The organism is Vibrio rubrogenes (assembly GCF_059641415.1).
The window spans coordinates 57,672-172,648 of record NZ_JCARSY010000007.1; the positions used below are offsets into that span (position 1 = coordinate 57,672).

General features: G+C 45.3%; 115 protein-coding genes, 5 tRNA genes and 1 pseudogene (1 of these 121 only partly in view). 41 read left to right on the forward strand and 80 right to left on the reverse strand.

The features are described from left to right. The 11 genes from fbp to AC55NX_RS07260 all read left to right on the forward strand — a co-directional run. Nucleotides 1-394, forward strand: partial view of a class 1 fructose-bisphosphatase gene (gene fbp, locus AC55NX_RS07210; protein ID WP_059119796.1) — the 3' end only. The gene continues 620 nt to the left of window position 1, outside the view; only the last 394 of its 1,014 coding nucleotides appear in the window; its start codon lies off the left edge, out of view; its stop codon occupies nucleotides 392-394. A gap of 136 nt (nucleotides 395-530) precedes the next feature. Then, nucleotides 531-1,061 carry an inorganic diphosphatase gene (ppa, locus tag AC55NX_RS07215; protein ID WP_038179066.1) on the forward strand — a complete coding sequence of 177 codons (531 nt, stop codon included), beginning with the start codon at nucleotides 531-533 and terminating at the stop codon, nucleotides 1,059-1,061. Nucleotides 1,062-1,631: 570 nt separating this feature from the next. Then, nucleotides 1,632-2,324: an iron-containing redox enzyme family protein gene (locus tag AC55NX_RS07220; protein ID WP_311846135.1), complete on the forward strand. Its 693-nt coding sequence runs from the start codon at nucleotides 1,632-1,634 to the stop codon at nucleotides 2,322-2,324. A 56-nt stretch (nucleotides 2,325-2,380) separates the two neighbouring features. Further along, on the forward strand, nucleotides 2,381-3,520 hold the full coding sequence (locus tag AC55NX_RS07225; protein ID WP_496995126.1) for a pyridoxal phosphate-dependent aminotransferase: 1,140 nt from the start codon (nucleotides 2,381-2,383) through the stop codon (nucleotides 3,518-3,520). Beyond that, entirely contained in the window at nucleotides 3,513-4,571 is a 1,059-nt protein-coding gene (locus AC55NX_RS07230) for an FAD-dependent oxidoreductase (protein WP_496995127.1), read from the forward strand. The genes AC55NX_RS07225 and AC55NX_RS07230 overlap by 8 nt, the downstream gene beginning before the upstream one ends. Further along, entirely contained in the window at nucleotides 4,568-5,500 is a 933-nt protein-coding gene (locus AC55NX_RS07235; protein ID WP_496995128.1) for a TauD/TfdA dioxygenase family protein, read from the forward strand. The genes AC55NX_RS07230 and AC55NX_RS07235 overlap by 4 nt, the downstream gene beginning before the upstream one ends. Continuing rightward, on the forward strand, nucleotides 5,493-7,223 hold the full coding sequence (locus AC55NX_RS07240; protein ID WP_496995129.1) for a hypothetical protein: 1,731 nt from the start codon (nucleotides 5,493-5,495) through the stop codon (nucleotides 7,221-7,223). Before AC55NX_RS07235 ends, AC55NX_RS07240 begins: the two co-directional genes overlap by 8 nt. 15 nt (nucleotides 7,224-7,238) lie before the next feature. Continuing rightward, nucleotides 7,239-8,333 (forward strand): oxidoreductase family protein, encoded by a 1,095-nt coding sequence (locus tag AC55NX_RS07245; protein WP_496995130.1) that lies wholly within the window; start codon nucleotides 7,239-7,241, stop codon nucleotides 8,331-8,333. After that, on the forward strand, nucleotides 8,330-9,346 hold the full coding sequence (locus AC55NX_RS07250) for an ABC transporter ATP-binding protein (RefSeq protein WP_311846141.1): 1,017 nt from the start codon (nucleotides 8,330-8,332) through the stop codon (nucleotides 9,344-9,346). Before AC55NX_RS07245 ends, AC55NX_RS07250 begins: the two co-directional genes overlap by 4 nt. A gap of 20 nt (nucleotides 9,347-9,366) precedes the next feature. Beyond that, nucleotides 9,367-9,990 carry an HAD family hydrolase gene (locus tag AC55NX_RS07255; protein ID WP_496995131.1) on the forward strand — a complete coding sequence of 208 codons (624 nt, stop codon included), beginning with the start codon at nucleotides 9,367-9,369 and terminating at the stop codon, nucleotides 9,988-9,990. After that, nucleotides 9,956-10,786 (forward strand): ABC transporter permease, encoded by an 831-nt coding sequence (locus AC55NX_RS07260; RefSeq protein WP_496995132.1) that lies wholly within the window; start codon nucleotides 9,956-9,958, stop codon nucleotides 10,784-10,786. Before AC55NX_RS07255 ends, AC55NX_RS07260 begins: the two co-directional genes overlap by 35 nt. A 163-nt stretch (nucleotides 10,787-10,949) precedes the next feature. On the opposite strand, the gene AC55NX_RS07265 is transcribed toward AC55NX_RS07260, so the two are convergent. From AC55NX_RS07265 to tamA, 3 genes are all read right to left on the reverse strand, one after another. Further along, complete coding sequence (locus AC55NX_RS07265; RefSeq protein ID WP_496995133.1) at nucleotides 10,950-11,300, reverse strand: gamma-glutamylcyclotransferase family protein; 351 nt, start codon at nucleotides 11,298-11,300, stop codon at nucleotides 10,950-10,952. 157 nt (nucleotides 11,301-11,457) lie between these two features. Then, complete coding sequence (gene tamB / locus AC55NX_RS07270; RefSeq protein ID WP_496995134.1) at nucleotides 11,458-15,225, reverse strand: autotransporter assembly complex protein TamB; 3,768 nt, start codon at nucleotides 15,223-15,225, stop codon at nucleotides 11,458-11,460. Continuing rightward, nucleotides 15,222-16,940 carry an autotransporter assembly complex protein TamA gene (gene tamA, locus AC55NX_RS07275; RefSeq protein WP_496995202.1) on the reverse strand — a complete coding sequence of 573 codons (1,719 nt, stop codon included), beginning with the start codon at nucleotides 16,938-16,940 and terminating at the stop codon, nucleotides 15,222-15,224. Before tamA ends, tamB begins: the two co-directional genes overlap by 4 nt. Nucleotides 16,941-17,391: 451 nt before the next feature. Here tamA and msrA point away from each other — a divergent pair, with 451 nt between their 5' ends. The 7 genes and pseudogenes from msrA to AC55NX_RS07310 all read left to right on the forward strand — a co-directional run bounded on the left by msrA (nucleotide 17,392) and on the right by AC55NX_RS07310 (nucleotide 22,904). Next, nucleotides 17,392-18,021, forward strand: a complete 630-nt coding sequence (msrA, locus tag AC55NX_RS07280; protein ID WP_496995135.1) for a peptide-methionine (S)-S-oxide reductase MsrA — start codon at nucleotides 17,392-17,394, stop codon at nucleotides 18,019-18,021. A gap of 85 nt (nucleotides 18,022-18,106) precedes the next feature. Next, nucleotides 18,107-18,421, forward strand: a complete 315-nt coding sequence (locus AC55NX_RS07285) for a DUF2607 family protein (protein ID WP_496995136.1) — start codon at nucleotides 18,107-18,109, stop codon at nucleotides 18,419-18,421. 161 nt (nucleotides 18,422-18,582) lie between these two features. Then, the gene (gene zrgA, locus AC55NX_RS07290) at nucleotides 18,583-19,218 is read left to right on the forward strand and encodes a zinc uptake protein ZrgA (RefSeq protein ID WP_496995137.1); all 636 of its coding nucleotides are present in this window, start codon (nucleotides 18,583-18,585) and stop codon (nucleotides 19,216-19,218) included. A 62-nt stretch (nucleotides 19,219-19,280) separates the two neighbouring features. Further along, entirely contained in the window at nucleotides 19,281-19,991 is a 711-nt protein-coding gene (locus tag AC55NX_RS07295; protein WP_496995138.1) for an ABC transporter ATP-binding protein, read from the forward strand. A 2-nt stretch (nucleotides 19,992-19,993) separates the two neighbouring features. Beyond that, the gene (locus AC55NX_RS07300; RefSeq protein WP_496995139.1) at nucleotides 19,994-21,253 is read left to right on the forward strand and encodes an ABC transporter permease; all 1,260 of its coding nucleotides are present in this window, start codon (nucleotides 19,994-19,996) and stop codon (nucleotides 21,251-21,253) included. Between the two features lie 92 nt (nucleotides 21,254-21,345). Beyond that, nucleotides 21,346-21,762 (forward strand): annotated as a pseudogene (locus AC55NX_RS07305) (DUF3299 domain-containing protein); the annotation flags it as partial. A gap of 248 nt (nucleotides 21,763-22,010) precedes the next feature. Then, nucleotides 22,011-22,904: a TIGR03899 family protein gene (locus tag AC55NX_RS07310; protein ID WP_496995140.1), complete on the forward strand. Its 894-nt coding sequence runs from the start codon at nucleotides 22,011-22,013 to the stop codon at nucleotides 22,902-22,904. Between the two features lie 25 nt (nucleotides 22,905-22,929). Here the strand turns inward: AC55NX_RS07310 and cysC are convergent, their stop codons facing one another. The 5 genes from cysC to cobA form a co-directional block, all read right to left on the reverse strand. Next, nucleotides 22,930-23,559: an adenylyl-sulfate kinase gene (gene cysC, locus AC55NX_RS07315; RefSeq protein WP_496995141.1), complete on the reverse strand. Its 630-nt coding sequence runs from the start codon at nucleotides 23,557-23,559 to the stop codon at nucleotides 22,930-22,932. Nucleotides 23,560-23,614: 55 nt separating this feature from the next. Then, nucleotides 23,615-25,339: an SLC13 family permease gene (locus tag AC55NX_RS07320; protein WP_496995203.1), complete on the reverse strand. Its 1,725-nt coding sequence runs from the start codon at nucleotides 25,337-25,339 to the stop codon at nucleotides 23,615-23,617. Nucleotides 25,340-25,381: 42 nt separating this feature from the next. Then, complete coding sequence (gene cysN, locus AC55NX_RS07325; RefSeq protein WP_496995142.1) at nucleotides 25,382-26,809, reverse strand: sulfate adenylyltransferase subunit CysN; 1,428 nt, start codon at nucleotides 26,807-26,809, stop codon at nucleotides 25,382-25,384. Nucleotides 26,810-26,827: 18 nt separating this feature from the next. Further along, the gene (gene cysD, locus AC55NX_RS07330; protein WP_496995143.1) at nucleotides 26,828-27,736 is read right to left on the reverse strand and encodes a sulfate adenylyltransferase subunit CysD; all 909 of its coding nucleotides are present in this window, start codon (nucleotides 27,734-27,736) and stop codon (nucleotides 26,828-26,830) included. 114 nt (nucleotides 27,737-27,850) lie between these two features. Then, nucleotides 27,851-28,726, reverse strand: a complete 876-nt coding sequence (cobA, locus tag AC55NX_RS07335) for a uroporphyrinogen-III C-methyltransferase (protein WP_496995144.1) — start codon at nucleotides 28,724-28,726, stop codon at nucleotides 27,851-27,853. Nucleotides 28,727-28,960: 234 nt separating this feature from the next. Here cobA and AC55NX_RS07340 point away from each other — a divergent pair, with 234 nt between their 5' ends. The 3 genes from AC55NX_RS07340 (at nucleotide 28,961) to AC55NX_RS07350 (ending at nucleotide 32,152) form a co-directional block, all read left to right on the forward strand. After that, complete coding sequence (locus tag AC55NX_RS07340) at nucleotides 28,961-30,937, forward strand: bifunctional 2',3'-cyclic-nucleotide 2'-phosphodiesterase/3'-nucleotidase (protein ID WP_496995145.1); 1,977 nt, start codon at nucleotides 28,961-28,963, stop codon at nucleotides 30,935-30,937. Nucleotides 30,938-31,003: 66 nt separating this feature from the next. Beyond that, nucleotides 31,004-31,597 carry a Crp/Fnr family transcriptional regulator gene (locus AC55NX_RS07345; RefSeq protein WP_496995146.1) on the forward strand — a complete coding sequence of 198 codons (594 nt, stop codon included), beginning with the start codon at nucleotides 31,004-31,006 and terminating at the stop codon, nucleotides 31,595-31,597. A 105-nt stretch (nucleotides 31,598-31,702) separates the two neighbouring features. Next, nucleotides 31,703-32,152: a GNAT family N-acetyltransferase gene (locus tag AC55NX_RS07350; RefSeq protein WP_496995147.1), complete on the forward strand. Its 450-nt coding sequence runs from the start codon at nucleotides 31,703-31,705 to the stop codon at nucleotides 32,150-32,152. A 114-nt stretch (nucleotides 32,153-32,266) separates the two neighbouring features. On the opposite strand, the gene AC55NX_RS07355 is transcribed toward AC55NX_RS07350, so the two are convergent. Then, nucleotides 32,267-32,875, reverse strand: coding sequence for a LysM-like peptidoglycan-binding domain-containing protein (locus tag AC55NX_RS07355; RefSeq protein WP_496995148.1), 609 nt, complete (start codon nucleotides 32,873-32,875; stop codon nucleotides 32,267-32,269). A 228-nt stretch (nucleotides 32,876-33,103) separates the two neighbouring features. On the opposite strand from AC55NX_RS07355, the gene bamJ reads away from it, so the two are divergent. Both bamJ and AC55NX_RS07365 read left to right on the forward strand, forming a co-directional pair. Then, the gene (gene bamJ / locus AC55NX_RS07360) at nucleotides 33,104-33,724 is read left to right on the forward strand and encodes a BamJ family beta-barrel-assembly machinery protein (RefSeq protein ID WP_496995149.1); all 621 of its coding nucleotides are present in this window, start codon (nucleotides 33,104-33,106) and stop codon (nucleotides 33,722-33,724) included. Nucleotides 33,725-33,833: 109 nt separating this feature from the next. Next, nucleotides 33,834-34,328 carry a DUF2780 domain-containing protein gene (locus AC55NX_RS07365; protein ID WP_496995150.1) on the forward strand — a complete coding sequence of 165 codons (495 nt, stop codon included), beginning with the start codon at nucleotides 33,834-33,836 and terminating at the stop codon, nucleotides 34,326-34,328. Nucleotides 34,329-34,443: 115 nt separating this feature from the next. On the opposite strand, the gene rplQ is transcribed toward AC55NX_RS07365, so the two are convergent. The 37 genes from rplQ to kefG form a co-directional block, all read right to left on the reverse strand. Further along, nucleotides 34,444-34,824: a 50S ribosomal protein L17 gene (gene rplQ, locus AC55NX_RS07370; protein ID WP_059119775.1), complete on the reverse strand. Its 381-nt coding sequence runs from the start codon at nucleotides 34,822-34,824 to the stop codon at nucleotides 34,444-34,446. 26 nt (nucleotides 34,825-34,850) lie between these two features. Continuing rightward, nucleotides 34,851-35,843 (reverse strand): DNA-directed RNA polymerase subunit alpha, encoded by a 993-nt coding sequence (locus tag AC55NX_RS07375; RefSeq protein ID WP_496995151.1) that lies wholly within the window; start codon nucleotides 35,841-35,843, stop codon nucleotides 34,851-34,853. 24 nt (nucleotides 35,844-35,867) lie between these two features. Next, a complete protein-coding gene (gene rpsD / locus AC55NX_RS07380) occupies nucleotides 35,868-36,488 on the reverse strand; it encodes a 30S ribosomal protein S4 (protein WP_496995152.1) in 621 nt (206 codons plus the stop codon). A gap of 27 nt (nucleotides 36,489-36,515) precedes the next feature. Beyond that, on the reverse strand, nucleotides 36,516-36,905 hold the full coding sequence (rpsK, locus tag AC55NX_RS07385) for a 30S ribosomal protein S11 (RefSeq protein ID WP_001118870.1): 390 nt from the start codon (nucleotides 36,903-36,905) through the stop codon (nucleotides 36,516-36,518). Between the two features lie 18 nt (nucleotides 36,906-36,923). Beyond that, nucleotides 36,924-37,280, reverse strand: a complete 357-nt coding sequence (gene rpsM / locus AC55NX_RS07390; protein ID WP_059119774.1) for a 30S ribosomal protein S13 — start codon at nucleotides 37,278-37,280, stop codon at nucleotides 36,924-36,926. Between the two features lie 148 nt (nucleotides 37,281-37,428). Beyond that, nucleotides 37,429-37,542, reverse strand: coding sequence for a 50S ribosomal protein L36 (gene rpmJ / locus AC55NX_RS07395; protein WP_039969906.1), 114 nt, complete (start codon nucleotides 37,540-37,542; stop codon nucleotides 37,429-37,431). Between the two features lie 27 nt (nucleotides 37,543-37,569). Beyond that, nucleotides 37,570-38,907 (reverse strand): preprotein translocase subunit SecY, encoded by a 1,338-nt coding sequence (gene secY, locus AC55NX_RS07400; RefSeq protein ID WP_021019662.1) that lies wholly within the window; start codon nucleotides 38,905-38,907, stop codon nucleotides 37,570-37,572. Nucleotides 38,908-38,925: 18 nt separating this feature from the next. Further along, on the reverse strand, nucleotides 38,926-39,360 hold the full coding sequence (gene rplO / locus AC55NX_RS07405) for a 50S ribosomal protein L15 (protein ID WP_021019661.1): 435 nt from the start codon (nucleotides 39,358-39,360) through the stop codon (nucleotides 38,926-38,928). Nucleotides 39,361-39,365: 5 nt separating this feature from the next. Further along, on the reverse strand, nucleotides 39,366-39,542 hold the full coding sequence (gene rpmD, locus AC55NX_RS07410) for a 50S ribosomal protein L30 (RefSeq protein WP_496995153.1): 177 nt from the start codon (nucleotides 39,540-39,542) through the stop codon (nucleotides 39,366-39,368). Between the two features lie 5 nt (nucleotides 39,543-39,547). Then, a complete protein-coding gene (gene rpsE, locus AC55NX_RS07415; protein WP_021019659.1) occupies nucleotides 39,548-40,048 on the reverse strand; it encodes a 30S ribosomal protein S5 in 501 nt (166 codons plus the stop codon). Between the two features lie 14 nt (nucleotides 40,049-40,062). After that, complete coding sequence (gene rplR / locus AC55NX_RS07420; RefSeq protein ID WP_021019658.1) at nucleotides 40,063-40,416, reverse strand: 50S ribosomal protein L18; 354 nt, start codon at nucleotides 40,414-40,416, stop codon at nucleotides 40,063-40,065. Nucleotides 40,417-40,425: 9 nt separating this feature from the next. Next, entirely contained in the window at nucleotides 40,426-40,959 is a 534-nt protein-coding gene (rplF, locus tag AC55NX_RS07425) for a 50S ribosomal protein L6 (RefSeq protein WP_496995154.1), read from the reverse strand. 15 nt (nucleotides 40,960-40,974) lie between these two features. Continuing rightward, a complete protein-coding gene (gene rpsH, locus AC55NX_RS07430; protein WP_021019656.1) occupies nucleotides 40,975-41,367 on the reverse strand; it encodes a 30S ribosomal protein S8 in 393 nt (130 codons plus the stop codon). A gap of 29 nt (nucleotides 41,368-41,396) precedes the next feature. Further along, complete coding sequence (rpsN, locus tag AC55NX_RS07435; protein WP_038179113.1) at nucleotides 41,397-41,702, reverse strand: 30S ribosomal protein S14; 306 nt, start codon at nucleotides 41,700-41,702, stop codon at nucleotides 41,397-41,399. Nucleotides 41,703-41,719: 17 nt separating this feature from the next. Beyond that, complete coding sequence (gene rplE / locus AC55NX_RS07440; RefSeq protein WP_496995155.1) at nucleotides 41,720-42,259, reverse strand: 50S ribosomal protein L5; 540 nt, start codon at nucleotides 42,257-42,259, stop codon at nucleotides 41,720-41,722. A gap of 23 nt (nucleotides 42,260-42,282) precedes the next feature. Continuing rightward, nucleotides 42,283-42,600: a 50S ribosomal protein L24 gene (gene rplX / locus AC55NX_RS07445; protein ID WP_038179115.1), complete on the reverse strand. Its 318-nt coding sequence runs from the start codon at nucleotides 42,598-42,600 to the stop codon at nucleotides 42,283-42,285. 12 nt (nucleotides 42,601-42,612) lie between these two features. Further along, nucleotides 42,613-42,984: a 50S ribosomal protein L14 gene (rplN, locus tag AC55NX_RS07450; protein ID WP_021019652.1), complete on the reverse strand. Its 372-nt coding sequence runs from the start codon at nucleotides 42,982-42,984 to the stop codon at nucleotides 42,613-42,615. A 155-nt stretch (nucleotides 42,985-43,139) separates the two neighbouring features. After that, nucleotides 43,140-43,394 carry a 30S ribosomal protein S17 gene (gene rpsQ / locus AC55NX_RS07455; RefSeq protein WP_038179116.1) on the reverse strand — a complete coding sequence of 85 codons (255 nt, stop codon included), beginning with the start codon at nucleotides 43,392-43,394 and terminating at the stop codon, nucleotides 43,140-43,142. Continuing rightward, complete coding sequence (gene rpmC, locus AC55NX_RS07460) at nucleotides 43,394-43,585, reverse strand: 50S ribosomal protein L29 (RefSeq protein ID WP_059119768.1); 192 nt, start codon at nucleotides 43,583-43,585, stop codon at nucleotides 43,394-43,396. Before rpmC ends, rpsQ begins: the two co-directional genes overlap by 1 nt. Beyond that, a complete protein-coding gene (gene rplP / locus AC55NX_RS07465; protein WP_021019649.1) occupies nucleotides 43,585-43,995 on the reverse strand; it encodes a 50S ribosomal protein L16 in 411 nt (136 codons plus the stop codon). The genes rpmC and rplP overlap by 1 nt, the downstream gene beginning before the upstream one ends. 11 nt (nucleotides 43,996-44,006) lie before the next feature. After that, complete coding sequence (gene rpsC / locus AC55NX_RS07470) at nucleotides 44,007-44,711, reverse strand: 30S ribosomal protein S3 (RefSeq protein WP_059119767.1); 705 nt, start codon at nucleotides 44,709-44,711, stop codon at nucleotides 44,007-44,009. Between the two features lie 19 nt (nucleotides 44,712-44,730). Continuing rightward, nucleotides 44,731-45,063, reverse strand: coding sequence for a 50S ribosomal protein L22 (rplV, locus tag AC55NX_RS07475; RefSeq protein ID WP_038179118.1), 333 nt, complete (start codon nucleotides 45,061-45,063; stop codon nucleotides 44,731-44,733). Between the two features lie 10 nt (nucleotides 45,064-45,073). After that, entirely contained in the window at nucleotides 45,074-45,352 is a 279-nt protein-coding gene (rpsS, locus tag AC55NX_RS07480) for a 30S ribosomal protein S19 (protein ID WP_004398469.1), read from the reverse strand. A 20-nt stretch (nucleotides 45,353-45,372) separates the two neighbouring features. Further along, the gene (gene rplB, locus AC55NX_RS07485) at nucleotides 45,373-46,197 is read right to left on the reverse strand and encodes a 50S ribosomal protein L2 (RefSeq protein ID WP_059119766.1); all 825 of its coding nucleotides are present in this window, start codon (nucleotides 46,195-46,197) and stop codon (nucleotides 45,373-45,375) included. A gap of 16 nt (nucleotides 46,198-46,213) precedes the next feature. Continuing rightward, entirely contained in the window at nucleotides 46,214-46,516 is a 303-nt protein-coding gene (gene rplW / locus AC55NX_RS07490; protein ID WP_059119765.1) for a 50S ribosomal protein L23, read from the reverse strand. After that, nucleotides 46,513-47,115, reverse strand: a complete 603-nt coding sequence (rplD, locus tag AC55NX_RS07495; RefSeq protein WP_038179121.1) for a 50S ribosomal protein L4 — start codon at nucleotides 47,113-47,115, stop codon at nucleotides 46,513-46,515. Before rplD ends, rplW begins: the two co-directional genes overlap by 4 nt. 16 nt (nucleotides 47,116-47,131) lie before the next feature. Further along, a complete protein-coding gene (gene rplC, locus AC55NX_RS07500) occupies nucleotides 47,132-47,761 on the reverse strand; it encodes a 50S ribosomal protein L3 (protein WP_059119764.1) in 630 nt (209 codons plus the stop codon). A 15-nt stretch (nucleotides 47,762-47,776) separates the two neighbouring features. Then, on the reverse strand, nucleotides 47,777-48,088 hold the full coding sequence (rpsJ, locus tag AC55NX_RS07505) for a 30S ribosomal protein S10 (protein WP_001181007.1): 312 nt from the start codon (nucleotides 48,086-48,088) through the stop codon (nucleotides 47,777-47,779). A gap of 384 nt (nucleotides 48,089-48,472) precedes the next feature. After that, on the reverse strand, nucleotides 48,473-49,213 hold the full coding sequence (gene rlmB, locus AC55NX_RS07510; protein ID WP_496995156.1) for a 23S rRNA (guanosine(2251)-2'-O)-methyltransferase RlmB: 741 nt from the start codon (nucleotides 49,211-49,213) through the stop codon (nucleotides 48,473-48,475). A gap of 10 nt (nucleotides 49,214-49,223) precedes the next feature. Beyond that, nucleotides 49,224-51,665: a ribonuclease R gene (gene rnr / locus AC55NX_RS07515; RefSeq protein ID WP_496995157.1), complete on the reverse strand. Its 2,442-nt coding sequence runs from the start codon at nucleotides 51,663-51,665 to the stop codon at nucleotides 49,224-49,226. Between the two features lie 198 nt (nucleotides 51,666-51,863). Beyond that, the gene (gene motX / locus AC55NX_RS07520; protein ID WP_496995158.1) at nucleotides 51,864-52,499 is read right to left on the reverse strand and encodes a flagellar protein MotX; all 636 of its coding nucleotides are present in this window, start codon (nucleotides 52,497-52,499) and stop codon (nucleotides 51,864-51,866) included. 201 nt (nucleotides 52,500-52,700) lie between these two features. After that, nucleotides 52,701-54,002, reverse strand: a complete 1,302-nt coding sequence (locus tag AC55NX_RS07525; protein WP_496995159.1) for an adenylosuccinate synthase — start codon at nucleotides 54,000-54,002, stop codon at nucleotides 52,701-52,703. Nucleotides 54,003-54,149: 147 nt separating this feature from the next. After that, entirely contained in the window at nucleotides 54,150-55,094 is a 945-nt protein-coding gene (locus AC55NX_RS07530) for an isoaspartyl peptidase/L-asparaginase family protein (protein WP_496995160.1), read from the reverse strand. 87 nt (nucleotides 55,095-55,181) lie between these two features. Then, nucleotides 55,182-55,724 carry a peptidylprolyl isomerase gene (gene slyD, locus AC55NX_RS07535; protein WP_059119758.1) on the reverse strand — a complete coding sequence of 181 codons (543 nt, stop codon included), beginning with the start codon at nucleotides 55,722-55,724 and terminating at the stop codon, nucleotides 55,182-55,184. Between the two features lie 119 nt (nucleotides 55,725-55,843). Further along, nucleotides 55,844-56,044, reverse strand: coding sequence for a YheV family putative zinc ribbon protein (locus AC55NX_RS07540; RefSeq protein ID WP_059119757.1), 201 nt, complete (start codon nucleotides 56,042-56,044; stop codon nucleotides 55,844-55,846). A gap of 3 nt (nucleotides 56,045-56,047) precedes the next feature. Then, complete coding sequence (kefB, locus tag AC55NX_RS07545; protein ID WP_496995161.1) at nucleotides 56,048-57,853, reverse strand: glutathione-regulated potassium-efflux system protein KefB; 1,806 nt, start codon at nucleotides 57,851-57,853, stop codon at nucleotides 56,048-56,050. Further along, nucleotides 57,854-58,438, reverse strand: coding sequence for a glutathione-regulated potassium-efflux system ancillary protein KefG (gene kefG, locus AC55NX_RS07550; protein WP_496995162.1), 585 nt, complete (start codon nucleotides 58,436-58,438; stop codon nucleotides 57,854-57,856). It abuts the gene before it with no gap. Between the two features lie 272 nt (nucleotides 58,439-58,710). Here kefG and AC55NX_RS07555 point away from each other — a divergent pair, with 272 nt between their 5' ends. The 6 genes from AC55NX_RS07555 (at nucleotide 58,711) to crp (ending at nucleotide 64,467) form a co-directional block, all read left to right on the forward strand. Beyond that, nucleotides 58,711-60,633 (forward strand): ABC transporter ATP-binding protein, encoded by a 1,923-nt coding sequence (locus AC55NX_RS07555; RefSeq protein ID WP_496995163.1) that lies wholly within the window; start codon nucleotides 58,711-58,713, stop codon nucleotides 60,631-60,633. After that, a complete protein-coding gene (locus tag AC55NX_RS07560; protein ID WP_496995164.1) occupies nucleotides 60,630-61,118 on the forward strand; it encodes a TIGR02444 family protein in 489 nt (162 codons plus the stop codon). The genes AC55NX_RS07555 and AC55NX_RS07560 overlap by 4 nt, the downstream gene beginning before the upstream one ends. 50 nt (nucleotides 61,119-61,168) lie before the next feature. After that, the gene (locus AC55NX_RS07565) at nucleotides 61,169-62,146 is read left to right on the forward strand and encodes a hydrolase (protein WP_496995204.1); all 978 of its coding nucleotides are present in this window, start codon (nucleotides 61,169-61,171) and stop codon (nucleotides 62,144-62,146) included. A 203-nt stretch (nucleotides 62,147-62,349) separates the two neighbouring features. After that, nucleotides 62,350-62,562, forward strand: coding sequence for a YheU family protein (locus AC55NX_RS07570; protein ID WP_059119751.1), 213 nt, complete (start codon nucleotides 62,350-62,352; stop codon nucleotides 62,560-62,562). A gap of 119 nt (nucleotides 62,563-62,681) precedes the next feature. Continuing rightward, the gene (locus tag AC55NX_RS07575; RefSeq protein WP_038179151.1) at nucleotides 62,682-63,551 is read left to right on the forward strand and encodes a phosphoribulokinase; all 870 of its coding nucleotides are present in this window, start codon (nucleotides 62,682-62,684) and stop codon (nucleotides 63,549-63,551) included. Between the two features lie 283 nt (nucleotides 63,552-63,834). Further along, entirely contained in the window at nucleotides 63,835-64,467 is a 633-nt protein-coding gene (crp, locus tag AC55NX_RS07580; RefSeq protein ID WP_038179153.1) for a cAMP-activated global transcriptional regulator CRP, read from the forward strand. Nucleotides 64,468-64,540: 73 nt separating this feature from the next. Here the strand turns inward: crp and AC55NX_RS07585 are convergent, their stop codons facing one another. From AC55NX_RS07585 to AC55NX_RS07615, 7 genes are all read right to left on the reverse strand, one after another. Continuing rightward, nucleotides 64,541-65,335 carry a DUF1338 domain-containing protein gene (locus AC55NX_RS07585; protein WP_496995165.1) on the reverse strand — a complete coding sequence of 265 codons (795 nt, stop codon included), beginning with the start codon at nucleotides 65,333-65,335 and terminating at the stop codon, nucleotides 64,541-64,543. Between the two features lie 64 nt (nucleotides 65,336-65,399). After that, nucleotides 65,400-66,422 (reverse strand): arginine N-succinyltransferase, encoded by a 1,023-nt coding sequence (astA, locus tag AC55NX_RS07590; protein ID WP_496995166.1) that lies wholly within the window; start codon nucleotides 66,420-66,422, stop codon nucleotides 65,400-65,402. Nucleotides 66,423-66,515: 93 nt separating this feature from the next. Continuing rightward, nucleotides 66,516-67,727, reverse strand: a complete 1,212-nt coding sequence (locus tag AC55NX_RS07595; RefSeq protein ID WP_496995167.1) for an aspartate aminotransferase family protein — start codon at nucleotides 67,725-67,727, stop codon at nucleotides 66,516-66,518. Between the two features lie 264 nt (nucleotides 67,728-67,991). Continuing rightward, nucleotides 67,992-68,570, reverse strand: coding sequence for an aminodeoxychorismate/anthranilate synthase component II (locus AC55NX_RS07600; protein ID WP_496995168.1), 579 nt, complete (start codon nucleotides 68,568-68,570; stop codon nucleotides 67,992-67,994). 161 nt (nucleotides 68,571-68,731) lie between these two features. Beyond that, nucleotides 68,732-69,901 (reverse strand): 5-methyltetrahydropteroyltriglutamate--homocysteine S-methyltransferase, encoded by a 1,170-nt coding sequence (locus AC55NX_RS07605; RefSeq protein ID WP_496995169.1) that lies wholly within the window; start codon nucleotides 69,899-69,901, stop codon nucleotides 68,732-68,734. 190 nt (nucleotides 69,902-70,091) lie between these two features. Beyond that, the gene (locus AC55NX_RS07610) at nucleotides 70,092-72,041 is read right to left on the reverse strand and encodes a glycoside hydrolase family 44 protein (protein ID WP_496995205.1); all 1,950 of its coding nucleotides are present in this window, start codon (nucleotides 72,039-72,041) and stop codon (nucleotides 70,092-70,094) included. 577 nt (nucleotides 72,042-72,618) lie between these two features. Further along, entirely contained in the window at nucleotides 72,619-73,602 is a 984-nt protein-coding gene (locus AC55NX_RS07615; RefSeq protein WP_496995170.1) for a glycoside hydrolase family 5 protein, read from the reverse strand. A gap of 406 nt (nucleotides 73,603-74,008) precedes the next feature. On the opposite strand from AC55NX_RS07615, the gene AC55NX_RS07620 reads away from it, so the two are divergent. Continuing rightward, on the forward strand, nucleotides 74,009-75,055 hold the full coding sequence (locus AC55NX_RS07620; protein ID WP_496995171.1) for a CARDB domain-containing protein: 1,047 nt from the start codon (nucleotides 74,009-74,011) through the stop codon (nucleotides 75,053-75,055). Between the two features lie 286 nt (nucleotides 75,056-75,341). After that, complete coding sequence (locus AC55NX_RS07625) at nucleotides 75,342-76,613, forward strand: NAD(P)/FAD-dependent oxidoreductase (protein ID WP_496995172.1); 1,272 nt, start codon at nucleotides 75,342-75,344, stop codon at nucleotides 76,611-76,613. Between the two features lie 108 nt (nucleotides 76,614-76,721). Here AC55NX_RS07625 and fkpA read toward each other — a convergent pair whose 3' ends face one another. Next, on the reverse strand, nucleotides 76,722-77,507 hold the full coding sequence (fkpA, locus tag AC55NX_RS07630; RefSeq protein WP_496995173.1) for an FKBP-type peptidyl-prolyl cis-trans isomerase: 786 nt from the start codon (nucleotides 77,505-77,507) through the stop codon (nucleotides 76,722-76,724). Between the two features lie 138 nt (nucleotides 77,508-77,645). Between fkpA and AC55NX_RS07635 the strand changes: the two genes are divergently transcribed. Further along, on the forward strand, nucleotides 77,646-78,626 hold the full coding sequence (locus tag AC55NX_RS07635) for a WD40 repeat domain-containing protein (RefSeq protein WP_496995174.1): 981 nt from the start codon (nucleotides 77,646-77,648) through the stop codon (nucleotides 78,624-78,626). A gap of 4 nt (nucleotides 78,627-78,630) precedes the next feature. Then, entirely contained in the window at nucleotides 78,631-78,858 is a 228-nt protein-coding gene (locus tag AC55NX_RS07640) for a SlyX family protein (RefSeq protein WP_496995206.1), read from the forward strand. A 43-nt stretch (nucleotides 78,859-78,901) separates the two neighbouring features. On the opposite strand, the gene AC55NX_RS07645 is transcribed toward AC55NX_RS07640, so the two are convergent. From AC55NX_RS07645 to tsaE, 9 genes are all read right to left on the reverse strand, one after another. Then, entirely contained in the window at nucleotides 78,902-79,090 is a 189-nt protein-coding gene (locus tag AC55NX_RS07645; protein ID WP_496995175.1) for a DUF2065 domain-containing protein, read from the reverse strand. Nucleotides 79,091-79,147: 57 nt separating this feature from the next. Beyond that, on the reverse strand, nucleotides 79,148-80,128 hold the full coding sequence (hflC, locus tag AC55NX_RS07650; RefSeq protein ID WP_496995176.1) for a protease modulator HflC: 981 nt from the start codon (nucleotides 80,126-80,128) through the stop codon (nucleotides 79,148-79,150). A 2-nt stretch (nucleotides 80,129-80,130) separates the two neighbouring features. Beyond that, a complete protein-coding gene (hflK, locus tag AC55NX_RS07655) occupies nucleotides 80,131-81,327 on the reverse strand; it encodes an FtsH protease activity modulator HflK (protein WP_496995177.1) in 1,197 nt (398 codons plus the stop codon). Between the two features lie 45 nt (nucleotides 81,328-81,372). Continuing rightward, nucleotides 81,373-82,662 carry a ribosome rescue GTPase HflX gene (gene hflX, locus AC55NX_RS07660; protein ID WP_496995178.1) on the reverse strand — a complete coding sequence of 430 codons (1,290 nt, stop codon included), beginning with the start codon at nucleotides 82,660-82,662 and terminating at the stop codon, nucleotides 81,373-81,375. A gap of 29 nt (nucleotides 82,663-82,691) precedes the next feature. Next, on the reverse strand, nucleotides 82,692-82,952 hold the full coding sequence (hfq, locus tag AC55NX_RS07665; RefSeq protein WP_496995179.1) for an RNA chaperone Hfq: 261 nt from the start codon (nucleotides 82,950-82,952) through the stop codon (nucleotides 82,692-82,694). A 181-nt stretch (nucleotides 82,953-83,133) separates the two neighbouring features. Further along, nucleotides 83,134-84,081 (reverse strand): tRNA (adenosine(37)-N6)-dimethylallyltransferase MiaA, encoded by a 948-nt coding sequence (gene miaA, locus AC55NX_RS07670; RefSeq protein ID WP_496995180.1) that lies wholly within the window; start codon nucleotides 84,079-84,081, stop codon nucleotides 83,134-83,136. Further along, nucleotides 84,078-86,021, reverse strand: a complete 1,944-nt coding sequence (gene mutL, locus AC55NX_RS07675; protein WP_496995181.1) for a DNA mismatch repair endonuclease MutL — start codon at nucleotides 86,019-86,021, stop codon at nucleotides 84,078-84,080. Before mutL ends, miaA begins: the two co-directional genes overlap by 4 nt. A 4-nt stretch (nucleotides 86,022-86,025) precedes the next feature. Further along, the gene (locus AC55NX_RS07680) at nucleotides 86,026-87,750 is read right to left on the reverse strand and encodes an N-acetylmuramoyl-L-alanine amidase (protein WP_496995182.1); all 1,725 of its coding nucleotides are present in this window, start codon (nucleotides 87,748-87,750) and stop codon (nucleotides 86,026-86,028) included. Continuing rightward, complete coding sequence (gene tsaE, locus AC55NX_RS07685; protein ID WP_496995183.1) at nucleotides 87,747-88,208, reverse strand: tRNA (adenosine(37)-N6)-threonylcarbamoyltransferase complex ATPase subunit type 1 TsaE; 462 nt, start codon at nucleotides 88,206-88,208, stop codon at nucleotides 87,747-87,749. Before tsaE ends, AC55NX_RS07680 begins: the two co-directional genes overlap by 4 nt. Before the next feature lie 197 nt (nucleotides 88,209-88,405). On the opposite strand from tsaE, the gene queG reads away from it, so the two are divergent. After that, entirely contained in the window at nucleotides 88,406-89,521 is a 1,116-nt protein-coding gene (gene queG / locus AC55NX_RS07690; RefSeq protein WP_496995184.1) for a tRNA epoxyqueuosine(34) reductase QueG, read from the forward strand. Nucleotides 89,522-90,058: 537 nt separating this feature from the next. Here the strand turns inward: queG and AC55NX_RS07695 are convergent. From AC55NX_RS07695 to orn, 6 genes are all read right to left on the reverse strand, one after another. Next, a tRNA-Gly gene (locus AC55NX_RS07695) sits at nucleotides 90,059-90,134 on the reverse strand. Nucleotides 90,135-90,156: 22 nt separating this feature from the next. Next, nucleotides 90,157-90,233, reverse strand: a tRNA-Met gene (locus AC55NX_RS07700). Nucleotides 90,234-90,269: 36 nt separating this feature from the next. Next, nucleotides 90,270-90,345, reverse strand: a tRNA-Gly gene (locus AC55NX_RS07705). 22 nt (nucleotides 90,346-90,367) lie between these two features. After that, a tRNA-Met gene (locus AC55NX_RS07710) sits at nucleotides 90,368-90,444 on the reverse strand. A 33-nt stretch (nucleotides 90,445-90,477) separates the two neighbouring features. Next, a tRNA-Gly gene (locus AC55NX_RS07715) sits at nucleotides 90,478-90,553 on the reverse strand. Between the two features lie 143 nt (nucleotides 90,554-90,696). Next, on the reverse strand, nucleotides 90,697-91,242 hold the full coding sequence (orn, locus tag AC55NX_RS07720) for an oligoribonuclease (RefSeq protein ID WP_496995185.1): 546 nt from the start codon (nucleotides 91,240-91,242) through the stop codon (nucleotides 90,697-90,699). Between the two features lie 139 nt (nucleotides 91,243-91,381). Here orn and rsgA point away from each other — a divergent pair, with 139 nt between their 5' ends. The 6 genes from rsgA to AC55NX_RS07750 all read left to right on the forward strand — a co-directional run bounded on the left by rsgA (nucleotide 91,382) and on the right by AC55NX_RS07750 (nucleotide 99,143). After that, on the forward strand, nucleotides 91,382-92,443 hold the full coding sequence (gene rsgA / locus AC55NX_RS07725) for a small ribosomal subunit biogenesis GTPase RsgA (RefSeq protein ID WP_059122873.1): 1,062 nt from the start codon (nucleotides 91,382-91,384) through the stop codon (nucleotides 92,441-92,443). 85 nt (nucleotides 92,444-92,528) lie between these two features. Continuing rightward, nucleotides 92,529-93,392 carry an archaetidylserine decarboxylase gene (asd, locus tag AC55NX_RS07730; RefSeq protein ID WP_496995186.1) on the forward strand — a complete coding sequence of 288 codons (864 nt, stop codon included), beginning with the start codon at nucleotides 92,529-92,531 and terminating at the stop codon, nucleotides 93,390-93,392. Nucleotides 93,393-93,601: 209 nt separating this feature from the next. Beyond that, on the forward strand, nucleotides 93,602-95,017 hold the full coding sequence (locus AC55NX_RS07735) for an SLC13 family permease (RefSeq protein WP_496995187.1): 1,416 nt from the start codon (nucleotides 93,602-93,604) through the stop codon (nucleotides 95,015-95,017). Between the two features lie 210 nt (nucleotides 95,018-95,227). Continuing rightward, on the forward strand, nucleotides 95,228-96,109 hold the full coding sequence (locus AC55NX_RS07740) for a DMT family transporter (protein WP_496995207.1): 882 nt from the start codon (nucleotides 95,228-95,230) through the stop codon (nucleotides 96,107-96,109). Nucleotides 96,110-96,294: 185 nt separating this feature from the next. Beyond that, nucleotides 96,295-97,824, forward strand: a complete 1,530-nt coding sequence (gene gpmM, locus AC55NX_RS07745) for a 2,3-bisphosphoglycerate-independent phosphoglycerate mutase (protein WP_496995188.1) — start codon at nucleotides 96,295-96,297, stop codon at nucleotides 97,822-97,824. Between the two features lie 233 nt (nucleotides 97,825-98,057). Next, a complete protein-coding gene (locus tag AC55NX_RS07750) occupies nucleotides 98,058-99,143 on the forward strand; it encodes a murein hydrolase activator EnvC family protein (RefSeq protein ID WP_496995208.1) in 1,086 nt (361 codons plus the stop codon). A gap of 98 nt (nucleotides 99,144-99,241) precedes the next feature. Here the strand turns inward: AC55NX_RS07750 and AC55NX_RS07755 are convergent, their stop codons facing one another. From AC55NX_RS07755 to nudC, 3 genes are all read right to left on the reverse strand, one after another. Further along, nucleotides 99,242-99,880: a TetR/AcrR family transcriptional regulator gene (locus tag AC55NX_RS07755; RefSeq protein ID WP_496995189.1), complete on the reverse strand. Its 639-nt coding sequence runs from the start codon at nucleotides 99,878-99,880 to the stop codon at nucleotides 99,242-99,244. A 75-nt stretch (nucleotides 99,881-99,955) separates the two neighbouring features. Further along, a complete protein-coding gene (hemE, locus tag AC55NX_RS07760; protein ID WP_496995190.1) occupies nucleotides 99,956-101,020 on the reverse strand; it encodes a uroporphyrinogen decarboxylase in 1,065 nt (354 codons plus the stop codon). Nucleotides 101,021-101,258: 238 nt separating this feature from the next. Continuing rightward, nucleotides 101,259-102,053, reverse strand: a complete 795-nt coding sequence (nudC, locus tag AC55NX_RS07765; RefSeq protein WP_496995191.1) for an NAD(+) diphosphatase — start codon at nucleotides 102,051-102,053, stop codon at nucleotides 101,259-101,261. A gap of 165 nt (nucleotides 102,054-102,218) precedes the next feature. Here nudC and rsd point away from each other — a divergent pair, with 165 nt between their 5' ends. Beyond that, a complete protein-coding gene (gene rsd, locus AC55NX_RS07770; RefSeq protein ID WP_496995192.1) occupies nucleotides 102,219-102,713 on the forward strand; it encodes a sigma D regulator in 495 nt (164 codons plus the stop codon). A 94-nt stretch (nucleotides 102,714-102,807) separates the two neighbouring features. Here rsd and rpoC read toward each other — a convergent pair whose 3' ends face one another. The 8 genes from rpoC to secE form a co-directional block, all read right to left on the reverse strand. Continuing rightward, nucleotides 102,808-107,010 carry a DNA-directed RNA polymerase subunit beta' gene (rpoC, locus tag AC55NX_RS07775; RefSeq protein WP_496995193.1) on the reverse strand — a complete coding sequence of 1,401 codons (4,203 nt, stop codon included), beginning with the start codon at nucleotides 107,008-107,010 and terminating at the stop codon, nucleotides 102,808-102,810. 81 nt (nucleotides 107,011-107,091) lie between these two features. Then, nucleotides 107,092-111,123: a DNA-directed RNA polymerase subunit beta gene (rpoB, locus tag AC55NX_RS07780; RefSeq protein ID WP_496995194.1), complete on the reverse strand. Its 4,032-nt coding sequence runs from the start codon at nucleotides 111,121-111,123 to the stop codon at nucleotides 107,092-107,094. A gap of 240 nt (nucleotides 111,124-111,363) precedes the next feature. After that, the gene (gene rplL / locus AC55NX_RS07785) at nucleotides 111,364-111,735 is read right to left on the reverse strand and encodes a 50S ribosomal protein L7/L12 (protein ID WP_496995195.1); all 372 of its coding nucleotides are present in this window, start codon (nucleotides 111,733-111,735) and stop codon (nucleotides 111,364-111,366) included. A 57-nt stretch (nucleotides 111,736-111,792) separates the two neighbouring features. Next, nucleotides 111,793-112,284: a 50S ribosomal protein L10 gene (rplJ, locus tag AC55NX_RS07790; RefSeq protein WP_496995196.1), complete on the reverse strand. Its 492-nt coding sequence runs from the start codon at nucleotides 112,282-112,284 to the stop codon at nucleotides 111,793-111,795. A 268-nt stretch (nucleotides 112,285-112,552) separates the two neighbouring features. Beyond that, entirely contained in the window at nucleotides 112,553-113,254 is a 702-nt protein-coding gene (gene rplA / locus AC55NX_RS07795; protein WP_496995197.1) for a 50S ribosomal protein L1, read from the reverse strand. Nucleotides 113,255-113,258: 4 nt separating this feature from the next. Next, nucleotides 113,259-113,687, reverse strand: a complete 429-nt coding sequence (gene rplK, locus AC55NX_RS07800; protein WP_059122885.1) for a 50S ribosomal protein L11 — start codon at nucleotides 113,685-113,687, stop codon at nucleotides 113,259-113,261. Between the two features lie 129 nt (nucleotides 113,688-113,816). After that, on the reverse strand, nucleotides 113,817-114,365 hold the full coding sequence (gene nusG, locus AC55NX_RS07805; protein ID WP_001287510.1) for a transcription termination/antitermination protein NusG: 549 nt from the start codon (nucleotides 114,363-114,365) through the stop codon (nucleotides 113,817-113,819). Nucleotides 114,366-114,377: 12 nt separating this feature from the next. After that, nucleotides 114,378-114,761, reverse strand: coding sequence for a preprotein translocase subunit SecE (gene secE, locus AC55NX_RS07810; RefSeq protein ID WP_496995198.1), 384 nt, complete (start codon nucleotides 114,759-114,761; stop codon nucleotides 114,378-114,380). Nucleotides 114,762-114,977 lie beyond the last annotated feature (216 nt).

Below are 114,977 nucleotides of genomic sequence, written 5' to 3' on the forward strand. Positions count from 1 at the left end.
CTATTCGATTAACGAAGGCAACTACATTCGTTTCCCGACCGGGGTGAAAAAATACATTAAACACTGTCAGGAAAACGTGCCGGAAGATAATCGTCCTTATACCTCACGTTATATCGGTTCACTGGTGGCTGATTTTCACCGTAACTTGCTTAAAGGCGGGATCTATCTGTACCCAAGTACACTCAGTCACCCACAGGGTAAACTCCGTCTGCTCTACGAGTGTAATCCTATGGCATTTTTGATGGAGCAAGCCGGTGGTATCGCCACTGATGGTATGAACCGGATTCTTGACCTTGATCCGCAAGAGCTACACCAACGGGTGCCATTTTTTGTCGGTTCAAAAAACATGGTGACCAAGCTTCAGGAATTTCTGGAAGCCCATCAAGACAATTAAGCCTCTCTGTATAAAGCGCCTCCGGGCGCTTTTTCTTATCCCGTCACGTTCAGTGATCAACACTTTTTGCGTTCAACGGTGAAGTGAATAATAATAGGCGCTTCAAAACGTCCGCTAAACAGTAAGGAATACATTCATGAGTTTGAATAACGTACCAGCAGGTAAGTCTCTGCCTGATGATATCTATGTCGTCATTGAAATCCCGGCGAATGCTGATCCAATCAAATATGAAGTAGACAAAGAGTCTGGTGCTGTATTTGTAGACCGCTTCATGTCTACACCAATGTTCTACCCATGTAACTACGGTTATGTAAACAATACGCTCTCTTTAGATGGTGACCCGGTTGACGTACTGGTCCCGACGCCTTATCCACTGGTTCCCGGTGCTGTGATTCGCTGCCGCCCTGTCGGTGTGCTGAAAATGACCGATGAATCAGGTGAAGATGCAAAAGTTGTTGCCGTACCTCACTCAAAACTGACCAAAGAATATGACCATATTCAGGATGTCAACGATCTGCCTGAGCTGCTGAAAGCACAAATCAAACATTTCTTCGAGCGCTACAAAGAGCTTGAGTCAGGAAAATGGGTAAAAGTTGATGGCTGGGAAGATGCAGCATCAGCTCGCGCAGAGATCCAATCCTCTTATGAACGTGCGCAAAACAAATAATGCTGTGATGCACTGGCAGTGAATCATGCGAAAAGTCATCGATCGATATCGGTGACTTTTTTTATGAGCACTTTTTATGGCCAATGACTTACCGCTGTCCGTGTTTCCCCCCTTAAAGATTCATCCTGTCTCTTCAATATCACGGCTATATTGCTGTCTCATCAGGCAAAAATATTAATACTCACAGATTCATAAATCCTATGATTCATATTTTCCCATAGGATTAATATCAGAATTTATAACCAAAAACAGATTATCAAATACGGACAAAAAACCACCACACTCGTAAAACATAGTCTATTTATCTTAGATTAATATTTAAAATAAATATATTCATATGATTTTTAATTTTTTTAAAAATTAATGATTTATATTATTTTTGAACGACAAATAATACTAAACACATTAATAGTATTTGTTTTAAATAGAAATCCTACCATTTAAAAAAAACTCAAAACAGAATCAAAAAAAAACCATTGACTTGCTTTTTTTTTGATGATTAATTAAATGTTACATTTTTGTTTAAGATGTAAAACACACATTAAAATGTCAGTTGCTCTGGAGGAAGATATGAACGAAATAAATAATCAAGGAAAATCAATAATATCAACAATCAAAGAAATGATTGAAGAATCTGGAATCAATCATAATGATTTTTATAAAACTTTTCAGCAGGAACCCTTACCTCTAAATAAAGTAAAAGAAATATTTCAACAATATTATTATTATATCCGAACTTTCCCTCAAATACTATCTGGGCTCGCCCCTCGTGTAGAAGATGAATTAATCCGTTTAAAAATATCCAGAACTGTTGTTTCCGAGCTAGGTGATGGTCATGGCGATCCACATTATATTATGTTTGAGAAATCACTATCCGCGATTGGTGTAACACTCGATGACTATAAGGAAGCTAGCTATATTCCAGAGGCTGAAAGTCTAGTATCGAATCTAGAGCGCCTATTTCTGAAAGAAAGTCCAAATTATGCCATTGGTGCACACTATGTCATTGAAGAATTTGGCTATCCTATGATTGTGAACTTGTATGAAGGGTTCAGACTATATGATAGCTGGGAACATGAAGATTTTAATTATTTCTATCTTCACATTCTCATCGAATGTAATCATGTCGATTGGATTCAAGATGCCCTGATTTCTGCAGCAACCGATGAACAAGCAAAGGATGAATTACTCAGTGGTGCAGCTCAAGTTCTTGAAGTGCTGATGAATTTCTGGAATGGATTAAACCGTCTGGCACACCAATAATCCCCTAAAAGTATATTGAATACTCAATAGAAAAAATACTTTGTTTGGGAGAGCTTATGTTAAATATTAATATTTCCGAAACGATTGAAATATTCCAGAAGATGACAAATATAGCAAAAGAAAACAATGCTATAAACTTATCTCAAGGAATACCAAATAATATATATGACACATTGTGGCAAAATGAAGTTTGCAACCAAACAAAGAATCATTGGCAGTACACACCAATTGATGGGGATTATGAATTTATACAGCAGGTTAGCCTGCTGTATAACAATATTTATGATAAAAACATAACCATTACTTCAGGATGCACAGAAGCACTATTTGCAGCATTATTCTCTTTTAAATCTCAAGGATTTAAACAGATTGTCGTTGCTGAACCATTTTATCCATATTATCGGGGTATGGCTGAAATGGCCGGACTGGTATGGCAAACATCCCCTATGCTCATTGAGCAAGGGAAAATAGCTCTTGATATCGATGATTTAAATGAGAAGCTGAAACTTGGGAAATCTGTATTACTAATTAATTCCCCCCATAATCCCACCGGTCATGTTGTGAGTACAGCAGAATGGTCGCATATAAAAAATATTATTACACTCAATCACGCAGCACTTTTAATTGATGATGTTTATCGTGATTTTTGTTTTAACGATACAACAATTCCTTATCAAGAATTAACAGCACTGAATACGCTTGTTGCAGGTTCAATTTCAAAATCCTTGGCGGGATGCGGTGTCAGATTGGGATGGATCGCCGGAACGCCATCAAGCTTGGCGATAGCCAAAAGTGCTCATAGTCATATGTCCAATTGTCTGCCAGAAATATTGCAACGGGCAGCGAGCAATCTATTAAAAAAATATCATGTTTCTGAAAGCCATCGAGTCAACAAGTGTTATCAGACTCGAAGGGATCACCTGTATCACACACTCCGTATATCCGGATTTGAAGCGTTACGGCCGCAAGGAGGGCATTTCATTATGGCTCGCTGGCTGGAAAATCAAGGTATGAGTGCCACTGAACAGTGCTATGCATTAACCCGGATGATTGGGGTTACCCCTTTACCAATGGATGCCTTCTTCACCGAAAACAAGGAACAATGGCTCAGGTTCTCTTATGCCGTCAGTGACGATGCAATGGAAACCGCCTGTACACGAATCAACACACTATGGAGTCAACGTGACAATGAGTGATTACATCATTATCGGTGGTGGGCCGTCAGCAGCAATCGAAGCAAAGCAATTATCACGGATGGGGAAATCAATCATACTGATTGCTGAACAGTTTGGCGGCATTATGAGAGTCATGGGAGAGCGTCCCTTACAGTCGTATTGCAATGAACTGGAACTCCCCAATAGCCACAGAGCATTGCAAGACTATGTACAGCAATGTACGTTTTCTCCCAAAGCTTGTGAATATATGAAATATATCAATGATTATCTTGATCAATTACCGATCACGAAGGTAACTGGACATGTGGTTTTTATTGAAAAACAAGACAAAAGCTACATCTGTCATGTCAAAGATAGCTCGTCCATTCATCAATATACAGCATCAAACCTTGTCTTAGCCACTGGTGTTAAACCCAAAGATATACAACATGAGTTTTCAGGAATCGGAGCAATCACCTGTATTGACGCCTATCGATTATTCTCTTATCAAAACAGACCGGCATTATTGAATAAAAAAGAAGTTGTCATTATCGGTAGTGGTAATTCAGCGTTCCAACTAGCGGAATCAGCATCCACACTGGGTATGAAAGTCACGATTCTGGCGAAATGTTATTTAGGGATATTTCCGCAAGAAACCGATGATATTTTTGCACTCAGAGCCCCGACCCAAAAAACCATTGAAAGAATTTGGAAAAGCCAAACTGATCATAAAGTGACTCGATTAAATTTTCATATCTATGCTGAGGCAATCCGAGAAAATGATTATATGAAGATCTTGATTCGTCAGAAAGAAAATACGCCACATATTGCCAAACATTGTTATGAACACTTATTCGATACGCCCCTTCAACAGGAAAAAGAATTGTTTTTCAATATCAATGAGACGTTATTTGTTTCATCTATTGGTACTTGCTGTCAGATCCCTGAGAACAACATCTCGAATCTGGATATCAATCCGGATGGTTTCATTGAAAACAATCATGGTCAAACGACAGTTGAAGGCCTATATGTCACAGGAACACTGGCTGGTGCGCGGTCGGTAAACACAATGAATCAAACGAGTTATGCATGATGAAAACTAAACTAATCTATGACCAATTTGCTTGTGAAATATATGATTTAGATTGTCATACCATCACAGCCGATGAAGTCAGTACATTACTCGATTTATTATTTAAATATAAAGTTCTCATTATCAAAAAACAGACAATTGCTGTCGAGCAGTATAAAACATTCATTGAAAAAATGGGAAAACCTATCCATCACGTCCTGCAAAACTTTGCCTTGGATGGACTCCCTGAGATTATCAAAATATCAAACTATATCGATGAAACCGGAGAACAATTCGGGGTACTAGACGGCGGTGCTTACTGGCACAGTGATATGTCTTACACACCGGATTTAGGCATAGCAACATCACTTTATTCGATACAGGTGCCAACTGACGGCGGTGAGACTCATTTCATCAATCTTGTGGATGGTTTAGACAAACTCTATACCAACAAAGCGCTTCTTCACAAAATTGAAGAGCAATGTTCTGCAGAACTTGATGCTATATATGTCAGGCACTTATTCGGGAATCGAAGAAAGCTGACCGATGCAACGTCATCCGAGCAACATTTGTCCGAAGTACAAACACAGATGTTGCAAGAAGTCAGACACAAGCTAGTAGAACAACACCCAGTGACGCAACAGAAAACGCTCTTCGCGATATCCGGAACCTCTTTTTTTATTGATCAGCTCTCAGAACAGCAATCGGTCAAACTCCTTGATGCATTGGAAGACTACGTATTCAGTCATGCCCAGCAGTACCATCACCGATATGAACAAGGAGATATCGTAATTTGGGACAATACAACCACATTACATTCCGGCCACCAAATTCAGCCGACATCTGACTTCAGTCAGTGCCGTTTGCTATACAGAATGAATATCTCATACCACAGCGCTCAAACGTCAGAACCATGTGATTCATTACAGGAGACAGCATACTATGTCTGAACAATCTCATTGCGATACTTATCCTTGCTGTTTTGCCACGCTCGAAGACGGTCAAAATGTACCGTGGGAAGGTTTTTTTACCGGACCACAAGTCATTCGCAAAGATAAACTCAAGCAGCTCGCACAACATCTGCTCTCTTTACCTCCATCAAATGGTAATGATTGTACGTTTGATATGGTTCACGAGCGCGCCAGTCAACTCATCATCCCGTTCATCGCTGATGACAGCGGCCAGCTTCCCCCAAGCCTCATCTTGCACAGTGCGACAAGCACAACAGGAGGATTCGAAGGTGATATTAGTGAAATTCTGTCTGGCGGACACGCCTACGACTGTGCAACGTATCTAGAAACACGAGCCACAATTATCGCCACAGATGGTGATTTCGTGTTAGGAAGAACATCGCCATGGTTGGATGCCTGTCGCTTTTTAGCGTTTAAAAAACGAGGTATCACAGCACTGGACATCGGTTATCGTGATTATTACTACCTGTCTCAGGCATTACTCGTTGCAGCAAGTGCTTACAAAGACGGCGCGACGATCCCCTTTCTTGATACACTGATCGCTTGGTACAAGTCAAATCCAATGCCCCTTGTCCGGGTTTATACCATTGATATCGAAATGCAGATTTTTCTCTGCTGGCTGGCTGACGAAGTCGATGTCGATACTATCGTCGTTGATTCCAATAGCGCCGAGGTTGCGACTCGCTGGAATCAAAAAGGTCCTTTATATCCATGGGTTGATTGGTCAGATAACCTACCATTCCATCATACAACTGCGCTTGAGTGGTATGCGGATGAACAAATGGGCTCCGAAGTATATCAGAAATTAGGAATCAAGCTGCCCACCCTTCCCGGATACCGTATTGCAAATAGTAACGTTCAAGCATCGTCATTTCTGGAACAACTGACCAAAGCTGTGGAGCTTTTACATACTCGGCACGGTATCCAAACGGTCTGCCTGAAACCATCGAATGCGGGGGATGGCGCTCGTATTACAACAAACATCGCGGTACAAGATACGGAAGCACTTAAAAAACTTGCAGCGACGGCATGTCGCTATGAAGACGACTACTTACTCGAACCTCACTTTTACTACAAACGGCTCAATACTGCGGAAGGATCCTTTAAAATTGCTTTATCCGCCCATATTCGCTACGGGCATGTACTGCCGTCGGTGACGTTACAAACCATGATTGGTAATGTCTGGGTCGGGAATATCCTGATTCCCAAAGAGCATGCGCATGTGATCGGGCTGTCAGAGCTGCAATACGATAAGATCCTGAATACGATGGAACGCATTGTTCAGGCTTTCAATGGCGCACTGGTCACTGGTGGCGTCGATTTTGCTATCGGAACAACAGACAGTGTTCTGGAGCATGATGACAACATGCTTATCTTACAAGATCCCAATCTGTCGTCACATGGCGCAGAGTACCTCCGGGCTTTTTGTGATCAACATGAAGCTCGTATCCGTGATGGATATATTGCAGGCACTCGCGTTTTAAAACCCACAGCTCAGTGCACTTATGACACTCTGGGTCAATCGTTGCAGGACTTTGCTGATAACACAGGAACCGAGGTATACATTATTGCGGTGGTTCCCGGTCGCTGGGCAATGATTGCCTGCTTCGGTCATTCACCTCAAACAGTCATTGAGTCCCTTTCTCAGTGTGAAACCTGGCTTAGCCAGGCAAAACTCTCCACTCAATCAGTGATCGAGTAAACGGAGGTCAGTGTAATGAAATCGGTTCATCAGGAATCAATCGTGAGTGACTTAGCGATAACACATTACACACAGCAATGTGTTACTCAATTAAGGGACGCTCTAAGTCTTGGAGAAAGAGCGCGTGTCAACATCGCGCTTTTATCGAGAGAGCCGACATCGTTATGTTTTCGAGCCACACTGGAAACGGCCTCTCCAGAAAACTCATCTCCATTCTTTATCAAAATACCGATTGAGATAAATGAAATTTCAATCCGAAATTTCCAAAAAGAGATCGAGTTCTATCACCATATCTCTGAGATGTGCACGACGGCCGAACAAACAACTCGCCATGTTTTACCACGGTTTATTGACGGATGTGCATCCGCTACAAAATGTCTGTTGATATTAGAAGACTTAAGTCAGACCCATCAGCCAATCAATCGATACACGCTACCGACTAATAGCCAGATAGAGCGCATGATACATTGTCTGGCCACCATTCACAGTGAGTGGTGGGGTAGCCATCATCACGTCACATCTCTGCCTTCGGAGGTGCAACGGACGTATATTTTAACTGACTTCATGCGGGGAGCCGATACTTATTTCCATGATTTCGTTTTAAACAGTCAGTTCCACTTGTCTGGCAAACACATTCAGCATTTTAAACGACTATTTGAACGACTACCGGAACGATTGCAACAACGACTATTTTCTGAACAACATGGAAATCATCATCACTTAACATTGATTCATTCCGATCCTCATCCGGGAAACTTTCTCCTTCATCAGGAAACAGCATCATTAAAGCTCATTGACTGGCAAGACTGGAAAATTTCTTTTTCAGCACACGATTTAGTTCACCTCGTTATTTCTAGTATCGATATCTCCAAATATGTTTTTCATGACATTGATTTATTAAATATCTATATGAATGCCTTATCACAACATATTAAGCATCACTTCAGCTTTGAACAGCTTCTATATGATTATCGGCTAGGTATTCTACGATCCTTATGTGTTCCTATCCGCCATTGGAAAATCAATTTACCGGCGCATCTTTGGATGCCGCAATTAACCCATAGTTTAGCTGCATGTGACCGACTCAACTGTTGGGAACTACTGGCATGACGAATCGGGCTTCATCAACCGGAACAGGGAGTGTTATGTGTAATCCTTCAGACAAACAGACCGTTCACTCAACTCACGCTCTGAGAATCCGTGGGCTGAGTAAAACCTATACAATTGCTAAAAATAAAAAAATCGAAGCGCTGAAAGATATCAACCTGGAAGTAAACCCCGGTGAAATTATCGGCCTGTTAGGACGAAATGGTGCAGGGAAAAGTACATTCATCAATATCATTTCAGGTCTGGTGCTCAAAGATAAAGGTGAAGTGAATATTTTTGGTCACGATTTAGAGAAAGAGACGCTTCAATTCAGAAAATCAATCGGCATTGTTCCGCAAGAGCTGGCCGTAGACCCTTTGTTTACACCTTTTGAAATCGTCGATTTTCAGGCTGGGTTATATGGTGTGCCGAAAAAAGAACATCGAACAGAAGCATTATTAACGGCTCTGGGGCTGAAAGACAAAATGCATGTCCCATCCCGCTCTTTATCCGGCGGGATGAAAAGACGCGTCATGATTGCAAAAGCATTAGTTCACCGCCCACCGATCATTATTCTCGATGAGCCGACAGCCGGGGTCGATATCGAACTCAGACGCAGCCTTTGGGAGTACATTGTCGAGCTTAATCGCACTCAGGGCACAACCGTCATCCTAACGACACACTACTTTCAGGAAGCAGAAGAAGTCTGTGATAAAATCGCGATCATCAATCAAGGTCAGTTGATCAAATATGATGCCACTCAATCTATTATGCACACCACTGGCAACCAGAAGCTCGATATCAAATTGGCGCTCCCGCTAGAAACTCCCCCTGAATTTCCTGAAGAAATTCAGGTAAACATAGTCAGTCCGCATGAATTGTCTCTACTTTACAATGAAACAACAACATCCATGAACCGCTTATTCAAAATGCTCATTAACAGCGGGATGAATATACAGTCGATCGATCACACAACAATTTCACTGGAAACTGCCTTTGAGAACCTAACCCAAACGCCCTCAGTTTTTGAGCGCTGAACCGATCAGAGGAATTGTTTATGAAAAAGAAAATTTTCATCGATTTAGGCAATGTTCTTTGTTATTTCAATCATGCCCAGCGGCTGGAAAATATGTCCAATGCCTTCCAGATAGAAGCAAAAACCTTACATGAGATGTTTTGGGAATCCGGATTTGATCACCATGGTGATCAAGGCCGGTATTCACTCGACGAAATGTGTCATTTTATTCGCCGACAAACTGGGTCCACACTCGGCAATATGGCAATAGCAGAACTATGGACCAGTGCCTTTACTCTCAATACAGAAATAACAGAAATCATCCAAACTCTGGCTAAACCATGTGACCGAATATTACTGACTGACAATTCACCGCTGGTTGAGTCAGGCATCTCTACAATATTTCCAGCCATTGATGCATATATTGATGAACGATTGTTTTCCTACCATTTTCATGATCAAAAAATAAATCTCTCGATGTTTCAAAAAATCATCAGGCGATATCGATGTTCCCCGTCCATGATGTTACTCATTGATGATAATCCATCGGTTTTATCCGTTGCCGAAGCCAGTGGTATGAATACGATTCATTACACAAAGCTCACGAATCATACTGAACTGAAATACATGCTTGAGCGATTTATTACGCGACCATCATTCACTTAATTCTAGATTCTATCAGGTAAATCTTATGATACTTCCTAACATTATCAGCTTCTATTCTTTAATCAATAAAGAGTTAATCCGATTTTGTAAAGTCCCGCTTCAGACGATTATAGCACCAGCTACTGTCATTCTGGTTCTTTATACAATTGTATCGATTGTTTTTAATCAGTCTTCATCAAATAAAGACCAATTATCTTATTCTTTATTTCTGGTTTCAGGTCTTATATCTATGGCAGCAGCTCAAAACGCATTCGATAATAATATTTCTTCAATTGTTACAGCTAAAATTCAGGGAACATTCATCGATGTACTCATGGCACCAATTCTTGCCTATGAACTGGTATTAGCCTTTATCGTTGCAGGTATAATAAGAGGATTTGCTGTCTGTATTGTTTCTTTACTGTTTATGATGATGCTGACGCCAATCACAATATCATCACTGAGTCTATTATTTATCTATCTTTTTCTGGGCACATTCTTTTTCTCAGCATTAGGGTTTATCGGAGGGATATTGGCTCAAACCTATGATCATAGCAAAGCCATGACAAACTTCTTCATCATCCCGTTAATTTACCTGTCCTGTACTTTCTACTCCATCAACAGCATTCCGGTTTATATGCATAATCTGATAGAGGTGAATCCATTTTTTTATTATGTTGATGGAATGCGTAAAGCATTTATTGGTGATAGTGAAACATCATTGCTTACCGGTATTTCATTTCTATTGGCGATGAATTTAATTCTCTTGATAATTTCCGTCAAAATAGTCAAATCCGGTTATAAATTAAAATCATAATCAGGTGCAACGTTGTACAGTAAGCACTGTTCACAATTTTGTTGATTGCCATCTCCTCTATTTATCAAAAGATGGCAATTTATTCAGAGATGACAACCATTATTCAGAGATGACAATCACCGAATGACAAGCTCAAGTGAGCTAACATGCTCAAACCCCGCCATTACACACGCTGACACCAGTCTCCGGATGCGATCGCCTGCGTTAACTTGGATACATCCTGATAAAAATAGATCCAAGCCATGCCAAAGGGCGTTTCAATACGCTCCCGGCGGTATTCAACGGGCACATCTTCCAGCTCATCAAGGCGGGATAATGTCTTATCATCAACGACATAGATTTCACCCATAACCGACTGATGTCCTTCAATCAATCCCGGATAAGGTCCGAGATCATACAGGGTGAATTCCGGTGGCGTTTCGTAATATCCCAGCATCGGGCTTTCTCCCAAATACCAGTGATTATCTTCGCCATCACGCAACGTACCGTAGACAAACACTAAATGTTGCTGCATAAACACTCCTTGTTTATTCTCTCATCACGTTCAGCGTCAGACTTCATGCTTTCACCGCGACATTTGTAACCATAGACGCTCTCGCGATAGAAATCATGCGACATTACAATCTTTCACTATCAAGTCTGGAGGATAACCTCACACCATCCCTCAGGCCTTAGTCAAACTCGAACTGATACAAGATATTCATGGTACTCGTCAACCCGGAGATCGCTTCTATATACAAGTCACTCATCAGGCGATAACGCACCGTAAATTCACCGACAGAGTTAAAAATACCAACCCCATATTTCACTTGCAACCCCGGTAAAATATAACCACTGACCGTAACCTGAGACTGATCTCCCGAGCCGGATGTATCTAACTGTAGATCCTGTACACCGAATGCCTGACCGATCTCTCCGACCAGTTTTCCGCTCTGGGCAAGGCTCAAACCGATGAGGCTCGTTGTCAATGCACCATTATTCGACTCCGCATCGAGGTTTTGTCCGCGAATTAAGTAAGAAAGCGCATTTGCTTGCGCCATGGCCGGCTCTGAAAAAGCCGACACGGACGGATTGTCTGCCGGTCCGTTGACTTTGATCCCGGCGGTGACATTATCGGCAATATTATCCGGGTTACGAATCGCGGTAATCGATACATAAGGCTGACTGATCGGCCCGTTTAAAATGACTTTTCCTTGTTGAATGACCAGATCTTGTCCCAGCGAACGATAAGTCCCGTTCAGAATATTGACTTCTCCGGTCATAAATGGCGTATTGTCTCGCTGTGAAATCTTCAATTCGCCTTGCAGCTTTCCATCCAATCCGAAGGCTGACAACCGAACACCTGAGCCTATCTTCACCGTCACTTTACTTTCCAAAATAAACGGTAGTGATTGCGTCTGTTTGATCGGTTGAGCGTCTTGAAGAATAACCTGATCAGGAGATACCTGAACCGCGCTGTCGGGCAGTTTATCCACGGTAATCTTCCCTTCGGGTAACTCAACCGATCCTTCAACTCTCGCGACTTTCGGTGTTAATGTCAGCGTCATATCAGGGATCGCTTTCAACTGTACATAAGGTGGAAAATCGATATCGACCCCGTCAGCATATAATCGGGAATGAACCGCCCAGTCATCCAGTCTCGTCCAGTCGGCATCTCCCTGAAGATGTAGCTCCCCTTCCGGAGTCTGTACCAATGCAGCAAGTTGAGCCTGATAGCCCTCAAACTGAATATCAATATTCCCCTGATGAATATCGACCGGTGTAACCAGCCCCTGCAACCGAATTTGACTGACGCTCAGTTTTCCGGTGACCTGAGGATGTAACAGAGCGCCATGGACTTTCAGGTGTCCGTCTGCAATGGCTTTGAATTCACTGTAATCGCCTAACAGGGATTGCATCAGGCTCAGATCCAATCGATGAATATCGATGTTTGCCGCCACCTCTCTTTGTTGCTGCTTGATATCTGGAATCTTCACCGCGAAGTCAAGCGCACCATGTTCCGCAAGATCGATCTGACCGCTGGCCGCAAGATGATTGTCTTTGAGATCCATTTGAAATTTCATTTTCTGCCACGCGACGACCAATGATTTCATCGTGATCTGCTGCTGTAACTGGCCTTGTTCAACGAGCACCGTTAATTGTGCTTTCGGGGGCAGTTGTTGATCTTTCCCTTGTTGCCACATCAGAAATGCTTTGGCATCGACGTGTCCTTTTAATGTTGTTTTTTCCGGTAACAGAGAGACCAGACGTGCCAGATCAAGTTGATGCAGAGACAAATCCAGTTGACCGGATGACGGGCTGATCGTGATATCGTGGTCGAGACACAATGAGGAAGATTGCTCCTGCCAACAATGCGCCTGAACATTCAATTGTTGTGTTGGGGGAAGCAAATCGATTCGGACAGGTGACTGTAGCGTCAGTTGATGTTCTTCCCGCGATAGCGTGGCACGTGCCAGTGTCCCTTGCCAGCGATGAAACTCACGATCAGTCGATCCGGAAACGTCAAGCTGTACACGCCCTTCCGAGGTGTCAGCATCCAGACTGAGCACATGTTGTGATAAATCCCCGCGCCCGCTTAACATGACGGTTTTCAGAATATATTGCTGATAACGTCCCTGCTTTAAATTCAGCATGACATCACCACGCCCCTGCATCAAATCGCTGATTTTGCCCTGCAAAGATATCTGGCTGGCTTGAATTTGATCTTGCCACTGAAGCTGCGTTCCGGTCAGAGCGACCTCCGCCTCAGGATGAAGGAAATCTCCCCGCAAACGGATGTCACCTTGAATATTGCCTTTTCCGCCCGGGAGACTTTTCGCTAAATCAGGGACAGAGATATGGACATTCATATCCCAACGTTGGTCAAAAGTCCCCTCGACCCGAAGCTGATTTTTACCATGAGAGAGGACCAGTGCCGGGGTCATGGCTTGGATCTGATTCCCCTCCGTTTCACCGGAGACGGTCAATGGCCCTGACACATACAGTGGGTATTGTTGCAACTGCCCGTTCAGTTCAAGCCGGGTCACATCGAGTTGCCATTTCTGACTGGACACAGAAGCCTTAAAGTCAATCTGCCCATCCAATTTTCCCGACACCTCAGGCCACTGAGCCTGAGGTTGTATCTGCCGGAATGATAACTGCGAACCGACCGTGAACGCTTTTCGCCACTCAAACTGACTTTGCCCCGTAATCACCCCATTGAGTGTATGAATTTGTAATGCTGAAAGCTCGAGCTGAGTGAGAGTCCCCTGACCGGAAATATCAACCTGAGTCGCGGGGATCTCTTTCCCGTGAACCAACCCTTGTAAGGCAAGCTGATATTGATCGAGTTTTCCTTCCAGACTGACATGTCCAAGATCCAGCTGATACTGTGCATCACCGGAAAGAGGCCACTGTCCGGCAAGGTTATCCACTGTGATATCGAAAGGAAAACCGGCAGTCAGCGGTTCAAGCTGTGCAGCAATACTTCCCCGAACCCGTTCACCCAACGTCGCTGAGAGCTGCATTTTTGCCAGACTGCCATGTACTTCGGCAGTCACACGCTGTCCCGCGATTTCCGGCAAATGCAGTACTGAATTCAGGTGGATATCCAGTGGATAACCTCCGGATAACGTGATATTCCCGTGACCATCGGCTTTAACTTCTGGTGTTGTCACCTCTAAATGTTCGATGCGAATCCGGTGTTGGTATGCCTGTGCGGATAACCGGAGCGTTTCAATCTGACGGTCACTTTCACTGCGAATATGCATGTCCGTCAACTGGAACTGATTCAAACGGATATCTATCGGAATCCATATTTCCGGCAGTGTTATCGCCGGATATGAAAAACTATCCAGCGACGCAGTTGCCGTCTGTTGTGTTTCCGGTGACGATTCAACATCGATCTTCGTCTGCTGTAATGCTACGTTATCCAGCTTCAGACGACTTCGATACCACGATAGTCCGCCGCTTAACGTCTGCCACTGAAGCCGTACTTGCGGTAAGACCAACGTAACATCTTCAAGAGAAAAATGCGTGACAGAAAGCGGAATCGGCAGACTGATCAGTGGCTTGGGTAACAAAGCCTCTTTATCCGGCTCAGAAGACGGGTCGGTTTCCGGGACGGAAACCTGCACATGGCGCAGCGTCAAGGAATCAAGACACAATGCCGGCTGAAACAGACAGCGACTCCGTACTGACAATCCGACATGTTCCAATTGCAGCTTCAATTGCGTCTGTGAATCTTGGTATGCCACATCATACAAATCCAGTTTCCCAGCTAAAATCCCTTCCGCCCGGTGAACCTGTAAACCGGGGACAAACCGCTCAGCCCCCATGACTGCCAGATGTAACCCTGCCGGTGTGTAAAGCAAGAACCCCGTCAACGCAATCAGTAATGCCAGCAGTAACACGATAGCAATGATCACCCATTGGCTGGTACGCAACGCAAACCGAATCATAAGTCCGGCCCCAATGTGAAGTGAATATGAAATTCATCGCCCGGAGTTGCATCCAGCCCCCAGGCGAAATCAAGACGAACCGGCCCTATCGGAGAAACCCACCGCACGCCGACACCGGTCCCTCTTTTCCAGTTCGGTGTCGAATTGAACGCATCACCATAATCGTAAAACAGGGCTGTCCACCAGTTACCATAGATATTGTATTGATACTCCAGTGATGCCGTCGCAAGATATTTGCCCCCGCTCAGCGCGCCTTCGCCATCTCGCGGTGAGATCGACTCATACGAATAACCGCGAATACTGTTATCGCCCCCGGCAAAAAATCTCAGTGACGGCGAAACCTGATTGAAATCATCGACCAAATTGGCCCCGCCATCCAAACGAAATAATCCGCGGTGGTGCTCATTATAAGTCCGTATCCACGACGTGCCCGCTTGAATTCTCAAAATATCGGTTTCTGAGTACAAATTCTTATTACCGTATTCTAACGTCAGCGTTTCTTTATCACCCCAAGTAAGCAAGCGCTTACCACGAATCCGAGTCCGGGAAAATGTAATCCCCGGCAGAACAAATTGCCCAATGTCATCCAGCGTGCCCAACTCATAATTCTCAACAAGATAACGTGTAAATAACGTCCGGTGCCAACCATTCGACAACCGCCAATGTCGTTCAACCGAGAGGTTGGATTCGATACTTTTCGTATCCAGTTTATCAACCCGTTTCAGACCGTATTGCAGTTCGTAATACTGATTCAACACATCTTCCAACGGTATTTTATAACTCGCTGTCACAAGTTGTTCCGGATTTGACAGTGAGAAACTACTGCTGAAACTGTGCCCCTCATTGTTGATCCAAGGCTTATTCCACTTCAGCAACACCTTCGGCCCGACGTCTGTCGAATAACCGGCACCCGTTTCAATCTGATTTTGCTTGGCAGGCGTCAAGGTCACATGCATCGGTAAATCTTGCTGGGTATCCAACAGACTCAAATCCGGTTCGACCAAAACCGAAGAAAACCAATCAGTACTTGCGAGACGCTGATTAAACTCACCGACTTTAGACACCAGATATGGGTCTCCAGGCCGGTAAGTCTGTAGTGAAGCAACCCGCTCCGGGTCAATATGGCTGCCCACCATCGTGGTCTTGCCAAAACGATAGCGGAGCCCACTATCAAAATGCAAAACCACCCGGGCCAGATTGTCATCTTCTAAAATTTCCAGACGGTTCTTGGTAAACTTCGCGTTAAAGTAGCCGCGCTCTAACGCCAGACTTTGTAGCCTGGATTTCAGTTGTCCATAATCGGCATGATTGAGAATCTCACCTTTTTTCAGCTGACTTGATTGCACGACGCGCTGAAAATACTCATCTTGACGGGCGTCTCCAAAGAGCTGTATATCGACAGAATCGATCCGTGTCGGCGGGCCGGGATCCACATGGACAGTAATTTTGGCGTCTGCTTGACTGAATGAAAAATGAATGGCCGGGTGGTAGTAGCCAAGCGCCTGTAAGGCCTGTGATATATTTTCTTCGACACGGGCCTGAAAACGTAAACTCGGGGCATAGTCATTAGGAGAGATAGACGACAGATACGCTTCGACATTGTCATACAAATCACCGTCCAGCCCATCAATGGAAAGGGCTATCTGACGCTCTGCAGACACAGCAGAGAAACACAGTCCAAACAGTAACCCGAAAAGCGTAAAATATTGTCTCATACAACCGTTGTATAATGTCACAGGATAAAGCGTCAAAAACGGTATCTTAACCGTAGATAAGTCATTCGTCTGTATGCGCAGCGTAAATTTTGTCGTTTCAAACACTTTGTTATTTCATCCATTTGTCATTTCAGACACCATTTGTTTCAATTCAGCGCTCCGACCACGATAATTGTTCACTGTTATCCAGTAGATATGCGGAATCTATCACCCTAAAATACATATACATCCGATAGAATTTCCCCGCTAAAATAGGGCCCATCTCTTGTCATTTGGAAGCCAGTTAACAGTTTTCACTCAACTGAGTACAACATCGTCATGTTCTACTCGTTTTAACCGCAGGAAAACAACAACCGGGTTCGCGCCTTATCAAAAATGCACTACATTTATACACTCGGTAGCCTCAAGGTTCAGCATTCATATTTCACCTGAAGAAGAGAAAGGTAAACTCATGTCAGACAAACAACAGATGGTTACAGAAGAAACCGCTCTGAAAGGTCGTTTTACACCACTTGAAATTGAAGACAGTCATTTTGTCAATCACTCCCGCCTCACGGCTGAACCAGAAAAAGGTCAGCAGAAAATATTGATTGGGATGGGATGCTTCTGGGGTGCGGAAAGACTGTTCTGGCAACTTCCCGGCGTCATTTCTACATCGGTCGGTTACTCAGGCGGCTATACACCGAATCCAACCTATGAAGAAGTATGTACCGGTCAAACCGGCCATGCCGAAGTCGTGCGGGTAATTTATCAGCCACAACAAATTTCGCTGGAAACGCTGCTGGGTTATTTCTGGGAAAATCACGATCCAACCCAAGGCATGCGCCAAGGCAATGATCTTGGCACACAGTACCGTTCAGCCATCTATGTTTATCATGATAAACAGCGCTTAATCGCAGAACATTCGCGACAAACCTATCAAAAATTATTGAATAGTGAGGGCAAGGGGCAAATCACCACGGAGATCCTCTCTGCCGGGCCTTATTATTTTGCGGAAAGTTACCACCAGCAATATCTGGCAAAAAATCCGAGTGGTTATTGCGGGCTTGCAGGAACAGGCGTTTGCTTCACGCCACTTTGAGCAATTGCTGACCTTTATACGAATAACACTTGCACCCGCGGTTAATTGTTATAATATAACATTTTTCATTCATTGCGGATGTCCCATGTTGGCTGCCAGTAAAACGATTCGTCCACCAATGACTCGTCTCCCCAAAAAGATGGTTGCTCTTGCTGCCATCTTTTTGATGCTCTGGCTCAGCGCGGCTTACATTATTCATCAAGCTGACACATTGGCGATGCATCATCAGCAGCATGACTGTCAGTTATTTGCCGGGATTCATCATGCCATTCAATCTTCTGCGCCGATTCTGCCAGTCATCGCGTCTCACGGATATAGCGAGCCGACGTCTGAAATCATCAGAATAAGCCTACCGTTTTTAGCTTATTTTGCGCGCTCCCCTCCGCTAGTCGTTCAGTAAACCTCAATTCGGGACATTTTCCCCTGTGTGATATATCAGGCAGGTTTCGCTGTGTCGCGATTACAAATCAAGTGATCTGTGTATTCAATCGGACACCGGCCCAAACCGAGGTTTTCATCATGAATTTTATTTAAATCATCTTAACGACGGAGTTTTTTTTCATGTTAAAAATATATAACCTTGCACTCATTGCAGGGCTCATGGTAGCGGTATCCGCGCAAGCCGAAGAGGGTTTTCGTCAGCACGAAGCGCATGTTCACGGTGTTGTCGAAATGAATATTGCTCAGGATGCTGATGCATTGTTGGTTGAAATCACAACTCCGGGGATGGATGTCGTCGGTTTTGAGCATCCGCCACAAACCGATCAGGAGCATCAAGCGCTCAATCAAGCAATGGCACTTCTGGAACAAGCCGATAACCTCATTACCATCAATGCAGAGGCTGGCTGTACACTTGAACATAGTAATGTTCGCCAGACCGCCCACCACCATGACGATGAACACGAGCATCACGACCATGATGAAGCAACCCATGAAAGTGGACACCATCATGACCACGATGAAGATGCTGACGATGAAGAACATCATCATGATGGCGATGAGCACGAACATAGCACGCATACAGCCTTCTCAATTCAATATACATATACCTGTCGGGACAGCGGAAAGTTAGATCATCTCTCTACCCAGTGGTTTAGCCATTTCCCACGCTCACATGAAATTCATACCAATGTCTTTACGGATCGTCAGCAGACCGCCATTAAGCTGAACCCGGACCAGACCAAGGTATCTTTATAACATCAAACTTCACGTAGCGGCAGGGCATTCAAATGTCCTGCCTTCTCAGAGGATTTCGAGTAATGAAGGATTCACAACCATCTGGATCAGAATACGTCATCGAGCTCCGTAATGTGCAATTTCGGTGGACTGCCGATGCACCACCTACGATTGATATTGAGCATCTGACCGTCAGTGCCGGTGAACATCTATTCATCAAAGGGCCAAGTGGCTGTGGGAAGTCAACCCTGCTTGCCCTCCTGACAGGGATCAATACTTGTCAGTCAGGTTCACTTTCCGTCTTAGGTCATGAATTATCTGATTTGCCATCCAGACAGCGCGATCGCTTCCGCGCGGATCATATTGGTTATATATTTCAACAATTTAATCTGTTGCCGTATCTATCGGTTATCGATAATGTTGTGCTTCCCTGCCACTTTTCAGCACGGCGTCGTGAAAATATTACCGGTACCTTGCGAGACAAAGCCCATCAATTGCTGACCGGATTAAAACTTCCGGAACATTTGCTCAACCAGCCGGTGGTGGAACTCAGTATCGGGCAACAACAGCGTGTTGCTGCCGCGCGGGCGTTGATTGGTTCACCGAAGCTGCTCATTGCTGACGAACCGACTTCAGCGCTGGATTACGATAACCGCAGCGCATTTATTCAGCTCCTGATGGAAGAAGCCGATCAAGTCAATGCCACACTGGTCTTTGTCAGCCACGATCCAACTCTGGAGTCCATGTTTAACCGCAGTATCAGTCTGCCGCAACTGAACCGGGTAGGACACTAAACATGAAAATCATTATGAATCTGGCTTGGAAGAGTGTCCTCAATCGTAAAACAACGGCACTCTTAACGATTTTAACAGTAGCTATTTCGGTCATTCTGCTCATGGGGGTAGAACGGATCCGAACGCAGGCAAAAAGTAGTTTTGCCAATACGATTTCCGGCACCGATCTGATCGTCGGCGGACGGTCGGGCCAAGTCAATCTGCTCCTTTATTCCGTCTTTCGGATCGGCAATGCAACCAACAATATTGACTGGAAAAGTTTTCAGGAATTCAGCCATCATCGGGCGGTGAAATGGGCGATCCCGATTTCACTGGGTGATTCTCATAAAGGCTTTCGGGTCATGGGAACCAACCTTGATTACTTTAAATTCTATCAATACGGACATAAGCAACACCTGAGTTTTCAGGCCGGTCAACCGTTCCACGGGCTATTCGATACAGTCATCGGTGCCGATGTCGCCAAAAAACTCAACTATCATATCGGTAGCAAAATTATTATTGCACATGGGATTAGCGACGTCGGATTCAGCCGCCACGATCATCTTCCCTTTACCGTCACAGGAATTCTTGCCCCGACAGGAACGCCGGTGGATCGAACGGTTCACGTGTCTCTGGCAGCAATAGAAGCGATTCATGTCGGTTGGGAGTCCGGGGCTCATATTGGTGAAACACCGGATGCAACCATTCTGGAAAAACGACATTTTCAACCCACTCAAATTACAGCAATGTATCTGGGCTTAAAATCTCGTATTCAGACATTCGCATTGCAGCGAGAGATCAACGAATATCGTAAAGAACCCTTAAGTGCAATTCTCCCGGGTGTTGCATTACAAGAATTATGGGGCATGATGTCGGTGGCAGAGCAAGCGTTAATGGCAGTTTCGGTTTTTGTGGTCATTGCCGGCCTGATGGGGATGCTCAGCAGCCTGTTAACCAGTTTGCAAGAAAGGCGACGCGAGATGGCGATTCTCCGCGCTATGGGAGCACAGCCCAAACATGTCTTTGCTTTATTGATCAGTGAAGCCAGTACCTTAACCTTTGCCGGTATTCTTGTTGGCGTGGCGGGTTTATATGGCCTAATGTCAATTGTCGCACCGCTGATTCACTCGCAATACGGTATCATGATAACAGTCGATCGTTTGAGCTATCATGAGTGGCAATTACTGGGTTACGTACAACTCGCAGGGATCCTGATTGGGGTCGTACCCGCATTACGCGCTTACCGACAGTCACTCAGCGATGGTATGACAATAAGAATATAGGAAATTTAATGAAAAATGCGTTTTCATCGGTCGTGCTTCTGTTCATGACCCTATGCTCTGTTTCAGTCTGGGGTGCACAGCAACCTCAGACGCTTGATTGGATGGATCTCATTCCGAAGAAAGAACGTCATCAGTTCGATCAGCAAGGAATGCCGACAGTGGATCATAACGGTAATGCGCCAGCCCAACAGAGTCATATCGGTGCTGTCAGGCCAGAACTCGATGGGAAGTTTGTCAAAATTCCCGGCTTTGTCATCCCGCTTGAAGGGGACGATCAAACCATTACTGAGTTTCTGCTGGTACCTTATTTCGGGGCTTGCATCCATGTGCCGCCACCACCACCCAATCAGATTATCTATGTGAAATTCCCTCAGGGCGCACCCGTTCAGGAGCTATGGGATGTGATTTATGTCGTGGGCAAACTAAAAGCAGAGCCTGTCAGTAGTGACGTTGCAGATGCCGGATATAAGATCGAAGGGAGTCGTATTGAACCTTACGATGATCAGTAAGGACAACGTTTATACGACAAGATAGCTTGAGAGATAGCCGAGTAAAGCAAAATAAAGAATAAATATTACGGTGATAGACAAAGCCTTTTTCACTGGAATCATCAATGTTCAAATTATAAGTAGTAACAATTTTAACAAAATATTAGCATCTTGAGTAGCGGAATTTGATCGATTCGGCTAGATGTCTCTCGCATTCCGCGTTAAATTGTTACTATTGCTCTCAATTGTCAGTCGGTATCAAATTATTCATGGAACAACGCACACCCACGATCATTGAACATCAGGATGATGGGACAACCAAATCTCATTCAAGAGGACGCTACATCAAAGATAGTGGTCACCGGATCCAAAATATTGCCAAAGATTATGGGCTCGATGCATTGATCAGTGAAGAAAAAACCGACATTTCTCCACTGGACAGAGCCCTAAAGCGGGAACGTAAACGAAAAGAACAACGGCAAAAAAACCTCGAGAGCATTATCAAACTTGCCCATAAATCTTGTAAAAACGAGACAGCTGGCGATCCCGATCAAGACTGGCTCTACCGCTTTTTCGATATGGCTCAGGATATCCATAACTCGTCGATGCAGCGCTTGTGGGCACAAGTGCTCAAAAGGGAAGTGACCAACCCGGGCTCAACATCCATGAAAGCCTTGCAAGTGCTGAAAGATATGACACCCAAAGAGGCTCAGATTCTGCAAAAATCAGCGGCCCTTGCCTGTAGTTTCGGACAAGATAACAGCCGTAAGCTATTCGTTGGGATCCGGGCACACAATGGCATTTTTACCTTTGGTAAGCGCGATACCACCATTACGCTCAGTCTGGGTAGTTTTCAGCTTCCATATTCAAGCTTGCTGGTGATGATCGAGCTCGGCTTACTTCATGCAACCGAGCTCGCCTCCGGTGAAATCGAGCAAGAATCGCCACTCCCCTTCCACTATCAGGGAAAGAATCTGTCTCTACAGGCCATGAGTAAGGGGATACATTTGCTCTATTATCGTTTTAGCCCCACCGGTAATGAGCTGTGTAAACTACTGGGCAATAAGCTCAACCAACAATACTATGATCAAATGACAGCCCTGTTAGGGCAGAAATTCATGATTCATACCGATGTAACGGGCAGTATTCACCATACTGTCTGATTCAATTTCTGCCGGGAACCACTGATTAATGTGCTGACGTATCGATAATGCCGCGTTGATTCAGTTCAGTCAGACATTGTTCAACCAATGCATCAATCCCCATTTCACCGGCAGGCAAATCGATTTCAGGCTGTAGTGGTCGCTCATATTCGGAATCAATGCCCGTAAAGTTGCTAATCTCACCCGCACGGGCTTTTTTGTACAGACCTTTCGGATCGCGCTGCTCACAAACTTCCAGTGTGGTATTTACAAACACTTCCAGAAATTCCCCATCCGGCAGTAACTCGCGCACCATTTGGCGTTCGGCACGATGGGGAGAGATAAATGCAGTGAGCACGATCAGTCCGGCATCTGCCATCAGCTTCGCCAGTTCACCGATTCGTCGGATATTTTCCCGACGATCCTGAGCAGAAAAGCCGAGGTCTCGACATAACCCGTGCCGGACATTATCACCATCGAGTAAATAGGTGTGATAACCCAATTGCGCCAGACGATTTTCCAGTGCGCCGGCAACCGTTGATTTACCCGCCCCTGATAATCCGGTAAACCAAAGCACTGCCGGTTTCTGTTTTTTCAGCGTCGCACGAAATGTTTTATCGATCGGGTGCTGGTGCCAGACGATATTCTCATCTTTTTCATTTGGCGCGATACTCATAACACTTTTCCTTTATACGTAAACTTATCAATACATTGTTTAAAAACAATACGGATTAAAACGGAAAAAATACCGGAATTAAGGTCAGAACAAGCGAAGAATAGACCAAGGAAATCGGAATCCCGATTCTGACATAATCACTCATTTTGTAGTTACCGATACTATAGACCAGCAGATTGGTCTGATAACCATAGGGAGAAATAAAGCTTGCACTGGCACCAAATAACACCGCCATAATAAATGGCATGGGATCCACGCCATAGCCGACAGCCAGACTGTACCCCAACGGAAAAGCCAGCGCAGCAGCAGCATTGTTGGTGATCAGCTCAGTCAGAATCAAGGTAATCAGATAGGTTGCGACCAAGCCACCAAACACGCCCCAGCCGTTCATCGTGTGAATAAAAAATTCACCCATACGTTGCGAAAGTCCCGATGAAATCATCAACTGGGCAATCGATAACGCTGAACCGACAATCACGACAATATCGATAGGAAAGCGACGGCGTAATTCACCAATTTGCACGATACCAAAGATAACCAATAGAATCAGATAGATTGCGAGTCCTTTGATAATCGGTAACCAATGAAGTAAGGCTGCCCCAATTACCGCTATAAAACCGAGCAATACCAGACTGGACTTATGGCTGTCTAAACGGGCACTCGAATCCAGATCATTGATGAATAAAAATTCCCGATGCAGCGCATGACGTTGAGCTTCAAATTGTTTTCCCGGAACGAGTACCAGTGTATCACCGGCCGTTAAGGTAATATTTCCCAGCCCACCCTCCAGACGCTCATGTCCGCGACGAATAGCAACGACGACGGCATCAAAACGTTCGCGGAAGTGACTGGATTTGAGGGTCTTATTACAGAAACTGGCTGAAGAACTCACCACCACTTCGACAAAATTCTGACCGTTAAGATGATGCTGACCAAACAAGGTTAACCCTTTGATTTCCTGAAGTGTCGAGACACTTTCGACATCACCGCAAAATAGCAGTCGGTCCTGAGACTGTAAGACAAAATCAGGTCCGACAGAAGGGACACTCTCACCATTGCGAATAACCTCAGCTAAGAATAGCTTACGGAGTGCTCGCAGGTTATTTTCTGCAATATTGCGTCCGACTAACGGTGAGCTATCGCCGACAGTCGCTTCCAAAAAATACGGTAATTCATCCTGCCCTGATTCATCATTATTCGGTAACAGATAACTCAATGGAATCAGCAGCAGTAACCCACCGAGAAGGATGGCCAGACCAATCATGGTCGGGGCGAAAAAGTCAAGACTAGGCAAGCCTGCATCTTCAACAAAACTATTGATGATCAGATTGGTTGATGTGCCAATCAAAGTCAGCGTACCGCCAAAGATAGCCGTGTAAGACAGCGGAATTAATAACTTTGACGGTGCGTGTTGCTGATTGCGCTTAATCGCCCCAATCAGAGAAACAACAACGGCAGTGTTATTGGTGAAGGAAGAGAGAAAAGCAGTCGATAAACCCAGCTTCGCGATCACAGTACCGAGCCGCCCCTCTGAAATATTGCTACTGATCCAACTGATGAGCCGCGTCTTTTCCAACGCGGCAGAAGCCAGAATCAACAAAATCAGTGTCAGTAAGGATGAGTTTGTGAAATTTGCGGCTAAATCACTCACATCAATCATACCGGCAATAAAGGTGATAAACGCAGCCCCGGCAAAGATCAAACTCGGTTTCACCCGCGTGAACAGCAAACAGACAACCACACCGCATAGAATTGCAATTATCACCCCTTGTTCCCACATCACTCATCCCTCAGAAAAGGTGACATCACCTTTTCAAACAGCCTACTTCAGTAATTGACTGATATCTTTCGCACCCCAGTGTGGGAAGTGCTTACGAATCAGTGCATTCAGTTCCAGCTCAAATTCAGAGATGTCACCCTGCGTCTGAGCCACCGTTTGTAGGCTGTCACGAACCAGTCCTGCGCCAACCGTGACATTGGTCAGACGGTCAATGACAATAAAACCACCGGTATCCGCACAGTCGAGATACTTATCGAGTGCGATCGCCTGATTGAATGTCCATTCACATAAACCAATCCCATTGAGAGGCAGAGATTCGGCCTGATAAGTGGAGAGGTTATTGATATCGTACTGGTGACGAATCGATTTCACCTGACCAATCGTTTTATGACCCGCAATTTTGATGTCGTAATCACGACCCGGTTGCAATGGTTGCTCCGTCATCCACACCACATCCGCCAGTAGATGGTTGGTTGTGTCAAGCCGAGCATCCTCAAGCACAATCAAGTCGCCACGACTGATATCAATCTCATCATTCAGCGTCAGCGTCACTGCCTGACCGGTATGAGCCAGTTCCAAGTCACCATCAAAAGTCACAATACGGGCAACAGTAGAAGATTTACCTGACGGTAGCACTTTGACTTGATCTCCTACCCGGACAACTCCCGATGCAACTGTACCGGCAAATCCGCGGAAATCGAGATTCGGACGATTGACATATTGCACAGGGAAACGGAATTCCCCCGTCCCTTTCAGCTGATCGACATCGACGGTCTCTAACATCTCAAGCAGAGAAGGGCCTTGGTACCAATGCATATGCTGGCTTTTATCAACAACATTGTCCCCTTCCAGAGCAGAGATCGGGATAATCTGAATATCGGTGTCTCCCTGAAGATGTCGAGAGAATTCAAGATATTCTTGACGAATCTCTTCAAAACGCTGCTGAGAATAATCGACTAAATCCATCTTGTTGATTGCCACCACGAAGTGTCTCAAACCCAATAGATTGGAAATGAACGAGTGACGACGGGTCTGATCCAAGACGCCTTTACGCGCATCAATCAGAATAATCGCCAGATCACATGTCGAAGCACCGGTTGCCATATTCCGTGTGTACTGCTCATGTCCCGGAGTATCTGCGATAATAAATTTACGTTTTTGCGTTGAAAAATAGCGATATGCAACATCAATGGTAATACCCTGCTCGCGTTCGGCCTGTAATCCATCTACCAGCAGTGCCAGATCCGGACGCTCACCGGTTGTACCGACGCGCTGACTATCCGAATGAACGGCAGCCAGTTGATCCTCATAGATCTGCTTTGAATCGTGAAGTAAACGACCGATCAAAGTACTCTTACCGTCATCGACCGAACCACATGTCAGAAATCTAAGTAACGATTTGTGTTGGTGTTGATTCAAATAACCTTCAATACCTAACTCAGCTAGCTGAGCCTGAACTGCACTATTCATAAAACTTTCCCTCGCCCCTTAGAAATAACCCTGACGTTTTTTCAATTCCATGGATCCTGACTGATCATGATCGATCGCGCGCCCTTGGCGCTCACTGGATGTTGCCACCAGCATCTCTTCGATAATTTCAGGTAATGTACTTGCCGTTGATTCAATAGCTCCCGTCAGTGGATAACATCCAAGTGTCCGGAAACGAACCGACTTATGCTCAACCACTTCACCCGGCAGAATTTCCATCCGGTCATCGTCAACCATGATTAACATCCCGTCACGTTCAACGACGGGGCGCTTTTCAGCGAAATAAAGCGGCACAATATCGATACCTTCCAGATAGATATATTGCCAGATGTCCAGTTCAGTCCAGTTTGATAAAGGGAATACCCGAATACTCTCACCTTTGTTGATCTGCCCGTTATAGGTATGCCAGATTTCCGGGCGTTGGTTCTTGGGATCCCAAGTATGATTCTTATCCCGGAATGAATAGACCCGCTCTTTGGCGCGGGATTTCTCTTCATCGCGACGGGCACCACCGAATGCGGCATCAAACCCATATTGATTCAACGCCTGCTTCAGGCCTTGAGTTTTCATAATATCGGTATGTTTCGAGCTCCCGTGAACAAACGGGTTGATGCCCATTGCGAGCCCTTCGGGGTTTTTATGTACCAGTAGCTCAAAGCCGTACTTTTGCGCAGTTTTATCGCGGAATTCGATCATTTCCCGAAACTTCCAGTTCGTATCGACATGCAGTAGCGGAAACGGAATTTTGCCCGGATAAAAAGCTTTGCGAGCCAGATGTAGCATCACCGATGAATCTTTTCCGATGGAATACATCATCACCGGGTTTCCGAATTCAGCTGCTACTTCACGAATGATGTGAATACTTTCAGCTTCTAGTTGTTTTAAATGAGTTAAACGTTGTTGATCCATCTCTTGCTTCCTTTTGACTCACAAGATGAGTGTGTTATGCAATTCGATTTCTTAGTGAATAAGTCAGCCACGACTGCATCTGGATGACTTGCATATTGATTGCGATATCCGGTTTTATGCATACAAAGAACTGGCAGTGGCTTCCTGAGCACTGCCGAACCAGTTGAGTTTTTCGGACAGTGCAACCACTTCACCAATCACAATTAAAGCGGGAGAATCGGCCTGAGCAGCTAGCTGTGGCAAATTGTCCAATGTGCCACGAAACAGTTTCTGCGCAGCTTGTGTTCCTCGTTCAATCACGGCAACGGGAGTCTCCGCGTCACGACCATGCTGAAGGAGCTGCTCCCTGATATATCCGGATTTCATCAATCCCATATAAATCACGAGTGTCTGCCGTCCCCGGGCTAGTGTTGACCAATCCATTTCATCTTGCTCAGCACGAACGTGACCAGTGACAAAAATGGCGGACTGAGCATAGTCACGGTGCGTCAGGGGAATTCCGGCATAGGCTGTCGCCCCGGCAGCAGCGGTGATACCGGGAACCACTTGAAAACGAATGCCTGCATCGAACAAACTTTCCAGTTCTTCACCACCCCGGCCAAAAATAAACGGGTCCCCCCCTTTAATCCGCACGACCCGGTGTCCCTGTCTGGCAAAATCAACCAATAGCTGGTTGGTCTTATCCTGTGGCACACTATGGTGTCCGGCTCGTTTGCCGACACATACCAAAATCGTACTGTCCGGCACCAGTGACATGATCTCCTCCGAGACCAGGTAGTCATATAAAACAACATCGGCTTGCTGCAGAAAACTAACCGCTTTGACAGTCAGTAATTCCGGATCGCCCGGGCCAGCACCGACTAATGCCACTTCCCCGGTCTGTAACTGAGATTTCGTGAAATGGTAGCTGGTTTGTTCTGACGCATCGACCTTCACTGATGAACGCACTTGTTTGACGGGTAAACGAGTCACAACCGGATCCTTTGCCATAACACACTCCACCTAAAATGAATATGTGCATTATGGCGACCTCTACATATGACATGAAATTCTAAAATTTCATTTTTTATTCGAAAAGCTGATAAGGAAACATTTTCTTCAACAAAAAAAGCCCATTGCTGTATTAAACGACGTACGTCACATTTCCTAACTCATTGAAATATAGGTTTCATTCATATTTGCTACATTAGCCAAATAATTTACCGCTTATGGATCCGGCAGCGTATGAAACAGCCAAAAAAATTTCTCATACCGTCATTACTCAGTGAAATACTGATACTTGCTTCATCAGCACTATCATTCTCAATCAATGCAGAAACCATCCAGCTTCGTATCATAGAAACAACAGACATCCATGCCAATGTCATGGACTATGACTATTACAAAGACAAATCTTCAGAAAAAATTGGCTTAATCCGGGCAGCCAGCCTGATCAAGACAGCCCGTGAAGAAAATCCGAACTCACTTTTAATTGATAACGGTGATCTGATTCAGGGCAGTCCGATGGGTGACTATATGGCAGCCAAAGGTATCAAGACCGGAGAAGTTCATCCGGTTTATAAGGCGATGAATCTTCTCGGCTACGAGGTTGGGAATATTGGTAATCATGAGTTCAATTATGGGCTTGGATACCTGAAAGAAACCCTTAATGATGCGAATTTCCCCTATATCAACGCCAATATATTTGATGCCAAAACAGATCAGCATTATTTCCGTCCTTATCTCATCAAATCGTATACATTGACCGATACCGACGGAAAACCTCAGCAATTGAAGGTTGGCTATATCGGCTTTGCTCCGCCTCAGATTATGACCTGGGATAAGAAAAATTTAACCGGTAACGTCTATACCAAAGATATCAAAGCCACGGCAAAAGCCCTGATCCCCAAGATGAAGCAGGAAGGCGCTGATATCATCGTTGCGATTCCCCATTCGGGTATTGCCACCACACCTTATCACGTCGGTGCCGAAAACTCGGTTTACTATCTCGCAGAAGTCCCTGACATTGACGCGATTGCTTTTGGTCACGCTCATGCGGTATTCCCCGGTAAAGGCTTCGATAATCTGCCGGATGTCGATAACCACAAGGGAACAATTCACGGTGTTGCTGCGGTGATGCCCGGGCGCTGGGGAAGCCATGTCGGCATTATTGACCTCACTATAGAAAAGAAAAACCATCAATGGCAGGTCACTGGCAGCCAATCAGAAGCGCGTCCGATTTATGACAATATTACCCATCATGCCTTGGTATCCGCTGATACTCAGCTCCGTCAGGTCGTCCAATCGGATCATCAAGCCACACGACAGTTTGTCAATCAACCCATCGGCCGTGCCAGTGATAAAATGTATAGCTATCTGGCACTCGTTCAGGACGATCCGACCGTTCAGATCGTCAATCTGGCTCAGCAAGCCTACGTTGAAAAAATGATTCAGGGCGATCCGGATCTAAGTGGCCTGCCAGTTCTGTCTGCTGCTGCACCATTTAAAGCCGGCGGCCGAAAAAATGATCCCTCAAACTATACCGAAGTTGAATCAGGACAACTGACTTTCCGTAATGCCGCAGACCTGTATCTTTACCCAAATACCTTAGTGGCACTCAAAGTCACCGGACGAGAGCTGAAAGAGTGGCTGGAGTGCTCGGCCGGGCAATTCAATCGTATTGACCCGACTCAGACAACGCCTCAGTATCTCATCGATTGGGATGGATTCAGAACTTATAACTTTGATGTGATTGATGGGGTTGAGTATCAGATTGATGTAACCCAGCCTGCCCGATATGATGGTGACTGCCAATTGGTTCACCCAAACAGCAGACGTATTGTCGGTTTATCTTATCAAGGGAAAGCAATACCGGATAATCAAGTCTTTCTTATTGCCACCAATAACTATCGCGCGTATGGCAACAAGTTTTCCGGAACCGGTGCTTCACATGTGGCGTTTGACGCCCCCGATGAAAACCGGACGATTCTGGCCAATTACATTGCTCAGGTCAGTAAAAATCAGGGAGAGATTCATCCCACAGCGGATAACAACTGGCGTTTAGCCCCGATTGAGACTTCAAAAAAACTCGATATTCGTTTTGAAACAGCGCCGGGAGAAAAAGCCGCCCAATTCATTCAGCAATATGGGCGCTATCCGATGAAGCAGCTCGCGACGGACGAAACCGGCTTCGCGGTCTATCAGATTGAGCTACAAAAATAAGCCTGAATTGATTACAGTACAGCCGTAGCGGAAGTTACGACTGTACTGTCATACTTTGAGGGTTTCATGGAAAACACATTCCGGAGTTATTTAGAACACTATGGCTTTCATGATGAAGACATTGAGGCATTGCTCGCGATTGCCACCCCGCTTGATCTTCCGACTCGCCATATTCTTTCTCATCAGGGTGAGGTTGCCTCACACATCTACTTTGTCCTTGAAGGCATATGTCATGCCAGCTATCTCACCGATAAAGGGAAATCGTTCAGCAAAGAGTTTTACTGGGAATCTGACTGGATCATCGGTTTTGAAAGTCTAATCAAACGGGAACCATTACCTTATCTTCTGGAAACCCTTTCACCGGTCAAATTAATGTGTCTGCCGATTAGTGTGCTGTTTCAGTGGCATGCATCCCAACATCCGGCTTATATAAAATTGCTCGAAACCAAACTGATCCACAAAGAAAATAAAGAGAGATTGATGCTACTTTATACCCCGGAAGAACGTTATCAGTTATTTCGCCAGCATTATCCGCAACTGCTTGAGCGATTGACTGACTATCATGTTGCCGCTTATCTGGGGATCACGCCGATCAGTCTGAGTCGAATTAAAAAGCGCGTGGACACGCTGTCAGAAAACTCAAATCTTGATCATTGTTAATGAGCAATGCTTTTGATACTCGCGGTTAACATTTGTTAATGATAATCACATCATATAAAAGTAGATTGTCGATCATAACTTTCATGCACTCAGTTGGTACTTCTGATGATAACTTGGCACTTACTTCCCTTTTCCGAGCTGACAACAACACAGCTATATCAATTGCTCAAATTACGGGTGGACGTATTTGTCGTTGAACAAACCTGTCCTTATCCTGAATTAGACGACAAAGACCATATGTCCGGTGTCCATCACCTGCTGGGGTATCAGGATGGAAAACTTATTGCCTGTGCCCGGTTAATGCCACCCGGAATTAACTATCCGGGAAGCAGCATAGGCCGAATAGCAACCCATACATGTATTCGAGGGGAAGGCGCTGGACATCAGTTACTGACTCATGCCATTGAGCAATGTTGTCAGTTGTGGCCGGATACGCCGATTGAAATTGGTGCACAGACACAATTAAAGACGTTTTATCGCCAATATGGATTTGTTCAGACATCCGAGCCTTATCTTGAAGATGGCATTTCGCATATCGATATGAAGAGAATTTAGATCAATACCCCTGCAAAGAAGCATTCGGACGGTCCTCACTTAATTGACACCCTGAGGAATAGCACTCATTGCTATTCCTCGATTTAATCCCGTTCGAGCCGTTCTCTGGCGACGTTATTTACTCCGGCCAAATCCGCCATTGGATAAGCGGAAAAACATGATCGATTGATCCTTTTGTTCAACTTGCAGAATGTCCAGATCACCTTTAGTCGTCAGCTTATAACGAATCAATTGCCCCGGTTTGATGTTACTGAGAGGCTTATCTGATCCCTCGACCTGAACCAGTGCATTCAGGTCAGCCAATGATAAATCGTTGGTACGGAACACCTTAGAAAGCGTGTCACCATTTTGTATCGTATAGTTAACCCACGCCGTTGTACGAGGTTCTGAAGCCGGTTTCGGAGGAGCGACAGGTTCAATCGGTTCCTGTAGGCTATCGGGATCAAGCGCCAACGCAACACGTTGCTCTCCGACTGAGGACTCGCCAACCGACTGCTCAGACGCAACTTGCTCGGCTTTCGGCCAAGGAATTAAAACGAGCAGCATGACCACAGGCCCCAAAACCATCAGTAAACGTTGATGCAATTTCGGTAATTCACACCATAGACTACGACCTTGTCTGACAACGGACTGAAATAACTGCTGGAAATTCATAGCTGACCATTTGCGCTGAACAACAGCAAGATAGCCACCTTGCACCTTTTTTTCCTGTCGGCGATTCACGAATTCACATCTCCCATGCTTATTGCGGCTAGTATAAAAACTCGCGCTTAGTGAGTATAGGGGAATCACAGCCATAACTAAAATGTTGACACAATCTTGAAAAAATTTCATTTAAGTTTAGAGACATGTCACATCAAGCTATGCAATGAAATATTCTCCCCGTTCTTCATTTCATCATCTATCAATAACTGCTATCCTCTAGCGTTTTAACGCAAAAGAGTGACAGTTATGTCTGACGTACAACTTGAAACAAACGAACAGAAGGCAAGCTACGGTATTGGTTTGCAAATGGGCCAACAGCTTGCTGGTAGCGGTTTAGAAGGGCTCAGTGTTGATGCGATCGCTGCTGGTATTGCGACAGCATTAACTGGTGACATGCCAGCAATCGAAATCGATGAAATTAATCAGGCATTGCAAGCCGTTCATGCAAAAGCTCAAGAAACACGTGACTCTGCTGCTAAAGCAGCCGCGGCTGATGGCGAAGCATTCCTGAAAGATAACGCACTCCGTCCTGAAGTGACTGTTTTAGAATCAGGTCTTCAGTATGAAGTCGTGACAGAAGGTACAGGTGAAGTACCGACTTCTGATAAGACTGTTCGTGTTCATTACCACGGTCAACTGACAGATGGTACGGTATTCGATAGCTCTGTAACTCGTGGTCAGCCAGTCGAATTCCCAGTAACGGGCGTAATTAAAGGTTGGATTGAAGCACTACAAATCATGCCTGTCGGTTCAAAATGGAAACTCTATATTCCTCAAGACCTTGCTTATGGTGATCGTGGTGCAGGTGCTGCGATCCCACCATACGCAGCGCTGGTCTTTGAAGTTGAACTGCTCGATATTCTGTAAGCGAATCAGCTATCAATAAATTAGCAAAGAATTAACATCAAGCGGTGCTCAAGCATCGCTTTTTTTATCTAAACTTAATCATCAGCTCACAATGATGGAAATACCATTCATGACAACAACACGCACTCTGATATGGACGCTGATGTTAAGTACCACACTGACATCCCCAAGTTACGCTTTTATCAAACTCAGTAATAATACAGAAAATCTTACCAGTACAATCGGCAAAACGCTTGGACTCACAGAAAGCAATTCAACACTAATTTCACAGGTAGCAGAACAACTGCCGGTCTCCGGTCAACAGGCCACAGGTGGGGTTGGTGCATTATTGTCGCTGGCTCAAAATCGATTATCCGACCAGAATAATACCGAACTGAATCAACTCATTCCCGGAATGGAAAGTCTCTCAAGTCTGAATCAGACTGGAACAAGCAATGGATTATCAGATATTCATGATATGAATGCGGTCATCAGCACTTTCAAACAGTTGGGGTTGAGCCCGGATATGGTGTCACAATTCGTCCCTCTGATCTTAAAATATCTCAACACTCAGGGTGCAAGTGAAGGATTAATGAGCTCACTCACTCATTTATGGCAGAACTAATACAGAGACAAATATACAAAATTGGGAAAAACCATCACCACCGCCTAAGTTAGTCGTTAAATGGCGATAATAAAAAAGCCGAGCAAATGCTCGGCTTTTCTAAATGACGAACTGATTACTCAGCAGCTTCAACAGCTTCTGGGCGATCAACCAGCTCAATGTATGCCATTGGAGCTTTGTCACCTGCACGGAAACCACACTTTAGAATACGAGTGTAGCCACCTTGACGAGCAGCGAAACGTGGACCTAGTTCGTTAAATAATTTTGCAACGACTTCGTTATCACGAGTACGAGCAAATGCCAGACGACGATTAGCAACACTGTCAGTCTTAGCTAGTGTAATCAAAGGCTCAACTACGCGACGTAGCTCTTTAGCTTTTGGCAAAGTAGTCTTGATAACTTCATGACGTACCAAAGAGCTAGCCATGTTGCTAAACATCGCTTTGCGATGACTGCTGTTGCGGTTGAGTTGACGACCACTCTTACGATGGCGCATGACCAAATCCTTCTAACTTGTATCGATTAATCTTCAGCGATAGATGCTGGTGGCCAGTTTTCTAGGCGCATACCCAGAGAAAGACCACGTGATGCAAGCACGTCTTTAATCTCTGTTAGAGATTTCTTACCAAGGTTAGGTGTTTTAAGTAATTCTACCTCAGTACGCTGTACTAGATCACCGATGTAGTGAATCGCTTCTGCTTTCAAACAATTAGCAGAGCGAACTGTTAGTTCAAGATCGTCTACAGGACGCAATAGGATCGGATCGAATTCAGGCTTCTCTTCTTTCTCCTCAGGAACTCGTACATCACGTAGATCTACGAATGCATCCAACTGTTCAGCAAGAACTGTTGCTGCACGACGGATAGCTTCCTCAGGTTCGATTGTGCCATTTGTTTCCATATCGATGACAAGCTTGTCTAAATCAGTACGTTGTTCTACACGTGCTGCTTCTACAGTATAGGCGATTTTATCCACCGGGCTGTAGGTAGCATCAACAAGTAGGCGACCAATTGGACGATCATCTTCATCTGTATGAATACGAGCAGAAGCCGGAACATAACCACGACCACGTTGAACCTTGATGCGCATTGCGACCTCAGCATTGTCATCGTTAAGATGACAAATAACGTGCTCAGGGTTTACGATCTCAACATCACCATCATGAGTGATGTCACCTGCAACAACAGGGCCCGAGCCTGATTTGTTTAGTGTAATGAACACTTCATCTTTGCCTTCGGCAACGCGAACAGCTAAACCCTTCAGGTTCAGAAGGATCTCTAGGATATCCTCTTGAACACCTTCTTTGGTGCTGTACTCGTGTAGTACGCCTTCAATTTCAACTTCAGTCACAGCACAACCTGGCATAGACGAAAGAAGAATTCGGCGAAGTGCATTACCCAGAGTATGGCCAAAACCACGCTCTAACGGCTCAAGAGTTACTTTTGCGTGTGTCGTGCTGATTTGTTCGATATCAACAAGACGTGGCTTAAGAAATTCTGTTACAGAACCCTGCATTGTGTCCTCTCTTTAATTTAAACCTTACTTAGAGTAAAGCTCGACGATCAATTGTTCGTTGATGTCAGCTGATAGATCTGAACGTTCTGGCAGATGCTTGAACGTACCTTCCATTTTGCTGCCATCCACTTCAATCCAAGTTGGTTTTTCGCGTTGTTCTGCAACTTCTAGAGCTGCCGTGATACGAGATTGCTTTTTAGCTTTCTCACGCACTGCAACAACGTCGTTTGCCGTAACATTGAAAGAAGGAATGTTTACTACTTTACCGTTAACCAGAATAGCTTTGTGGCTAACTAGCTGACGTGCTTCTGAGCGAGTTGCACCGAAGCCCATACGGTAAACAACATTATCCAAACGACCTTCAAGAAGCTGAAGTAGGTTTTCACCTGTGTTGCCTTTTAAACGGGCAGCTTCTTTATAGTAGTTACGGAATTGTTTTTCAAGAACGCCATACATACGACGGACTTTTTGCTTCTCACGAAGCTGAACGCCATAATCAGATAGACGACCGCGACGAGCGCCGTGTACACCTGGTGCGTTATCTATTTTACACTTGGTATCTATCGCACGAATGCCTGACTTAAGGAATAAGTCGGTACCTTCGCGGCGGCTAAGCTTCAGCTTAGGACCCAAATATCTTGCCATGATCTTTCTCCAATCTTCCTCGAAACGTTAAACGCGACGTTTCTTAGGTGGACGACAACCGTTATGAGGGATTGGTGTCGCATCAACAATGTTTGTGATACGGAAACCAGCAGCGTTCAGTGCGCGAACTGTTGATTCACGACCTGGACCTGGACCCTTCACCATAACTTCCAGATTCTTAAGGCCATATTCTTTAGCCATTTCAGCGCAACGCTCAGCAGCAACCTGTGCAGCGAACGGAGTAGACTTACGAGAACCTCGGAAACCAGAACCGCCAGCAGTTGCCCAAGCTAGAGCATTACCTTGACGATCAGTAATGGTTACGATTGTGTTGTTAAAAGATGCATGGATATGCGCCACGCCATCTGCGACTTGCTTGCGTACGCGCTTACGTGCGCGAGTTGGTTGTTTAGCCATTGTACTCTACCTTCCCGATTATTTCTTGATCGGCTTACGCGGACCCTTACGGGTGCGAGCGTTGGTTTTAGTACGCTGTCCACGTAGAGGTAGACTGCGACGATGACGAAGACCACGATAACAACCAAGATCCATAAGACGCTTGATGTTCATTGATACTTCACGACGTAGATCACCTTCTACAGTGTACTTAGCTACACCATCACGCAGTTGATCGATCTGCTCTTCAGTTAGTTCACTGATCTTAACACTTTCAGCAATACCCAGTTCAGCTAAGATAGCTTGTGAACGAGTCTTACCGATGCCGTAGATTGAAGTTAATGCAATTACAGCATGTTTCTGATCAGGAATGTTAATGCCTGCTATACGGGCCACTATTCACTCCTAGTACTTTCATCAAAGAATTATCCGCAACAAAGCCCGTAGAGGATACGTTGCGGGATACTACTTCTTTTGCACGCAAAAGGTAGGCCGAGGAATATACTCGACCAACCTTGTTTTTTCAAGTAAAAAATTCTGCTAATTAGCCTTGGCGTTGCTTATGCTTTGGCTCACTACAAATCACGCGAACGACACCGTTACGCTTGATAATTTTGCAGTTACGGCAGATTTTTTTAACGGAAGCACGAACTTTCATTGCTAAACTCCGTGAGAGAAATCTGAATTAACGGCCGTAGCCTTTCAGATTTGCTTTTTTCAACACAGAATCATATTGACTTGACATCATATGAGTCTGTACCTGTGCCATAAAGTCCATAATAACCACCACTACAATCAGTAGTGAAGTGCCGCCAAAATAGAAACGTACATTCCAAGCGACCATCATGAACTGAGGGATCAGACAGATAAAGGTAATATATAGCGCACCAGCTAAGGTTAGACGCGTCATTACTTTATCGATATATCTGGCAGTCTGCTCACCTGGGCGGATACCGGGTACGAACGCACCAGACTTCTTCAAATTATCTGCTGTTTCACGTGGGTTAAATACCAACGCTGTATAAAAGAAACAGAAGAAGATAATTGCAACTGCATAAAGTATTACATACAACGGTTGACCAGGGCTCAGTGCCAAAGACACTTTCGTCAGCCAGCTAAACGCTGAACCTTCACCACCACTATTACCAAACCATTGTGCTAGTGTTCCGGGGAACAAAATAATACTCGATGCAAAGATTGCTGGAATTACCCCTGCCATATTAATTTTCAATGGCAAATGAGTGCTCTGTGCTGCGAAGACTTTGCGACCTTGCTGGCGTTTTGCGTAGTTAACAACGATACGACGCTGACCACGCTCCATAAAGACTACAAAATAAATTACAGCAAAAGAGATAACCGCAATCAAAAGGAGAAGAAGCACATGCAATTCACCTTGACGCGCTTGCTCAATCGTTTGTCCGATTGCTTTTGGCAGACCAGCAACAATACCTGCAAATATCAGTAATGAAATACCATTACCAATACCCCGCTCAGTAATCTGTTCACCTAACCACATTAAAAACATGGTACCGGTTACTAGACTCACAGTTGCGATGAACGTAAACATGGTTTGATCGATAACGACCAGATTAGAGACCATGTTTGGTAGCCCTGTCGCAATCCCAAGAGCTTGGAATGTTGCAAGTACAAGCGTGCCGTAACGCGTATATTGGCTAATCTTGCGACGCCCTGCTTCACCCTCTTTCTTGAGTTCAGCTAACGCGGGATGAACTACAGTTAGCAGCTGGACAACAATCGATGCCGAAATATACGGCATGATTCCCAGCGCTAATATAGATGCACGCGAAAGAGCACCACCGGAGAACATGTTAAACATTTCTACGATGGTCCCTTTTTGCTGTTCGAACAAATCGGCTAGTACAGCTGCGTCAATACCAGGAATCGGCACAAAAGAGCCAGCTCGGAATACGAGAAGCGCCCCCAATACGAATAACAAGCGCGACTTCAATTCACTTAAGCCGCTCTGAGCACTACGAAAATCTTGTCCTGGTTTCTTAGCCATCTGTACCTCGTTTCGAGATTATTCCTCGATTTTTCCGCCTGCAGCTTCGATTGCAGCTTTAGCGCCTTTAGTTACGCGTAAACCCTTCACTGTAACAGCTTTGTTGATCTCACCAGAAAGAACGATTTTTACATTCTCAATGTTTTTAGTCACAACATTCGCTGCCTTCAGGCTGTTCAGGTCAACAACTTCGCTTGTTACTTTCGCTAATTCACTTAGACGAACTTCAGCAGACACCAAACTCTTACGAGAAGTGAAACCGAATTTTGGCAAGCGTTGTTTCAAAGGCATTTGTCCACCTTCAAAACCTGCACGAACTTTACCGCCAGAGCGTGATTTTTGACCTTTGTGGCCACGACCACCTGTTTTACCCAGGCCAGAACCGATACCGCGACCTAAACGCTTCTTAGAAGGCTTAGAACCTGCAGCCGGAGATAGAGTATTCAAACGCATTCTGATTACTCCTCAACTTTAACCATGTATTGAACTTTGTTGATCATACCACGTACACATGGTGTATCTTCAAGTTCAACAGTGTGGTTGATACGACGAAGGCCTAGACCACGCAAAGTAGCTTTATGCTTTGGTAGGCGACCAATTGAGCTTTTAGTTTGAGTTACTTTAATAATTGCCATGGTTCTTACTCCGAAATTGATTCAACAGTTAGACCACGTTTAGCTGCAACCATTTCTGGTGACTTCATGCTACCCAGAGCATCGATCGTTGCACGGACGATGTTGATTGGGTTTGTTGAGCCATACGCTTTTGACAAAACGTTATGTACACCTGCAACTTCAAGTACAGCACGCATCGCACCACCGGCAATAACACCTGTACCTTCGGCAGCTTGCTGCATATAAACTTTAGAGCCCGAGTGGCGACCTTTTACCGGGTGGAAAAGTGTGCCTTCGTTCAGCGCGATTGTAATCATGTTACGACGCGCTTTTTCCATTGCTTTTTGAATCGCAGCAGGTACTTCACGAGCTTTGCCGTAACCGAAACCTACGCGACCATTACCATCACCAACAACTGTTAGTGCAGTAAAGCTCATGATTCGACCACCTTTAACCGTTTTAGAAACACGGTTAACAGCGATTAATTTTTCTTGCAAATCACTCGCTTGTTGTAATTCTTTAGCCATCTTCCAACCCTACCTTAGAATTTCAGACCAGCTTCGCGAGCAGATTCTGCTAGCGCCGCTACTCGACCGTGGTATTGGAAACCGGAACGATCAAAAGCAACTTCTGAAACGCCTTTTTCCAGAGCGCGTTCAGCAATAGCTTTACCTACCGCTTGTGCTGCTTCAATGTTTCCAGTGAATTTCAATTGCTCACGGATCGCTTTTTCTACAGTAGAAGCTGCAGCGATAACCTCAGAGCCATTAGATGCGATAACCTGAGCGTACACGTGACGAGGAGTACGGTGTACAACTAGGCGAGTTGCACCCAGTTCTGCAATCTTACGACGTGCACGTGTGGCACGACGGATGCGAGATGCTTTCTTATCCATAGTGTTACCTTACTTCTTCTTAGCTTCTTTAGTACGCACATTTTCATCTGCGTAACGAACACCCTTACCTTTGTAAGGTTCAGGCTCACGATAAGCACGAATATCAGCCGCAACTTGACCCACAAGTTGTTTATCACAACCAGTAATGACAATTTCAGTTTGGCTTGGACATTCTGCTTTAATTCCTGTTGGCAATTCATGTTCAACAGGGTGAGAGAAGCCCAGTGTCAGAGCTACAGCATTGCCTTTCATTGAGGCACGGTAACCAACACCTTTTAGTGCAAGCTTCTTCGTAAAGCCTTCCGTCACACCGACAACCATGTTGTTCACTAGTGCACGAGCAGTACCTGCCTGTGCCCAAGCATTCGCAACACCTTCACGAGGTCCGAAAGTCAGGTTACTTTCTTCTTGAGCAATCACAACTGCGTTATTCAGCACGCTAGTCAGTTCACCCTTTACACCTTTCACAGTGATCTCTTGGCCGTTTAATTTCACCTCTACGCCAGCTGGAATAGCGACAGGTGCTTTAGCAACACGAGACATATCCTACTCCTATAATTAAGCTACGTAGCAAATGATTTCACCACCAAGACCTGCTTTACGGGCAGCACGGTCTGACATCAGACCCTTGGAAGTGGACACAACAGCAACACCCAAACCGCCCATCACAGATGGCAGCTCGTCTTTTCTTTTATAGACGCGCAGGCCAGGACGTGAAACACGTTTGATTTGCTCGATAACTGGTTTCGCTTGAAAATATTTCAGCGTAACTTCCAGTTCAGGTTTTACATCGCCTTCAACAGCGAAATCTTCGATATAACCTTCAGCTTTTAGAAGTGCAGCAATTGCAACTTTCAGCTTTGAAGAAGGCATTTTTACAGCAACTTTGTTTGCTGCCTGACCGTTACGAATACGGGTCAGCATATCCGAAATCGGATCTTGCATGCTCATAAACTTTACTCCAAATGATTAAGTGGCAATTACCAGCTAGCCTTACGAAGTCCAGGAATCTCGCCTTTCATGCAAGCTTCACGAACTTTGATACGGCTTAAACCGAACTTACGTAGGTAACCGTGTGGACGACCAGTTTGGTTACAACGGTTACGCTGACGCGATGCACTTGAATCACGAGGAAGTGTTTGAAGTTTCAGAACAGCATCCCAACGTTCTTCTTCAGATACGTTTACGTCGCTGATTGTAGCTTTTAGCGCGGCACGCTTTTCAGCATACTGAGCGACAAGCTTTGCACGTTTAACTTCACGTGCTTTCATTGATTGTTTAGCCATAACAGTAACCCTTCACCTTACTTGCGGAATGGGAAGTTAAAGGCAGCCAGCAGAGCACGGCCTTCCTCATCAGTGGACGCACTAGTCGTGATTGTTACATCAAGACCTCGTACACGATCGACTTTATCGTAGTCGATTTCCGGGAAGATGATTTGCTCGCGAACGCCCATGCTGTAGTTACCGCGACCATCAAAAGATTTCGCGCTAACACCACGGAAGTCACGTACACGTGGTAGAGCGATAGAAATTAAACGCTCCAAAAAATCCCACATACGTTCGCCACGCAAGGTTACTTTACAACCAATTGGGTAGCCTTCACGGATTTTGAAACCTGCAACAGATTTGCGAGCTTTTGTGACAAGAGGCTTTTGACCAGAAATGGCCGCCATGTCAGTTGCTGCATTCTCAAGCAGTTTCTTATCGTTGATTGCTTCACCAACGCCCATGTTTAGGGTGATTTTCTCAATCCTAGGGACTTGCATGACGCTTGTGTAACCGAACTGTTTGGTCAGTTCAGCGACTACAGACGACTTGTAGTAATCATGCAGTTTCGCCATAGTAGAACTCCAAATTACGTCTATTAGTTAGAAATGGTTTCACCGTTAGATTTGAAGAAACGGACTTTTTTGCCGTCTTCAAAACGGAAACCGACACGGTCCGCTTTACCAGTAGCTGCATTGAAGATTGCAACGTTAGAAGCATCGATTGCTGCTTCTTGTTCAACGATTCCACCTTGAACACCCATAGCCGGTACAGGCTTCTGGTGTTTTTTCACAAGGTTGATGCCTTCAACAATAACTTTACCAGTTCCAAGAACCTTAGTTACTTTACCCTTCTTGCCTTTGTCTTTACCGGCAAGAACAACGATTTCGTCGTTACGACGGATTTTAGCTGCCATCTCTGCGCTCCCTTACAATACTTCTGGAGCCAGTGAAACAATCTTCATAAACTTCGCATTACGAAGCTCACGAGTCACTGGACCAAAGATACGTGTACCGACTGGTTGCTCAGTATTGTTGTTTAACAATACACAAGCGTTACGGTCGAAGCGAATGACAGAACCGTCTGGACGACGTACGCCTTTACGGGTGCGAACTACCACCGCCTTCAGGACATCACCTTTTTTTACTTTACCGCGTGGAATTGCTTCTTTGACGGTAACTTTGATGATGTCGCCGATATGTGCGTAACGACGGTGAGAGCCACCCAGAACCTTAATACACATTACGCTGCGAGCGCCTGAGTTATCAGCTGCGTCCAGCATACTTTGCATTTGGATCATGTTAGTGCTCCGCTAAATATTAAAACTAGACCCTCTCGGGTCGGGCTGCCTTTAAAAAGGGAGGCGAATTGTAACACCCTTTTTTCAGATTGGGTAGTCAAAAAACAAACGGCCCCAAAAATAATTGGAGCCGTTTTTTGATTGAAAAACAAAAGTTAAATTTTTGCTTTTTCTACCACTTTCACCAAAGTCCAAGACTTAGTCTTAGACAATGGACGACACTCACGAATTTCAACGGTATCGCCTTGGCCACACTCGTTGTTTTCGTCATGTGCGTGAATTTTAGTCGTGCGTTTAACGAACTTACCGTAAATTGGATGTTTTACGAAGCGTTCGATAGCAACAACGATAGACTTATCCATCTTGTCGCTAACAACACGACCGAGTTGAGTACGAATTTTGTCGCTCATTATGCGCCTGCCTTCTCAGTCAAAACAGTTTTCACACGTGCGATTTCACGGCGTACAGCTTTCAGAGTATGAGTCTGCTGTAGTTGACCAGTCGCTGCTTGCATACGCAAGTTGAACTGTTCACGTAGCAAATTCAATAGCTCAGCATTCAGCTCTTCAACGCTCTTTTCGCGTAGATCTTGTGCTTTCATCACATCACCTGCTTAGTTACGAAAGTAGTCTTGAACGGAAGTTTTGCAGCTGCAAGCGCAAAAGCTTCACGTGCCAATTCTTCAGGTACACCATCCATTTCGTACATAACCTTACCAGGTTGGATTTGGGCTACCCAGTACTCAACGTTACCTTTACCCTTACCCTGACGAACTTCAAGTGGTTTTTCTGTGATAGGCTTATCTGGGAATACACGAATCCAGATTTTACCTTGACGCTTAACGTGACGTGTCATCGCACGACGAGCCGCTTCGATCTGACGAGCAGTCAAACGACCACGGCCGACAGCTTTCAAACCAAATGTACCGAAAGAAACATCAGTACCTTTAGCTAGACCACGGTTGCGACCAGTATGAACCTTACGGAACTTTGTACGTTTAGGTTGTAGCATCTGTCGACTCCTTACTTACGGCCTTTACGCTGTTTCTTAGGCTTATCACCTTTAGGCTCAGCGGTATTTGCATTTGCAGCTGGCATCCCACCCAGGATTTCTCCTTTGAAGATCCATACTTTAACGCCAATCACACCATACTGAGTGTGAGCCGAAGAAGTTGCGTACTCAATGTCTGCACGAAGAGTATGTAGAGGTACACGACCTTCACGATACCATTCAGAGCGTGCGATTTCAGCGCCGCCTAAACGACCGCTTACTTCTACTTTGATACCCTTAGCACCTAGACGCATTGCGTTTTGTACTGCACGCTTCATCGCGCGACGGAACATAACACGGCGCTCTAGCTGAGACGCGATGCTATCAGCCACTAATTGACCGTCTAGCTCAGGTTTACGTACTTCAGCGATATTGATTTGCGCTGGTACACCTGCAATTTTCGCTACCGCAGCACGAAGTTTTTCGACGTCTTCACCTTTCTTACCGATAACGACACCTGGGCGAGCCGTGTGGATAGTCACACGGATGCTTTTCGCAGGACGCTCGATAACAATGCGTGATAGAGACGCTTTTGCCAATTCCTTCGTCAGGAATTGACGTACCTTGAAGTCGCCGTCTAGGTTGTCAGCGAACTCTTTGGTGTTAGCAAACCATGTAGCATTCCAAGGCTTAACGATGCCTAGACGAATACCATTTGGATGTACTTTCTGACCCATTGCTTACTCTCCTAGTCTCTTAGCGATCTGCGACAACCACAGTAATGTGGCTTGAACGCTTCAAGATACGGTCCGCACGGCCTTTGGCACGAGGCATAATACGCTTCATGACAGGGCCCTCATCTACGAAGATTTTTGCGACGCTTAGATCGTCGATATCTGCACCTTCGTTATGCTCCGCGTTTGCGATAGCTGACTCGAGAACTTTCTTAACTAAATCAGCAGCTTTTTTGTTGCTGAAAGTCAGAATTTCCAGAGCTTGATCGACAGACTTACCACGGATCAAATCTGCAACTAAGCGAGCTTTCTGTGGAGAAATACGAGCAAAGTTATGTTTAGCAACAGCTTCCATCATCTACTCCTTACTTCTTCTTCGCTTTCTTATCTGCAGCATGACCGCGATAAGTACGTGTTGGTGCAAATTCACCCAGTTTGTGACCGATCATTTCATCAGTTACGAAAACCGGAACGTGCTGACGACCATTATGGACAGCGATGGTCAAACCAATCATTGATGGAATGATCATTGAACGACGGGACCAAGTCTTAATAGGCTTTTTGTCTCCGCTTTCCACCGCTTTCTCTACCTTCTTCAGCAAGTGTAGGTCAATAAATGGACCTTTCTTGAGAGAACGTGGCATGGCTTATCCTCTTAAATAGATTACTTATTACGACGACGTACAATGTACTTGTCGGTGCGTTTGTTTTTACGGGTTTTGAAGCCCTTAGTAGGCATACCCCAAGGAGATACAGGGTGACGACCACCAGATGTACGACCTTCACCACCACCATGTGGGTGATCAACCGGGTTCATCACAACACCGCGAACGGTAGGACGAACACCACGCCAGCGTGTAGCACCTGCTTTACCAAGTTCACGAAGCATGTGCTCAGAGTTACCGACTTCGCCAATCGTTGCACGACCTTCAGAAGGAACTCGACGCATTTCGCCAGAACGTAGACGAATTGTTGCGTATGCACCGTCACGAGCAACGAGTTGTGCATAAGCACCAGCAGAACGTGCAAGTTGTGCACCCTTGCCTGGTTTCAATTCAACACAGTGAACTGTTGAACCTACAGGGATGTTGCGCATCGGCAGAGTGTTACCTGCTTTAATCGGTGCATCAACACCAGACTGAATTACATCACCAGCTTGCAGACCTTTCGGTGCAATGATGTAACGACGTTCACCATCTGTATAAAGAACCAAAGCGATATTTGCACTACGGTTTGGATCATATTCCAGACGCTCAACTTTTGCCGGAATGCCATCTTTAGTACGTTTAAAATCAATCAAACGATAGTGTTGCTTATGACCACCACCGATATGACGTACTGTGATACGACCGTTGTTGTTACGACCACCGTTTTTAGAATTTTTTTCTAAAAGCGGTGCATAAGGTTTACCTTTATGCAGGTCATTGTTCACAACTTTAACGACGTGACGGCGACCAGCCGAAGTCGGCTTACATTTAACAATAGCCATTTTTCAACTACTCCTGTTATTCCGCGCCGCCAACAAAGTCAAGATCCTGACCTTCTTTCAAAGTTACATACGCTTTTTTCACGTCGCTACGACGACCTTGGCGCATACCTTGACGCTTAGTCTTACCCTTAGTAATCAGGGTATTTACAGATTCAACTTCAACTTCAAATAGCTTTTCTACGGCTGCTTTAATCTCTTTTTTCGTTGCATCTTTCGCTACTTTGAAAACAACACTGTTTGTTTTCTCTGCAACCATTGTTGCTTTTTCAGAGATGTGCGGAGCACGCAGAACTTTTAGTAGACGCTCTTCGCTAATCATGCCAGCATCTCCTCAACTTGCTTAACTGCAGAAGCAGTCATAAGAACCTTGTCAAACGCGATCAAGCTAACAGGATCGATTCCCGCTGCGTCACGTACGTCAACTTTATAAAGGTTACGAGCAGCTAAGAACAGATTCTCGTCTACTTCACCAGTAACGATAAGTACATCGTTAAGCTCAAGTTCTTTAAGCTTAGCTACCAGTTCTTTAGTTTTTGGAGCTTCAACTGAGAAATCATCAACAACGATCAGACGCTCTTGACGAACCAGCTCAGAAAGAATGCTCTTCATAGCGCCACGGTACATTTTTTTGTTTACTTTTTGGCTGTGATCTTGTGGTTTCGCAGCAAAAGTAACACCACCTGTACGCCAGATTGGGCTACGGATTGTACCAGCACGAGCACGGCCAGTACCTTTTTGACGCCATGGTTTAGCGCCGCCGCCAGAAACTTCTGAACGTGTTTTTTGAGCACGAGTACCTTGACGAGCACCTGCTGCATAAGCAACAACCACCTGATGTACAAGAGCTTCGTTGAACTCACGTCCGAAAGTAGTTTCGGAAACAGTTAGTGCGTCAGCACCTTTAACCATCAATTCCATTACTTACTCCTAGACGTTATGCTTTAACAGCTGGTTTAACGATCACGTCACCACCGATAGCACCAGGGACTGCACCTTTAATCAGAAGCAGGTTGCGCTCAGCGTCGACACGTACGATCTCCAGGTTTTGAGTCGTTACACGCTCAGCACCCATGTGACCTGCCATTTTCTTGCCCTTGAATACACGACCTGGAGTCTGACATTGACCGATAGAACCAGGAGCACGATGCGACAATGAGTTACCGTGAGTCATATCTTGAGTACGGAAGTTCCAGCGCTTCACAGCACCTTGGAAACCTTTACCTTTAGATGTACCAGTAACGTCTACTTTTTTTACTTCATTGAAAAGTTCAACGGTCAATTCTGAACCGACTGAAAACTCTTCTCCGTTTTCTAAACGGAATTCCCAAAGACCGCGGCCAGCGTCAACACCCGCTTTCGCGAAGTGACCAGCTTCTGGCTTAGATACACGGTTGGCTTTTTTCGCACCAGAAGTTACTTGGATTGCAGTGTAACCATCGGTCTCAAGTGTTTTAACTTGAGCAACACGGTTCGCTTCAACCTCAACAACTGTAACTGGGATAGAAACGCCTTCTTCGGTAAACACGCGGGTCATACCCACTTTACGTCCGACTAGACCAATCATTCTTCTAATCTCCCCTTAACCTAGGCTGATTTGTACATCAACGCCAGCAGCTAGATCGAGACGCATCAGAGCGTCAACAGTTTTGTCTGTTGGCTCAACGATGTCGATTAGACGTTTGTGAGTACGGATTTCGTACTGGTCACGAGCATCTTTGTTGACGTGTGGAGAGATAAGAACAGTGAAACGCTCTTTACGAGTAGGCAGTGGGATAGGACCACGAACCTGTGCGCCGGTACGCTTTGCTGTTTCAACGATTTCCGCAGTAGAAGCGTCGATTAATTTGTAATCGAAAGCTTTTAGGCGGATTCGGATACGTTGGTTCTGCATGAGACAGAGCTCCAAATTCAAAAAATTACATAAACAATATCGCCACTCATACCCACAAAATTGTGAGAGAATGTCGATTGATTCATGTGAAACCGTAGTTCCGCAATCGGGAACATTGTCAGCTAATTTAGATCAACTTTATTTAAGCTAATTTATATTAACTGCGAACATAAGCTAAGTATACATTACCTGATAAATCAAAAAGATATATCAGCTCCTTGCTGCTCATTGGTTCACAACTGGCTTAACCAGTGGACGGGTATTATACAGATAGAATGGTCACATGCAAGGTTCGATGGAAAAATAATCGAAATAACATTAGAAGGGAAATTCTGGCTCCGTCATCTTGTTCAGAGCCAGTTTGTTTGTCATTCGATGAATACTTTAGCGTGATAAACGTTGTCTTACTGCTTCAAAAAGACAAATGCCAGTTGCGACAGAGACGTTCAAACTAGAAACGCTCCCCGACATCGGAATTTTAACCAGTGCATCACAGGTTTCTCTGGTCAGGCGACGCATCCCATCACCTTCCGCTCCCATGACAATCGCCAACGGACCAGTCAGTTTAGACTGGAAGATATCCTGCGTTGCTTCTCCTGCAGTCCCGACAAACCAGATCCCTTGCTCCTGTAAGGCCTTCATCGTTCTGGCCAGATTGGTTACTCGGACTAAAGGTACCGTTTCAGCAGCACCACAGGCAACTTTACTCACAGTTGCATTCAATGGCGCAGATTTATCTTTGGGAACAATCACAGCCGTAACACCGGCAGCGTCTGCATTTCTAAGGCACGCCCCAAGATTATGTGGATCAGTTACGCCATCCAAAACAAGTAATAGGGGTTGTTCTGCCGCATTTAAAAGCGTATCCAGATCATGTTCATTCAAGGTTTTGGCTGGTTTCACTTTTGCCATCATCCCTTGGTGACTTGCCCCTTGAGATTTTTTATCTAGTGCTTGGCGACTCATCTGTTGAATTGAAATACCAAGCCGATGCAACTCATCTAGCACAGGAAGCAGACGACCATCTTGCCGCTCTTTCAAAACAAAGACTTCGATCAATCGATCCGGGTTTTTCTCCAACACAGCACTCACAGCATGAATACCATATATAAATTCATTACTCATTTGTTACCTATTATTTGTCAGTCTTGGCTGATTTTGATTGACGAAGGCGCGATTTTTTCTTACGAACTTTCTCAGCCTTGCTTTTCTTTTTAACCGTATTATTCCGGCCATCGCCACCATTAGGATTTTTCGCCGGTTCAATATTCGGTACTGCTTTTCCTCGACGACGGGGCGTCCCTTTTTTTCCCTGTTTTGCTTCCGCTTCACGTTTCTTCGCTGTTTTTCCTTCACCGCGTAGCTTACGACTTGTCTCGACTAATTCAAAGTCAATATGACGTTCGTCCAAGTTCACGGCCTGAACTTTAACTTTGACCGCATCGCCTAAACGGTAAATCAGTCCGAAGCTTTCACCAATCAGACGTTGACCGATCGGATCATACTGATAGTAATCATTGGCCAAGCTGGAAATATGCACCAAGCCATCTATATGCAACTCAGTCAGACGCACAAAAAATCCAAACCCAGTGACATTGGCAATCACACCATCCAACACTTCACCGACATGATCCTGCATATATTCACATTTCAGCCAGTCAGACACTTCCCGTGTTGCATCATCTGCACGGCGCTCAGTCATTGAACACTGTTCACCGTAATAATTCATATCATCGAATGAGTAATGATAACCCCCAGTCGGTGTCCAACGATCTTGATTTGTTCCTTGCTGTTTGGCAATCAAATATTTGATTGCCCGATGTAACAGAAGATCCGGATAACGTCGAATCGGAGAAGTAAAGTGTGCATATCGCTTTAAAGCCAACCCGAAGTGTCCGCAGTTATCAGCGTTGTATACCGCTTGCTTCATCGAGCGGAGTAACATCGTTTGGATCAACTCATGATCAGGTCGATTCACCACTTGTTTCATTAGAGTGGCATAATCTGTCGGAGTCGGTTCTAATCCACCGGTCAAATTTAGTCCCAATTCTCCGAGAAAATCCCGGAATCCCGTTAAGCGCTCTTCTCCCGGTGTTTCATGAATTCGGAATAAGGCGGGTTCTTTCATTTTTTCAACTAAAGAAGCCGATGCAATATTCGCCAGAATCATGCACTCTTCGATGATTTTATGAGCATCATTACGGACTAACGGCTCAATCCGCTCGATTTTCCGCTGAGCATTAAAAATAAATTTCGTTTCGACCGTTTCAAATTCAATCGCACCTCGGTTTTCTCTCTCTCCTTTCAGAACCTGATACATCTGGTGTAACTCTTCCAGATGGGGGACTAACGGTTCATAACGCTGACGAAGCTCCTCATCACCCGCTAAAATCGCGGCCACTTTGTTATAGGTCAGCCGCGCATGGGAATTCATAACCGCTTCATAATGTTTATAGCTTGAGAGTTTCCCTGTCGCTGAAATGGTCATCTCACAGACCATACATAGTCGATCAACTTGTGGGTTTAGAGAGCAGAGGCCGTTTGACAATACCTCCGGTAACATCGGCACAACCTGAGACGGGAAATAGACAGAATTACCTCGATTAATCGCTTCTTTATCAAGCGCAGAATCAGTTCTGACATAATAGCTTACATCGGCAATCGCAACCCAAAGACGCCAGCCTCCGCCTTTTTTCGCTTCACAATAGACCGCATCATCAAAGTCTCGGGCATCTTCACCATCAATCGTAACCAGTGGCAGAGTTCTCAAATCTACCCGTCCCTGTTTCGCTTCTTCCGGAACGTGTTCACTAAACTGTTTCACTTGTTGTTCGACGGCTTCCGGCCATTCATGCGGAATCTGATGGGTCCGAATCGCAATTTGGGTCTCCATACCAGGTGCCATATTTTCACCAAGCACATCACTCACCTTGCCCATCATCCCACGAGAACGGCTGCCTCGGTCGGTAATCTCGATGACAACGACATTTCCCATGCGGGCTCCGGCACGAGCTTCATCCGGAATCAAAATGTCATGACTAATCCGGGAGTCATCAGGTACGACATAAGAATATCCATGTTCAAAGAAAAAACGCCCCACAATTTGGCTGTTTCTTTCCTCTAAAATCCTGACCAGACGACCTTCTTTCCGACCTCTCTTATCCGTGCCATTCGGTTGAATCAGCACATAATCCCCATGAATCAGTGTTCTCATCTGATGATGTGGCAGTACGATATCCTCATCTTTGCCTCGGGTTCCCTCAGGTCTGACCCAACCGTATCCATCTTTATGACCGATGACATATCCTTTAATCATTTCCAGTTTTTCCGGCAGTGCATAGCATTGGCGGCGCGTGAAGACCAGTTGCCCATCTCTTTCCATGGCTCTCAGACGTCTTCGTAATCCTTCGTATTGCTCTTCACCTGAAAGGTGTAGCACTTCGAACAGGTCATTGCGATTCATCGGAACATTCGCCTGAGCGAGAAATTCTAAAATAAACTCGCGGCTGGGAATCGGGTTGTCATAGTTATTTGCTTCACGATCAGCAAACGGATCGTTTTGAGTAGTGTCAGACATAAGTCGTCCTAAGGAAGAAGGTAATCTCTTAAAATATTCTCTGAATCAACCATGTTTAAATGATGATCCAGAAAGCATGAATGTAGCTTATTGAAGATATATTAGCGGGAAGTTGTGATTTCTTCAAAAATCAGGTGGTTAAACTAAGGAAGTTTTCAATCAATTGTAACAGAAACGAACGCATCACGATACCGTGTGCTACCAAAGCGTTTCTCTCATTTTCGCACGAGCGATAATATTCTCAGGCATCCGCTGTTCAAGCCCCTGACGCAACATCGCAATACGTTTGTGCATGCGCGTATCAGCCGTAACAGAATGATATAGCCATCGATAAGCGTCTTCATAATCAAGCGGACTGCCATAATCTCGGAGTAATAACTCAGCCAATTTCACACGCGCTTTCAAATTGCCCATTGCGGAGGCTTCTCTCAGATATACAATTGCGCGTTCACGATCTTGCTGAACAAGCACACCTTCAGCGTAATAGCGACCTAGCTGCTCAAGCGCTGCCGGTAATCCCTGACTGGCTGCAGCTTCCATATAATATAAACCCAGTTCAGCATCCTGAGCGACACACACGCCCCATGCCAACATATCGCCATACAAAAATTCATATGATGGTAAATTGATCCGCGTAGCCCGGGCAACGATATCTTCAACCAGCTGACATTTATCAGCTTTCACTCGCTCCAGATGCTTATTCTGTTCGATCAGTTGAATTAACTCAGCTTCGGAATAAATTTGGACTGGCGGCCCGACATCAGCGACAGTGGCATTGACTGAAACGCTCAACGTCATCATTAACAACGAAGCTGCTACGCTTAGTAGCCTCATATACATACTCTTTTTTGAACGATCGCTTAACAATATCACCCACTTTGACTAGGGCTTAAATACCGTATCGGCAGACGAACAAATCACTTTAGGAGAAAGTTGTTGTCGATTTTTTGCACAACACAACTGTACATAACAATCCCTAAAAAAGCAAAAAGCCGGTCGTTAAAGACCGGCTCTGACAATCAAGTCGTATTGGGGTTACGCAACACTGAACGGATGAACTTTAATAATCGTTTCATTCCGATCCGGGCCTGTTGAAATGATATCAACCGGTACACCCGTTAACGTTTCAATGCGCTGGACATAGTTCAATGCAGCCTGAGGCAAATCTTCAAGCTTTTTAACACCGAATGTGCTCTCAGACCAACCCGGCATCGTTTCATAAATCGGTGTGACATGATCGTAAGCATCAGCCGCCATTGGCGAAACTTCCGCGATTGATCCATCCTTCATTTGGTAACCGGTACAGATTTTGATCTCTTTCAAACCATCTAAGACATCTAGCTTCGTCATACAGAAGCCGGTAATCGAGTTGATTTGAATCGCACGACGCATCGCAACTGCATCAAACCAGCCACAACGACGCTTACGTCCGGTTGTCGCACCAAATTCCTGACCTTTGGTTCCCAGATACTCACCAATTTCATCATTCAACTCGGTCGGGAAAGGACCGGCGCCAACGCGTGTACAGTACGCTTTGGCAATACCAAGAATATACCCGAGATGACGAGGACCAAAACCAGAACCGGCAGCAACACCGCCTGCAGTCGTATTTGATGAAGTGACATATGGATAAGTGCCGTGGTCGATATCCAGCAGTGTCCCCTGCGCACCTTCGAACATGATTTTGTCACCGCGCTTACGAGCTTTATCAAGTTCATCAGTCACATCAATGACCATTGACGTTAATACGTCAGCATAGCCCATGACCTGTTCCAGAACTTCATCGTAATTCACGGGTTCAGCTTTATAGAAGTTGACCAACTGGAAGTTATGATATTCCATGACTTCCTGTAGTTTGGCAGCGAAAGTTGTGCGATCAAACAGGTCTCCGACACGCAAACCACGACGCGCGACTTTGTCTTCGTAAGCTGGACCGATTCCCCGCCCGGTTGTACCGATAGCTTTTGTACCACGAGCTGCTTCGCGCGCCTGATCCAGTGCAATATGGTAGGGTAAAATGAGCGGACAAGCTTCAGAAATAGAAAGACGTTGGCGAACAGGAATACCTCGAGCTTCAAGCTCTTCCATTTCTTTTAAAAGTGCATCCGGTGAAAGCACAACACCATTTCCGATAATGCATTTTACGTGTTCGCGGAGAATACCGGATGGAATCAAGTGAAGAACGGTTTTTTCACCGTCAATGACCAGAGTATGACCTGCATTGTGACCGCCTTGATAACGGACAACATACTTTGCATCTTCAGTAAGCAGATCAACAATTTTCCCTTTACCTTCATCACCCCATTGGGTGCCTAGTACGACAACGTTATTTCCCATCTTTCCAAATCTGATTGCTGGTTAAAAATGGATTCTACCACCGAATGTTGGATGATGCAGTCATTTTTTAAGCATAAAAAATTCATAAAAAAACGCTTTTTGTTCGATTTTAGAATCAAAAAGAAATCGTTTGCGTAAAATGTCGGTTTACACGTCATCTGCGTAGATTTTGATCTGTTTTTTGCCATGAATATCGATGCAACTCCGATACATACCGGTACAGTTCATGCCAAAATGAATCTCCCCGAATTGATCAATTGCAATCACCCCGCCTTCTCCACCCAAGTTTTTCACCTCACCTTGAATGACCTTGGTGCAAGCTGTATGTACATCTTCCCGTAAGTAACGCATTCGCGCGGCAATATCACCGGCAACACAACAACGCATAAAGACTTCACCCATACCGGTTGCAGATATAGCAACATTATGATTTTCTGCATAAGTTCCGGCACCGATAATCGGAGAATCCCCAACCCGTCCATACTGTTTATTGGTGACTCCCCCGGTACTGGTTGCAGCTGCAAGGTTACCATTCTGATCCAATGCAACGGCACCGACAGTGCCGAATTTATGCTCATCGGGATAACTTGACTCAGACAACGCAAAGCTCCCTGCAGCTTTCATAGCTAACAGTTGTTCGTAACGTCTGTCGGTAAAAAAATAATCCTGTTCGGTATAGTCATAACCAAGCTTTGCTGCAAACTCTTCCGCCCCTTCACCAATGAGCATCACATGAGCACTCTGCTGCATCACATCTTTAGCCAGTTGCACTGGGTTTTTGATATGACGAACCCCGGCAACCGCCCCTGCCTGGCGATGTTCACCACACATTACCGCCGCATCCATTTCGACCATCTCTTTCGCCGTCAGGACAGAGCCTTTCCCTGCATTAAAGTGTGGAGAGTCTTCAAGAATTCTGACAGCGCAGACAACCGCATCGACGGCGCTGCCGCCTTGCGCGAGTAACTGATGGCCTTGAGAGACAGCTAGATCCAAAACCTGTTCCACATCCCGCTGAATTTCATCCGTCATTTGAGAACGCAGAATTGTGCCGGCACCGCCATGAATTGCAATCGCAAAACGTTTCTTCATATATATCCTCGTAAGACCATAAAAAAACACCTGCACAAATCGGCAGGTGTTTCCATTTAGTAGATTCAGTGAAACGAATCAGGACAATTAATGGCAGCCACACCCGCCATTTCCACCACAGCAGCCTTCTTCACCATGGTCGTGATCATGTCCACAGCTACCGCCACCTTGATGAATATGCCCATGAGCAACCTCTTCATCTGTTGCTGCACGAACCGCGACAACTTCAACGTCAAACGTCAGTGTCTGACCGGCCAGCATGTGGTTACCGTCGACGACGACTTCATCACCGTCAACTTCTGTGATTTCGACCGGAATCTGACCCTGATCAGTTTCTGCCAGAAAACGCATACCCGCTTCAAGTTGATCGACACCATGAAAAACATCGGCCGGAACACGCTGAACCAAGTCATCATTGTATTCACCGTATGCGTCTTCAGGTGTAATGGTTGCAGTAAATTTATCGCCAGCAACTTTACCTTCAAGTTCACGCTCTAAGCCGACGATCAGGTTGTGATGACCATGCAGGTAATCAAGCGGGGCATCAGCAGTTGACTGATCAGCGACAACTCCGTCTTCCAGTTTGAGTTGGTACGCTAAACTCACCACAACATTCTTTTCAATTTTCATAAACGCTCCAAGGCATCGAGTGTATTTTGTCACCGATTGTGACCGTATTGCATGTCCAAGTGATTCGAAATCCTTGGAGAACTGAGCGATATTATGAAGAAGTCTCTCGTAAACCTCAATTAGTCCGGTTTAAAAATACCAATCATCGCTTCTTCCGCATGTGTACTTTGCTCAACGGAACGTGGTGTTCGCTGTTCGGTATAATCACATTCCACGCATTCGACATGCTCAACATGATTCACTTCCCACCAGCAAAGTGAATCGGCAGTGTGACACTGCGGACAACAGGCTCCGGCTATAAAACGTTTCTTAATTTGCACAAATTAATCCTGATCTCTTTCCCAAAAGTCTCGAGCCTGATGGTCTTTCTCCATCTCGCGCCCAAATATTTCTTCCAGTTCTTGCCGAGTCTCTTTGGCACGCAACGAGAGTTGCTTGCCTTCATTATGCATCGGCAACAGCTCTTCCAGCATCGCATTATCTAAACGACAAAAATGTGATTCAGCTCGTTTTGCCTGATAGGGATGCATCCCTAATTCAACCAATGTTTGTCTCCCTAAATCCAGCGCTCCCAAGAATGTTTCTCGCGAGAAGTGCGGTACACCATGATTAAGCAGTTGATAAGCTTCAACCCGACTGCGCGCCCGCGCTAAAATTTTCAATTTCGGGAAATGATGCTGACATAACGCAACAATCGCCATCACTTCATCCGGATCATCGGTACATACCACAATCGCTTCCGCATCTTCTGCACCCGCTGAGCGGAGTAACTCCAGATTGGTCGCATCCCCATAAAAAACCTGATAACCATACTTACGCAGTAATTTGATCTGACTCGCATCACTTTCAAGAATAGTAACTTTGATTTTATTGGCAAACATCAAACGACCCACGATCTGCCCAAACCGCCCAAACCCGGCAATAATCACTCTCGGGTCATTATTTTCGACATCAACCGCTAAATCATCTGCCGAGTTGAACTCTCGGGCAAACCAACGTTTCTGAATACTGAGCAACAGTGGCGTAGTGACCATCGATAAACTGACGACCACCAGCAAAAATGACGTTTGCTCTGCTTGCAGTAAACCTTCGGACTGCGCAGCGGTAAAGATGACAAAAGCAAACTCGCCTCCCTGACTCAGAATGGCGGCCATACTGCTACGCGCTTTCGCGCGAGTTCCGAACAATCGGGCCAGTAAGTAGAGAATCCCACCTTTAATTGCCACCAGTACAGTTACCGCCGCGAGAATCTGTAATGGATTGTTGAACAATAGTCCTAAATCAACGGCCATACCGATCGCAATAAAGAAGAGCCCGAGCAATAGCCCTTTAAACGGCTCAATAGACACTTCCAGCTCATGGCGAAATTCACTTTCTGCCAACAACACCCCGGCAAGGAACGTCCCCAACGCCATGGACAGCCCTAAAAATTGCATCAGCAACGCAATACTAATGACCAACAATAATGCCGCAACAGTGAACAACTCCCGGACACCGCTCATCACGATATAGCGAAACAACGGGCTTAATAGAAAATGACCGCCGACCAGCAATCCGACAATGCCACAGAGCATCCACAGTGCATCAATCCAATCCCCGGCAGAATTCCCGGCTAATACAGGTAACAACGCCAACATGGGGATCACGGCAATATCCTGAAATAACAATACCGCAAAGCCTGACTGCCCGGTTTCACTGCGCTCCAGTTCTTGCTCTTCAATCACCCGCAAAGCAATTGCTGTAGAAGAAAGCGCTAATCCCATCCCCATCACCAAACTAACCTGCCAACTGTTGACAAAAAAATGGATGAGGCTGGCTAACACGGCACTGGTCACCACAACCTGAGCACCGCCAAGCCCGAGAATCGGTGATTTCATTTGCCAAAGCTTGCGCGGATTCAGTTCAAGCCCGATCACAAACAGCAATAAAACCACACCGAATTCTGCAAAATGCAGAATCGCGTCAACATCACTAATTAATCCCAGTCCCCAAGGACCAATCGCTCCCCCGGCTAACAGATATCCCAACACCGAACCAAGCCCGGCACGCTGGGCCACAGGCACAGCAATGGCTGCCGCTGTCAGAAATACAGCACTACTTTGTAAAAAATCATTCGTCAATGCTGCCATTTATTGCTCCTCTGAACCGTGAGTATCTATCATCTCGGGCGCACTCAGCCACTGACGATAAGACTCGGCATGTTGATATCTTTCAGTTTCAGTGACATTACGAGACCAGTATAGGATCAATGGATTACACCATGTCATGCGGCAAAGAGAGGCAACCAGTTCAAACGGTTGTAGAATCTCGTCCAACGGATATTTGTTATACCCCTTATGACCAAAAGCCGTTTTCTTGCCCCCGGTGGTAATCACACTGCGCCAGATTTTACCTGCCAGTGCACATTGAGAGCCAAATGCAAAGTCTTTGCATAAGACCCGATCCAACCATTCTTTTAGCAATGCGGGACAAGAATACATATAAAGAGGATGTTGAAAAACAATCACATCATGCGCCATCAACAGACTTTGTTCAGCATCGACATCAATAAAAAAGTCAGGATAGGTTGCATAAAGATCATGGATGGTGACATTTTCAAGCGGCTTGATCGCTTCAATTAATATCTGATTCACAACGGAGCTCTGTGGCTCCGGATGAGCAAAGATCACCAACACTTTGGGGCATTCGGTGGTACACGAAACCGTATCAGCCATGACTAACTTCACTCCTCTGTCTATTTAACTGAATCATAACGTATTGTAATCAGTCCGTACCAATCTTCCCTGAGATTTCTGTAATAATTATTTTCACTTCCGGAACAGATCATCTCAAATCATAGACGAGCGAGACGTCGCTAACACCAACACAAATTATCAATGAGACCGAACCACCGCAAGATCCAACCATCGCGCTCCGCTAATCATCGACATTTGTCATCAATCCACCTACTATTTCGGGCAGTTTGTTTTCAACCAGATACCTTTTTATGATTACCTTTTCTGATATTCAGTTATTGCGCGGCGGAAAACCGCTGTTAGAACAAACATCTGCAACAATTCATCCGGGAGACAAAGTAGGTCTGGTCGGTAAAAACGGCTGTGGTAAGTCAAGCCTATTTGCACTGCTCAAGGATGAACTCAGCGTTGATGCCGGTTCATTCAATATGCCAGCCCAGTGGGAATTAGCCTGGGTCGCGCAAGAGACACCGGCGCTCGAGCGTAGTGCCATTGAATATGTCATCGATGGTGATCGGGAATACCGCTTACTGGAAAAACAGTTGCAGCAAGCTGAGCAACGTGAAGAAGGGACACGGGTCGCAGAACTGCACGGTCATATTGAGACGATCGGTGGTTACAGTATCCGGGCCCGTGCGTCTGAATTACTGGACGGTCTGGGGTTCAGTCAAGAACAGATGCAATGGCATTTGACACAATTTTCCGGTGGCTGGCGGATGCGCCTGAATCTGGCTCAGGCATTGCTCTGTCGCTCAGACCTCCTGTTACTCGATGAACCAACCAACCACTTGGATCTAGATGCAGTTATGTGGCTGGAACGCTGGCTACAGAATTATCCCGGCACACTGATCCTAATTTCACATGACCGGGATTTTCTTGATCCGATTGTCGGCCGGATTATCCATATCGAGAATCAGCAACTCAACGAGTACACCGGTAATTATTCATCATTCGAAAATCAGAGAGCCGAAAAACTGGTTCTTCAGCAGGCGATGTATCAGAAACAGCAAAAGCAAATTTCTCACATGCAAAGCTATATTGACCGTTTTCGTTACAAGGCGTCCAAAGCTCGTCAGGCACAGAGTCGGATTAAAGCACTGGAACGGATGGAAAAGGTGCTGCCCGCGCAACTGGATAATCCGTTTAGTTTTGAATTCAGAGAGCCGACGGCTCTGCCGAACCCGATTCTGATGATGGATGAAGTTGCTGCCGGATATGATCACGTCGCGATCCTCAACCAGATCAAATTGAATCTGGTACCCGGTAGTCGGATCGGTTTGCTGGGTCGTAATGGGGCAGGGAAATCAACGCTCATCAAACTACTCTCTGGGGAGTTACAACCTCAAAGCGGTGCGCTCACCTATTCTCAAGGCGTCAAAATCGGTTATTTTGCCCAGCATCAGTTGGAAACGCTTCATCCGGAAGAAACCCCGTTACAACATTTAATGCAAATCGCACCGAATCATACCGAACAACAACTAAGAGATTATCTCGGTAGCTTCGGTTTTCAAGGTGATAAAGCACTCGAAAAAGTCGCGCCTTTCTCCGGTGGCGAAAAAGCGCGACTCGTCTTGGCATTAATCGTCTGGCAGAAACCAAATCTCCTGTTACTGGACGAACCGACCAACCACCTTGATCTCGATATGCGTCAAGCACTGACACTCGCCTTGCAGACTTACGAAGGGGCGATGGTGATTGTCAGCCATGACCGCTATCTGCTTCGGGCCACCACCGATGATTTTTATCTGGTTCATGATGCCAAAGTGGTCGCATTCGATGGCGATCTGAATGATTATTACCGTTGGCTCACCGAGCAGCAAAAACAACAAAAGCAGGACAAGAAAGAACAAACCACAACGAAAGACAGTCAATTCAGTGCCGCGGCGAAAAAAGAACAAAAACGTAAAGAAGCAGAACTCCGTCAGCAAACTGCGCCAATTCGCAAGAAACTGACACAATTAGAGCAGCAAATCGATAAATTACAATCAACGCTCAGCGATGCAGAGCAGCAATTAAGCGATTCATCCCTGTATGATGCGGAGAATAAAGCTAAACTTACTCAGGTGCTTGCGCTTCAGGCTCAAAGTAAATCTGACCTTGAGGAACTTGAGTCTCAATGGATGGAGCATCAAGAGCGCCTAGAACAGATGGAACAGGAGTTCAACACTTTATGATTCAGACACCGATTTCCCTGACACTGGAACGACTTTGGCAATTTAGTTTGCAATATTACAGTGTCCGGGAAGTCAAAGAAGCCTGTCTCAGCCTCCAAAACAACTACCACGGTAACGTCAATTTACTTTTGCTTCTGAAATGGCTCGATGAACAGCAGCTCAGCATCGGGCAACAAGACTGGCATCGTGTGATGACTTGTATCAGTGCCACTGAAGGATTGCTCAATAGCTATCGAGAGTTACGCAGAAAACTCAAAGCACATCTGCCGGATACGCTCTATCGTGAGTCGCTTCAATTTGAGCTACAACTGGAAAAACAGCAACAATCCGATCTGGTGGATTGTATTAATCAGCTCAAGTTGCAGCCCGGCGACACACAATTAATGACCCAGCGTTACTGCAAAGCGCTGACCGCTGATCATCTTGCCAAGATCTTTGCGAAACCCGCATCATTTTCATCAACACATGCCAAGTACAAAAAATAGAGGAAAGAATCGCGGTGAGCAGTTCGATACAAAACGTGAGCCCAAATAGGTTGCTGACATTCAAGCCGGCTTTAGGTGGTGCCGCGCCACACATTCAGACACTGCTGCCCAGATGGGTTCGACGCACCCCTTTATTTTCACCGTATTGGGAAACGCTGACGACACCGGATGATGATATTTTGAGCCTGGCTTGGAGTGAAGACCCAAATCAACCCGATGTGCAGACAAAACCTTTATTTATTCTCTTCCATGGTCTCGAGGGAAGCTTTCATAGCCCTTATGCCAACGGTTTGATGCACGCTTTCGCGCAACAAGGCTGGTTATCTGTCATGATGCACTTTCGTGGGTGTAACGGCCAGCCAAACCGACAAGCCCGTGCCTACCATTCGGGAGAAACCAGCGATCCACGCTATTTTCTGACACAAATCCATCAACGTTTTCCGTCCAATTACAAGATGGCTGCCGGTATCTCGCTCGGTGGCAATATGTTGGCAAACTATTTGGCAGAGTTTGCAGATCTGCCACTTATCGATAGTGCCTCCATTATCTCAGCCCCCTTCGATTTGAGTGACAGTTCGAGCCGGATTAATCGCGGCTTCTCACGTATCTATCAGGCTTACCTCCTCAACTCACTCAAGCAAAATGCTTATCGTAAATTTGGGACGCTCCGGCAAACGATTCCAGTCACACAGTCCTTAATTCGACAGTTGAAAACATTACAAGAATTCGATGATTTGATCACCGCCCCCCTGCATGGATTTGAAAACGCCCAAGACTACTATCAACGCTGTTCGGCAATCTCTAAACTGGGACAAATTCGTCTGCCGACACTCATTGTACACGCACAAGACGATCCCTTTATGACTGATGCAGTTATTCCGACGGCACCGCTGCCCCAGATGATCGATTATCAACTCATGACACATGGTGGGCATGTCGGCTTTCTGAGTGGCACCGTTGCCAAACCACGCTTCTGGTTGGAAGAAGCTCTGCCCCACTATTATCGGGCACAATCACCTAAGTATTGAATACCATCCCCTCAGTATCGTCACCAACGACTACCGAGAACGCTCACCGAACTGATGAGTGTTCTCCTACTCTTCCAAAGTCACGCCTCAAGCATCATCTATATTTGCGTGTAAAATCATGATTATTGCGCAACATCATGTAAAATCCGTTAAGATACACGCTATTCATTCATCCCAGAGTGATCGTATAGAAGGTCATCATTATGATTATTCCTTGGCAAACGCTCGAACCGGATACGCTCGATAATCTGATCAGGGAGTTTATCCTCCGAGAAGGAACCGACTACGGCGAGCAAGAAATTTCTCTTGAAGAGAAAGTCGCTCAGGTCAAACAACAGATTCAATCCGGAGAAGCGGTGATCGTCTATTCCGAACTTCACGAGTCCGTAGATATTCAACAAAACAGATATCGTTAATTTATGAATTGTCCGATGACAGCACCAATTTCCATGATATAGTGAAATCGATTTCTCGGTTTTCTTCGGGAGATCGGTTCATTGAGTGCACGACAAGGAATGATAAGACAAGGTATGTCATGTCAGCAAAACATCCCATTATTGCAGTAACCGGCTCTTCGGGTGCCGGTACAACAACGACTTCCGAAGCTTTTCGCAAAATGTTTAATATGATGCGAATCAAGCCGGCTTGGGTTGAAGGTGATAGTTTTCACCGTTTCACCAGACCGGAGATGGATGTCGAAATCCGTAAGGCCAGAGAGCAAGGACGCCATATCAGCTATTTCGGTCCTCAAGCAAACGATTTTCCGGCATTGGAAGAGTTTTTCCGGGAATATGGCCGCACCGGAACGGGAAAAATTCGCCGTTATCTGCATACATTTGATGAAGCAGTTCCCTATAACCAGATGCCGGGAACATTTACGCCATGGCAAGATCTCCCCAATGATACCAATGTCCTTTTTTATGAAGGGCTTCATGGGGGGGTGGTCGATGGCGAAACCAATGTCTCCCAACATGTTGATTTTCTCATTGGCATGGTGCCGATCGTCAATCTGGAGTGGATTCAAAAGTATGTCCGGGACACCCGGGACAGAGGGCATTCCCGAGAAGCAGTGATGGATTCGATCGTTCGCTCCATGGATGATTACTTAAATTACATTACGCCCCAATTTTCTCGGACACATATTAACTTTCAGCGGGTTCCGACAGTGGATACATCCAATCCACTGAGTGCAAAAGGGATTCCGAGTCTGGATGAAAGTTTTGTGGTCATCCGCTTGCTAGGCATCAAAAAAGTCGATTTCCCTTACCTGTTGGCAATGATTGATGGCTCATTTATGTCATGTCATAACACGATTGTCGTGCCCGGTGGGAAAATGAGTTTTGCCATGGAGTTGATTGTCCGTCCTATTCTTCAGCAGTTGATAGAAACCGGAAAAATTGGCTAATTACGATTCACTGGCACGAATCGGGCTCTTTTAGTTCCTATACCGTGACGATGCGCACATTTTTGCGTACTAAATCACGGTCATGACACGATTAAAGTCAAGAAATTATGTAAGAAAAAGGATACTATTTGATACCGAAACAGAAGACAACTTGCAGGCTTTCTCAAGTGCTTTTATGCTAAGTGTTTAGTTCCGAGACATGTTCAGTTTGAACATGTTCAGTTCAAAAGCTTCGCGAAAACATGGAAAGCAGCAAGCTACCCTGCAGAGGAAGAGAGATATTATGGTTCTAGGTAAACCTCAAACCGATCCAACATTAGAGTGGTTTCTTTCACATTGTCACATACATAAATACCCTTCAAAGAGTACGCTGATTCATGCAGGCGAAAAAGCGGAAACGCTTTATTACATCGTGAAGGGATCTGTTGCTGTTCTGATCAAGGACGAAGAAGGGAAAGAAATGATCCTTTCTTACCTCAATCAGGGTGACTTCATCGGTGAACTTGGTTTATTCGAAGAAGGTCAAGAACGAACAGCTTGGGTCAGAGCGAAATCTCCCTGCGAAGTTGCAGAAATTTCCTTCAAAAAGTTCCGTCAGTTAATTCAGGTCAATCCAGACATTTTGATGCGTCTGGCAGGACAGATGGCAAGCCGCCTTCAAGTCACTAGCCAGAAAGTCGGTGATCTGGCTTTTCTGGATGTGACAGGTCGTATTGCACAGACGCTGTTAAATCTGGCAAAACAACCCGATGCAATGACGCACCCGGACGGAATGCAAATCAAGATTACCCGCCAGGAGATCGGCCAGATTGTCGGTTGTTCTCGTGAAACCGTTGGCCGCATTTTGAAAATGCTCGAAGAGCAGAACCTTATTTCAGCCCACGGAAAAACAATTGTTGTTTACGGTACAAGATAATTTTTTTGCTTGAACCAACAAAAGAGCCATCCTCGCGATGGCTCTTTTATTTGCGACGATTGATCATGATACATCACTGATCATTGGTACTTTCAAAAATTTTGTCAGCCGAAGCTTCGACAAATCCGGGATATAAAATACCATTCGCCATCGGATAACGTTTGGCAAATTCATAGAAACCACCGGGAACCAACAACTCCGCTTCATCAAATTCAACCGCAACCCGATCAGCCATGATCGATGACTGTTCCAGAAATAACGCCGGTGAGCCCTTCACTTCACCACCTGATGAATTGATCACAAAGCCATGTTGGAGTAGATAAGCATTCACATCCGCGACCTGATTAAAACGGGCCAACTGATTGACACTCACCGTAAAATGGTTCGCACCGTAGCCATGTGCCGCAACCCAAGCGGCATACTCACTCTCTTCCGCCAACAGATAATATTGCTCGAGTGAAATCGGCCATAAACGCCCACCATAAAGAAAGTCAGTATCAGCAACCATGTCGGACCTGACATGAGAGATCAGACTTCTCACGATCTTTTGCAAAGATTCAGAACAGCGTTCAACTTCCAACTCACTGATGAAGACTTTAGGTAACTTGGGATTCGGGTGTTCAAAGTGCTGCGCAGCTAACTTTTTTTGTTCAAACTGATAGTGCCCTTTCGACACATATCCCAGCCGAACAAAGGGTGCGGCTATCACGTCAAGGTTGACTGGTGACAAATTAAACGTCCGCAACGCAATATGATCATTGTTGAGCGGTTCCTCTTCCTGAAGAAGTTTGTGGATCAGCTGTGCGGATGGGCAAAGCCTGGTTGTATAATCTTGCCACAATGCGGCAAATAATGAGTCCGGCGTCATAGCGCCTCCTTCTTTATCAATCATCTTGGGCTGTCATCGCATTCCTGTTTCCGGCTTTCGGAGATTAACGAATCACCAGAAAACGAACCCGATCACCAGACTGAATCAACAAAGCCTGAGCCACTTCAGGCGTCACGATCACAGTCTCAGATTCCGGGTGAAAATCGACCTCGGCGATTGTCGCCCGGAAAAATTCAAATGAAGTATTACTGAGTATGACTTTTTGTTGGCTGTGATGTTGCGCCACTTTAACTGTCGCTGACACAGAGTGCCTGACCGACTCAATATGACGTAAATCACATTCAACCGTCGGGCCTGCATCAAAAATATCGACATAATTACGACAGGTGAATCCTTCTTCTTCTAATAATTTTAAAGCAGGTCTGGTCTTGTCATGTACCTTTCCGATCACAGCTTGGGCTTCAGGGCTGAGCAGATTGATATAGATCGGTAATTTGGGCATCAGTTCAGCAATGAACCCTTTATGGCCCGACCCCGTCAAATAATCCGCCAGAGAAAAATCGATGGAGAAAAAATGTTCCTGCAACCATTGCCAGAACGGAGAGTTTCCCTGTTCATCAGAGACGCCTCTCATTTCAGCAATAATGGTCTGAGCAAAGCGCTCCCGGTGTTCCGCCAGCATCAAAAAGCGACATTTAGACATCAAACGACCATTCAGACCGGCACGAAACTCGGGTAAGAGAAAGAGCGTACACAACTCAGAACAACCGGTATAGTTATTACCTAGCGTCAATAATTTCACGATTTTGTTGACGCCCAAGCGACGGGAAGAATGAAGAATGGTACTGATATGATAAGAATAAGACGGTGTATCCCAGCCGACGTAGGCTCCAATTGCTGTCGTACCGGCAATCCGACCGCTTTCGCTATCGACCCCAACCATCAGGTAACTCTCATCGGTTGGTGACTGAACATCTGCCTTGGCAAAACTCGCTTCTGAATGTTCAATACGATGAGATAACAGCGCCTCATTGACAGGCAGTGATGTAAAGCCATAACCAGATTCTATCGCACAATGATAGAGCGCATTATAGTCAGTCATTGTAATGGGACGAACCACAAGCATGGATGTCTCTCCCTGAAAACCTGAGTTCGAAATGAAACCAGTCTGACTATAAGCATAGCTCAGGATCGTTGCGAACCTGAGCTAAAATTTAAACTAAGTTAATGATGCAATGGCTTTTTCCAGTCGTAACAAGCCTTCCTGAATATCGATATCCTCAATCACCAGTGACGGCGTGAAGCGCACCACATTCGGCCCGGCGACCAAAACAAGCACGCCCGCTTTACCGGCTGCCTGTAGTATGTCACGCGCTCTTCCGTGCCAAGCTTCAGTCAGTACCGCACCGAGCAATAAACCTTTGCCACGAATCTCACTGAATATCGGGTATTTGGCATTAATCCGTTCTAATCCATCCCGGAACAGCAGCTCTTTTTCTTTAACGCCTTCAAGCACCTGAGGTTGAGAGGTTATATTGACCACCGCTTCAGCAACCGCACAGGCAAGTGGATTGCCACCATACGTCGAGCCATGCACCCCAACCTTAAAGTGAGATGCAATTGCCGTCGTCGTTAACATCGCACCGATCGGGAACCCGCCCCCCAGCGATTTTGCAGTACTGAGAATATCTGGTGTGACCCCAATACCCTGATATGCATAGAAATCACCAGTCCGGCCATTACCGGTCTGAACTTCATCAAAAATTAATAATGCATTGTGTTCATCACACAGCGCTCTGACCGCCTGAATAAATTCTGCTGTCGGAGAAATAATCCCACCTTCACCTTGCAGTGGCTCCATCATCACGGCACATGTCTGATCTGATATCTGGGCTTTGAATGCAGCCAGATCATTATAAGGCAGATGAACCACATCGGACGGTTTCGGGCCAAAGCCATCGGAATAAGTCGATTGCCCACCAACAGTCACCGTAAAAAATGTCCGGCCATGGAATCCCTGTTTAAAAGCAATAATTTCCGACTTTTCCGGACCATAATTATCTACTGCCCACCGCCGAGCCAACTTCAATGCTGCTTCATTCGCTTCAGCGCCTGAATTGGCAAAAAAAACTTTCTCGGCAAAACTCAGTTCCGTCAGTTTTTTTGCCAGGCGCAATGCCGGTTCATTGGTCATTACATTACTCAGGTGCCAAAGCTTCTGCGCTTGCTCAGTCAATGCTTCAACCATGGCTGGGTGGCAGTGCCCCAGACAACTGACTGCGATACCACCGGCAAAATCGACGTATTCTTTATCTGCTTGATCCCACAACCGAGACCCTTTTCCCTTCACCGGAATCACTTCCATCGGACTGTAACAAGGCACCATAACCTCATCAAACTGTGCCCGAACAACATTATTCTGTGTAGCCATTCACACTCCCTCTCCGCTCGTGAGCTTACAACCGCCTCATCCAAATATTCATCAGTATAGATGATCTGTTCATTCTGACCGTGTTTCGGCGGTTGAGATACGATTCACCAATGTCAGTAGACAATACCATTGCAAGCAGACAATATCATCCGCACCGACACTTGTCAGATGATTCTGTCACAAGTTACCCCAATTGTATAATTATGCAATAAAAATGATTTTTTATTTAATTATATTGCAGTAACGATGCGCCGTAATACCAACTCAACGACGTAAAAAATTCGCCAGCAACGCATGACCTTGTTCGGTTTTTATCGATTCCGGATGAAACTGAACGGCATCAATGGGTAAGGTTCGGTGTTGATATCCCATGATTTCATCAACATCACCATCAACAGTTTCAGTCCAGGCTGTGATATCGAAACAATCCGGCAAGCTCTGTCGTTCCACAACTAGAGAATGGTAACGAGTGACTGTTAACGGATGATTTAAACCATGGAATAGCCCCTGACCACTGTGACAAATTGACGAGACTTTACCATGCATCACTTGCTTTGCACGGACAACCTTTGCCCCAAAAGCCTGTGCAATCGCCTGATGACCCAGACAAACACCAAGCAAAGGAAGCTGACCGGCAAAATGTTTGGCGACATCGAGAGAGATCCCCGCTTCATTCGGCGTACACGGCCCCGGAGAAATCACGAGATGGGAAGGATTAAGTGAAGTGATTCCGGCAATATCAATCTGGTCATTACGGACGACGTTGACTTCAGCCCCCAGTTCACAGAAATACTGGTACAGGTTGTAAGTAAACGAGTCATAATTATCAATAATGAGCAACATGAAGATCCACGCCAAACGACTGCCGAAATTAGGTCGCTATTGTGCAGGATAGATGCAAGAAATCAAGAATGTCTGATGAATAAAGAAGTCGCCGCTAAGCTGCGACTTCTTTTTCTTTACTTCATTTTAAGCGCGGCTATATCAATCATGCCCTGTTCAGCTTATCCCCAGACTTGCTTGGCAATCTCTTTAACAAGTGCAATTTTCTGCCATTGTTGCTCCTCGCTCAGCTCATTCCCTTCTTCGGTTGAAGCAAAACCGCACTGAGTGCTCAGACACAGATTTTCCAGAGGTACATATTGTGCCGCCTCATGAATGCGAGTAATCACTTCATCTTTATCTTCCAATTCACCCGTTTTCGAAGAAACAAGGCCAAGAACAACTTGCTTGTCTTGAGGTACTTTGGCGAGCGGTGAAAAATCACCGGATCGGTCTGTATCAAATTCCAGATAAAATGCAGAGACATTTTCTTTGGCGAACAGGACATCAGCAATCGGAGCATACCCACCAGATGCTGCCCAGGTCGAACGATAATTGCCACGGCAAACATGCGTCGTCAAAATCAGATCAGCTGGTGCATTTGCTAATGCACGATTATTAACCAGCAATAACTTTTCCGTTAACCCCGCAATACTTTGGGTATGATCAAATTCGTGAGAATCCCCACATCCGCAAGTAGCTTCTCCCGGTGTGGACGCTTTTGCTGCAACCGCCGCAATTTTTGGATCAGTTAACATCCCCCAAGTACAGTCATCAATCTGTAAGTTGCGACAACCTGCCGCATACAACTCCCGAATAAAGGTTTGATAAACCAGAACAATATCATCAAGCAAATCGGTTTCATTCGGATATATCGCTTGGGTCTGCTCCAGATTACACGGACGCTGTAGCTCTTTCAGAAATTGCGCTGGCGCCGGAATCGTCAGACGAGGCACGATGCCGTCTTCAGCGAATTGCATCAGAAATCGAAAATGTTCAAGAAAAGGATGTTGTTCACCACTGATTTTCCCGGTTAAACGAACACTCTCCGGGCGGGTTTCAATTTGAGCAAAGAGATAACCTTGTTCAATCTCAGACTTCTCCACGCCATTGATGCCCCACATAAAATCCAAATGCCACCAACTCCGCCGGAATTCCCCGTCGGTAATCACCTGTAAACCCGCAGCTTTCTGGCGGACAACAAGTTCAGTAATGGCTTGATCTTCAACGTCAGTCAATTGTTGCTGAGTCAGTTGACCGGCAGCAAACTGCCGGCGAGCGTCATGAAGATAGTTTGGTCGAAGATAACTGCCGACCACATCGGCACGGAATGGGGGGATAGATAATGACATGATATTTTCTCAAGTTGCTATTGAATCATATTCATAGCGTACTCGGTTCTTCACATGAGAAAAGTGATATTTACTCAAATCAAACATGAATTTTTATCATGTTTGATTTGATTGGTACAATAAAAAATCCCCGGTGTATACCACAGGGGATTTAAATTTTAATGCAAGTTCAGTCGCTTAAAAATAGCGCTTAACGATTGGCACAGAACCCGATAGAACTGGTACTTGCACCTGGCTGTAAGACTTTGTTCCACTCAACACCACGAATGGTTACTTTAGCACCGGACTGCTCCCAATTTGCATTCCATAATGCGTACACGCTGCCTTCGACATCAAAAGTGGTGTTCCATTCAACAGCTTCAGAGCCATTGTTGGTGACCACAACGTCAGAACAGTATGATGTACTGCCATCTTGTGGAATATTGACGGACACCGTCACACCATCAGTTCCGGGATCCGTTGGGTCAGTGGGGTCTGTCGGATCAGTTGGATCGGAGGGATCCGTTGGGTCTGTCGGATCGGTGGCATCAGAGGTGCTAAAGACAAAATGATAAGCAGACAGGGCTGGAATATCATAATTGAGCTGATTATTCGTGACCTCAACCTCTCCTTTATCCTGAATTTCAACAGAATCAGAATTGAGCACATAAGTCTTACCTGACTTATAAATCGTGGTTGAATCGATGTTGAACACACCATTGATCGATTCATTCATATTCTTATTCAATACGATGACATGGAGTAACCCGGTCTCTGAATCAACCGATGCATAAATAGAGCTGTTTTCTTTATCGCTCATTGTTGCTGTGACGCTGGTATCGCCAAACGTCCCATTCGCGCCGTCATAGTTGCGATAGAGACGATATGCACTGGCTAAATATTTCTCTTCGTCATTTAAAATCCAGCTGTTGGCGGCATAAACATCATATTTACCGAAGATCCCCAGCACATCGGCTTCAGTAATTGCACCGGTAATATCATCGCCACCACCATAACCATATTCGGTGAACGCAATCTTCGTTCCCGGATAATGTGCATCGATAGAATCTTGAATATGCGGAATCAACGGCAGCTCAGCCATATTCCATTGTGCAATCCAGCTATCTTCCTGATATTCAGGATCCCATAACGTCCGGGGAGCCTGCAGCCGGGCATTTTTATCTTTCACTGAATCAGCACTGCCATCGGTGACGCGTTGATCCCCTCTTGCTTCGGAATACCAGTGCAGGTCAAGCACGTCCAATAATCGCATACCGGATGATTCACCGGCCGCTTTCATCTGGGCCAGATAATAGTCAATAAACCAGTGATACTGATTCGAATAGTTCGACCAATCCGGTGCATCACTCAATGAGGTAAAAGCGCCAAAACCATATAAAGCAGGCCCAAAGACGGCGGCAGTCGGATCAACGCCTTTGACGGCCTGAGCCGCGTCAATCGAGCGTTCGACCAGATCTTTGGCGCCCGGTTTGTCCGGATGGATTCGTGAATGAGTGTGGTACCACAAACTGGGCTCATTATCCAGTGAGTAAGCAAATACGCCACCGTCGGCCGCTCGCCCGTATCGGTCAACTAAAAAGTTGACCATTTCATCGGTATACACAGCATTATCAGTGAGATCAGGGGTTAATGAGAATGGTGCATTCTTTTTCGCTATTGCCGGAATCCAACGAGATGATGGCGCTGTTTCCCCTTCCTGTACCGTACCATTTTTATCTGCGGCAACGTAGCCAGCTAATGGCACGGTCAGCATCGTTTTCGCTCCGGGAATGACATCATTATCAATGAAATCGGTCAGCGTGATCCCCGGAATGGTTTCATCTACACCATCCGGTACCATATAGGTATCACTGGAATGCAGCCAATCTGATCCAGCATTGGAGTAGTTATTCTCCCAGTTATATCCGGTTGTCCGGTTGCCACCGAGACGATAGAACCCGAAATTCTCATGGCCAGTCATGTTCATTCTATGATTGGTCCCATAAATTAAATCACTGATTTTATGATTTTGTTCGTCGGGTGAAATTGAATAATCGATACTCACCTGAGCAGATACTGCGCTGCTTGCTAATGCGGCAAAAATCAGTACAGATAGAACATTAGGTCTGGTCAGTCCGTGTCGATGACTTGATACATTCATCACAAGATATTCTCCTTTGCTACTTTTGATATAGTGATGCTGCCGAAACAAAACTCGATCAGAGCAAAGCTCTACGAACAAAAAGTTCATCAAACATCAGGTATACCGACAGTGGCAAAAACGTACCAAACCAGCTCGTCAAACATCTTCATATTCGGGCATGGCATTGATGAAGATTCAGGATTCATCACGAAAGAGTTTTATCCGTTAACATTCATACTCTCCCTAATCTGCCTCTCTTTTAGTCTGGCAATTTCTATGCGGATGCGAAAAACCATTCAAGCTTATATACGCTGTTTTCTTTTTTTCAAGATGAAAACAGCGTCTTGTCATGTTACGCACCCAAACTCAGACCACTAAGACAAAATGGAACAATTAGCATATTAGTACAACAATTTACTTATAATCGAGCAGGGATATATTGAATCCTGTAATTATTACCAATCTGTATGACCGCTTCCAATTCATATTCATCTAATTGATAAATAACAAGTTATATTGGTAAGATAAAAATCCGGACAGAGATAACATCATCTCCGTCCGATTAATGATTGAGCAGATAAACACTCACAAAAGGTTACTGACAAGATACGCCACAGGTGAATATTGTGGCTGGTGCAGAAGTTGACTGAATACCATTGACGCCATTGATCAGAATATTACCCCATTCGCTATATGAGTTGTTATCCCAGTGATTCACGATGTCCAAATCCGCAACATCTTGATTATTGCCCGACCATGACCAGCCGATATAGCCGATATTCAATGTTTCTGCCCGTTCCATAATGGCATCTTCAGCAACATCCTCACCTTGATGGCTCGCACCAAACTCACCAATAACCAACGCCAGACCTTGGTTAAGGAAAGCAGTGATGTAATTGTTCACCGTCGGGTAATCCCCATAAACCTGATACATGTGAACACTAAAAATCGTATTGCGCAGCGAGTCAGCATCAAATACAGAGTGAGCATGGTTGAGCATAATTTGTTGCCAGTCCTGTCCCCAGTTTGGCGCATCAACCATCAGGGTATGGGTCAAACCTGCCTTTCTTAAGCGCTGAATGGCATGGATATGATCATTGATCCACACATCGGCACTCACACCATTTCCCAAGGGCTCGTTGCCCAGATTAATGATGACATAATCTTCCTGACCGACGAGTTGATCTTTGAGTTCGATCCAATAGTCAGCCGCTGAATCTAAACTTGCAGCTTGCCACTCTTCACCAAACCCGGTCGTATCATGGACTTCAAGCACCGTGATTAAATGTCTTGCTTTCGCCTGCCGAATCACATTCGCTACATCAGAGGCACTATTCTTATTCCAGCGCTGACCATTACTCAAAACTACCCGAACGGTATTTGCCCCCGTCGCGGCAATCCCGTCTAAAGCATGGTTCAACCGATTGACATACCAAGTATGGGCATGATTGATCCCACGGATTTTGAAAGGATGCCCATTCCCTTCATACAACACACCATTGGCGATATAAAATCCAGCATGAGCAGACAAGGCATACATACAACCCAACATGACGACCAATATTTTTATCAATTTCATATTCCTATCCTTACCGACGATGAAAGCATCAAGATGAATGATGCCAGCAGTAGATTCAAACCGTAATAATATGGTTGCAATTTCATATAAGTTCAAGTTGTTCAATAACGACATTGGGTGTGGTATTCAGTAGTTTGATGCTTAACAGTGAAATCACCCATCTGATTTCACTGTATAATTTCTTTCTTGGTTTAGTAAGCCCACCTGAAATGTCGTCTCCACAGCAATTTCTCCGGATCATTATTTTCCATTGATCACAGTGTTGAGAAAAAAGAATACATGGCATTGACTCATAAAAAATTAGTTTCATAATGGCAAAAAAATAAATATGTGTCTTGTTTCATTTATTACAAGGGTAGCGTCATACCTCACTGACGGAATCATCATGAACATATAGGAACTAAGTATGAAACTAGAAAAAATAGTCGTTGGCCTAATCACAACCACAGCCCTTTGTAGTCAAGCGGCTCTCGCCTCGATTTATCCGGGTAATGTCAGTATCGTCAATACGGAGATCAAATATCCGGATCAGAAAACACTCGATGTGGACTACCACATGTTCGGCTCTGAGATTTTTAATAATGGCAACACCGTGAATTTTGCGCTGACACAAGATGGTGGGAAATCCGGCATTAATATCGGACGTGATTTTGCTGATATTTCATGTGGAAGTGGTGGTTTAGGCGGTACGATGCGCTGCGTCCCAAGTAGCTCAACACAAACATACAGAGTCAATCTGGATTCCGTGTTAAGTGAACAAAATAAAACCGTACTGGCAAATTCATGTGCCCCCTATGAATTTCAGGTGAAAGCAAGTTACAGTATTTCGAGTGCACTGAGTTTGAATACCGTCAAGATCGGGGGGCAAGGAGCACCGGACTGGCTGGTTTCTTCCGGTAGTTTTTCGCCGAACCAGGTCGCCGCAGGCGATAAAGTTGTCATTAATGCGGTGGTATCATCAGCCAATTGCTCGCAAAAAAGCGGTACAGCTCCAACACTAGCGGTATATTTGGCCAATGCAGATAAGCAACTTATCTATTTCTATGGCGAAACACCCATTAGACTCCCCAACGGTTCAAGCCACACCATCACCGTCCCGATGCTTTCAGGCCTGACGGCGGGTACTTATTATTTAGTGTTGGCGGTCGACAGAACTAATGTTGTTGCTGAAACCAATGAAAATAACAACATCGCGATGGGTAAAATTACTGTGATTGACAGCTCAGCCACAGAACAAGGCATTGCGGCTAAATCAAATGTACAATCAGCCAACAGCAGTGGCTTAATGACTTACCTGACCAGAACCGACGAAGATAACCAAAACTTCGTTGACCCACAATTACCTGTCACACCAGGGATGCAAGAGCTCAAAACCAGAGAAATAACCCAAGACGATCTGTTCAACGCTATCAACCAACTTGATGCAGTTACTTTACCAGAGCATCAAGAATAACCGGCAGATTCAGTCCGTCCAAAGACGAAACCTCAGGTATAGCCGGCGGTTTTTCATATGCGCCAGCTGTACCTTAACAGGCGTGTCACGATCTATACAGCACTCAGTTTCGACAATATTTACATTTTTCCACTCATCATAGAGCGCTGCATTTCTGGGGTTCTACGGCCACTCAAGTCAGTCTATTCATCTGATCTTCTTTCTGTGACGCAGATCGGGCGCACAATTCATTATATAAGCTACCATTAATTTAGAAATTACTAATATAAAAAGAGAGAAAGTAAAGATGAAAAGAACGATCGTAATTGGTGCAGGGTTAGGAGGCATCTCCATCGCATATGAATTAAGGCAGAAACTACCGAAAGATCATGAAATACTGCTGATCAATGAAGGTGCTGAATTTCACTTCATTCCTTCAAATCCCTGGGTCGCCCTTGGAGAGCGAACCAGAGATCAGGTTGTATTGGATTTGACATCCTACACGAAGAAATTCCGGATTCCGTTCAATACTTCCGGAGTTGCTCGGATCCATGCTCAGAATAAATGTCTGCAAACTGAAGACGGAACCGAATACGAGTATGACTATCTGGCTATCTGTACTGGCCCGAAACTGGCATTTGAAACCGTCCCCGGAGCAGGGCCGGAGAATGGTTATACCCAGTCAATCTGTACGGTTGACCACGCGGTACATTCTCACGAAGCATATCAGCAGCTCATCAAAAACCCGGGACCGGTCATTGTCGGGGCGCTTCAGGGAGCCAGTTGTTTCGGTCCGGCCTATGAATATATCCTGTCGCTTGAAAGCCAGTTGCGTAAACTGAAAATCCGCGCTCGGGTACCGATGACTTTTGTCACCAGCGAACCTTACATCGGCCACATGGGACTCGGCGGTGTCGGGGATTCAAAAGCATTAATGGAGCACGAGTTCCGGGAGCGGGGCATTCAGTGGATTTGTAATGCGCGCACCACTCATTTTGAACCCAATATGGCCCATATTGAAGAGCTCAACCGCAAAGGCGAAGTCGATTTCGAACATCACTTACCTTTCAATATGGCGATGTTTTTGCCACCATTTAAAGGCTCACCAGCGATTGCTAATGTCCCTGATTTATGCAACCCCAAAGGCTTTGTTCTGACTGATGAATATCAGCGTAGCCCGACCTACCCGGAAATCTTTGCTGCCGGTGTTTGCGTTGCGATTCCGCCACTTGAAGAAACACCAGTTCCTGTCGGAGCACCGAAAACCGGTTTTATGATTGAATCCATGACCAGTGCGATTGTAGAAAATATTCTCAGTATTGAGCATGGTGAAGCGGTGAAAACCAAGCCGTCAATGAATGCAGTCTGTCTGGCCGACATGGGGGATAAAGGGGCGGCGTTTATTGCCCTGCCACAAAACCCGCCACGGAATACCAACTGGACCTCGATGGGGCAATGGGTTCACATCGCTAAAATCGCTTTCGAGAAATATTTCCTCTATAAAGTGAAGAAAGGCACCAGTGAACCGATTTATGAAAAATATATTATGAAGGCGGCGGGGATCAAACGGATTCAGTAAAAATCTGCCGTCTTAGAAAGCTAATGCCAGTCAGCTTAACTGACTGGCATTTATTGCTTTTTATTGCACAGAAATATGCTTGAACGACTATTTCACCAGCATGGCTTATTATTTGGTTGTTTTCTCAGCGGCATCCGCTTTTTCAACTTTCAACAACTCAACTTCAAATACCAATGTTGAATCGGCAGGAATCGACGGAGTATCTCTGTCGCCATAAGCCAGTTCAGGTGGAATAACAAACTTGTATTTAGCCCCAACTTTCATCAGTTGAACACCCTCAGTCCAACCGGGGATAACACGATCCAGTGGGAATGTTGCAGGCTCACCACGATCATAAGAACTATCGAACTGAGTACCGTCGATTAGTGTCCCTTTATAGTGGACTTGAACTGTGTCTGTCGCTTTTGGTGACTCACCAGTTCCTTTCGTGATCACTTGATACAGCAGACCTGACTTGGTTTTCTTCACGCCGTCCTGTTTTTCAAATTCAGCACGGAAATCATCACCAGATTTTTTGTTTGCTTCTGCTTTCTCTTTGGCTTTTGTGGTTGCCAATGTATTGAGTCGCTTATCGAAATCTTCCAGTGCTTTACGAGCATCTTCATCTGTCATCGCTGATTTATTAGCAAATGCATTTTGGATCCCTTGCAGCACAATATCTTTGTCCAGTGTGATGCCATACTCTTTTGGTTTTTCAAGACTTGTACTCAGATAATTCGCAAAAGAGACACCAATAGCATAAGCTGCTTTCTCATCATCTGACTTAAACTGAACCGCTGCTGGTTTAGCTGCATCCTGAGTGGCAGCCTGAGTTTCTTGTTTTCCTTCATCTTGACAACCTGCTGCCAGCATGACAGCGGCAGCAAGAAACGATACTTTTAACAATGATTTCATTCAATTCTCCAAATACGTGGGCAAACCTTTTGTAATTACTCATAATTTCTTGACTAAAATTGATGAGCAACACATTGTTATACAAATATAACGTGATGTGATTCGAATGTCTTTAACTCTCAATGGAAATTCAGACTGATGCGAATATTTTCCCTTTATCTATTCATGTTAATTGTCAGTGTGACGTTAAATGGGTGCTTTTTCTTCACATCTCCTATTCAAAAATGGGAGATCACCCCAGAAGGAGCCACTGCTTTCGGCCTGAGTCGGGACGGTCGATTTGCCCTGACCTATTCTCAAGACAATCTGCTCCAGCTCTGGGATCTTTCTGAAAACAAGCGACTCGCGTTACTTGGCTCTCTCGATCAACAAAATAGCACTGTGACCAAAATTAGAATTTCAGACAATGATCGCTATGCCGTCACAGCCGGACAGAATAATTTCGCAGTCTGGGACTTAGCTTGGACACAGTCTAAAGGGCTTTGGTCTATTTCGGATGGACTCATCAGAGATATTGATCTCTCAAAAAATGGTGAACAAGTCCTTATGGGTCTATCCAATGGTAAAGCCATTCACGTGGATTTAGTCAGCGGAAGACGCATGGAGTTCCTTGCCCATCACGAGAAAGTTAACTCTGTTGCATTATCCCCCAACGGTCGCTTTGCTTTAACCGGTGGCAATGATTATCAGGCCTATCTATGGGATACGAAATCCGGCCACATACTGAGAAAATTTGAGCATGAACAACGTGTTGTAAGAGTTGCACTGCAGAGAGACGGCAATTTTGCATTTACCTCCGATGGCGGAAACGAGGCCAGAGTTTGGGATTTACACACTGGCAAAGTCGTATCTCACCTCCATAGCTTTGCCAGACAGCTCATTTTTTCTACGGTGCGATTTTCTGATGACGGGATGCAGCTCATTACCGGCACCCCTTCCGGCTATGTCGCGGTCTGGGATACGCAAAGCGGCAAACAACTTGCTAAATTTTCGACGGAGCCACCAAAAGTGGATCCACCGCCACGTTCTGTCGTGTATGATGTTGCCTTTGATCAACAACATCATGTCATATCAGCAAACTCAGCTGGTATTGCAGAAGCTTGGGAACTGGATGAGTAATAAAATGGCCGCAGAAGAAGTAGAACGACTAGAAGCTCGAATCAATGACTTAGAGTGCCAGTTGGCATTTCAGGAAGATACCATCGAAGCACTCAATCAAGCGCTCAGTCAACAGCAGCAAACCATTTCTCGGATGCAGGATCAGATGAAGTTCATCGCTGGGAAACTCAAAAACTTTAGCGATTCACCGGTTGCCGATCAATCTCAAGAAACACCGCCGCCTCATTATTGATTTGATATTGATGTGATCATGAATGAATCAGAGCCTCATTGATCTAATATAGATAAAAATAAACAATAACAATACCAGCAACAACCAGACAACCACCGATCCGCCGTAGCAGAGAATTCGGTTGCTGGCTTAACTGGGAGATCATTCGACGCCAGCCATTGGGCGTCAGTAATGGACCAAGTCCTTCGGCAATCAGCAATAAACCGACTGCCAGCCATATTGAATGAGACATAACATTTGATTCCAAAAATAAAGGCTCCGAAAGGAGCCTTTATACTATGCTTGGTACTTATTTTGTATTTTTACCTTTTGAGTTCTTCATATAACGGAAAAACTCACTTTCCGGATCAAGCACTAAAATATCACTTTTCTGATTGAAAGACTCTTCATAAGCCTTTAAAGAACGTAGGAAGGCGAAGAATTCAGGATCTTGACTGTATGTATCCGCATAAATTTTAGCGGCTTTCGCATCCGCTTCACCACGCGTTACACGAGCCGTTTTATCGGCCTCTGCAAGAATCGTTGCCACTTCAAGCTCAGCCTGTGCCTTGATGATTTCAGCCTTCTCGCGGCCTTGTGAACGGTGTTTACGAGCGACGGACTCACGTTCTGCTCTCATCCGTTTGTAAATCGATTCACTAATCTCATCAGGCAAGTTGATCTTTTTCATTCGAAAATCAACAACGTAGACACCTAAATCTTTCATCGCGCTTTCACGGGTACTCAGCAATACTTCTTCCATAATCTGATCACGCTGACCATCAATTTTCAAAGCTTCTTTTGCCGCTTCCGTTGTCACGACTTCTGCATTTTCGCTGTCAGGCAGGACATTATTATCATTCAGCGGACCGGAAACAATCTGTTTAATCTCCCGGGAACCGATCTCCGAACGTAATACGTCCGTCACCTTTCTTTCCAGCAACGCCTGAGCCGTTAAAGCGCTCCCGCCTCCCGTTGCCAGATAATAAGTACCGAAATTCTGAATCCGCCACTTCACATAAGAATCGATGATGACATCTTTCTTCTCTGCGGTGACGAAACGGTCAGAACGGCCATCCATGGTCTGGATTCGGGCTTCAAGCACTTTGACTCGATCAAATAAAGGCATTTTAAAATGCAGGCCCGGATCATAGATACGTGCAATTTCACCATCTTTTAAGACACGTCCAAAGCGAACGACGATGCCGCGCTCTCCTTCATGAATGACAAATACAGACATGAGAAAAACAATCAGAAGTAGTACCAATACAGGGATTATTAACTTACGCATTCTTAGTATCTCCCTTGTCGTGAACCAGTACGTGGCTGTTCATCATCTTGATTACTACTTTTCTGAGATTCAAGTTCGATATGATCATAAAGCGGAGATGATTTCAAATCTCTCTTGGTTTGCGTCTCTCCTTGCCCTGACAATTTATCAATTGGCAGATAGAGCAGGTTACCGCTCGATTTCGAATCAATCAGAATTTTCGATGAATGAGAGTAAACAGCTTGCATGGTATCGATGTACAAACGGTTTCTTGTCACTTCCGGCGCAGCTTTATATTCAGGAAGCAGTTTTTCAAACTGAGCTACCTGACCGGAAGCTTCATTCAACACGCGTTCACTATACCCTTGGGCTTCTTTTTTCAAACGCTCTGCACGACCAGTTGCTTTAGGAAGCACCTCGTTTTTATAGGCTTCCGCTTCACGAATGAAACGTTCTTCATCTTCCCGGGCTGCAATTGCATCATCAAATGCGTCTTTAACCTGCTCCGGTGGACGAGCCGACTGGAAGTTCACATCAACAATCGTTAAGCCCATATCATATTTCTTAATGATGTCATTCAATGTGTCTTGAGTCGTTTCGCGGATCTGCTGACGGCCACTGGTTAAAATACTATCCATCAACGAGTCACCAATGACGGCACGCAATGCAGAATCAGTCGCCTGACGTAAGCTATCATCGGCACTAGTGACTTGATAGAGATATTTATATGGATCCGCCACCCGATACTGAATATCCATCCCGACGGTCACCACATTCTCATCTTTTGTCAGCATCAGACCCGTTGCCCGTAATGAACGGATAGCCTGCACATTGACCGGTTCAACTTCATCGATAAAGCGAGCCCGCCAGTTCAAACCTGGATTGACAATGTGATCAAACTTACCCAATCTCAGTAAGACGCCTCGCTCAGCTTCACCGATGGTATAAAATCCGGAGAAAAACCAAACTGCAACAGCGATGACAGCAATGATTCCAAATCCAATAGAACCACCACCGGGAAAAGAGGATCCTTTCTTACCGCCTCCTTTCTTGCCAAATTTACCGCTAATTTTTTGGCTCAGTTTATTGAAGACTTCATCGAGATCCGGTGGCCCTTGATCACGTCCACCACGGTCACCATGGTCCTTATTGCCCCACGGGTCTTTATCACGGTCATTATTACCATTACCGTTGTTATTACCAGGCTCATTCCACGCCATTAGTAATCTCCATCATTTGATATGACGTTATACTGTAGCAGTCCTTTAAGTAACTATAAAGTCACGTAAAACTGCGTGTTCTCTTTTTTCTAGTCTAGACCAATCCGCTTGTTGCATACGAATAGAAATTAATAAATTTCCTTGTTGATCATATGATTCCTGCAAAATTGATCGATTCTTGAAGAAGAAGCTGCGCATACGGCCCTGATGTTCAGGTGGAATACACAGTTGATATTGAACGATTTGTCCGGTTAACCGTTCTGTCAGCGCTTGGAAAAGTAGCTCAATACCAAGTCCTTCCATTGCTGAAACCCAAACGATTCGAGGGACACCTTCATCATCTCGTTCAATTCGGGGTTGCTGACTCTCCATATTGTCGATCTTGTTCATCACCAGCAGAACCGGAACTTCATCTGCTTCAATCTCAGCTAGCACATCATCGACAGCTCTTATATTGTCACGAAAACGCTCATCACTTGCATCTACAACATGTAACAAAATGTCAGCTTCCTGAGTTTCTTGTAATGTTGCTTTAAAGGCAGCCACCAAATCGTGGGGCAAATGACGAATAAATCCCACCGTATCAGCCAAAATTGCATTGCCCACATCTTCGAGTTGAATTCTTCTCAACGTGGGATCTAATGTGGCAAATAGCTGGTCGGCAGCATAAACACCCGCTGCGGTAATGCGATTAAATAATGTCGATTTACCAGCATTCGTATAACCAACGAGAGATATCGTCGGTACTTCAGCACGGTTTCGAGCTCGACGCCCTTGTTCTCGCTGTTTAGCAACTTTTTCTAAGCGACGTAGTATCGCTTTAATCCGTTCACGCAATAAACGTCGGTCTGTTTCTAGTTGTGTTTCCCCTGGCCCCCGAAGACCAATCCCACCTTTCTGGCGTTCCAAATGTGTCCAACCCCGAACAAGTCGTGTAGACAAATGGCGGAGCTGGGCAAGTTCGACTTGTAACTTCCCTTCATGGGTTCGTGCTCGCTGAGCAAAGATATCAAGGATCAATCCAGTACGATCAATCACTCGACATTGACACAACTGTTCAAGGTTGCGCTCTTGGGCAGGAGAAAGGGCATGGTTGAAGATCACGACTTCTGCTTCAGTTTGCATTACAGCTTGTGCAATTTCCTGAGCTTTACCCTCACCGACGTAGTATTTGGGGTGCGGAGCCTGACGACTACCTGTTATCACTTGTAGTGTCGTGACTCCGGCGGAACTAACCAGCATTTCACATTCGCTGAGATCTTCCCACTCCCCTTCTTGCGTAAAGTTGATATGAACAAGTACGGCTCGCTCACCGGCTTCATAACGGTCAAACAAGCTATCAACTCCTTATAAGATATATATGATTAATCGTCTGATTTATCTGATGAACGCTCGTTAGCGGGACGATCACTATGATGGCTTACCGCACGGGCTGGAACAACCGTTGAAATAGCGTGCTTATATACCATCTGATTCACTGTGTTTTTCAACAGAATGACAAACTGATCAAACGATTCGATCTGTCCCTGCAATTTAATACCATTAACTAAATAAATGGATACAGGAATACGCTCGCGACGTAATGCATTTAAGAATGGGTCTTGTAGAGATTGCCCCTTAGCCATTTTATTTTCCTTATTTTCTATTTGTATTAATTATTTAGCTAGTGGAACCAAGCTTTGTGCAGCCTTTGCATCCGAGCTAAACGAATAAAGTAACATCCTGAGACACTCAAGTTATGGCGCTTCTGGACCAAAATTTCAAGTGACATGTCCATAAAGGATGTACGACACAAAAACGATCATATTATACACAGCGTACTCGATAAGAAGCTATCGAATTCGATATAATTTCATACGCTTGTTCAATATTCTCGCTATCCAGCCAAGTCAGATCATTCCAGCTACGGAGCCAGGTGATCTGGCGTTTGGCTAATTGACGAGTGGCACATATACCACGATAAATTGCTTCATCAAGCGAACAACTTCCGTCTAAATACTCCCACATCTGCCGGTAACCGACACAACGAATAGAAGGCAAATCAGCATGGAGCTCTTGACGAGCATATAACGCTTTGACCTCATCTTCAAATCCGGCTTCGATCATCTTGTTAAAGCGAATTTCAATTCGTCGATGAAGCTCGGAGCGTTCCTGAGGCGCAATCGCGAACTGTACCACATCAAATGGTAGCACTTCTCCCTTTGTTCGCGTTAATTCCGTCAAAGTTTTTCCAGAAATTCGATAAACTTCTAATGCTCTGGATAACCTTTGCGGATCATTCTGATGGATCCGCGTAGCCGACTCAGGATCAATCTCAGCAAGCTGTTGGTGGAGCGCAGACCATCCAGAGTGGGCTGCTTCTTGTTCAATCTGCTGTCGAATCTCCGCATCGGCTGCCGGTAAGGGGGATAGCCCTTCGAGTAATGCTTTAAAATACAGCATCGTGCCACCGACCAAGAGCGGGATCTTCCCATTTTGCACAATCTCGTGCATATGATGAAGTGCGTCCCGGCGAAAATCAGCCGCTGAATAGGCGGATTCCGGTTCCAGTATATCGATTAACCGATGGGGAGCCTGTGCCAGCTCCGCTGCCGTAGGTTTGGCGGTCCCTATGTTCATACCTCGGTAAATCAATGCTGAATCAACACTGATGATTTCAATAGGAAAATACTGACATAGTCGGATTGCCAAGTCAGTTTTTCCTGACGCGGTTGGCCCCATTAAGAATAAGGCCAGAGGTCGTTGTTGGCTCATGAGTTAAATGCTGTAATCGTTGCCGAAAAATCCACGGGTCGAACAAAGGCCCTGTCATCTAAAGGCAATTGCTCAAAATAAAGCTGCTCAACTTCAGCAATGAGTTGAATGGCTTGTGACAAAGTGTAGTCACTTTGTTCAGTATTCGCATAATCAGCGAGCCATTCAGTCACACAGGCTAGCGCTGCAGATGGATCGTTCTGGTTTAAACAAGAAGTGTAAGATACCAGATCTGGAATTAATTTCTGTAAATTCTGCTGTCGGAGCGGTTGCGGGACACTCATCACCATTAAAGTATCTGCTGAACGCTTTTTCAGCTCAATGCCGAGTCGCAAGAAAACATCCTGATACGATATCGCGCAGGATAGCTGCTCACGCGTCAACTTCAAAGACAAGGGAACTAAAAGCGGCTGTCCTTTACGAGGTTGTGAGGTTGCATCAAGCTGTCTTTGCAATTTCAAGTGATTGGCTCTCGTAAGCGCAACCATACAACAGGATGTCCCGGAACTCATTAATAGGAATTTCCCTTGAACCACCGCAACTGCTTTCCCCAGCGTCATGACTTCATCAATATCATCGAACGCTTCTTGGGCATCATTATTCACCACAGACGACTGCTCGTCAGATGAATCATGGGGCACGCTCATTAATTGCTGATAGATTTTCGCCTCTTTCAGAGAAGTCGTTTTGGTTTGACTCCGGTTCCCTGAGCTGCCTCCCCCTGCCGAAGAAGTCGAGCGGTTGGATTGTGGCTGCCAAGGCTGGGGGGGAGCACTTTCCCGGACACCATCACGGGAGTGACCTGAACTCTCTCTTCCCGGATAAGATGGCGTTTTATCAATTGCATCCAGTAATTGCGGTGAAAGTTGAGTTGGTTCTGAAGCATCATCCGGTGTCTGATGATGAAATGCGGACCGACTGACTTCCGGTTCATCAATGTGTTGTCCTTGTGCAAGGGCGCTGCTGATTGCCTGATAGATAAAATCGTGCACCAAACGAGCCTGATGAAAACGCACTTCATGTTTCGCCGGATGAACATTGACATCGACCTGTCTCGGATCTAACTCTATATACAGCACGTAAGCCGCATACTGGTCAGGAGTCAAGCTCCTTTCGTAACTTTGGCGGATGGCATGATTGATCAGTTTATCTTTCATCATACGACCGTTGACATAGCAATATTGCAAGTCACTTTGTTGTCTCGCACCTTCGGGTGTCGAGATCCATCCATGTAATGTCAGTCCTTGATGCTCCAGTTCAACCTTCAACATATGCCGGACAAACGGTTGACCACAGACGGCAGCAATTCGTTTTTCTTTTTGTAGTTCAGTCTGCGAGGCCCGATACTGGCGCACCATTTTGCCATTATGTTTCAGGAAAATCGTGACATCAAAACGACTTAATGCAATCCGCTTGAGCACTTCCTCGATATGGGTAAATTCAGTTTTCTCTGTCCGTAAAAACTTTCTTCTGGCTGGCGTATTAAAAAACAGATCCAAAACTTCAACCGTTGTGCCAACTGGATGGGCGGCAGGTTGAAGTTTCACAGCCATATCCCGGCCTTCACTATAAGCCAGCCAGGCCTCATCCTGCGTTGCCGGACGCGATGTTAATGACAGACGAGAAACAGAGCTGATACTTGCCAGAGCTTCCCCCCGGAACCCCAGACTGATAATCGCTTCCAGATCATCGAGAGAATGAATTTTCGAGGTCGCATGGCGACTCAGCGCCAGCGTGAGTTCATCTTTTTCGATCCCATGCCCGTTATCTCTGACACGGATCAGTTTCGCCCCCCCTTTCTCAATATCAACATCAATTCGGGTTGCACCGGAATCCAGACTATTTTCAACCAACTCTTTTACGACTGAGGCAGGTCTTTCAACAACTTCTCCGGCCGCAATCTGGTTTGCCAGCCGAGCAGGTAAAATTTTTATCGTCATAAAATTATCTATTGGGAATGATGAGTATCTGTTTAACGGCTAACTGATCAGAATGTAATTGGTTTGCCTGACGGATACTTTCAATACTCACACCATAGTCTTTTGCAATCTTACTCAAATACTCACCTCGTTTTACTTGGTGTTTGCGTAAGGGCTTATCTTTCAAGCTCACCGTAATTTTCAGCGTCTGCCCGACACGTAACACAGATGAACGAAGTCGATTTTCTTTACGTATGGCATCGACACTCACTTTATACTTACTGGCAATCGCCCCCAAGTATTCGCCTGATTTAACCGTATGAGTAATCACTTCAGTTTCAACCGGATTTTTGATTTCGGGCACAACAATCGGATTCGTATGACTGCTTGGAATCATGAGAACCTGTCCAACCTTCAATGTTGATGAGTTCAAGTGATTCTCACGCGTTAATGTCGCTGTCGTGACACCATATCTTTGAGCGATCACGGACAAAGACTCACCCGCCTGCACCACATGTTTTCTGGCTTTTTTACGGCTGGCAAATAATGTCCCTTCCGGTGGCCGATCTTCAAAGTAGTTCACCACCGCTTTTGCTATCGCTTCTGAGAGCTTATTCTGATGACTGCTCTGAAATAACAACCGCTCCTCTGTCGGGTTAGAAATAAAACCCGTTTCAACCAGAACAGAGGGAATATCCGGAGATTTCAGTACCGCGAGACTCGCATTGACCGGTGTCTTTTTATGTAATCGGGCAACCTTTCCTAACTCTTTCAGGATGTCTCTGGCAACGGTATAACCTTCTTTCTGAGAATGGCTAAATTGCAAATCCAAGAGCGTCTGACTAATATTTTTATCATTGCTTCTCTTCGCCAAAACCTGACCGGCACCACCAAGTAACTCCGATTGCCGTTCATGATCTTCAACCCATTTGGCAATTTCAGTATTGGCACGACGAGTATTGAGCACAAAAACAGAAGCGCCTCTGGGTTGTGGAGATATGAACGCATCCGCATGAATGGAAATCAACAGATGTGCTTTATTTTTTCTGGCAATATCAGAACGCCGATTGAGATTTACAAAATAATCCCCTTTGCGGGTCAGTACCGCTTTCATACCGGGGACTGCATTCAACTGGGCAGCTAGCTTTTTCGCTACACTCAATGTGACATTTTTCTCATATTTGCCCTTCGGTCCGATAGAGCCCGGATCTTCCCCACCGTGCCCAGCGTCAATCGCGACGACAATATCGGCATTCCCTTGATACTGAGAAGCATCTTTCGCGACCTGAGCAGTTGAAGAAGAAGAGGAAGCGCCAGAATCAGAACTCGATTCATCATGAGGCAAGTCAATCACCAGACGATGCCCATATTCCTGCTTTGGTGTAGGAGCCAGTTTAAATATTTGTGGCGAGACTTTTTTCTTGAGTTCGAACACCAGACGATAAGTACCCGACTTTGGCGGAGAACTCTTTCTGATATTTTTCAGCACATCACTGTCACTGACCGAGATCGGAAGCTTAGCCCGAACGCCAGTATCCAGCAAATCAATAACAAGCCGATGCGGATGACTCAACGTGAAATAACTGTAATGTGCTTCTTCACTCAGATCGATGACGACACGTGTTTCATCCGGAGAGGGCCAAACTCGAATACCTTGAATTGAATTTGCCTGCGCAAACTGGCTGACAGATAAGGTTACGAACCCCAAAAAGACAAAAATAAAAGAATAAAGGTACTTAACGTTTCTCATAACTCCAACTGACTCAGTAACGTTCGTCCATATTCACTGTTTGCAGACAGAACAACAATCCTGCTCTCTCCATCGTAGCGAATCTCTATCTCTATATCAGCCGAGGGTAATAGACCGGCACCTTTTTCCGGCCACTCAACCAAACAAATTGCATCCGGGGAAAAATAATCTCGGATTCCCATAAACTCGAGCTCTTCTGGGTCAGCCAGACGGTAAAGATCAAAATGATAAACTTGCCATCGCTCTAGTTGGTAAGGCTCGACCAAGGTGTAAGTCGGGCTTTTCACATTCCCCCGATGCCCTAAAGCTTGAATAAAGCCTCGGCACAACGTTGTTTTTCCTACCCCTAAATCACCATGCAAATAGAACGTTGTTTGACGAGAGCATATCAAAGCAAGATGACTGCCCAGTCTTACGGTTTCAGTCTCATCCTTTAATAACAGTGTCTTCGCCTTCATCAATCCGATCTCTTATTGTTAACAAATACATTTAGGGTCTCCGATAGTAAACTGGGTTGGAATCAAGAGACAAGTGTTCTTCTGTAAGGGATTGGAAAAAAACGTTGCTGACTCCCCCCATAATTCCCCGGACCACTCACTGGATCTACCCATATGGATCCGTTAAGATCCTTGTCCCATTTTACCGAGTGAGCGTCATGGACTATCAGGCTTTAGCAGACAAAATTAAAATCTGGGCTCAGGCGCTTGGATTTGAAAAAGTCGGTATCTGTGATGTTGATCTCACCGAACATGAGGCAGAGCTGCAACGCTGGCTAGATGCCGGATATCACGGTGATATGGACTGGATGGCTCGTCACGGCATGTTACGGGCAAGACCTCAAGAGCTTCATCCGGGCACAATACGCGTTATCAGCGTGCGAATGAATTACTTACCGCCACAAGCCCACTTTGCCAGTAATCTGGATACACCCACCCATGCCTACATTAGCCGCTATGCGCTGGGACGTGATTATCATAAGCTGGTGAGAAAACAGCTGAAAAAGCTCGGGGATAAAATCAGACAAGAAATCGGGGAACTCAATGATCGGCCTTTTGTAGATTCAGCCCCGATTTTAGAACGTCCCCTGGCTCAAAAAGCCGGGCTAGGCTGGACGGGGAAGCATTCACTCATTCTGGATCAAGACGCAGGTTCTTGGTTTTTTCTTGGAGAGTTACTGGTTGATATTCCGCTGCCGGTTGATCAGCCCAGTAAGAATCAATGCGGTCATTGCCGGGCGTGTGTCACCTCTTGTCCTACCGGTGCAATCGTCGCTGACGGTGTCGTTGATGCGAGACGCTGCATTTCATATCTCACCATTGAATTTTCCGGAATCATCCCACTTGAATTTCGCAAAGCGATCGGCAACCGCATTTATGGGTGTGATGATTGTCAGCTGGTTTGCCCTTGGAATCGCTCAGCATCTCTCACCGAACAACCAGATTTTCATCGTCGCGATGTGTTTTCTCACCCGGATCTGGTTGAGCTATTTGAGTGGGAGGAAGAAACTTTCTTACAAAATACCGAAGGTTCTGCTATTCGACGTATCGGCCACCAACAATGGTTAAGAAATATTGCGATAGCCATGGGAAATGCCCCTCATTCAGAACGGATTGTGCTAGCCTTAGAAAAACGTCTGGGAGAAACAGAGTTACTGGATGTTCATATCCGTTGGTCGTTAGAGCAACATCAACAGAAACAACGGCAAGAGCAAAACCGGAAGCATGAACGGCTGATTCGTATCATTCAAAAGGGATTGTCCAGAGACGCATAGCACGCGGTCCCATCAAGCTATCCAATCAAGCAAAATTACAACTTATTTTGATATGATGCCCAAATATTTTGATGTGGAAAAAACTTTCACTTTCACTTTTTTTGTTTGTTATCGGAAGAGTTAACCACATTACAAAGATATGACAAGGATCAATGCATGAAACACGAAAGATCAATCTCAAATGCTGGCCATCACAGCAAAAAATAACCAAAATCATTAAAAAACATATAGTTAACAAAAATAAGCATTTCCAACTATAACTCAGTTATTTTACAAGATCTTTTGCTATCCCCTTTCTACCGTCTCACCAAAAACAGATTACCCACCGACTTATCCACAAAGCATATTCTGTGGATAACTCTGTTAGCGAAAATTAGAAATCGCATGTGCAGCACTGATTTCATCAGGGTTCATCAGTGTACAGATTGGGCAAAAACAAGGGTATGTTTGTCAGCCTGTTTGACTGGATATTCTTGTAAGGAGTTTATGCTTCGCAGCATGAAGAAAGAGCGTGACAAAATTTAGCGTTAATCGAGCTGGAGCGACACACGGGGTTCGAACCCGTGACCTCAACCTTGGCAAGGTTGCGCTCTACCAACTGAGCTAGTGTCGCGTGTCATTCACTAAATTAAAATTGGTTGCGGGAGCCGGATTTGAACCGACGACCTTCGGGTTATGAGCCCGACGAGCTACCAAACTGCTCCATCCCGCGTCCATGATATTATCGCTTAAGCGATAATATGAATTCTGGAGCGACACACGGGGTTCGAACCCGTGACCTCAACCTTGGCAAGGTTGCGCTCTACCAACTGAGCTAGTGTCGCATGTCTTTAACTAAATTAAAATTGGTTGCGGGAGCCGGATTTGAACCGACGACCTTCGGGTTATGAGCCCGACGAGCTACCAAACTGCTCCATCCCGCGTCCATAATATTACTCAAGCGGTAATATGTACTCTGGAGCGACACACGGGGTTCGAACCCGTGACCTCAACCTTGGCAAGGTTGCGCTCTACCAACTGAGCTAGTGTCGCACAAAACAACGCTTTACGTCGTTCAGGGCTGCGAATTATAAGAGCATTTTTTTCTGATGCAAGCTTTTCATTTAAAAAAACTGAGTTTTTTTTTATATTGCAGAAAAAGCGAGCAATATCGCATTGTAATGCTCTCAAATCATTCAAATCGTCAATATTGTTTTTCGGTAATATTGCAGTTCAGCAATTGATTCTCGGATGTCATCCAGCGCCAAATGACTCCCTTTTTTCTGAAATCCATCCAAAATTTCTGGCTGCCAACGTTTTGTCAGTTCTTTCAGCGTACTCACATCCAGATAACGGTAATGAAAATAATCTTCCAACTCCGGCATATACTTCACCAGAAAACGACGATCCTGACCAATACTGTTCCCACAAATTGGCGATTTCCCTTTTGGGACCCATTGTTCTAAAAACTTGATCGTCAACCGGACCGCTTCAGCTTCGGTCACCGCACTTTGCCGGACCCGTTCAACCAAACCACTCTGGGTATGCGTGGTGACACACCATTCATCCATTTTGGCCAACTCTTGTTCTGACTGATGAATCGCAAGCACCGGGCCTTCAGCCAGAATATTTAATTCGCTATCTGTCACGATCGTAGCAATTTCAATAATCTTGTGTACTTCCGGATCGAGACCTGTCATCTCTAAATCAATCCAAATCAGATTTTGATCATTTAAAGCCATTACACTTACCTGTATAGGTTTGATAATAAAAAATGTACTATACCCAAATTATACGTGGTGAGATAGTTTGAACCCATGAATGCTGTCAGCAGCATCGGTGGTTTACACAACTCAGCTTTAACACAGTGAAAGTAATATTGTGGGTAAACAGAAAAAATTAACGAAAGGACAAGTCCGTCGTGTCCGACATAACCAGACAAAGCGCTTAAAACAAGAGACCACGGTGGAATGGGATGAATCGATGCTGGGTTCGGCCAAACAGGGGCTGGTTATCAGTCGCTTTGGTCAACATGCTGATATCGAAGATTTGCAAACCCGGGAAATTCATCGCTGTAACCTGCGCCGAGGCATCGAAACATTGGTCTCTGGTGATCGGGTGATCTGGCGTTCAGGGCTCGACATAATGGCTGGCATTTCCGGTGTTGTAGAGGCAGTCGAACCGAGACATTCGATTCTGACTCGTCCTGATTATTATGATGGTTTAAAACCTGTGGCTGCCAATATTGATCAAATCATTATTGTATCTTCCGTGCTTCCTGAACTGTCGCTAAATATCATCGATCGATACTTGATCGTCGCGGAAACACTGAACATCCAACCACTTTTGGTCTTGAATAAAGTCGATTTGCTCAGCGCAGAACAGAAGCTGGAATTCCAAGACTGGATGACAACGTATGAAAAACTTGGCTATCCGTCTCTTTTCGTCAGCCGAAAAACAAGAGAAGGTCTCACACAACTCGAGTCCTACCTACAAGACAAAATCAACGTGTTTGTCGGTCAATCCGGTGTCGGCAAGTCCAGCCTCGTCAATGCCATTTTACCGAATCTGGAAGCAGAAATTGAAGAAGGGGATGTTTCGGCCAACTCAGGGTTGGGTCAACATACCACCACGGCAGCGAGACTCTATCATATCCCGACAGGCGGTGACCTGATCGATTCTCCCGGGGTCAGAGAATTCGGACTATGGCACTTAACCCCTGAAGAGATAACTCAAGCTTATGTTGAGTTTCGCCCCTATTTAGGCGGCTGTAAATTCCGTGACTGTAAACATGATGATGACCCCGGTTGTATCATTCGTGAAGCGGTAGAAAGCGGTGATATCAGTGAAATCAGATACGAAAACTATCACCGAATTCTGGAGAGCATGAACGAAAATAAAGCCAATCGACAGTATTCAAGAAATAAAAAAGCGGACCTGTAAAATCGTGACTACTGACATCCTGCCGGATATTCAGTAACATGCCGCCGTTTAACTGATATGGAGTCTCTGAGATCGGATGAAAACCATGGATAAATTTAAAATTGGATTACAATACTGGTTGCCTCAACATACCTTAACGCGGCTGATGGGAAAACTTGCTTCCGCAAAAGCTGGAATTCTGACGACTTCGGTCATCCGCTGGTTTATCAAACACTATCAAGTCAACATGCATGAGGCCTTGCATGCGGATCCGACTCATTTTAAAACCTTCAATGACTTCTTTGTTCGTGAACTCAAACCGGAAGCCAGACCAATCACCGAGGGAGACGATTTGCTGGTCTACCCTGCAGATGCTTGTATCAGTCAATTTGGTCCGATCATGGACGGACAACTCATTCAAGCAAAAGGCCACACTTATTCCACACTTGAACTCCTTGGCGGAGATCCCGAGCTGGCAGACCAGTTCGCCGGCGGTGGGTTCGCAACATTGTATTTATCACCGCGTGATTATCACCGCGTTCATATGCCTTGTGACGGTGTCTTGCAACAAATGATTTATATCCCTGGCGATTTATTTTCGGTCAACCCACTCACTGCCGAAAATGTCCCGAATCTATTTGCCCGGAATGAACGCGTGGTCTGTATCTTCGATACGCCATTCGGTCCTTTGGCTCAAGTTCTGGTTGGCGCAACCATTGTTGGCAGTATTGAGTGTGTCTGGGATGGTTGTATTACGCCACCACGAGGTAATTCGATTTATCGCTGGGATTATCCATCGGAAGGAAACAAAGCGGTTCATCTGAAGAAAGGCCAGGAAATGGGACGCTTTAAACTCGGCTCTACCGTCATCAACTTATTTGCAAAAGATCAAATCCGTTTTGATGATACGATGGATGTAGCCCTGCCCACATTAATGGGCGATGTGTATGCACACCGAAAATCACAATAACCTTCTATCTATATGTCCCAGTGAAGTGACTTGACTGGGACTCAAGCAATTCAGGTCAAACAACCTTAGCTAACAAATATATTTTCTCTTCTTGTCAACGTTAGATCACATCCTTAGACACTGAGTCTTAAAAAACATTAACTCTCTCTAAGACCGATGCCTGTCTATAAATTATCCTAATGTATAGATTCCAAATATGGGTGTCGTTTATGAAAAAACTCGATCTCAACAAACTCACCAAATTGCTTTTCTGCTTTATTCCACCGCTCATGCTGCTCTGGATACCGATTGATGCGATACCCATTCCGGAAATGACCTTGATCCAGCATCGACTACTCGCGATTTTCTTACTGGCTGCCCTATTGTGGATTCTGGAACCTGTCCCTGTCTTCGCCACCTCGATTCTCATCATCACGCTTGAACTCATTATGATTTCAAATAAGGGCTTACATTGGTTCCGTAAACCACCGGAAGGCCATGCGTTTGGCGAGCTGATTCCTTACACCGACATATTCAGTGCCTTTTCTTCACCGATTATCATTTTATTCATGGGGGGATTTGCACTGGCGATTGCTGCCTCTAAATATGAACTGGACAATAATCTGGCACGCGTGCTGCTCAGGCCATTCGGAACACAGCCTAAATTCATCATGCTCGGGCTGATGCTTATCACTGCTTGTTTTTCGATGTTTATGTCCAATACAGCGACAACGGTCATGATGCTTGCGTTACTGGGGCCGATTGTTGCTTCTGCCCAACCGGGAGATAAAGGCATCAAAGCGTTAGTACTCTGTATCCCAATCGCTGCCAATACGGGAGGGATTGCCACGCCAATCGGTACACCACCTAACGCCATCGCACTCCAATACCTGATCGGAGAAAATAGTATTAGTTTTCTGTCTTGGCTGCTCATGGGACTGCCATTTGTGCTGATACAGATGACGATTGCATGGTTTTTACTACAAAAATTTTTTCCATCGTCCCAAAGTCACCTGACACTGAATCTAAAAGGACAATTTAAAACGACATGGCGTGCCGTGACCGTTTATATCACTTTTGCTGTCACGATTTTATTGTGGATGACCACATCGCTACATGGCATGAACACCTATGTGGTGGCAATTATTCCGCTGGCAGTTTTCACCCTGACCGGAATCATGGGGAAAGAGGAGTTGAAGCAGATTAACTGGGATGTGCTCTGGCTGGTCGCAGGGGGGATCGCGATTGGCATTGGTCTGGAAGAAACTGGGCTCGCCAAAGCATTAGCTCATTCGATCAATTATCAAAATCTATCGCCAATGTCAGTGGTCATTTCGTTATCTCTGGTCTGCTGGCTGATGGCAAACTTCATGTCCAATACGGCAACAGCTAACTTATTGATGCCTATCGCTGCAGCTATCGGTAGCTCGATGACGACTCTGCAAGCAATCGGTGGCTTACAAGGACTGCTCGTGGTGGTCGCATTTTCCGCATCACTGGGAATGATCCTGCCTGTATCTACGCCACCCAACTCATTGGCTTACTCGACAGGTTTAATCGAAAGTAAAGACATGGCGAAAATCGGAACGCTCATAGGTATCATTGGTTTGCTTATCGTCTATACCGCAGCCTGGATACTCACTTGACGCGCAACGATACCCGTTTGAGTATGGCAATAACTCCCATCACAGACGTGTTACTTTTGCTTCGGAGTAACACGTCAACAGAGGGATACGCCACCATCTCCAATTCCGTAAAAACGCTTTGAAATAAACAGTATAAACAGCTTTGTTTTCATATCCGCTTCAGGCATATTGATGCGCTATTTTACGGCTTTCGATACAGAGATACATCTTATGGGTTACGAGTGGTTAGCACTTGCTGCTGCTTTTTTATGGGCTATCGCCAGTATACTTTCAGTCACCCCGGCACGACATTTGGGCACGTTTTCCTATAGTCGCTGGCGGATGGGGTGTACCTCTGTGGTCCTGGGATTATTTGCTTGGTTCACTCACGGTTGGGCCACCGTCGAATCTGAGCATATCGTTCCGATGATGTTATCCGGCTTAATCGGTATTTTTATTGGCGATACCGCACTATTTGCCTGCTTCAATCGTATGGGCCCGAGGCAAGCGGGCCTGCTTTTCTCCTGTCATGCAGTGTTCTCTGCTATTCTCGGCTATTTCCTGTTTCAGGAAACTATGACCTCCGGGGAATTTCTTGGTTCAGTGCTGGTATTTAGTGGCGTTGTGATCGCCATATTTTTCCGTAAATCTCAACCCGGTACGCTCGAAATGATTCATGGTAACGTCTGGATCGCAATCGCGTTGGGGCTGTTAGCCGCGCTCTGTCAGGCTCTCGGTGGCATTTTGGCCAAACCGGTGATGCAGACATCGGTTGATCCGATTGCAGCTTCCGCACTGCGCATGATTTCAGCATTCATTGCACACAGCGTTTTATTTCTATCCGGTGCTCGGATCGCAAGACCGGCTCAAGCCATGAATCGTAAAATATTTTCTACAACACTGCTCAATGCTTTCCTCGCAATGGCACTGGGAATGACACTGATTTTATACGCGCTCCGGGAAGGAAACGTGGGAATGGTTGCGTTACTTTCATCCACCACACCGATAATGTTATTGCCGATCTTATGGTTTTATACCAAACAACGTCCGAACCGATTTGCTTGGGTCGGTGCCATTATCGCCGTTCTCGGAACTGGGATGTTGGTGTACTAGTGCCGATGTGCTAAAGGCGGTACAAAAACAACAAAATAAAATAGTGTGATTTATTATCTGTAAGGTACTATGGATTGAATTGATAGGGAGAATCATTGATCTTAACCCTCATCACACCGTATAAAATGTAGTAAAATTACGTTAGTTTTTTAATTTAGATTTCAATATTTGACGAGGTCATCACTATGTCATCAAAGAAGCCAATGGCTCTGGTCATTCTTGACGGTTGGGGTTACCGTGAAGACAACGCAAGTAACGCCATCAACAACGCGAAAACCCCTGTGCTGGATAGTCTGGTTGCAAACAACCCTAATACACTGATCTCTGCTTCCGGTCTGGATGTCGGCCTTCCTGATGGTCAAATGGGAAATTCAGAAGTCGGTCATACCAATATTGGTGCCGGCCGGATTGTTTACCAAGATTTGACGCGGATTACCAAAGCAATTGCCGATGGTGAATTCCAGACCAATGAAACACTGGTCGCTGCTATTGATAAAGCTGTTGCGGCTGGAAAAGCCGTGCACCTAATGGGCCTGATGTCCCCGGGTGGCGTTCACTCTCACGAAGATCATATTTATGCGGCCGTTGAACTGGCAGCAGAACGCGGCGCAGAAAAAATCTATCTGCACTGTTTCCTTGATGGACGCGATACACCACCACGCAGCGCCGAAGATTCACTAAAACGCTTTGACGAACTCTTCGCAAAACTCGGTAAAGGCCGTATTGCTTCGTTAGTCGGACGCTACTATGCAATGGATCGCGACAATAACTGGGATCGGGTCCAAAAAGCCTATGACCTGTTGACACAGGCAAAAAGTGAATTCACTTACGACAGTGCTGTGGTCGGTCTTGAAGCTGCCTATAACCGTGAAGAGAACGATGAGTTCGTTCAGGCGACCGTCATTCAGGCTGAAGGAGAAGCATCGGCAGCAATTGAAGATGGTGATACGATTATCTTCATGAACTACCGCGCTGACCGAGCCCGTGAAATCACACGGACGTTTGTCGCTGACTTCGCCGGTTTTGAACGGGAAAAATTCCCGGCAGTTGAGTTTGTGATGCTGACGCAATATGCAGCAGATATCCCACTTAATTGTGCTTATCCGCCTGAGTCGTTAACCAATACCTACGGTGAGTGGTTATCTAAATCCGGAAAAACTCAGCTACGGATTTCTGAAACCGAGAAATATGCCCACGTAACGTTCTTCTTCAATGGCGGTATCGAAACCGAGTTTGAAGGCGAAGAACGTCAAATCGTTGCCTCACCAAAAGTTGCAACTTACGATCTACAACCAGAAATGAGTTCTGAAGAGCTCACCGACAAATTGGTTGCAGCAATCCGCTCTGGCAAATATGACGCCATCATCTGTAATTATCCGAATGGTGATATGGTTGGTCATACAGGCGTTTACGAAGCAGCCGTTCAGGCTTGTGAAGCTGTCGATAAATGTATCGGTCGTATTGTCGAAGCCATCAAAGAAGTCGATGGTCAACTGCTCATTACTGCAGACCATGGTAATGCAGAGATGATGGTCAACCCGGAAACCGGTGGAACGCATACAGCACATACGAATCTGCCAGTACCGCTGATCTATGTGGGTAATCAAGCCATTCAGCTCAAAGATGGTGGCAAACTTTCTGATCTGGCGCCAACCATGCTTGCTCTGACAGAGATGGAAATTCCTGCCGAAATGTCAGGAAAAGTCTTGTTTTAAGATTTGATGCCCGATGGCTCAAATCACACAAAATAAAAACAGCAGCCCTGTATACAACATATAGGGCTGTTATTTTTAGAGCCAGAGAAAGTTTTTTACATTTCAGTGTCGAGGCACTTCATTGTTTCTGTATACTGAGGGGCATCTTCTTCAATTAAGCATGATACAAGAGCATGGTGCCGTTTTTGACGATTCGATTTTTCACACTTTCGCGTTATTTAAAGCCGCGTCATATTAGTATTTTACTCATCACGCTGTTATTCCACCTTTGCAGCTATGCTGCATCAAAGCAAGAGCTGCAGGGCGTTAAAAATGAAATATCTCGCCAGCAACAGTCGCTTGATTCTCAAACAAAACAGCTGGATAACTTACAAAACACGCTGAAGGATCAAGAACTGGAGATTGTTTCATTCGAGAAGCAAATCTCCCAAACCCAAACCCAGCTCAAACGGGCAACTCACAATCTGAGCCAGTTAAAAGAGCGCATCAAAACACTGGCACAACAAAAAGAAGCTCAGTCAGAACGATTGAAGCAGTTACTACATGCCTATTACATCACACGACAGTCGAATCATTTGTCCGGTCTCTTGAAAGATGATGCCGATGAAGATCGTATCAGCCAGTACTATCAGCATCTGGCACAAGCGCGTTCGGAGACGATCAACAATTTAGAACAAACAAAGCAACAGCTACATCAACATGAACAGCAACTCACGCAAGAACAGGAACAGATTCAATCACTCCTTTCCCAGCAGACACAAAAGCGTAATCAGCTTCAGCAAACCCAGCGAGAACGCAAAAATACAGTGAACAAAATCCGCTCACGGATATCCAGCGATAAAAATTATCTGGCGGAATTACAGCGTAATGAATCAAGACTCAAAGCCGAAATCGCTAAAGCTGCGAAACGCAGCCAAGTACCGATGGATGGGTTTGCCCGACAAAAAGGAAAGCTCCCTTGGCCAATCCAAGGTAAATTATTGCACCGTTTCGGCACTCACCAAACGGGGCAGATTAATTGGAAAGGTATTGTCATCAATGCCGCATATGGACAACCGGTCAAAGCGGTTTATTCCGGGCGTGTGGTTTTTTCTGATTATCTACGAGGATACGGGCTCGTTGTATTAATCGACCATGGTCGAGGCGATATGACGTTGTATGGTTTCAACCAAACACTGCTCAAAAAAGAAGGTGATAAAGTAACAGCAGGAGAAACCATTGCACTGGCAGGCGATACAGGGGGACAACCGATACCCTCACTCTATTTTGAAGTCCGTAGAAATAGTAAGGCTTCAAATCCACTCAGTTGGTTGCAATAGAACATATTGCAATAAAACACCCTTGATCACACGATGAAAAAACACAGCGCGGCCTTTATCACCGGCGCTGTGGATTATCACTCAATATAAAATGATACCTATTCAGTATGCATGGCTCTGACACCTTCTTCCAGAATCTGCAACTGTTCTGCGCCACCGATTGTCGCTCTCGGCTTGACTACAGCAATCACATGTAACATGCCTTGATGAATGACTTCTTCCGTCACTTGAGCTTTTTGTGACATCGCGGCCCGGTAACTCAACCAGCTCGCAGTAATCATATGGAGCGTCGTTACAAAAGATTCCATCTCAGACTCTGGGATATCGAGCAATTCGATCTCGATAAACCGACTGACGATACTCACCAGATTATGTCTTAGTTTTTCCTGAACACGAATATAAGAGCCATGTAGCACCTCATCTCTTTGGAGGATTTCCGGTAAATTCGCGTAGAAAAAACGGTATTTCCACATCAGTGTAAAAATAGAATCTAAATAATATTTCAGAAGCGACAAACTCTCTTTATGCCCATGAGGCGGAGCAAAGCGTTCCAGTAATTCACTGGAATAAAGCTCAAAAATTGCTCTGACAATCTCTTGCTTATTCCGGAAATGATAATACAGATTCCCTGGGCTGATTTGGATATGGGCAGCGATATGGTTTGTTGTAACCGTACGTTCACCCTGTTCGTTAAAAAGCTCCAGCGCTGCAAAAATAATTCGATCTTTCGTTTTCATACCCGACATTATCTGACCAAGTTCCACACGTTTTCATCATGGCATCGAGAGAAGCAGATCCATAATGAGTTAAGACTATTTGTGGTAGGGGGCTGACAACTCATGAACAGCATTCACAAAAATATCAACATTTTCAGGCGGCACATCTAAGTGAATGCCATGGCCTAAATTGAAGACATGACCACTCCCTTTGCCAAATCCTGCCAGAATTTGTGCCACTTCATCCCGGATTCGCTGTGCCGGTGCATAGAGCATTGAAGGATCCATATTGCCCTGCAAAGCGACTTGCCCACCAACTCGAGCTTTCGCCTCTTCAATATTGATTGTCCAGTCAAGTCCAATTGCATCACAACCTGTGGCAGCAATTTGTTCCAACCACATCCCACCATTCTTGGTGAAGAGTGTGACAGGCACTTTATAAGTGCCATGTTCTTTGATCAAACCATCGACGATTTTATGCATATATTGAAGCGAAAAATCACGATAATCACGCGGAGTCAGTACCCCTCCCCACGTATCAAATACCATGACTGACTGAGCACCAGCCTTAATTTGAGCATTCAGGTATAGGATGACGCTTTCTGCCAGTTTATCGAGTAACGCATGTAACGTCTCCGGCTCAGCGTACATCATCTTCTTAATCTTGGTAAACGCCTTCGAACTACCGCCTTCCACCATATAAGTTGCGAGAGTCCATGGGCTACCGGAGAATCCGATTAACGGAACAGTACCTTGTAAATCATGACGAATCTGTCGAACCGCATTCATCACATACTGTAATTCACTCTCCGGATCAGGAATTCCGATTTTGTTCACGTCCGCCCGACATTGAATTGGATGGGTAAACTTTGGCCCTTCACCGGCTTCAAAATAGAGCCCGAGTCCCATTGCATCTGGAATCGTCAAAATATCAGAAAACAGAATCGCGGCATCGAGAGAGAAACGACGTAGTGGTTGCAACGTGACTTCTGAAGCCAGTTCAGGATTTTTACATAAAGTCATAAAATCCCCGGCCTGAGCTCTCACTTCACGGTACTCAGGCAGATAACGTCCTGCTTGGCGCATCATCCATATAGGCGTTCTATCAACGGGTTGCCTCAAAAGCGCACGCAGATAACGATCATTCTTTAATTCAGTCATTTTTAATCTTCCAAATCAGGGCTTTTATCACTTCTTATATCAGGTAAATTTTTTTAATTCTTTGCAAGCAAGATCATGTTCCAGACGAAAAAAGAATCAGATTGTTTGCAACAATTCAGCTTAAGTGTTAAATATTTGTTCAATAATGAAAATTATTAATAATAATAAATAGAGTACTCGCTACTCAATATCTCATAACGACATCTTACTTACCCCTCCGTTTATTCGGAGGTTTTTTTTATCCTATCGACGAAACACTACTGAACGCACGAATATCCGCCAGCGTCTGCTCGATCAATGCTCTGGCAATTGTCCCTTCCGGTGCAACCTCCGGCATATTTTGCGGAGAAAACCAGTTCGCGTGACTGATTTCATGCTCATCGATCCGAATTTCCCCTGATGCGTAATCAGCCAGAAAAGCAACCATCATACTTGAAGGGAAAGCCCAAGGCTGGCTACCGAAATATCGGATATTCTCCACTCGGATGCCCGTTTCTTCAAATACTTCCCGGGCAACCGTCTGTTCCAATGTCTCTCCTGCCTCAACAAATCCAGCAACAACCGTATACATACCGCCCTGATGGCGGGCATGTTGGGCCAAAAGAATTTCACCATCACGACGAACAGCAACAATAATACAAGGAAAGATGCGTGGATAATGGATTGTCCGGCATTCATGGCACTGCATTGCTAACTCACGGTGATGAAAATAATTCCGTCCGCCACATTGGGCGCAGAACCGCTGTGTCTGTGTCATGTGACCATACTGGACCGCTTTACTTGCGGCAAGGAACAATGATTCAGAAATATTCAGTAATGTTCTCAGTGATGACATTGGTAAACGCTGTTCCAAATCTGCTTCATTCAACCAAAAAATTGGGTAACCGTCACATTCTGCAATCTTGACTGCTTTATCTTCAGGGAGAGACCAACGTTCCGCAGTTCCAAAGGGTAGCATATTATTCACAGTCCAGAGTTCGCTTCCAGAAACAACACACCAGTAAGCGTTTCTGACTTCACTATTTTCTAACATGATCGCTCCTATATCCTTGCAGTCTGACTATTTTACTGGCAATCTAGTTTCATACCAGAGTGGGAAGTGTACCATGTTCTAACCCTCTCGTATGAATAAGATATTGTGTCTCCAGACACAACTGCCAAAGCAGGATCTCCCTACGGGGAGCAGATCATGAGGGCAATGGCCATGCTTAAAAAATTCAAGAGAATACAAGAGCAATGGGGAGGTTCCAGTGATGTCATTGATCAATGGTTAGACTCCCGACAAATTTTACTCGTTAGATATTGTAAACTTGCCTCATTGCAGCCCTGTACTTCCAAAGCGGCTCTTAGTGAACTCCCGTCAGCCAATGATATTCATGAGTTTTGTCGAAAGCTGGTCGATTACATTTCCACAGGTCATTTTAAGATCTACGATACCGTTAAAGCTAAATGGGAATCAACCGGGTTTACTGCGACGGACGAAATCAACCAAACTTATTTTTCAATTGTTGAGACAACAGATCCCTTACTCAATTTCGCAGATAAGTACTTAGATATCAGAGATGATGAACATCTGGAAAATTTTGACCGCGATTTATCTCATTTGGGGGAAACCTTAGAAGCACGATTTGAACTTGAAGATGAACTGATCCAGATGATTGCTGACAGTTTGTCCGTTCCTCCCGGTGCCTAAGTTCTCAATCAAGCTCACAGAACATGGACTGACACAAAATCATACTGGTATAAAAAAGGCGCCGTAAGGCGCCTTTTTACATATTTAGCAATGATTACTCATCAGACGAGAAGCCAGCATTCAGCAATGCAGCCAAGTTGTCCGTTGCCTGTTCAGCAGATGGACCTTCTTTCTGTGCATCACGTCTTGCATGACGTTCTTGATGGTAGGCAAAACCAGTACCGGCAGGAATCAATCGACCAACGATAACATTCTCTTTCAGACCACGTAAGTCATCACGCTTACCAGAAACCGCAGCTTCGGTCAGTACGCGAGTCGTTTCTTGGAACGACGCAGCAGAAATGAATGATTCTGTTGCCAAAGATGCTTTGGTAATACCTAACAGTTCACGTTCATAACGTGCAGGTTCTTTGCCTTCAGCAACCAGTTGGCGGTTGGCAATTTTCACCTGAGAATATTCTACCTGCTCTCCTGCCAGGAACTCTGAGTCACCAGCAAAAGTAATGGTACACTTACGTAACATCTGACGAACAATCGTTTCAATGTGCTTGTCATTAATTTTAACGCCTTGTAAGCGATAAACTTCCTGAACTTCATTCGCAATGTACTGTGTAACTGCATGAATACCACGCAGACGCAAGATATCGTGCGGAGACTCCGGACCGTCGGCAATCACGTCACCACGTTCGACTTTCTCACCTTCAAACACGTTTAACTGACGATGCTTAGGAACCATTTCCTCATAAGTATCCCCACCTTCACGCGTGATGATCAAACGGCGTTTACCTTTGGTTTCTTTACCGAATGACACTGTACCAGTGTGTTCAGCCAGAATCGCAGGCTCTTTAGGTTTACGTGCTTCAAACAGATCCGCAACGCGAGGCAGACCCCCGGTAATATCGCGGTTACCGCCAGATTTCTGAGGAATACGAGCCAACGTATCACCGACACCCACTTCCGCACCATCTTCCAGGTTCACAATTGCTTTACCCGGCAGGAAGTACTGAGCTGGCATATCTGTACCAGGAATCATCACATCACGGCCTTGCTCATCAACCAGTTTGATTGCTGGACGCATATCTTTACCGGCAGAAGGACGGGCAGCAGCTTCTGTCACTTCACTTGAAGACAGACCTGTTAAATCATCCATTTGACGAGAAACGGTCACGCCATCAATCATGTCAACATATTGGACACGACCTGATACCTCGGTAATGATCGGCATGGTGTGCGCTTCCCAGTTTGCAACAACTTCACCGGTATCAACTAAGTCACCGTCAGCTTTGCTCAACAAGGAACCGTAAGGCAGTTTATGTTTCTCTTTCGTCCGTCCGAACTCATCGATAATCGTCAGTTCAGTGGCACGAGAGGTAATCACAAGCTTACCGTTTTTATTGGTTACGAATTTCGCATTATTCAGTTTCACAGAACCTTTGTTCTTCGTCTGAATACTGTTTTCTGCTGCTGCTGTCGATGCTGCACCACCGATGTGGAACGTACGCATCGTTAACTGAGTACCCGGTTCACCGATAGACTGTGCTGCGATAACCCCAACAGATTCACCTTGGTTTACCAGATGACCGCGAGCAAGATCACGACCATAACATTGAGCACAACAACCGAAATCAGAGTCACAAGTTACAACTGAACGAACTCTCAGTTGATCCACTGAGTTTTCATCGATGATCTGACACCATTTTTCGTCGATCAATGTGTTACGAGGAATCAGAATTTCTTCAGTACCAGGCTTGAGAACATCTTCTGCAACCACACGACCCAAAGCAAGTTCAGTCAAAGCAACTTTAACATCACCACCTTCGATATGCGGCATCATCTCGACGCCTTCGTGTGTACCACAATCATGCTCAGTGACAACAACATCTTGTGCAACGTCAACAAGACGACGAGTCAGATAACCTGAGTTTGCTGTTTTCAGTGCCGTATCCGCCAGACCCTTACGAGCACCGTGCGTTGAGATAAAGTACTGAAGAACGTTCAGGCCTTCTTTAAAGTTCGCCGTAATCGGTGTTTCGATGATCGAACCATCCGGACGAGCCATCAGACCACGCATACCGGCCAACTGACGAATCTGAGCTGCAGAACCCCGGGCACCAGAGTCAGCCATCATGTAAATACTATTGAATGACTCTTGCTTCTCTTCATCACCCTGACGGTTGATGACTGTTTCAGAAGACAGGTTTTCCATCATGGCTTTCGCAACACGATCGTTGGTTGAAGCCCAGATATCGATCACCTTGTTATACCGCTCACCGGCAGTAACAAGACCCGACTGGAATTGCTCCTGAATTTCACGAACTTCTTCTTCGGCTTCAGAGATCTCTGTATATTTCGCTGGTGGTACAACCATATCGTCGATACCAACAGAAACGCCTGACAATGCCGCGTAAGCAAAACCGGTATACATAATCTGGTCAGCGAAGATAACCGTATCTTTCAGACCCAGTTTACGATAAGCCTCATTCAACAGATTCGAAATCTGCTTTTTACCCAGTTTTTGGTTGACCAGGCTATATGGCAGACCTCTCGGCACGATTTGCCACAACATTGCACGACCAATGGTTGTATCAACCATTTTGGTTTCTGTCGTCTCACGGCCGTCTTCATCACGAACAGTTTCAGTGATGCGGACTTTTACGCGTGCGTGAAGCGCAGCAGATTTAGTGCGATATGCTTTCTCTGCTTCAGCCGGACCAGCAAGGTACATGCCCTCACCCGGTGCATTAATCTTTTCACGCGTCATATAGTAGAGACCCAAAACAACGTCCTGTGACGGTACGATGATTGGATCACCAGATGCTGGCGACAGGATGTTGTTGGTTGACATCATCAGCGTACGCGCTTCAAGCTGTGCTTCGAGTGTCAATGGTACGTGAACCGCCATTTGGTCACCATCGAAGTCCGCGTTATACGCCGCACACACAAGTGGGTGTAGCTGAATTGCTTTCCCTTCGATCAGAACAGGTTCAAAAGCCTGAATCCCCAAACGGTGAAGTGTTGGAGCACGGTTCAGAAGTACAGGGTGTTCACGGATGACTTCATCCAGAATATCCCATACAACTGGCTCTTCACGTTCAACCATTTTCTTCGCAGCTTTGATCGTCGTCGCCAGACCGCGAGTTTCTAACTTGCTATAAATGAATGGCTTAAACAGTTCCAAAGCCATTTTCTTCGGCAAACCACACTGATGCAGACGCAGGTATGGACCAACGGTGATTACTGAACGACCGGAGTAGTCAACACGTTTACCCAGCAGGTTTTGACGGAAACGACCTTGTTTACCTTTGATCATATCCGCAAGTGATTTCAGTGGGCGCTTGTTCGAACCAGTAATCGCACGTCCACGACGTCCGTTATCCAACAATGCATCAACTGATTCCTGTAGCATCCGTTTTTCGTTACGGACAATAATATCCGGAGCTGCAAGCTCAAGCAGTCGCTTCAAACGGTTGTTACGGTTAATCACACGGCGATATAAGTCATTTAGATCAGAGGTCGCAAAACGACCGCCATCCAAAGGAACTAAAGGACGTAAATCCGGTGGCAAAACAGGAAGCACGGTCAGAATCATCCATTCAGGATTGTTTCCGGAAGCAATAAAAGCTTCAACCAGCTTCAAACGCTTAGTCACTTTTTTACGTTTTGTTTCAGAGTTTGTTGTATTTAACTCTTCACGCATCACTTCAGCTTCATGGTGCATATCCATGGAACCCAGCAGGTCCTTAATGGCTTCAGCGCCCATTTTCGCTGTAAATTCGTCGCCCCATTCTTCCAGACGATCCAGATACTCTTCTTCAGTCAGTAACTGACCTTTTTCCAGATCGGTCATACCCGGTTCGGTAACGACATACATTTCGAAATAAAGTACACGCTCGATATCACGTAGCGGCATATCCATTAAGAGACCGATACGAGACGGAAGCGATTTCAGAAACCAGATGTGAGCAACAGGAGACGCCAGTTCAATGTGTCCCATACGGTCACGACGAACTTTAGTCTGAGTGACTTCAACGCCACATTTTTCACAAATCACACCACGGTGTTTCAAACGCTTGTACTTTCCGCAAAGACACTCATAGTCTTTTACCGGACCAAAAATACGCGCACAAAACAAACCGTCACGCTCCGGTTTGAACGTCCGGTAGTTGATAGTTTCAGGTTTTTTCACTTCACCAAATGACCACGAACGGATCATATCGGGTGAAGAAAGACCGATTTTGATTGCATCAAATTCTTCGGTCTTGTGCTGTGCTTTCAGAAAGTTTAATAAGTCTTTCACAATCAGCTCCTGTAAGGAGTTAAAAGGCGCTAGGTCGCGCCTTTCTACCAGATAATCCTATTCTATTACTCAAGAATAGAATTACTCTTCGTCTTCTAGCTCAATGTTGATACCCAGTGAGCGAATCTCTTTCAACAATACGTTGAACGATTCTGGCATACCCGGTTCCATGCTGTGATTGCCGTCAACGATGTTTTTATACATCTTCGTACGACCATTCACGTCATCCGATTTCACCGTCAGCATTTCTTGAAGTGTATAAGCAGCACCATAAGCTTCAAGTGCCCACACTTCCATCTCACCGAATCGCTGACCACCGAACTGAGCTTTACCACCAAGTGGTTGCTGAGTTACAAGGCTGTAAGAACCCGTAGAACGAGCATGCATCTTATCATCAACCAAGTGGTTCAGTTTCAGCATATACATGTAACCAACAGTAACCGGACGCTCAAAAGCATCACCGGTACGGCCATCAAACAATGTCAACTGACCGGACTCAGGCAAATCTGCTAGTTTCAGCAGCTGCTTGATTTCTGGCTCTGTTGCACCGTCGAATACTGGCGTAGCGACTGGAAGACCGTTGCGTAAGTTATTCGCTAAAGTACGAATATCTTCATCTGAAAGGGCAGAAATATCCACTTTCTGACGAATGTCATTACCCAACGTATAAACTTCCTGCAAGAACTCACGTAGTTTCGCAATTTCTTGCTGCTCTTTAACCATCTGGTTGATCTTGTCACCGATCCCCTTCGCCGCTGCACCTAAGTGAACTTCAAGGATCTGACCGATGTTCATCCGTGATGGTACACCCAGTGGGTTAAGTACGATATCAACAGGACGTCCGTTTTCGTCGTATGGCATATCTTCTACAGGGTTAATTTTAGAGATAACCCCTTTGTTACCGTGACGACCAGCCATTTTATCACCCGGCTGGATACGACGTTTGACCGCTAAATAAACTTTGACGATTTTCAGAACACCCGGGGCAAGGTCATCACCTTGAGTGATCTTACGGCGCTTCGCTTCAAATTTCTTATCGAAATCGGCTTTCAGTTCATCCCATTGCTCAGCAAGCTGCTCAAGTTGTAACTGAAGATCATCATCTTCCAGCGTTTGTTCCAGCCATTTCTTGCGTTCAATCGAATGAAGCTTCGCTTCAGAATAACCGCCAGACAGCAGAACCGCTTTCACACGGGCAAGCAAACCACCTTCCAGAATTTGGAACTCTTCTGTCAGGTCTTTTTTCGCTTCTTTTAGCTGCATCTGTTCGATTTCAAGTGCACGTTTATCTTTTTCAACGCCATCACGAGTGAAGACTTGAACATCGATAATCGTTCCTGAAACTGAATTTGGTACACGCAGGGACGTATCTTTCACGTCTGAAGCTTTCTCACCAAAGATCGCACGGAGTAGTTTTTCTTCCGGTGTCAGCTGCGTTTCGCCTTTTGGCGTCACTTTACCAACCAGAATATCGCCACCTTTGACTTCAGCACCGATGTAGACAATCCCAGACTCATCCAATTTGGATAGTGCCGCTTCACCAACGTTTGGAATATCCGCAGTGATTTCTTCAGCACCTAGCTTGGTATCGCGAGCAACACAAGAAAGCTCTTGAATGTGAATGGTTGTAAACCGGTCTTCCTGAACAACACGCTCAGAAACAAGGATCGAGTCCTCGAAGTTATAACCATTCCAAGGCATGAATGCGATACGCATATTTTGCCCAAGTGCCAGTTCACCAAGGTCTGTTGAAGGACCGTCAGCAAGCACATCACCACGCGCCACAGGTTCACCCGGCATCACACAAGGACGCTGGTTAATACATGTGTTTTGGTTAGAACGCGTATATTTAGTCAGGTTATAGATATCAATGCCTGCTTCGCCCGGAATCAACTCATCTTCATTAACTTTGATAACGATGCGAGACGCATCCACAGACTGAACATGACCACCACGTTTAGCAACCGCAGTTACACCAGAATCCACAGCGACATTACGTTCAATACCAGTACCGACCAACGGCTTATCCGCACGAAGTGTTGGTACTGCCTGACGTTGCATGTTCGCACCCATCAAGGCACGGTTCGCATCATCATGCTCAAGGAATGGGATGAGCGATGCTGCAATCGATACAACCTGGTTGGTCGCAACGTCCATATAGTTGACATGTTCACGAGGGTGCAGACCTGATTCACCTTTCTGGCGAGCCGTGATCAATTCATCAGCAAAAGTACTTTCTTCAGTCAGTTTGGCGTTTGCCTGAGCAATGACGAACTGACCTTCTTCGATCGCAGATAAATATTCCACTTCATCCGTCACCACACCATCAACAACACGACGATAAGGCGTTTCAAGGAAACCATATTCATTACAGCGTGCAAATGCAGACAATGAGTTGATCAGACCGATGTTTGGTCCTTCAGGTGTTTCAATCGGACATAAACGTCCATAGTGCGTCACGTGAACGTCTCGCACTTCAAACCCAGCACGCTCACGTGTCAGACCACCAGGACCTAATGCAGAAATACGACGCTTATGCGTTACTTCTGACAATGGGTTGTTCTGGTCCATAAACTGAGATAGCTGAGAAGAACCGAAGAACTCTTTCACTGCTGCCGAAATAGGCTTGGCATTGATCAGATCTTGTGGCATCACGTTGTCTAGATCACCCAGACTCAAACGCTCTTTTACCGCACGCTCGACACGAACAAGACCGACACGGAATTGGTTTTCAGCCATTTCACCGACGCTACGAATACGGCGGTTACCCAAGTGGTCTATATCATCGACTTCACCGATACCATTACGGATCGCGATCAGTTTTTTCATTACTTCGATGATATCGAATTCATCAAGCGTACCTAGATCTTCTGCATCATCCCGTTCAATAGAACTATTGAACTTCATCCGTCCAACGGTTGAAAGATCATAACGGTCTTCCGAGAAGAACAGACTGTCAAACAGTGTCTCTGCGGCTTCTTTTGTTGGTGGCTCACCAGGGCGCATCATTCGATAGATTTCAACAAGTGCTGAAATACGATCTGTTGTGCTGTCGATACGCAACGTATCTGACATAAATGAGCCGTGATCAAGGTCATTGGTATATAGAACCTCAATCTTCTTATAACCAGCTTGAGAGAGATTAGCTAACGCTTCGAGGCTCAGCTCTTGGTTTGCTGCAACAATCAGCTCTCCTGTCGCTTCATTCACGTAATCTTTCGCTGCAACCTTGCCGACAATATATTCGACAGGCACTTCGATAAATTCAACGGCGTCTTTTTCCAGCTGACGAATGTGACGAGCAGTAACGCGACGTCCTTTTTCGATATAAACCGTTCCGTTTGCTTCAACATCAAAGCTGGCGGTTTCACCACGTAAACGTTCAGGAATCAAAGCCATCATCAGCGTTTGATCTTTCACTTCAAAATGGATTTTTTCGAAGAAAATATCCAAAATCTCTTCTGTTGTCTTTCCTAACGCACGCAGAATAATAGAAGCTGGTAGTTTGCGACGACGGTCGATACGAACATACAAGTTGTCTTTCGGATCGAATTCGAAATCAAGCCACGAACCACGGTAAGGAATGATACGTGCGTTATAAAGGACTTTTCCAGATGAGTGGGTCTTACCCTTATCGCTGTCGAAGAACACGCCGGGGCTTCGGTGCAGCTGGGATACGATAACCCTCTCAGTACCATTAATTACAAAAGTACCATTATCTGTCATGAGTGGGATTTCACCCATGTAGACTTCTTGTTCTTTAATATCTTTGACAGTACCCGCTGGTGCGTCTTTATCAAAAATAACCAAGCGTAATTTTACACGCAGAGGTTTTGAATAAGTTACACCACGAATTTGACATTCTTTAACATCAAAAACTGGCTCACCAAGACGGTAGCTAACGTATTGCAGCTCAGAGTTGCCATTATAGCTCTGGATAGGAAACACAGAACGAAAAGCAGCCTCTAGACCATATTGTCCTTCAGGATCCTGTTCGATAAATTTGTCGAACGAATCGAGCTGGATCGATAGCAGGTATGGAATGTCCAACACTTGTGGACGAGTACCAAAGTCCTTGCGGATGCGCTTTTTCTCGGTATAGGAGTAAACCATGGGGTTCCTCAGCTCGCTGATAAGTGACCCAAACTGCCCGCCTTTGCATTAAAGGGAAACGGCAGTGACTAACTAACTGTTTATTGTAGTGACGTTTAACCACGTTGAGATAAACGTTTTTTTGCACGAATGTCGAATGACTAAACAGTAGGAAAATTCATCGACACCCTACAGCGCAAAAAGGCCGGTGGTCAATAAACCACCAGCCATTAGCCTTTCGGCTAAGCGATTAAGTAAGAATTACTTAAGCTCAACAGTTGCACCAGCTTCTTCAAGTTGTGCTTTAAGAGCTTCAGCTTCTGCTTTCTCAATGCCTTCTTTGATCGGAGCTGGAGCGCCGTCAACAAGAGCCTTCGCTTCTTTCAGACCCAGACCAGTTGCGCCACGAACTGCTTTGATTACAGCAACTTTGTTCGCGCCAGCAGAAGCTAGGACAACGTCGAATTCAGTTTGTTCAGCAGCAGCTTCACCAGCAGCAGCAGCGCCACCAGCAACAACAGCAGCAGCAGCAGAAACACCAAATTTCTCTTCCATTGCTTCGATCAGTTCAACAACTTGCATTACAGACATTTCTGCAATAGCGTCTAGGATTTGCTCGTTAGTAATAGACATAACAATTCTCTTCTAAGTCAACAATTAGTTTAATAAGCAACCAGTAAAAAGCAAGCCTTATGCAGCTTCTTGTTTTTGGTCGCGGATAGCAGCGATAGTACGTGCCAGCTTGCCAGCAGAAGCTTCTTTCATGCACATCATCAGACGTGCAATAGCTTCGTCGTAAGTTGGTAGCGTTGCGAGTACTTCGACATCAGCGATAGAACCTTCGAATGCAGCTGCTTTGATCTCAAAATCTTTATTCTCTTTTGCAAAGTCTTTGAAAAGACGTGCTGCAGCACCAGGGTGCTCAGTAGAGAAACCAATCAAAGTAGGACCTACGAATACGTCTTTCAGACATTCGTAGTCTGTGCCTTCAACTGCGCGGCGTGCTAGTGTGTTACGAACAACTCTCATGTAAACACCGGCTTCACGAGCCTGTTTACGCAGAGAAGTCATCGCACTTACTTCAACACCACGAGAATCAGCAACAACTGCAGAAAGTGCACCACTGGCTGCTTCGTTGACTTCAGCAACAATTGCTTTTTTGTCTTGAAGATTTAAAGCCATCTTGGATTTACTCCTGGTTGTCGTTACACCACTCACTATTCTCATCAACAGTGAGAGCTTTTTAGGTGCAGTCCCAGAAGAAAGTTATAAAAAATAGAGCTTTCGTCAGTTCGGGCACCATCTACGTAGGTTTGATTAAGCCGTCAGAGACGACGCCTACGGTCTTGGACGGAGACTGGATTATAGTTCAAAGAACCAAGGTTCAGCCCCAACCACAAATATTATCAGGCGCAAAATTATACATGAATTTTACGCCTTAGCAAATAGATTAAGCTTGAGTGCTTAAGGTTGCCTGATCAATTGCAACACCAGCGCCCATCGTTGTAGAAAGACTTACTTTCTTCACGTAAGCCCCTTTCGATGTAGATGGTTTTGCTTTTTTCAGAGCAACGATCAGTGCTTCCAAGTTTTCTTTCAATTGTTCAACATCGAAAGAAACTTTACCGATTGTTGTATGGATGATCCCATTTTTGTCATTACGGTAACGAACCTGACCAGCCTTCGCGTTCTTAACCGCTTCAGCAACGTTTGGTGTTACAGTACCAACTTTAGGGTTTGGCATCAGGCCACGAGGGCCAAGGATAGTACCTAACTGACCCACAACACGCATTGCATCTGGAGATGCAACGACAACGTCAAAGTTCAGTTCGCCTTTTTTCACTTGCTCAGCAAGATCTTCCATACCAACAAGGTCAGCACCAGCTTCTTTTGCTGCATCAGCGTTTGCACCTTGAGTGAAAACAGCAACACGGACTTCACGACCAGTACCATGAGGCAGTACAGTTGCACCACGAACGTTCTGATCAGATTTACGTGCATCGATGCCTAAGTTCACAGCAACGTCAACAGACTCAACAAATTTTGCAGTTGCCAGCTCTTTCAGCAATGCAACAGCTTCGTTGATATCATACTCTTTAGTAACATCCACTTTCTCGCGGATAGTACGCATACGCTTAGTTAGTTTTGCCATGATATTAACCCTCTACCACTAGACCCATTGAACGAGCAGTACCCGCGATAGAACGCTTCATTGCTTCGATATCTGCACCAGTCATATCCGCAGCTTTAGTTTCTGCGATTTCCTGAATTTGCGCGTCAGTTACTGTGCCCACTTTTTCTGTATTCGGACGACCAGAGCCAGACTTGATGCCTGCTGCTTTCTTCAGAAGAACAGCCGCTGGTGGTGTCTTAGTTTCAAAAGTGAAAGAACGGTCGCTGTATACAGTGATAACAACTGGAATCGGAAGACCTTTCTCTACAGATTCTGTTTTCGCATTAAACGCTTTACAGAATTCCATGATGTTAACACCACGCTGACCCAGAGCTGGACCAACTGGTGGACTTGGGTTTGCCATACCTGCTGCAACTTGCAGCTTGATATAAGCTTCAACTTTCTTAGCCATGATATTTCCTACATAATGGGTACTAACGCTAATCCACTGATCAGCTCCCCGTTTCTAGTGAAGACCTGTAAAAAGGCGCGAAATTATAGTCAAATTCCGCGCCTTAAACAAGTCTAAAAAGATGGTTTTTTAATCTAATTTTTCAACCTGACCGAATTCAAGCTCAACGGGGGTTGCCCGGCCGAATATTGAAACAGAGACTTTTAAACGGCTCTTTTCGTAATCAACCTCTTCGACAGTTCCGTTGAAGTCAGCAAATGGCCCATCGTTAACCCGAACGACTTCACCAGCTTCAAACATCGTTTTCGGCCGTGGCGCTTCACTCGCTTTCTCCAGCCGATTCAATATCGCATCGGCTTCTTTATCGGTAATCGGTGCCGGACGATCAGATGTCCCACCGATAAATCCCATCACTCGGGGAACACTACGCACCAAGTGCCAAGATTCATCATTCATGATCATCTGGACGAGTACATAGCCCGGGAAGAATTTTCTTTCACTTTTACGCCGTTGGCCGGCACGCATTTCGACAACTTCTTCCGTTGGCACTAATACTTCACCAAACAACTCTTCCATTCCATGCATTTTGATATGTTCACGCAGTGACTGTGCCACTCGACCTTCAAATCCAGAGAAGGCTTGAACAACATACCAGCGTTTTTTGGGAGCTTCACTCATGAATTAAACCCTCTATACTCCAGTCGCAAATGCAACAAGGCGAACCATAATACCGTCAATACCCCATAACGCCAGAGCCATCACAACACAGACGGCCAGAACAATTAATGTGGTTTGCACGGTTTCCTGACGTGTAGGCCATATTACTTTGCGAATTTCCATACGCGCTTCTCGCGCGAAGCTCACCGCTTCTTTACCTTTCACAGTAATCGCTGCAATACCCAATGCGGCAGCAATTAAGACAATAACACCAGCAGAACGAATAACGACAGAAACCGTTTCACCATAAAAGGAGTTACCCACAACAGCGGTAGCCAACAGAACAATAGCAATCAACCACTTCAGTTTATCTGCTGCATTTGAGCTCTCAGGAGTTTCAGCATGATTTGCTTTCATAACCCAACCTGTCACAAATCTAAATATAGACGACAATAAACCCCACTGTTGCAGGGCAAACTAACAAAAATAAGCGTTCGAAGCTTATTTTCAGAAACAAAGACACCTTCTCTGTCTCAAACCTTTTACTTTTGACTAACAAATCGTCAAAATAAATCTTCAGCGCAGAAAAAGGGCATCAAATGATGCCCTTTTTACTAGTGCGGAGTCAAATCA

Excerpts from the sequence above, each read along its gene's own strand:
- AC55NX_RS07600 (WP_496995168.1), bottom strand. The coding sequence starts at position 68,570 with ATGTTGCTCATTATTGATAATTATGACTCGTTTACTTACAACCTGTAC.
- tsaE (WP_496995183.1), bottom strand. The coding sequence starts at position 88,208 with ATGAAGGCGAAGACACTGTTATTAAAGGATGAGACTGAAACCGTAAGA.
- AC55NX_RS07365 (WP_496995150.1), top strand. The coding sequence starts at position 33,834 with ATGACAACAACACGCACTCTGATATGGACGCTGATGTTAAGTACCACA.
- ppa (WP_038179066.1), top strand. The coding sequence starts at position 531 with ATGAGTTTGAATAACGTACCAGCAGGTAAGTCTCTGCCTGATGATATC.
- AC55NX_RS07570 (WP_059119751.1), top strand. The coding sequence starts at position 62,350 with ATGATTATTCCTTGGCAAACGCTCGAACCGGATACGCTCGATAATCTG.
- hflC (WP_496995176.1), bottom strand. The coding sequence starts at position 80,128 with ATGCGTAAGTTAATAATCCCTGTATTGGTACTACTTCTGATTGTTTTT.
- mutL (WP_496995181.1), bottom strand. The coding sequence starts at position 86,021 with ATGACGATAAAAATTTTACCTGCTCGGCTGGCAAACCAGATTGCGGCC.
- rpmJ (WP_039969906.1), bottom strand. The coding sequence starts at position 37,542 with ATGAAAGTTCGTGCTTCCGTTAAAAAAATCTGCCGTAACTGCAAAATT.
- AC55NX_RS07375 (WP_496995151.1), bottom strand. The coding sequence starts at position 35,843 with ATGCAGGGTTCTGTAACAGAATTTCTTAAGCCACGTCTTGTTGATATC.
- AC55NX_RS07605 (WP_496995169.1), bottom strand. The coding sequence starts at position 69,901 with ATGTCATTATCTATCCCCCCATTCCGTGCCGATGTGGTCGGCAGTTAT.
- rnr (WP_496995157.1), bottom strand. The coding sequence starts at position 51,665 with ATGTCTGACACTACTCAAAACGATCCGTTTGCTGATCGTGAAGCAAAT.
- rplC (WP_059119764.1), bottom strand. The coding sequence starts at position 47,761 with ATGATTGGTCTAGTCGGACGTAAAGTGGGTATGACCCGCGTGTTTACC.
- rplW (WP_059119765.1), bottom strand. The coding sequence starts at position 46,516 with ATGATTAGCGAAGAGCGTCTACTAAAAGTTCTGCGTGCTCCGCACATC.
- crp (WP_038179153.1), top strand. The coding sequence starts at position 63,835 with ATGGTTCTAGGTAAACCTCAAACCGATCCAACATTAGAGTGGTTTCTT.
- cobA (WP_496995144.1), bottom strand. The coding sequence starts at position 28,726 with ATGGCAAAGGATCCGGTTGTGACTCGTTTACCCGTCAAACAAGTGCGT.
- nusG (WP_001287510.1), bottom strand. The coding sequence starts at position 114,365 with ATGAGTGAAGCTCCCAAAAAACGCTGGTATGTTGTTCAAGCCTTCTCT.
- rpmC (WP_059119768.1), bottom strand. The coding sequence starts at position 43,585 with ATGAAAGCACAAGATCTACGCGAAAAGAGCGTTGAAGAGCTGAATGCT.
- AC55NX_RS07640 (WP_496995206.1), top strand. The coding sequence starts at position 78,631 with ATGGCCGCAGAAGAAGTAGAACGACTAGAAGCTCGAATCAATGACTTA.
- hflK (WP_496995177.1), bottom strand. The coding sequence starts at position 81,327 with ATGGCGTGGAATGAGCCTGGTAATAACAACGGTAATGGTAATAATGAC.
- bamJ (WP_496995149.1), top strand. The coding sequence starts at position 33,104 with ATGTCTGACGTACAACTTGAAACAAACGAACAGAAGGCAAGCTACGGT.
- motX (WP_496995158.1), bottom strand. The coding sequence starts at position 52,499 with ATGAGGCTACTAAGCGTAGCAGCTTCGTTGTTAATGATGACGTTGAGC.
- AC55NX_RS07295 (WP_496995138.1), top strand. The coding sequence starts at position 19,281 with ATGAAGGATTCACAACCATCTGGATCAGAATACGTCATCGAGCTCCGT.
- orn (WP_496995185.1), bottom strand. The coding sequence starts at position 91,242 with ATGGCTTTAAATGATCAAAATCTGATTTGGATTGATTTAGAGATGACA.
- rplP (WP_021019649.1), bottom strand. The coding sequence starts at position 43,995 with ATGCTACAACCTAAACGTACAAAGTTCCGTAAGGTTCATACTGGTCGC.
- rplL (WP_496995195.1), bottom strand. The coding sequence starts at position 111,735 with ATGTCTATTACTAACGAGCAAATCCTAGACGCTATTGCAGAAATGTCT.
- rpoB (WP_496995194.1), bottom strand. The coding sequence starts at position 111,123 with ATGGTTTACTCCTATACCGAGAAAAAGCGCATCCGCAAGGACTTTGGT.
- AC55NX_RS07680 (WP_496995182.1), bottom strand. The coding sequence starts at position 87,750 with ATGAGAAACGTTAAGTACCTTTATTCTTTTATTTTTGTCTTTTTGGGG.
- msrA (WP_496995135.1), top strand. The coding sequence starts at position 17,392 with ATGTCAGACAAACAACAGATGGTTACAGAAGAAACCGCTCTGAAAGGT.
- rpsH (WP_021019656.1), bottom strand. The coding sequence starts at position 41,367 with ATGAGCATGCAAGATCCGATTTCGGATATGCTGACCCGTATTCGTAAC.
- AC55NX_RS07300 (WP_496995139.1), top strand. The coding sequence starts at position 19,994 with ATGAAAATCATTATGAATCTGGCTTGGAAGAGTGTCCTCAATCGTAAA.
- nudC (WP_496995191.1), bottom strand. The coding sequence starts at position 102,053 with ATGTTAGAAAATAGTGAAGTCAGAAACGCTTACTGGTGTGTTGTTTCT.
- miaA (WP_496995180.1), bottom strand. The coding sequence starts at position 84,081 with ATGAGCCAACAACGACCTCTGGCCTTATTCTTAATGGGGCCAACCGCG.
- cysC (WP_496995141.1), bottom strand. The coding sequence starts at position 23,559 with ATGAGTATCGCGCCAAATGAAAAAGATGAGAATATCGTCTGGCACCAG.
- AC55NX_RS07735 (WP_496995187.1), top strand. The coding sequence starts at position 93,602 with ATGAAAAAACTCGATCTCAACAAACTCACCAAATTGCTTTTCTGCTTT.
- secE (WP_496995198.1), bottom strand. The coding sequence starts at position 114,761 with ATGAAAGCAAATCATGCTGAAACTCCTGAGAGCTCAAATGCAGCAGAT.
- rpsE (WP_021019659.1), bottom strand. The coding sequence starts at position 40,048 with ATGGCTAAAGAATTACAACAAGCGAGTGATTTGCAAGAAAAATTAATC.
- AC55NX_RS07740 (WP_496995207.1), top strand. The coding sequence starts at position 95,228 with ATGGGTTACGAGTGGTTAGCACTTGCTGCTGCTTTTTTATGGGCTATC.
- astA (WP_496995166.1), bottom strand. The coding sequence starts at position 66,422 with ATGCTTGTGGTTCGTCCCATTACAATGACTGACTATAATGCGCTCTAT.
- hemE (WP_496995190.1), bottom strand. The coding sequence starts at position 101,020 with ATGACTGAATTAAAGAATGATCGTTATCTGCGTGCGCTTTTGAGGCAA.
- rplK (WP_059122885.1), bottom strand. The coding sequence starts at position 113,687 with ATGGCTAAGAAAGTTGAAGCTTATATCAAGCTGCAAGTTGCAGCAGGT.
- AC55NX_RS07585 (WP_496995165.1), bottom strand. The coding sequence starts at position 65,335 with ATGACGCCGGACTCATTATTTGCCGCATTGTGGCAAGATTATACAACC.
- rplJ (WP_496995196.1), bottom strand. The coding sequence starts at position 112,284 with ATGGCTTTAAATCTTCAAGACAAAAAAGCAATTGTTGCTGAAGTCAAC.
- AC55NX_RS07525 (WP_496995159.1), bottom strand. The coding sequence starts at position 54,002 with ATGGGAAATAACGTTGTCGTACTAGGCACCCAATGGGGTGATGAAGGT.
- AC55NX_RS07310 (WP_496995140.1), top strand. The coding sequence starts at position 22,011 with ATGGAACAACGCACACCCACGATCATTGAACATCAGGATGATGGGACA.
- AC55NX_RS07595 (WP_496995167.1), bottom strand. The coding sequence starts at position 67,727 with ATGGCTACACAGAATAATGTTGTTCGGGCACAGTTTGATGAGGTTATG.
- AC55NX_RS07530 (WP_496995160.1), bottom strand. The coding sequence starts at position 55,094 with ATGAAGAAACGTTTTGCGATTGCAATTCATGGCGGTGCCGGCACAATT.
- slyD (WP_059119758.1), bottom strand. The coding sequence starts at position 55,724 with ATGAAAATTGAAAAGAATGTTGTGGTGAGTTTAGCGTACCAACTCAAA.
- rpsS (WP_004398469.1), bottom strand. The coding sequence starts at position 45,352 with ATGCCACGTTCTCTCAAGAAAGGTCCATTTATTGACCTACACTTGCTG.
- rplR (WP_021019658.1), bottom strand. The coding sequence starts at position 40,416 with ATGGATAAGAAAGCATCTCGCATCCGTCGTGCCACACGTGCACGTCGT.
- gpmM (WP_496995188.1), top strand. The coding sequence starts at position 96,295 with ATGTCATCAAAGAAGCCAATGGCTCTGGTCATTCTTGACGGTTGGGGT.
- rplN (WP_021019652.1), bottom strand. The coding sequence starts at position 42,984 with ATGATCCAAATGCAAAGTATGCTGGACGCAGCTGATAACTCAGGCGCT.
- rpsJ (WP_001181007.1), bottom strand. The coding sequence starts at position 48,088 with ATGCAGAACCAACGTATCCGAATCCGCCTAAAAGCTTTCGATTACAAA.
- AC55NX_RS07625 (WP_496995172.1), top strand. The coding sequence starts at position 75,342 with ATGAAAAGAACGATCGTAATTGGTGCAGGGTTAGGAGGCATCTCCATC.
- AC55NX_RS07245 (WP_496995130.1), top strand. The coding sequence starts at position 7,239 with ATGAAATCGGTTCATCAGGAATCAATCGTGAGTGACTTAGCGATAACA.
- tamA (WP_496995202.1), bottom strand. The coding sequence starts at position 16,940 with ATGAGACAATATTTTACGCTTTTCGGGTTACTGTTTGGACTGTGTTTC.
- tamB (WP_496995134.1), bottom strand. The coding sequence starts at position 15,225 with ATGATTCGGTTTGCGTTGCGTACCAGCCAATGGGTGATCATTGCTATC.
- rplV (WP_038179118.1), bottom strand. The coding sequence starts at position 45,063 with ATGGAAGCTGTTGCTAAACATAACTTTGCTCGTATTTCTCCACAGAAA.
- rplX (WP_038179115.1), bottom strand. The coding sequence starts at position 42,600 with ATGGCAGCTAAAATCCGTCGTAACGACGAAATCGTTGTTCTTGCCGGT.
- secY (WP_021019662.1), bottom strand. The coding sequence starts at position 38,907 with ATGGCTAAGAAACCAGGACAAGATTTTCGTAGTGCTCAGAGCGGCTTA.
- AC55NX_RS07240 (WP_496995129.1), top strand. The coding sequence starts at position 5,493 with ATGTCTGAACAATCTCATTGCGATACTTATCCTTGCTGTTTTGCCACG.
- AC55NX_RS07645 (WP_496995175.1), bottom strand. The coding sequence starts at position 79,090 with ATGTCTCATTCAATATGGCTGGCAGTCGGTTTATTGCTGATTGCCGAA.
- AC55NX_RS07340 (WP_496995145.1), top strand. The coding sequence starts at position 28,961 with ATGAAACAGCCAAAAAAATTTCTCATACCGTCATTACTCAGTGAAATA.
- queG (WP_496995184.1), top strand. The coding sequence starts at position 88,406 with ATGGACTATCAGGCTTTAGCAGACAAAATTAAAATCTGGGCTCAGGCG.
- rpsD (WP_496995152.1), bottom strand. The coding sequence starts at position 36,488 with ATGGCAAGATATTTGGGTCCTAAGCTGAAGCTTAGCCGCCGCGAAGGT.
- rsd (WP_496995192.1), top strand. The coding sequence starts at position 102,219 with ATGGCCATGCTTAAAAAATTCAAGAGAATACAAGAGCAATGGGGAGGT.
- rpsQ (WP_038179116.1), bottom strand. The coding sequence starts at position 43,394 with ATGAGCGACAAAATTCGTACTCAACTCGGTCGTGTTGTTAGCGACAAG.
- asd (WP_496995186.1), top strand. The coding sequence starts at position 92,529 with ATGGATAAATTTAAAATTGGATTACAATACTGGTTGCCTCAACATACC.
- fkpA (WP_496995173.1), bottom strand. The coding sequence starts at position 77,507 with ATGAAATCATTGTTAAAAGTATCGTTTCTTGCTGCCGCTGTCATGCTG.
- cysN (WP_496995142.1), bottom strand. The coding sequence starts at position 26,809 with ATGAATAGTGCAGTTCAGGCTCAGCTAGCTGAGTTAGGTATTGAAGGT.
- AC55NX_RS07560 (WP_496995164.1), top strand. The coding sequence starts at position 60,630 with ATGATTCAGACACCGATTTCCCTGACACTGGAACGACTTTGGCAATTT.
- AC55NX_RS07575 (WP_038179151.1), top strand. The coding sequence starts at position 62,682 with ATGTCAGCAAAACATCCCATTATTGCAGTAACCGGCTCTTCGGGTGCC.
- AC55NX_RS07755 (WP_496995189.1), bottom strand. The coding sequence starts at position 99,880 with ATGAAAACGAAAGATCGAATTATTTTTGCAGCGCTGGAGCTTTTTAAC.
- hfq (WP_496995179.1), bottom strand. The coding sequence starts at position 82,952 with ATGGCTAAGGGGCAATCTCTACAAGACCCATTCTTAAATGCATTACGT.
- rpsC (WP_059119767.1), bottom strand. The coding sequence starts at position 44,711 with ATGGGTCAGAAAGTACATCCAAATGGTATTCGTCTAGGCATCGTTAAG.
- rplO (WP_021019661.1), bottom strand. The coding sequence starts at position 39,360 with ATGCGTTTGAATACTCTATCTCCGGCTGCAGGTTCTAAGCCTTCTAAG.
- zrgA (WP_496995137.1), top strand. The coding sequence starts at position 18,583 with ATGTTAAAAATATATAACCTTGCACTCATTGCAGGGCTCATGGTAGCG.
- AC55NX_RS07230 (WP_496995127.1), top strand. The coding sequence starts at position 3,513 with ATGAGTGATTACATCATTATCGGTGGTGGGCCGTCAGCAGCAATCGAA.
- AC55NX_RS07620 (WP_496995171.1), top strand. The coding sequence starts at position 74,009 with ATGAAACTAGAAAAAATAGTCGTTGGCCTAATCACAACCACAGCCCTT.
- AC55NX_RS07265 (WP_496995133.1), bottom strand. The coding sequence starts at position 11,300 with ATGCAGCAACATTTAGTGTTTGTCTACGGTACGTTGCGTGATGGCGAA.
- AC55NX_RS07610 (WP_496995205.1), bottom strand. The coding sequence starts at position 72,041 with ATGAATGTATCAAGTCATCGACACGGACTGACCAGACCTAATGTTCTA.
- rplA (WP_496995197.1), bottom strand. The coding sequence starts at position 113,254 with ATGGCAAAACTAACTAAGCGTATGCGTACTATCCGCGAGAAAGTGGAT.
- AC55NX_RS07555 (WP_496995163.1), top strand. The coding sequence starts at position 58,711 with ATGATTACCTTTTCTGATATTCAGTTATTGCGCGGCGGAAAACCGCTG.
- AC55NX_RS07350 (WP_496995147.1), top strand. The coding sequence starts at position 31,703 with ATGATAACTTGGCACTTACTTCCCTTTTCCGAGCTGACAACAACACAG.
- AC55NX_RS07345 (WP_496995146.1), top strand. The coding sequence starts at position 31,004 with ATGGAAAACACATTCCGGAGTTATTTAGAACACTATGGCTTTCATGAT.
- AC55NX_RS07250 (WP_311846141.1), top strand. The coding sequence starts at position 8,330 with ATGACGAATCGGGCTTCATCAACCGGAACAGGGAGTGTTATGTGTAAT.
- rplB (WP_059119766.1), bottom strand. The coding sequence starts at position 46,197 with ATGGCTATTGTTAAATGTAAGCCGACTTCGGCTGGTCGCCGTCACGTC.
- kefB (WP_496995161.1), bottom strand. The coding sequence starts at position 57,853 with ATGGCAGCATTGACGAATGATTTTTTACAAAGTAGTGCTGTATTTCTG.
- AC55NX_RS07635 (WP_496995174.1), top strand. The coding sequence starts at position 77,646 with ATGCGAATATTTTCCCTTTATCTATTCATGTTAATTGTCAGTGTGACG.
- rpsN (WP_038179113.1), bottom strand. The coding sequence starts at position 41,702 with ATGGCTAAACAATCAATGAAAGCACGTGAAGTTAAACGTGCAAAGCTT.
- AC55NX_RS07235 (WP_496995128.1), top strand. The coding sequence starts at position 4,568 with ATGATGAAAACTAAACTAATCTATGACCAATTTGCTTGTGAAATATAT.
- kefG (WP_496995162.1), bottom strand. The coding sequence starts at position 58,438 with ATGGCTGATACGGTTTCGTGTACCACCGAATGCCCCAAAGTGTTGGTG.
- rplQ (WP_059119775.1), bottom strand. The coding sequence starts at position 34,824 with ATGCGCCATCGTAAGAGTGGTCGTCAACTCAACCGCAACAGCAGTCAT.
- rplD (WP_038179121.1), bottom strand. The coding sequence starts at position 47,115 with ATGGAATTGATGGTTAAAGGTGCTGACGCACTAACTGTTTCCGAAACT.
- rpsK (WP_001118870.1), bottom strand. The coding sequence starts at position 36,905 with ATGGCTAAACAACCAACTCGCGCACGTAAGCGCGTACGCAAGCAAGTC.
- AC55NX_RS07615 (WP_496995170.1), bottom strand. The coding sequence starts at position 73,602 with ATGAAATTGATAAAAATATTGGTCGTCATGTTGGGTTGTATGTATGCC.
- AC55NX_RS07285 (WP_496995136.1), top strand. The coding sequence starts at position 18,107 with ATGTTGGCTGCCAGTAAAACGATTCGTCCACCAATGACTCGTCTCCCC.
- AC55NX_RS07320 (WP_496995203.1), bottom strand. The coding sequence starts at position 25,339 with ATGTGGGAACAAGGGGTGATAATTGCAATTCTATGCGGTGTGGTTGTC.
- AC55NX_RS07255 (WP_496995131.1), top strand. The coding sequence starts at position 9,367 with ATGAAAAAGAAAATTTTCATCGATTTAGGCAATGTTCTTTGTTATTTC.
- rplE (WP_496995155.1), bottom strand. The coding sequence starts at position 42,259 with ATGGCGAAACTGCATGATTACTACAAGTCGTCTGTAGTCGCTGAACTG.
- rlmB (WP_496995156.1), bottom strand. The coding sequence starts at position 49,213 with ATGAGTAATGAATTTATATATGGTATTCATGCTGTGAGTGCTGTGTTG.
- rpmD (WP_496995153.1), bottom strand. The coding sequence starts at position 39,542 with ATGGCAATTATTAAAGTAACTCAAACTAAAAGCTCAATTGGTCGCCTA.
- rplF (WP_496995154.1), bottom strand. The coding sequence starts at position 40,959 with ATGTCTCGTGTTGCTAAAGCACCTGTCGCTATTCCAGCTGGCGTAGAG.
- cysD (WP_496995143.1), bottom strand. The coding sequence starts at position 27,736 with ATGGATCAACAACGTTTAACTCATTTAAAACAACTAGAAGCTGAAAGT.
- AC55NX_RS07225 (WP_496995126.1), top strand. The coding sequence starts at position 2,381 with ATGTTAAATATTAATATTTCCGAAACGATTGAAATATTCCAGAAGATG.
- AC55NX_RS07220 (WP_311846135.1), top strand. The coding sequence starts at position 1,632 with ATGAACGAAATAAATAATCAAGGAAAATCAATAATATCAACAATCAAA.